This is a genomic window from Flavobacterium hiemivividum, assembly GCF_004349145.1.
Lineage (GTDB): Bacteria > Bacteroidota > Bacteroidia > Flavobacteriales > Flavobacteriaceae > Flavobacterium > Flavobacterium hiemivividum.
In genome coordinates, this window is the sequence record NZ_SMFO01000003.1 from 115,343 (window position 1) to 230,685 (window position 115,343).

General features: G+C 36.0%; 106 protein-coding genes and 1 tRNA gene (2 of these 107 running past the window's edge). 48 read left to right on the top strand and 59 right to left on the bottom strand.

Going from position 1 to position 115,343, the window contains the following annotated elements; genetic code table 11:
- Nucleotides 1-421: the 5' end (the start) of an IS110 family RNA-guided transposase gene (locus E0F98_RS06465; protein WP_132109800.1), read on the bottom strand. The gene continues 620 nt to the left of window position 1, outside the view; the window shows 421 of its 1,041 coding nt (coding positions 1-421); the start codon lies at nucleotides 419-421; the stop codon falls past the left edge of the window.
- Nucleotides 422-795: 374 nt separating this feature from the next.
- On the opposite strand from E0F98_RS06465, the gene E0F98_RS06470 reads away from it, so the two are divergent.
- The 8 genes from E0F98_RS06470 to chrA all read left to right on the top strand — a co-directional run bounded on the left by E0F98_RS06470 (nucleotide 796) and on the right by chrA (nucleotide 8,191).
- Nucleotides 796-1,263, top strand: coding sequence for a putative immunity protein (locus tag E0F98_RS06470; protein ID WP_132109801.1), 468 nt, complete (start codon nucleotides 796-798; stop codon nucleotides 1,261-1,263).
- 324 nt (nucleotides 1,264-1,587) lie between these two features.
- A complete protein-coding gene (locus E0F98_RS06475) occupies nucleotides 1,588-2,580 on the top strand; it encodes a hypothetical protein (RefSeq protein WP_132109802.1) in 993 nt (330 codons plus the stop codon).
- Nucleotides 2,581-2,684: 104 nt separating this feature from the next.
- Nucleotides 2,685-3,545 (top strand): helix-turn-helix domain-containing protein, encoded by an 861-nt coding sequence (locus tag E0F98_RS06480; protein ID WP_243699202.1) that lies wholly within the window; start codon nucleotides 2,685-2,687, stop codon nucleotides 3,543-3,545.
- A gap of 78 nt (nucleotides 3,546-3,623) precedes the next feature.
- Nucleotides 3,624-4,097, top strand: coding sequence for a hypothetical protein (locus E0F98_RS06485; protein ID WP_132109803.1), 474 nt, complete (start codon nucleotides 3,624-3,626; stop codon nucleotides 4,095-4,097).
- Nucleotides 4,097-4,696, top strand: a complete 600-nt coding sequence (locus E0F98_RS06490; RefSeq protein ID WP_132109804.1) for a phosphatase PAP2 family protein — start codon at nucleotides 4,097-4,099, stop codon at nucleotides 4,694-4,696. The genes E0F98_RS06485 and E0F98_RS06490 overlap by 1 nt, the downstream gene beginning before the upstream one ends.
- On the top strand, nucleotides 4,674-5,108 hold the full coding sequence (locus tag E0F98_RS06495; protein WP_243699203.1) for a DoxX family protein: 435 nt from the start codon (nucleotides 4,674-4,676) through the stop codon (nucleotides 5,106-5,108). The genes E0F98_RS06490 and E0F98_RS06495 overlap by 23 nt, the downstream gene beginning before the upstream one ends.
- A gap of 72 nt (nucleotides 5,109-5,180) precedes the next feature.
- Nucleotides 5,181-7,055, top strand: coding sequence for a metallophosphoesterase (locus tag E0F98_RS06500; RefSeq protein WP_132109805.1), 1,875 nt, complete (start codon nucleotides 5,181-5,183; stop codon nucleotides 7,053-7,055).
- A gap of 5 nt (nucleotides 7,056-7,060) precedes the next feature.
- The gene (chrA, locus tag E0F98_RS06505) at nucleotides 7,061-8,191 is read left to right on the top strand and encodes a chromate efflux transporter (RefSeq protein ID WP_132109806.1); all 1,131 of its coding nucleotides are present in this window, start codon (nucleotides 7,061-7,063) and stop codon (nucleotides 8,189-8,191) included.
- A 9-nt stretch (nucleotides 8,192-8,200) separates the two neighbouring features.
- Here chrA and E0F98_RS06510 read toward each other — a convergent pair whose 3' ends face one another.
- The 3 genes from E0F98_RS06510 to E0F98_RS06520 all read right to left on the bottom strand — a co-directional run bounded on the left by E0F98_RS06510 (nucleotide 8,201) and on the right by E0F98_RS06520 (nucleotide 9,544).
- The gene (locus E0F98_RS06510; protein WP_132109807.1) at nucleotides 8,201-8,674 is read right to left on the bottom strand and encodes a response regulator transcription factor; all 474 of its coding nucleotides are present in this window, start codon (nucleotides 8,672-8,674) and stop codon (nucleotides 8,201-8,203) included.
- A gap of 281 nt (nucleotides 8,675-8,955) precedes the next feature.
- Complete coding sequence (locus tag E0F98_RS06515; RefSeq protein ID WP_132109808.1) at nucleotides 8,956-9,252, bottom strand: helix-turn-helix domain-containing protein; 297 nt, start codon at nucleotides 9,250-9,252, stop codon at nucleotides 8,956-8,958.
- Nucleotides 9,236-9,544 carry a helix-turn-helix domain-containing protein gene (locus E0F98_RS06520; protein WP_132109809.1) on the bottom strand — a complete coding sequence of 103 codons (309 nt, stop codon included), beginning with the start codon at nucleotides 9,542-9,544 and terminating at the stop codon, nucleotides 9,236-9,238. Before E0F98_RS06520 ends, E0F98_RS06515 begins: the two co-directional genes overlap by 17 nt.
- A gap of 228 nt (nucleotides 9,545-9,772) precedes the next feature.
- Here E0F98_RS06520 and E0F98_RS06525 point away from each other — a divergent pair, with 228 nt between their 5' ends.
- Together E0F98_RS06525 and E0F98_RS06530 are read left to right on the top strand one after the other, a co-directional pair.
- Nucleotides 9,773-10,507 carry a helix-turn-helix transcriptional regulator gene (locus E0F98_RS06525; protein ID WP_132109810.1) on the top strand — a complete coding sequence of 245 codons (735 nt, stop codon included), beginning with the start codon at nucleotides 9,773-9,775 and terminating at the stop codon, nucleotides 10,505-10,507.
- Between the two features lie 72 nt (nucleotides 10,508-10,579).
- Nucleotides 10,580-11,119 (top strand): dihydrofolate reductase family protein, encoded by a 540-nt coding sequence (locus E0F98_RS06530; RefSeq protein ID WP_132109811.1) that lies wholly within the window; start codon nucleotides 10,580-10,582, stop codon nucleotides 11,117-11,119.
- Between the two features lie 76 nt (nucleotides 11,120-11,195).
- Here E0F98_RS06530 and E0F98_RS06535 read toward each other — a convergent pair whose 3' ends face one another.
- The 13 genes from E0F98_RS06535 to E0F98_RS06595 all read right to left on the bottom strand — a co-directional run bounded on the left by E0F98_RS06535 (nucleotide 11,196) and on the right by E0F98_RS06595 (nucleotide 21,079).
- Entirely contained in the window at nucleotides 11,196-11,483 is a 288-nt protein-coding gene (locus E0F98_RS06535) for a molybdenum ABC transporter permease (RefSeq protein ID WP_132109812.1), read from the bottom strand.
- A gap of 126 nt (nucleotides 11,484-11,609) precedes the next feature.
- Nucleotides 11,610-12,059 (bottom strand): DUF3872 domain-containing protein, encoded by a 450-nt coding sequence (locus tag E0F98_RS06540; RefSeq protein ID WP_132109813.1) that lies wholly within the window; start codon nucleotides 12,057-12,059, stop codon nucleotides 11,610-11,612.
- Between the two features lie 12 nt (nucleotides 12,060-12,071).
- Nucleotides 12,072-12,632 carry a conjugal transfer protein TraO gene (locus E0F98_RS06545; RefSeq protein WP_132109814.1) on the bottom strand — a complete coding sequence of 187 codons (561 nt, stop codon included), beginning with the start codon at nucleotides 12,630-12,632 and terminating at the stop codon, nucleotides 12,072-12,074.
- Nucleotides 12,633-12,652: 20 nt separating this feature from the next.
- Nucleotides 12,653-13,546, bottom strand: a complete 894-nt coding sequence (gene traN, locus E0F98_RS06550; RefSeq protein WP_132109815.1) for a conjugative transposon protein TraN — start codon at nucleotides 13,544-13,546, stop codon at nucleotides 12,653-12,655.
- A 24-nt stretch (nucleotides 13,547-13,570) separates the two neighbouring features.
- Nucleotides 13,571-14,887 carry a conjugative transposon protein TraM gene (traM, locus tag E0F98_RS06555; protein WP_132109816.1) on the bottom strand — a complete coding sequence of 439 codons (1,317 nt, stop codon included), beginning with the start codon at nucleotides 14,885-14,887 and terminating at the stop codon, nucleotides 13,571-13,573.
- Nucleotides 14,874-15,161 (bottom strand): nitrogen regulatory IIA protein, encoded by a 288-nt coding sequence (locus E0F98_RS06560; RefSeq protein ID WP_074590710.1) that lies wholly within the window; start codon nucleotides 15,159-15,161, stop codon nucleotides 14,874-14,876. The genes traM and E0F98_RS06560 overlap by 14 nt, the downstream gene beginning before the upstream one ends.
- Before the next feature lie 21 nt (nucleotides 15,162-15,182).
- Complete coding sequence (locus E0F98_RS06565; RefSeq protein WP_132109817.1) at nucleotides 15,183-15,614, bottom strand: hypothetical protein; 432 nt, start codon at nucleotides 15,612-15,614, stop codon at nucleotides 15,183-15,185.
- Nucleotides 15,615-15,625: 11 nt separating this feature from the next.
- The gene (gene traK / locus E0F98_RS06570) at nucleotides 15,626-16,249 is read right to left on the bottom strand and encodes a conjugative transposon protein TraK (RefSeq protein ID WP_074590706.1); all 624 of its coding nucleotides are present in this window, start codon (nucleotides 16,247-16,249) and stop codon (nucleotides 15,626-15,628) included.
- Nucleotides 16,250-16,270: 21 nt separating this feature from the next.
- Complete coding sequence (traJ, locus tag E0F98_RS06575) at nucleotides 16,271-17,266, bottom strand: conjugative transposon protein TraJ (protein ID WP_132109818.1); 996 nt, start codon at nucleotides 17,264-17,266, stop codon at nucleotides 16,271-16,273.
- A gap of 2 nt (nucleotides 17,267-17,268) precedes the next feature.
- Entirely contained in the window at nucleotides 17,269-17,901 is a 633-nt protein-coding gene (locus tag E0F98_RS06580) for a DUF4141 domain-containing protein (protein ID WP_132109819.1), read from the bottom strand.
- Nucleotides 17,902-17,928: 27 nt separating this feature from the next.
- The gene (locus E0F98_RS06585; protein ID WP_132109820.1) at nucleotides 17,929-20,433 is read right to left on the bottom strand and encodes a TraG family conjugative transposon ATPase; all 2,505 of its coding nucleotides are present in this window, start codon (nucleotides 20,431-20,433) and stop codon (nucleotides 17,929-17,931) included.
- Nucleotides 20,430-20,762 carry a DUF4133 domain-containing protein gene (locus E0F98_RS06590; RefSeq protein ID WP_132109821.1) on the bottom strand — a complete coding sequence of 111 codons (333 nt, stop codon included), beginning with the start codon at nucleotides 20,760-20,762 and terminating at the stop codon, nucleotides 20,430-20,432. Before E0F98_RS06590 ends, E0F98_RS06585 begins: the two co-directional genes overlap by 4 nt.
- 11 nt (nucleotides 20,763-20,773) lie before the next feature.
- Nucleotides 20,774-21,079, bottom strand: coding sequence for a DUF4134 domain-containing protein (locus tag E0F98_RS06595; RefSeq protein ID WP_074590696.1), 306 nt, complete (start codon nucleotides 21,077-21,079; stop codon nucleotides 20,774-20,776).
- Between the two features lie 210 nt (nucleotides 21,080-21,289).
- Between E0F98_RS06595 and E0F98_RS06600 the strand changes: the two genes are divergently transcribed.
- Nucleotides 21,290-22,090: a TIGR02391 family protein gene (locus E0F98_RS06600; protein ID WP_132109822.1), complete on the top strand. Its 801-nt coding sequence runs from the start codon at nucleotides 21,290-21,292 to the stop codon at nucleotides 22,088-22,090.
- Between the two features lie 14 nt (nucleotides 22,091-22,104).
- On the opposite strand, the gene E0F98_RS06605 is transcribed toward E0F98_RS06600, so the two are convergent.
- The 3 genes from E0F98_RS06605 to E0F98_RS06615 are packed head-to-tail and all read right to left on the bottom strand — an operon-like array spanning nucleotide 22,105 to nucleotide 23,956.
- Nucleotides 22,105-22,740 carry a conjugal transfer protein TraD gene (locus E0F98_RS06605; RefSeq protein WP_132109823.1) on the bottom strand — a complete coding sequence of 212 codons (636 nt, stop codon included), beginning with the start codon at nucleotides 22,738-22,740 and terminating at the stop codon, nucleotides 22,105-22,107.
- 3 nt (nucleotides 22,741-22,743) lie between these two features.
- Nucleotides 22,744-23,184 carry a DUF3408 domain-containing protein gene (locus tag E0F98_RS06610; protein WP_132109824.1) on the bottom strand — a complete coding sequence of 147 codons (441 nt, stop codon included), beginning with the start codon at nucleotides 23,182-23,184 and terminating at the stop codon, nucleotides 22,744-22,746.
- A gap of 4 nt (nucleotides 23,185-23,188) precedes the next feature.
- A complete protein-coding gene (locus E0F98_RS06615) occupies nucleotides 23,189-23,956 on the bottom strand; it encodes a ParA family protein (RefSeq protein ID WP_132109825.1) in 768 nt (255 codons plus the stop codon).
- 695 nt (nucleotides 23,957-24,651) lie between these two features.
- Between E0F98_RS06615 and mobA the strand changes: the two genes are divergently transcribed.
- From mobA to E0F98_RS06730, 22 genes are all read left to right on the top strand, one after another.
- Nucleotides 24,652-25,089, top strand: a complete 438-nt coding sequence (gene mobA, locus E0F98_RS06620; RefSeq protein WP_074590682.1) for a conjugal transfer protein MobA — start codon at nucleotides 24,652-24,654, stop codon at nucleotides 25,087-25,089.
- A gap of 2 nt (nucleotides 25,090-25,091) precedes the next feature.
- Nucleotides 25,092-26,378, top strand: a complete 1,287-nt coding sequence (gene mobB / locus E0F98_RS06625) for a conjugal transfer protein MobB (RefSeq protein WP_132109826.1) — start codon at nucleotides 25,092-25,094, stop codon at nucleotides 26,376-26,378.
- A gap of 115 nt (nucleotides 26,379-26,493) precedes the next feature.
- Complete coding sequence (locus tag E0F98_RS06630) at nucleotides 26,494-26,922, top strand: putative quinol monooxygenase (protein WP_165929290.1); 429 nt, start codon at nucleotides 26,494-26,496, stop codon at nucleotides 26,920-26,922.
- 178 nt (nucleotides 26,923-27,100) lie between these two features.
- Nucleotides 27,101-29,098: a conjugal transfer protein MobC gene (gene mobC / locus E0F98_RS06635; RefSeq protein WP_132109827.1), complete on the top strand. Its 1,998-nt coding sequence runs from the start codon at nucleotides 27,101-27,103 to the stop codon at nucleotides 29,096-29,098.
- A gap of 82 nt (nucleotides 29,099-29,180) precedes the next feature.
- Nucleotides 29,181-29,744, top strand: coding sequence for a helix-turn-helix domain-containing protein (locus tag E0F98_RS06640; protein ID WP_092908323.1), 564 nt, complete (start codon nucleotides 29,181-29,183; stop codon nucleotides 29,742-29,744).
- Between the two features lie 86 nt (nucleotides 29,745-29,830).
- The gene (locus tag E0F98_RS06645; protein ID WP_132109828.1) at nucleotides 29,831-32,371 is read left to right on the top strand and encodes a heavy metal translocating P-type ATPase; all 2,541 of its coding nucleotides are present in this window, start codon (nucleotides 29,831-29,833) and stop codon (nucleotides 32,369-32,371) included.
- A gap of 506 nt (nucleotides 32,372-32,877) precedes the next feature.
- Nucleotides 32,878-33,207 carry a hypothetical protein gene (locus E0F98_RS16115; protein ID WP_207917086.1) on the top strand — a complete coding sequence of 110 codons (330 nt, stop codon included), beginning with the start codon at nucleotides 32,878-32,880 and terminating at the stop codon, nucleotides 33,205-33,207.
- Between the two features lie 95 nt (nucleotides 33,208-33,302).
- Entirely contained in the window at nucleotides 33,303-34,181 is an 879-nt protein-coding gene (locus E0F98_RS06660) for a DUF3347 domain-containing protein (RefSeq protein WP_092908326.1), read from the top strand.
- A gap of 19 nt (nucleotides 34,182-34,200) precedes the next feature.
- Nucleotides 34,201-34,722, top strand: coding sequence for a DUF305 domain-containing protein (locus E0F98_RS06665; RefSeq protein WP_113667140.1), 522 nt, complete (start codon nucleotides 34,201-34,203; stop codon nucleotides 34,720-34,722).
- Nucleotides 34,723-34,761: 39 nt separating this feature from the next.
- On the top strand, nucleotides 34,762-35,421 hold the full coding sequence (locus E0F98_RS06670; RefSeq protein ID WP_132109830.1) for a DUF3347 domain-containing protein: 660 nt from the start codon (nucleotides 34,762-34,764) through the stop codon (nucleotides 35,419-35,421).
- A 1-nt stretch (nucleotide 35,422) separates the two neighbouring features.
- On the top strand, nucleotides 35,423-35,872 hold the full coding sequence (locus tag E0F98_RS06675; RefSeq protein ID WP_132109831.1) for a heme-binding domain-containing protein: 450 nt from the start codon (nucleotides 35,423-35,425) through the stop codon (nucleotides 35,870-35,872).
- Between the two features lie 23 nt (nucleotides 35,873-35,895).
- Nucleotides 35,896-38,166, top strand: a complete 2,271-nt coding sequence (locus E0F98_RS06680; protein ID WP_074590864.1) for a multicopper oxidase family protein — start codon at nucleotides 35,896-35,898, stop codon at nucleotides 38,164-38,166.
- A gap of 222 nt (nucleotides 38,167-38,388) precedes the next feature.
- Nucleotides 38,389-38,796 carry a Fur family transcriptional regulator gene (locus E0F98_RS06685; protein ID WP_132109832.1) on the top strand — a complete coding sequence of 136 codons (408 nt, stop codon included), beginning with the start codon at nucleotides 38,389-38,391 and terminating at the stop codon, nucleotides 38,794-38,796.
- A 59-nt stretch (nucleotides 38,797-38,855) separates the two neighbouring features.
- Nucleotides 38,856-39,182 carry a DUF6660 family protein gene (locus E0F98_RS06690; RefSeq protein WP_129752546.1) on the top strand — a complete coding sequence of 109 codons (327 nt, stop codon included), beginning with the start codon at nucleotides 38,856-38,858 and terminating at the stop codon, nucleotides 39,180-39,182.
- 234 nt (nucleotides 39,183-39,416) lie between these two features.
- Entirely contained in the window at nucleotides 39,417-43,784 is a 4,368-nt protein-coding gene (locus E0F98_RS06695; protein ID WP_113667144.1) for a CusA/CzcA family heavy metal efflux RND transporter, read from the top strand.
- Between the two features lie 6 nt (nucleotides 43,785-43,790).
- Nucleotides 43,791-45,074 carry an efflux RND transporter periplasmic adaptor subunit gene (locus E0F98_RS06700; protein ID WP_113667145.1) on the top strand — a complete coding sequence of 428 codons (1,284 nt, stop codon included), beginning with the start codon at nucleotides 43,791-43,793 and terminating at the stop codon, nucleotides 45,072-45,074.
- Between the two features lie 11 nt (nucleotides 45,075-45,085).
- On the top strand, nucleotides 45,086-45,685 hold the full coding sequence (locus E0F98_RS06705) for a methyltransferase family protein (RefSeq protein ID WP_113667146.1): 600 nt from the start codon (nucleotides 45,086-45,088) through the stop codon (nucleotides 45,683-45,685).
- Nucleotides 45,685-47,721: a heavy metal translocating P-type ATPase gene (locus E0F98_RS06710; protein ID WP_113667147.1), complete on the top strand. Its 2,037-nt coding sequence runs from the start codon at nucleotides 45,685-45,687 to the stop codon at nucleotides 47,719-47,721. Before E0F98_RS06705 ends, E0F98_RS06710 begins: the two co-directional genes overlap by 1 nt.
- 82 nt (nucleotides 47,722-47,803) lie before the next feature.
- The gene (locus E0F98_RS06715) at nucleotides 47,804-48,115 is read left to right on the top strand and encodes a hypothetical protein (protein WP_132109833.1); all 312 of its coding nucleotides are present in this window, start codon (nucleotides 47,804-47,806) and stop codon (nucleotides 48,113-48,115) included.
- An 87-nt stretch (nucleotides 48,116-48,202) separates the two neighbouring features.
- Complete coding sequence (locus E0F98_RS06720; protein ID WP_132109834.1) at nucleotides 48,203-50,374, top strand: TonB-dependent receptor; 2,172 nt, start codon at nucleotides 48,203-48,205, stop codon at nucleotides 50,372-50,374.
- A gap of 5 nt (nucleotides 50,375-50,379) precedes the next feature.
- The gene (locus tag E0F98_RS06725) at nucleotides 50,380-51,174 is read left to right on the top strand and encodes a cation transporter (RefSeq protein ID WP_132109835.1); all 795 of its coding nucleotides are present in this window, start codon (nucleotides 50,380-50,382) and stop codon (nucleotides 51,172-51,174) included.
- Nucleotides 51,175-51,416: 242 nt separating this feature from the next.
- A complete protein-coding gene (locus tag E0F98_RS06730; RefSeq protein WP_132109836.1) occupies nucleotides 51,417-52,241 on the top strand; it encodes an RteC domain-containing protein in 825 nt (274 codons plus the stop codon).
- A gap of 9 nt (nucleotides 52,242-52,250) precedes the next feature.
- On the opposite strand, the gene E0F98_RS06735 is transcribed toward E0F98_RS06730, so the two are convergent.
- From E0F98_RS06735 to E0F98_RS06790, 12 genes are all read right to left on the bottom strand, one after another.
- On the bottom strand, nucleotides 52,251-57,647 hold the full coding sequence (locus E0F98_RS06735) for an N-6 DNA methylase (RefSeq protein WP_132109837.1): 5,397 nt from the start codon (nucleotides 57,645-57,647) through the stop codon (nucleotides 52,251-52,253).
- Nucleotides 57,634-58,068: a DUF1896 domain-containing protein gene (locus tag E0F98_RS06740; RefSeq protein WP_132109838.1), complete on the bottom strand. Its 435-nt coding sequence runs from the start codon at nucleotides 58,066-58,068 to the stop codon at nucleotides 57,634-57,636. The genes E0F98_RS06735 and E0F98_RS06740 overlap by 14 nt, the downstream gene beginning before the upstream one ends.
- 146 nt (nucleotides 58,069-58,214) lie before the next feature.
- A complete protein-coding gene (locus E0F98_RS06745) occupies nucleotides 58,215-59,096 on the bottom strand; it encodes an ORF6N domain-containing protein (protein ID WP_132109839.1) in 882 nt (293 codons plus the stop codon).
- The gene (locus E0F98_RS06750; protein WP_132109840.1) at nucleotides 59,096-61,183 is read right to left on the bottom strand and encodes a type IA DNA topoisomerase; all 2,088 of its coding nucleotides are present in this window, start codon (nucleotides 61,181-61,183) and stop codon (nucleotides 59,096-59,098) included. The genes E0F98_RS06745 and E0F98_RS06750 overlap by 1 nt, the downstream gene beginning before the upstream one ends.
- Nucleotides 61,184-61,189: 6 nt before the next feature.
- On the bottom strand, nucleotides 61,190-62,647 hold the full coding sequence (locus E0F98_RS06755; protein WP_132109841.1) for a DUF3945 domain-containing protein: 1,458 nt from the start codon (nucleotides 62,645-62,647) through the stop codon (nucleotides 61,190-61,192).
- Nucleotides 62,648-62,747: 100 nt separating this feature from the next.
- A complete protein-coding gene (locus E0F98_RS06760; RefSeq protein WP_074590589.1) occupies nucleotides 62,748-63,041 on the bottom strand; it encodes a helix-turn-helix domain-containing protein in 294 nt (97 codons plus the stop codon).
- A 26-nt stretch (nucleotides 63,042-63,067) separates the two neighbouring features.
- Nucleotides 63,068-63,421: a helix-turn-helix domain-containing protein gene (locus E0F98_RS06765; protein ID WP_074590587.1), complete on the bottom strand. Its 354-nt coding sequence runs from the start codon at nucleotides 63,419-63,421 to the stop codon at nucleotides 63,068-63,070.
- Between the two features lie 245 nt (nucleotides 63,422-63,666).
- The gene (locus E0F98_RS06770) at nucleotides 63,667-64,512 is read right to left on the bottom strand and encodes an RteC domain-containing protein (RefSeq protein ID WP_077225372.1); all 846 of its coding nucleotides are present in this window, start codon (nucleotides 64,510-64,512) and stop codon (nucleotides 63,667-63,669) included.
- 344 nt (nucleotides 64,513-64,856) lie between these two features.
- Nucleotides 64,857-65,681: a hypothetical protein gene (locus tag E0F98_RS06775; protein ID WP_132109842.1), complete on the bottom strand. Its 825-nt coding sequence runs from the start codon at nucleotides 65,679-65,681 to the stop codon at nucleotides 64,857-64,859.
- 9 nt (nucleotides 65,682-65,690) lie between these two features.
- Nucleotides 65,691-66,233 carry a type II toxin-antitoxin system antitoxin SocA domain-containing protein gene (locus tag E0F98_RS06780; protein ID WP_132109843.1) on the bottom strand — a complete coding sequence of 181 codons (543 nt, stop codon included), beginning with the start codon at nucleotides 66,231-66,233 and terminating at the stop codon, nucleotides 65,691-65,693.
- Between the two features lie 233 nt (nucleotides 66,234-66,466).
- Nucleotides 66,467-67,489: a virulence RhuM family protein gene (locus E0F98_RS06785; RefSeq protein WP_243699204.1), complete on the bottom strand. Its 1,023-nt coding sequence runs from the start codon at nucleotides 67,487-67,489 to the stop codon at nucleotides 66,467-66,469.
- A gap of 191 nt (nucleotides 67,490-67,680) precedes the next feature.
- Nucleotides 67,681-68,679 (bottom strand): GntR family transcriptional regulator, encoded by a 999-nt coding sequence (locus E0F98_RS06790; RefSeq protein ID WP_132109844.1) that lies wholly within the window; start codon nucleotides 68,677-68,679, stop codon nucleotides 67,681-67,683.
- Nucleotides 68,680-68,806: 127 nt separating this feature from the next.
- Between E0F98_RS06790 and E0F98_RS06795 the strand changes: the two genes are divergently transcribed.
- From E0F98_RS06795 to E0F98_RS06810, 4 genes are all read left to right on the top strand, one after another.
- Nucleotides 68,807-69,832, top strand: a complete 1,026-nt coding sequence (locus E0F98_RS06795) for an aldose epimerase family protein (RefSeq protein WP_132109845.1) — start codon at nucleotides 68,807-68,809, stop codon at nucleotides 69,830-69,832.
- Between the two features lie 9 nt (nucleotides 69,833-69,841).
- Nucleotides 69,842-71,011, top strand: a complete 1,170-nt coding sequence (gene galK / locus E0F98_RS06800; protein ID WP_132109846.1) for a galactokinase — start codon at nucleotides 69,842-69,844, stop codon at nucleotides 71,009-71,011.
- Between the two features lies 1 nt (nucleotide 71,012).
- Nucleotides 71,013-72,065, top strand: coding sequence for a UDP-glucose--hexose-1-phosphate uridylyltransferase (locus E0F98_RS06805; RefSeq protein ID WP_132109847.1), 1,053 nt, complete (start codon nucleotides 71,013-71,015; stop codon nucleotides 72,063-72,065).
- Between the two features lie 112 nt (nucleotides 72,066-72,177).
- Nucleotides 72,178-73,842, top strand: a complete 1,665-nt coding sequence (locus E0F98_RS06810; RefSeq protein WP_132109848.1) for a sodium/sugar symporter — start codon at nucleotides 72,178-72,180, stop codon at nucleotides 73,840-73,842.
- 121 nt (nucleotides 73,843-73,963) lie between these two features.
- On the opposite strand, the gene E0F98_RS06815 is transcribed toward E0F98_RS06810, so the two are convergent.
- Both E0F98_RS06815 and E0F98_RS06820 read right to left on the bottom strand, forming a co-directional pair.
- Nucleotides 73,964-74,950 (bottom strand): Gfo/Idh/MocA family protein, encoded by a 987-nt coding sequence (locus E0F98_RS06815; RefSeq protein WP_132109849.1) that lies wholly within the window; start codon nucleotides 74,948-74,950, stop codon nucleotides 73,964-73,966.
- Nucleotides 74,951-74,963: 13 nt separating this feature from the next.
- Nucleotides 74,964-75,680: a DsbA family oxidoreductase gene (locus tag E0F98_RS06820; RefSeq protein ID WP_132109850.1), complete on the bottom strand. Its 717-nt coding sequence runs from the start codon at nucleotides 75,678-75,680 to the stop codon at nucleotides 74,964-74,966.
- Between the two features lie 490 nt (nucleotides 75,681-76,170).
- On the opposite strand from E0F98_RS06820, the gene E0F98_RS06825 reads away from it, so the two are divergent.
- A complete protein-coding gene (locus E0F98_RS06825; RefSeq protein ID WP_132109851.1) occupies nucleotides 76,171-76,794 on the top strand; it encodes a hypothetical protein in 624 nt (207 codons plus the stop codon).
- A gap of 191 nt (nucleotides 76,795-76,985) precedes the next feature.
- Here the strand turns inward: E0F98_RS06825 and E0F98_RS06830 are convergent, their stop codons facing one another.
- The 16 genes from E0F98_RS06830 to aspS form a co-directional block, all read right to left on the bottom strand.
- Nucleotides 76,986-78,356, bottom strand: coding sequence for an NADH-quinone oxidoreductase subunit N (locus E0F98_RS06830; protein ID WP_132109852.1), 1,371 nt, complete (start codon nucleotides 78,354-78,356; stop codon nucleotides 76,986-76,988).
- Nucleotides 78,357-78,369: 13 nt separating this feature from the next.
- The gene (locus tag E0F98_RS06835; protein ID WP_132109853.1) at nucleotides 78,370-79,812 is read right to left on the bottom strand and encodes a complex I subunit 4 family protein; all 1,443 of its coding nucleotides are present in this window, start codon (nucleotides 79,810-79,812) and stop codon (nucleotides 78,370-78,372) included.
- 9 nt (nucleotides 79,813-79,821) lie between these two features.
- On the bottom strand, nucleotides 79,822-81,705 hold the full coding sequence (gene nuoL, locus E0F98_RS06840) for an NADH-quinone oxidoreductase subunit L (RefSeq protein ID WP_132109854.1): 1,884 nt from the start codon (nucleotides 81,703-81,705) through the stop codon (nucleotides 79,822-79,824).
- A gap of 6 nt (nucleotides 81,706-81,711) precedes the next feature.
- Complete coding sequence (gene nuoK, locus E0F98_RS06845; RefSeq protein ID WP_074723985.1) at nucleotides 81,712-82,032, bottom strand: NADH-quinone oxidoreductase subunit NuoK; 321 nt, start codon at nucleotides 82,030-82,032, stop codon at nucleotides 81,712-81,714.
- Nucleotide 82,033: 1 nt separating this feature from the next.
- Complete coding sequence (locus E0F98_RS06850; protein ID WP_132109855.1) at nucleotides 82,034-82,546, bottom strand: NADH-quinone oxidoreductase subunit J family protein; 513 nt, start codon at nucleotides 82,544-82,546, stop codon at nucleotides 82,034-82,036.
- A complete protein-coding gene (locus E0F98_RS06855; RefSeq protein WP_132109856.1) occupies nucleotides 82,546-83,091 on the bottom strand; it encodes a NuoI/complex I 23 kDa subunit family protein in 546 nt (181 codons plus the stop codon). Before E0F98_RS06855 ends, E0F98_RS06850 begins: the two co-directional genes overlap by 1 nt.
- Before the next feature lie 115 nt (nucleotides 83,092-83,206).
- Nucleotides 83,207-84,259: an NADH-quinone oxidoreductase subunit NuoH gene (gene nuoH, locus E0F98_RS06860; protein ID WP_132109857.1), complete on the bottom strand. Its 1,053-nt coding sequence runs from the start codon at nucleotides 84,257-84,259 to the stop codon at nucleotides 83,207-83,209.
- A gap of 3 nt (nucleotides 84,260-84,262) precedes the next feature.
- Nucleotides 84,263-85,312, bottom strand: coding sequence for a 2Fe-2S iron-sulfur cluster-binding protein (locus E0F98_RS06865; RefSeq protein ID WP_132109858.1), 1,050 nt, complete (start codon nucleotides 85,310-85,312; stop codon nucleotides 84,263-84,265).
- A gap of 87 nt (nucleotides 85,313-85,399) precedes the next feature.
- Nucleotides 85,400-86,767: an NADH-quinone oxidoreductase subunit NuoF gene (nuoF, locus tag E0F98_RS06870; RefSeq protein ID WP_132109859.1), complete on the bottom strand. Its 1,368-nt coding sequence runs from the start codon at nucleotides 86,765-86,767 to the stop codon at nucleotides 85,400-85,402.
- Between the two features lies 1 nt (nucleotide 86,768).
- Nucleotides 86,769-87,299: an NADH-quinone oxidoreductase subunit NuoE family protein gene (locus E0F98_RS06875; protein ID WP_132109860.1), complete on the bottom strand. Its 531-nt coding sequence runs from the start codon at nucleotides 87,297-87,299 to the stop codon at nucleotides 86,769-86,771.
- A 150-nt stretch (nucleotides 87,300-87,449) separates the two neighbouring features.
- On the bottom strand, nucleotides 87,450-88,688 hold the full coding sequence (locus E0F98_RS06880) for an NADH-quinone oxidoreductase subunit D (protein ID WP_132109861.1): 1,239 nt from the start codon (nucleotides 88,686-88,688) through the stop codon (nucleotides 87,450-87,452).
- Between the two features lie 32 nt (nucleotides 88,689-88,720).
- The gene (locus tag E0F98_RS06885; protein WP_132109862.1) at nucleotides 88,721-89,242 is read right to left on the bottom strand and encodes an NADH-quinone oxidoreductase subunit C; all 522 of its coding nucleotides are present in this window, start codon (nucleotides 89,240-89,242) and stop codon (nucleotides 88,721-88,723) included.
- Nucleotides 89,243-89,246: 4 nt separating this feature from the next.
- Nucleotides 89,247-89,795: an NADH-quinone oxidoreductase subunit B gene (locus tag E0F98_RS06890; protein WP_132109863.1), complete on the bottom strand. Its 549-nt coding sequence runs from the start codon at nucleotides 89,793-89,795 to the stop codon at nucleotides 89,247-89,249.
- A gap of 79 nt (nucleotides 89,796-89,874) precedes the next feature.
- Entirely contained in the window at nucleotides 89,875-90,240 is a 366-nt protein-coding gene (locus tag E0F98_RS06895) for an NADH-quinone oxidoreductase subunit A (protein ID WP_132109864.1), read from the bottom strand.
- A gap of 240 nt (nucleotides 90,241-90,480) precedes the next feature.
- Nucleotides 90,481-90,675, bottom strand: coding sequence for a cold-shock protein (locus E0F98_RS06900; RefSeq protein WP_007137066.1), 195 nt, complete (start codon nucleotides 90,673-90,675; stop codon nucleotides 90,481-90,483).
- Nucleotides 90,676-90,804: 129 nt separating this feature from the next.
- Nucleotides 90,805-92,553 (bottom strand): aspartate--tRNA ligase, encoded by a 1,749-nt coding sequence (gene aspS, locus E0F98_RS06905; RefSeq protein ID WP_132109865.1) that lies wholly within the window; start codon nucleotides 92,551-92,553, stop codon nucleotides 90,805-90,807.
- A gap of 359 nt (nucleotides 92,554-92,912) precedes the next feature.
- On the opposite strand from aspS, the gene E0F98_RS06910 reads away from it, so the two are divergent.
- Nucleotides 92,913-93,227 (top strand): type ISP restriction/modification enzyme, encoded by a 315-nt coding sequence (locus E0F98_RS06910; protein WP_132109866.1) that lies wholly within the window; start codon nucleotides 92,913-92,915, stop codon nucleotides 93,225-93,227.
- 198 nt (nucleotides 93,228-93,425) lie between these two features.
- On the opposite strand, the gene E0F98_RS06915 is transcribed toward E0F98_RS06910, so the two are convergent.
- The 5 genes from E0F98_RS06915 to E0F98_RS06935 all read right to left on the bottom strand — a co-directional run bounded on the left by E0F98_RS06915 (nucleotide 93,426) and on the right by E0F98_RS06935 (nucleotide 100,402).
- Nucleotides 93,426-96,599 carry an efflux RND transporter permease subunit gene (locus E0F98_RS06915; protein ID WP_132109867.1) on the bottom strand — a complete coding sequence of 1,058 codons (3,174 nt, stop codon included), beginning with the start codon at nucleotides 96,597-96,599 and terminating at the stop codon, nucleotides 93,426-93,428.
- A 78-nt stretch (nucleotides 96,600-96,677) separates the two neighbouring features.
- Complete coding sequence (locus E0F98_RS06920) at nucleotides 96,678-97,739, bottom strand: efflux RND transporter periplasmic adaptor subunit (protein WP_132109868.1); 1,062 nt, start codon at nucleotides 97,737-97,739, stop codon at nucleotides 96,678-96,680.
- 5 nt (nucleotides 97,740-97,744) lie between these two features.
- Nucleotides 97,745-99,088 carry a TolC family protein gene (locus E0F98_RS06925; protein ID WP_132109869.1) on the bottom strand — a complete coding sequence of 448 codons (1,344 nt, stop codon included), beginning with the start codon at nucleotides 99,086-99,088 and terminating at the stop codon, nucleotides 97,745-97,747.
- A complete protein-coding gene (locus E0F98_RS06930; RefSeq protein ID WP_132109870.1) occupies nucleotides 99,088-99,684 on the bottom strand; it encodes a TetR/AcrR family transcriptional regulator in 597 nt (198 codons plus the stop codon). The genes E0F98_RS06925 and E0F98_RS06930 overlap by 1 nt, the downstream gene beginning before the upstream one ends.
- A 100-nt stretch (nucleotides 99,685-99,784) precedes the next feature.
- On the bottom strand, nucleotides 99,785-100,402 hold the full coding sequence (locus tag E0F98_RS06935; RefSeq protein WP_243699205.1) for a YceI family protein: 618 nt from the start codon (nucleotides 100,400-100,402) through the stop codon (nucleotides 99,785-99,787).
- A gap of 88 nt (nucleotides 100,403-100,490) precedes the next feature.
- Here E0F98_RS06935 and E0F98_RS06940 point away from each other — a divergent pair, with 88 nt between their 5' ends.
- The gene (locus E0F98_RS06940) at nucleotides 100,491-101,465 is read left to right on the top strand and encodes a polyprenyl synthetase family protein (RefSeq protein ID WP_132109871.1); all 975 of its coding nucleotides are present in this window, start codon (nucleotides 100,491-100,493) and stop codon (nucleotides 101,463-101,465) included.
- A gap of 240 nt (nucleotides 101,466-101,705) precedes the next feature.
- Nucleotides 101,706-102,059, top strand: a complete 354-nt coding sequence (locus tag E0F98_RS06945) for a hypothetical protein (RefSeq protein ID WP_132109872.1) — start codon at nucleotides 101,706-101,708, stop codon at nucleotides 102,057-102,059.
- Between the two features lie 67 nt (nucleotides 102,060-102,126).
- On the opposite strand, the gene E0F98_RS06950 is transcribed toward E0F98_RS06945, so the two are convergent.
- Nucleotides 102,127-102,669 carry a hypothetical protein gene (locus E0F98_RS06950; RefSeq protein WP_132109873.1) on the bottom strand — a complete coding sequence of 181 codons (543 nt, stop codon included), beginning with the start codon at nucleotides 102,667-102,669 and terminating at the stop codon, nucleotides 102,127-102,129.
- Nucleotides 102,670-102,775: 106 nt separating this feature from the next.
- On the opposite strand from E0F98_RS06950, the gene E0F98_RS06955 reads away from it, so the two are divergent.
- The 3 genes from E0F98_RS06955 (at nucleotide 102,776) to odhB (ending at nucleotide 107,455) form a co-directional block, all read left to right on the top strand.
- Nucleotides 102,776-105,553, top strand: coding sequence for a 2-oxoglutarate dehydrogenase E1 component (locus E0F98_RS06955; RefSeq protein WP_132109874.1), 2,778 nt, complete (start codon nucleotides 102,776-102,778; stop codon nucleotides 105,551-105,553).
- Nucleotides 105,554-105,566: 13 nt separating this feature from the next.
- Nucleotides 105,567-106,157, top strand: coding sequence for a hypothetical protein (locus E0F98_RS06960; protein WP_132109875.1), 591 nt, complete (start codon nucleotides 105,567-105,569; stop codon nucleotides 106,155-106,157).
- A gap of 74 nt (nucleotides 106,158-106,231) precedes the next feature.
- Complete coding sequence (odhB, locus tag E0F98_RS06965) at nucleotides 106,232-107,455, top strand: 2-oxoglutarate dehydrogenase complex dihydrolipoyllysine-residue succinyltransferase (RefSeq protein WP_132109877.1); 1,224 nt, start codon at nucleotides 106,232-106,234, stop codon at nucleotides 107,453-107,455.
- 71 nt (nucleotides 107,456-107,526) lie between these two features.
- On the opposite strand, the gene E0F98_RS06970 is transcribed toward odhB, so the two are convergent.
- Nucleotides 107,527-107,967 carry a retropepsin-like aspartic protease gene (locus E0F98_RS06970; RefSeq protein WP_132109879.1) on the bottom strand — a complete coding sequence of 147 codons (441 nt, stop codon included), beginning with the start codon at nucleotides 107,965-107,967 and terminating at the stop codon, nucleotides 107,527-107,529.
- An 89-nt stretch (nucleotides 107,968-108,056) separates the two neighbouring features.
- Here E0F98_RS06970 and E0F98_RS06975 point away from each other — a divergent pair, with 89 nt between their 5' ends.
- The 4 genes from E0F98_RS06975 to E0F98_RS06990 all read left to right on the top strand — a co-directional run bounded on the left by E0F98_RS06975 (nucleotide 108,057) and on the right by E0F98_RS06990 (nucleotide 111,186).
- On the top strand, nucleotides 108,057-108,824 hold the full coding sequence (locus E0F98_RS06975; protein WP_132109881.1) for a TatD family hydrolase: 768 nt from the start codon (nucleotides 108,057-108,059) through the stop codon (nucleotides 108,822-108,824).
- Nucleotides 108,825-108,884: 60 nt separating this feature from the next.
- Nucleotides 108,885-110,027 (top strand): 1-acyl-sn-glycerol-3-phosphate acyltransferase, encoded by a 1,143-nt coding sequence (locus E0F98_RS06980; RefSeq protein ID WP_132109883.1) that lies wholly within the window; start codon nucleotides 108,885-108,887, stop codon nucleotides 110,025-110,027.
- Complete coding sequence (locus E0F98_RS06985) at nucleotides 110,011-111,039, top strand: asparaginase (protein ID WP_132109885.1); 1,029 nt, start codon at nucleotides 110,011-110,013, stop codon at nucleotides 111,037-111,039. The genes E0F98_RS06980 and E0F98_RS06985 overlap by 17 nt, the downstream gene beginning before the upstream one ends.
- A gap of 60 nt (nucleotides 111,040-111,099) precedes the next feature.
- Nucleotides 111,100-111,186, top strand: a tRNA-Ser gene (locus E0F98_RS06990).
- 89 nt (nucleotides 111,187-111,275) lie between these two features.
- On the opposite strand, the gene E0F98_RS06995 is transcribed toward E0F98_RS06990, so the two are convergent.
- Nucleotides 111,276-114,227: an FAD-binding and (Fe-S)-binding domain-containing protein gene (locus E0F98_RS06995; RefSeq protein ID WP_132109887.1), complete on the bottom strand. Its 2,952-nt coding sequence runs from the start codon at nucleotides 114,225-114,227 to the stop codon at nucleotides 111,276-111,278.
- 52 nt (nucleotides 114,228-114,279) lie between these two features.
- Nucleotides 114,280-115,343, bottom strand: partial view of an aminotransferase class III-fold pyridoxal phosphate-dependent enzyme gene (locus E0F98_RS07000; RefSeq protein ID WP_132109889.1) — the 3' portion only. It continues 1,234 nt past the right edge of the window; 1,064 of the gene's 2,298 nt are visible here — the last part of the coding sequence; its start codon lies off the right edge, out of view; the stop codon is at nucleotides 114,280-114,282.

Here is a 115,343-nt window from a genome sequence, read left to right on the forward strand (position 1 = left end):
GTCTCAGATCATTAAATATTTTTAAAGGAGGTAGCCAAACTTCCAACTTCCTTTCCAAACCAAATCTCGCAATGGCTTGTGAAGCGCTCTTGTCAGTTATGGTTTTTATATCAAGTGTTCTCGCATAATTACTGATCTTGTTTGGTAAAACGATACTGACTTGTTTTTGAATACTGCATAAATAATAGGCCAAGGATTCATGGTAAACCCCTGTTGCTTCCATTACGTACCGTACCTCTGTTGTAGTTGATGTCTGCTTATTTACCCACGATACAAGACTTGAAAACCCTTTTTTAGTATTGGGAAATACTTTGTAGTCATAAACTTCTATGTTGATCTGCTCATCCATTTTACCAAGCGATACAACTAATTCATTTTGTGCAACATCAATTCCTACTGTCTGCTTTAATAATACCTTCATCTTATTTGGTTTAGGTAAGTGATAACCTTTCTTCATCTTTTCTCCTGACTGGATATACTGGCTATAAGACTCATTATAATGAGCAAATTCCTTACATTCTGTTCAGATTCTAAAAGGTTAAAGAAGAGGAGGCAGTCTCTTTTCTTGAATATACCGCAAGGCTATTTAAAGCAAAATCTGCTCTCACCCTTCTTCACTTAGATTATATTATACAAACATAGGAGAAGCAAAAGAACGTCGCTGGATTAGAATTTGTTTCAATGAATTTAATAAATTTGTGGTTAATTTATAATCATTTTGAAATAATACCCAAAATACGTTTTACGTCTATTATTGAATTATGTGCAAGCTGAAAGAACCGAACAAAATTGAATATGTCAACAAAAACAAAAATTAAAATAGAAGACGATTCGGAATTGCGGGCAGAAATTGACAGACTCTATGAAATAACGGAGCAAGTGGAATTAGCAAAATGGTCAATTAAGTGTGCGAAACATATATTGCCATTATCCAAAGTTGAAAATATTGATATGAGTGACATCGAAAGCGGAATTGGAGTCAATGAATTTTGGCAAGTTGGAAAAGCAAGCGTTAATCAAGTTAGAAAAGCGGGATTTAAAATACACGCAGTCGCAAGGAATTGTAAAACGGAAATAGGAAAAAATGCAATAAGAACTGTTGGACAAGCAGTCGGAGTTGGACATATGAAAGAACACGCAATGGTTTGTTCTGATTATGCAATAAAAACGGTTCAATTAGCTTTTCCAATGGATAAAGAAAAAATAACAGAGGAAAGACAATGGCAATTAAAAGCATTGGAAAACATAAAAGCCAGCACATAAAGGCTTGGCAAAAAAGCGGGTTCAGTAGTTAATTGAAGCTTGTGCCTCGTATCAAGTTTAGTGCTAGCAGACAGTTTAGTGCTTCGAAATCCGCTTCTTCGCCAAGCGCCAAACAGATTACGCTATTATTGAATGGGATATTCATTATCCCATTCAATAATAGCGGACTTCTTTTCTTTCCACATCAGCGACCAAAGAAAAAAAGCAAAAGAACGTCGCTTTTTTACGTCTGGTTTTTGACTTAGCGTTTTTTAAATGATATTTTTAATTCATTAAATTTGTTGCTATTTCGTCTTCAAAAAACCACCCTTAAAAAGCTCATTAATGATAGAAACGTCGATTGCTATATCTGTAAACCGAAAATCAGATATTGAAATAATACAACAAAAAATTATTGAAAAGAGCTTGCAGTTTCCTGTTTACATCTGTGAATATGAAAATAGCTATCAAATAAACTTTGCAAGTGATTATGAAGAATGGGAATTGGATACTGCGATACAAAATTGTTTCCCTGATTACGAATATACTACAGACCTTGAAAGAGGACGTAAAGAAATCAGAATTCAAATTTCAAGATACCAATCAGAATTTTGCATCGATGGTTGGGGAAGACCACTTGAAAATCCTTTAGATGAAACAAAATATCTTATTAAAAAATCCATCAATAAACCTGCAAATTTCAATCCTAAAATCAAAGTTTTATTTGAAGATAAAGAACAGTATTATTATGTAAATATTGTGGATGGTATAAACAGAGCAACCGATGAAAAAGGGTTTCTATTATTAGATAATTTCAAAAATAAAATAGAAGATAACACTGCTGAAATTTTAAATGACAAACTTTATAAATCTCCTTTGGAGGCTTTTCATTCAGGATATAATAAATTAGCTGGATTGGTAGATGATGATTTTAGATTATATCTGGAGGATAAAAAGAAAAAAAATAGAGAAATCGAAAAATTACCTCGAAAAATTATTAGAGATTTTATAAAAGCTTGTAATAGTTCGGATGAAATTAATATTCTAAAAAGCCTCGATGTGGATGTCATTTTTGAGAAACGTAAGAACTGGAAAACTATTTTTGAAGCAGAAGGAATTTTAAAGTTCAAAGAATATTTGAGTTTTCCCGACCAACAATTGTGTGGTAAGAATTTTAAAATCAGGTCATCCTGGAGCTTTAGTTTACCAAACGTAACCATTGGTGTAAAATATCTCCCTAGATCTACAGAGCAAGATAAACAGCCTACACAGAAATATGAACAATTTAAGTTCATCTTTAAGGATAACAAGATTATCGGTATTTTATATGAATGTTGAGTTCGTTTGCCGTTAGTATGACTTGTGTTAGGAATATCCTTTGTTAAAAAGCACATCATACTATCTGTGGAAGTGAGATTGATGCCTTTTATAAAAGGTTAAGTTTGTCGTTGAAGAATAATATTAATTATTTTTGCAGACAAACCTATGGAAGCCCAAACGAATTGAAAAAATCTATAATCATAAAAAGTAAAATCGAAGCGATGGAGCAATTAAAAGTTTCACCGTTCAGGAAAGAAATTCGGAAAACAGAGCCTCACAAGCATAACAGCTATTTTGAAATCATCTATTTGCAGGCAGGAAGCGGTACCCATACCATAGACCACACTGAATTTCCGATAGCTCTTCCAACCATATTTTTTGTCCGCAAAGAGCAAGTTCATCATTGGGATATTACTGACGTGCCGGAAGGCTATGTATTGCTCTTAAAGAAAGGGTTTATTGAAAAATCACTAGACAGCGAACTGAAAATTCTCTTATCCAAATTAAGCAGATTTAACTGTATTCATTTGAGGGAAACCAATAGCATTGATATATTATTCGGATTGCTTACCAGCGAAAAGGATTTTATCGTAACCGAAGGGATATTAAAAGCACTGCTGGCTAAAATATTGATTGTTGCAAAACCCTTGCCTATTGATAAAAACAAGACACATGATGTACTTACATCATTCAGGGAATTACTCAACCAGACCAGCGACTTATATAATAATGTGGCACATTATGCAGAAATGCTCCACACAACGCCTCAAAACTTAAATGCCATTTGTCGTAAAACACTCAACCAATCATCGGCAGAAGTAATTGCCGAGCATATCATCAACGAGGCCAAAAGACAATTGATTTATACAGAAAGTAGTGTTTCTGAAATTGCATATAGTTTAAATTTTAATGATACTTCCCACTTTGTAAAGTATTTTAAACGTAATACAGGCGTTACGCCCCAGATATTCCGCAATACCTAAATGCTGCCGGTATATTTTCAAATATACCGTAAATTAAGGTTGTTATTGTATGAAATTTGTATTGTAAAATGATACGGTATGAAATATTTTTCTTTTTTGATAATAACCCTCCTTCTTTCAGCTTGTAACCAAAAGCAGGAAACAGCACAAGGAAAATGGATAAAAGGAACCGACCAGGAAAAGGTTGAAATAATTGAAAACCAATTCCGGGGTTTTGATATGGCAATGGTGGAGACTGGTTATCGTTATCAGGAACTTTACTGGGCTGGACAAGATGAAAACTGGGAATATGCCGGTTATCAATTGGAGAAAATCCAAAAAACTGTTGAAAATGGTCTGGAAAGAAGACCTAAACGGGCACAATCCGCACAACATTTTTTAACCGTAATGCTTCCTCAAATGAAGAAGGCATTGGAAAAAAGAGATACGGTAATATTTAATGAAAATTTCCAGATGCTTACCAACAGTTGTGTTAGCTGCCATGCAATGGAAAAAGTTCCCTTCTTTACCGTAAAAACTCCAACAGAACGACAATCACCAAACAGGAAATAATGCTGGAATTCATCAAACAAATAGATATCCATATCCTGCTTTGGCTAAATGGAAGCCATAATGAATTTTGGGATGATATAATGTGGTTTGCAAGTGGTAAATACACTTGGCTGCCATTTTATGCTTTGTTGATACTTCTACTCGTTTTGAAGTTTAAAAGAGACGCTATTTTAATGATTTTACTGATTGCATTGCTTATTACAATAAGCGACCAACTGGCTTCAGGCATATTCAAACCCCTATTTGAAAGGCTGCGACCAAGCCATAATCCTGAATTAGAGGGCCAGTTGCATTTCGTAAACAATTATCGGGGTGGCAAATTTGGTTTTACCTCTTCCCATGCCGCTAATGTCTTTGCTTTGGCATTTTATTTAACCCTTTTAGTGGGAACCAAACTTAAATGGCTGCCTTTTGTCCTAATTCCCTGGGCAATTTTTGTCAGTGTAAGCCGGGTTTATTTAGGTGTTCATTATCTCTCTGATATTTTAGTTCCAGCTATTTTAAGTATCCCTATTGCCTGGATAGTGGCTCTTTTATACAATAGATACAATCCGAAATTAATAAAAAAATATACCTATGATGTTCCAAAAAATAATTAAGACAGACCTATCAAAAACTACGCTTCTTATCCGTCTAATGGTCGGTGCAGTTTTTTTATCGGAAGGCATTCAGAAATTTTTATTTGCAGATACATTAGGAGCTGGTCGCTTTGCTAAAATTGGTTTACCCAACCCAGAGTTTTTAGGAAACTTCGTAGGAAGCTTTGAAATCTTATGTGGAATTTTGATTTTAATAGGATTGCTAACCAGAGTGGCAAGCATTCCGCTGATCATCATCATGCTTGTAGCCATTGCCACCACCAAATCGGAAGTTTTAGCCGAAAAAGGTTTTTGGGAAATGATGCACGGAAGCAGGACAGATTGGGCAATGCTGTTGGGAAGTATCTTTCTATTGATGAAAGGCGGCGGTCGTTGGTCGATTGACAGATTATTATATAAATCTAAAAATTAGCACTCACTTAATTAAAATATATCCTTTTAATAATCAACCCCAAAAGTGAAATTTCAATTTTACATAAATCATATGAATAAGATAATAACTTCGGTCATTGCATTATTTTTTACTACTGCTGCAATAGCACAACAGCCCCACATTCCGGCTTCTTACAGCAACTTATCTTTTGATGCTAACGGAAAACTTTATTTTGAACAAAAAGGTGAAAAACACTTTGCGGAAAATCTTAAAAATCCACTAACAGTTGAGCAGCTTGTGGGAAAACCGGAAGCAACTGAAAATGGCGTACAGATGGACTTTGGTGCTTTAAAAGGTACCGTAACTTATGGCTTAATCCCATACGGAAAAGCGCCTCATCCGCTTCCTGTATACCGTAAGACCATTAAAATTAATAATGGTAAAATAGCGTTAAATCTAAAAGATGATTTTAAGTATCCGTTTGATTTTGTAGACTGGAAGGAAAACGGGTATCTGAACCTTGGCTACAGGGTTGCGGATGAGCAGGGCATGCTTCTATTTGATGGCATAGTTGCTTTAAAAGGTGAAGGTCCTTTTAAGGTCATACCAGCTATCTATGAAGGTCCTTTTGTGAATATGGTTACTGATAATTCCGCTGTCATTTGGTGCAGGACTACACATCCGGTAAAAGCCGAAATAGAAATTAATGGGAGGATATATAAAGATGGCCAAGAAACAACGCATCACCGCTGGAATATTGACGGGCTTATCCCAGGCACAAAGTACAACTATAAAGTAAGCTACGGGATACAATCTCAAACGTACCATTTAAAAACTACACCCCAAAAAGGCAGCAGGGAAGCCTTTGTATTTGGTTATGCAAGCGACAGTCGCCATGCTACCGGTGGCGGGGAACGGAAGATACTCGGTGCCAATGCGTACATAATGAAAAAAATGGCGGCTCTTGCTCATATGAAAGAGGCGGGTTTTATACAGTTCACCGGAGATATGATCAACGGCTACTTGGATAGCAAAGAACAGCAAAGGGTGGAATATTCGAACTGGAAAAAATCCATCGAACCCTTTTGGCACTACATGCCTTTTTATATTGGTATGGGAAACCATGAAGCATTAGGATACATCTTTAAAGATGAAAACGGAAAGCAGCAGGCATTTGTTGATGCTTTTCCTTATGAAACACAATCAGCTGAAGCACTCTTTGCGGAGGAATTTGTAAATCCTGAAAACGGACCGCAAAGTGAGGATAATAACAAATATGACCCAGACCCGAAAAACATAGATTTCCCCTCCTACAAAGAAAATGTATTTTATTACACTTACGGGAATGTGGCAATGATTGTACTCAACAGTAATTACTGGTATGCCCCTTCCATCGCTACTCAGACGGCTACCAGCGGAGGGCTTCACGGTTATATCATGGATAATCAACTTCAATGGCTTCGTGAAACACTGAAAAGGCTAGAAAAAGATAAAAACATTGACCATATTTTTGTTACCCAGCATACACCGGCATTTCCCAATGGAGGACACAGCAAAGATGATATGTGGTACAGCGGCAACAACGATAAAAGACCATATATCGCAGGCAAGCCTGTTGATAAGGGAATTATCGAACGTCGGGATGAATACTTGAATATTTTGATTAATGAAAGCAAGAAAGTGGTGGGCATGCTTACGGGAGACGAACATAATTACAACTGGCTCAAGCTTACTCAGGATATGCCTATCTACCCCGAAAATTATCCGCACAAAAAGCTTAATGTATCACGTTCTATCTATCAGATCAATAACGGAGCCGCAGGAGCTCCATACTACGGTCAGGAAATTTTGCCTTGGAGCAAGCATACCCAATCCTTTAGTGTGGAAAATGCTTTGTGCCTGTTTTATGTGGAAGGCAAAAAAATAACAATGAAGGTATTTAACCCTGACACTTTAAATCAAATAGATGAAGTTGAATTAAGATAATTTGAATGGAAGGAAAAGTAAATTTAAAAGAACTTGCTAAAGTCTTCGCAAAGTTGGGCATCATCGGTTTTGGAGGCCCCGCAGCCCACATTGCCATGATGCGTAATGAAGTGGTAGTAAAACGAAAATGGATGAGTGAGCAGCATTTTTTGGATTTGCTTGGAGCGACTAACCTCATTCCTGGCCCCAACAGCACCGAAATGGCTATCCATATCGGTTATGATAAAGGAGGCTGGAAAGGATTGCTAATAACCGGATTATGTTTCATCCTACCTGCGGTTTTTATTACCGGAATATTTGCATTGTTATATCGTCAGTATGGGCAGCTACCAGAGGTACAGCCATTTATCTACGGCATCAAACCTGCCATCATCGCTGTGATTATTGGTGCAATCTATCCATTGACAAGAAAGTCTGTCAAATCATTATTTTTAGGGACCATAGGGATTGTAGTTTTGTTAGCTGCTATATTTGGAGTAAATGAAATCTACTTGATGTTTGGAGCGGGTCTGCTTACCTTGGCTGTGTATTATTTTCAAAACAGAAAGGCAGATACGTTTCAAAGTATTGTGCCGTTTGCTTTCCTTCAATTCACACAGACAACTTTTTGGACGGCCACCAATGCACAATTATTTTGGACATTTCTTAAAATCGGTTCTATACTTTATGGGAGCGGATATGTATTGTTTGCCTTTTTAGATACGGAATTGGTAGCAACAGGTTTACTCACAAGGCAACAGTTGATGGACGCTATTGCGGTTGGGCAATTCACGCCCGGACCCGTGTTTTCATCCGTCACGTTTATAGGTTACCAAATAAACGGGCTTTCAGGTGCCATTATCTCAACTATTGCCATTTTCCTGCCCTCATTTGTGTTTGTGGCATTGCTAAATCCGTTAATGAAAAAATTACGCAATTCTAAAGGATTATCCGCCTTTTTGGATGCTGTAAATGTTGCCTCTGTTGCCATTATCGCAGCTGTATGTTTTGAAATGGGTAAAGAGACCATTACGGATTGGCGAACAATTTTAATTGCTGTTGTTAGTGGCATTATCGTTTTTAAATTCAAAAAAATCAATAGTGCCTTCATAGTTTTAGGAGGTTCTTTGCTTGGGTATCTATTGTTTCAATTTTAATAAATAAAATTAAGGAATGACAATCTTATGTTTCTGATTTTTGCCAAAATATTCTTTAGAAATTTCCGCTACTTCCATACTAAAATACCTTCCGCCATTGATAACAACTTTAATGACTTTTCTAAAATCATCAACATCACTACCAACAAATAAATAACTCGAAAAACCAATTACAAACAAATCTTTACCGACTTTCTGATCATCAATATCACTATGTGCAATAAGTTTTATGGAAGGATATTGTGTCTTAATTTCTATAAGTTGTTGGATGATTTCCTTACTGTAAAAATCAAGGTCAATCACGCAAACTTTGGGAAGTGTTTTCAATGCTGATAATTGAAATAATCCGTCTTTAATATGCTCTGACCGGAACAATATTTCTGTTCCTGAGGTAGCAAGACTTTTGCAAATCTCATCCAGCACCGAGCTTTTATCATTGATAAATGCTACGCTAATTTCTTTTTGGTGGGCATCTGTTTCCATAACATCGATTTTATTGTTAGTGGACATCTGCAAAAAAATAAGGCGCAGGCCACTACACTTACCGCACATTGAGGTACTGGTATACCCGACAACGAATAAGCGAGCACCTACGCCTATGGCATAGGTGTTCTTTCTTATTGTCCCGTTGTCTAAAAATTACCAGTTTTCAATGTGGGACTTAAAGTAAAAACACTTTAAGATTTTCTATATTTCGATACAAAGATACTAAACTGCTTTTGATACTCATCATACCTTTAAAGCCAATTGAGTCAAAAAATTGATTAGTTACTGGCTTTATTGGATACATAATTCTGCTCTAGTGCAGTGAGTATATCCGATTGTTTAAAAATGATTTTGCCCCCAATTTGGATAAAGGGAAGTATTTTATCGTCCCTGTATTGCTGTAGTGTGCGTTTGCTGATATGCAATATTTCACATATATCCTGACCAGACAGGTATATCTCACCGTTCATTACAGGACGGTAATATTTCAGTATTTTCTCAATACGGGTTTTCAATAAGAGTATCATTTCGTGATGGTCTATAATATCTTCTGCTTCATTAGTCATTAAATCCATCGGTGTCAGTATTAGACGGCTGTCCAGCTTCGAGCAAAGTCTTTACATCCGAAAGTTTATAATAATTTTTGCGGTTTAATCTGGAGTAAGACAATATGCCCTTATCCTTGTAAGTCTGTAAAGTCCGTTTGGTAATCTTCATCATCAAACATACTTCCTGGTTATCCAGCCACTTTTCTTTATTGAAAATAGAGGCATATTTTTCGGTAGCATCTTTGGTCATTTCCAAAAGATCCTTCAGCTCATTTTTCATTCCATCTAATGCGGATTTCTGTATTGCGATTACTTCCATTTCTGCTCAGTTTTTCTGTGGAAGTTGAATTTACAGAGGCTTTTAAAGGGATTGGGAAAGTTGGAATTGATTGGCATTGAAAGGTAGGATTTGTCGTTACAATATAAATTATGAAAGCGTTTATTTTGTAAATTTGGAAAATAATAAGTCCTTCTGAAGAATAAACAAACTGCAAATTTTATATTTATCAGTTGACAGTCAGCGTAGATAACTACATCACAGAAACCGATGAAGTACAAAATAATAAAACCTTGTAAAGAACTAAATTCCTTTATAGATTTCTATTGGGAACTGAAAGGAAATGAGCTAGAAAAACAGTGGGAACGGGTTTTTCCCGATGGCTGTGCTGGAGTAGTAATGAATTTGGGAAATACTTGTGTGACTGATAACGGATTGGTTTCTATGGACTTCGGCAAAACTTACGTAGTAGGTGCAATGAATTCTTTTAAAGACAGTTTTATTGACAGAGAAACACACCTATTAGGTGTATGTCTGAAACCTGCAACTTTTGCTAATTTCTACAACTATGCTTCACAAAATGAGTTGACTAATAATACAGTTGAATTTGAAAAATCCAATTCATTTAATGTTGATAAAATGATGGAGAATCCCTTTAAGCATTTTGACCATTTTTTTTTAGAAAGAATAAAAAGTAAAACCAATCAGCTACAATCAGTTATCAATGATATATATTTAACAAACGGACAAATTAGCATTTACGAACTATCAAAAAGAAATTTCACAACTGTAAGGCAACTGGAACGAAGTTTTAAAAAGTATATTGGATTATCACCAAAAGAATATTCAAATATCATCCGCTTTCAGAATGCTTTGAGTGTAATCAAAAATACAAATCACGACCGGAGTTTATTAGATATTGCATTTGAATGTGGCTACTATGACCATTCGCATCTTAGTAACGAAATCAAACGAATTACTGGACTTTCACCATCGCTATTATAATTTGTCGCATTTTTACAAAGTACATCTAATTGACAAAAAGTAATTTTGTCGAAACATTAAAATTTAAGACAAATGCGAAAAATATCACTTTTCATTGCAATGAGTTTAGACGGTTACATTGCAAAACCAAATGATGATCTAAGCTTTTTGAAACTTGTAGATAAAGAAGGAGAAGATTATGGTTATGCAGAATTTACGTCAAAAATAGACACTATAATTATTGGTAGAAGAACCTACGACTATGTAGTTAATGAAATCGGAGCATCTCATTACGATAACGGTAAGCGAGATGTTTATGTCATTACAAGAACTGAAAGACCAAAAGTAGGAAGAACCACTTTTTATACAGGAAACATAAACGAATTAGTCAAACAATTAAAGTCTGAAAAAGGCAAAAACATCTATTGTGATGGTGGCGCTGAAATAATAAATGAACTACTGAGACACGATTTAATAGATGAGTTTATAATTTCGGTTATTCCAATTTTATTAGGTAATGGAACAAGACTTTTTAAAGATGGAAGACCTGAACAAGTAATTGAGTTTATCGAAGTCAAAACATTTGAAACCGGTTTGGCGCAACTCCACTATAAGCGAAAAAGTAAACTGTAGTTTACTTTTATAATTAAGCAAAAATCGGATAATCCAAAAGGTTATCCGATTTTCCTAGAACTGTATTTTAAAATCATTATCTGCGTTGGTCGATTTGTTCAGTTTTTGTCTCCACTTTCTGTTTCTCCTTATCATTTTTTTCACGGGAATAAACCCATAATGACAATAGTCCGAAAATAATCAAGGCATAAGCTATCCACTTGGCAACACGCTCAATAAACTTAATGCCAACCGATTTTTCATAAGAGGAGAAGCTTTCTGCTCCTATAGGACTTCGCCTGTAAAACTTTCGGCGGTTAATCCAGTAGCGAAGCGCCAAGCCTAAAACCAAAAACAGAATTCCTATAACTAATGATGCAATCATAATAATAGTTATTACATTTCTACATATAAATTTACAAAATATATTTATTTCACTACATCACAAAAATATAAAATGTGAGGCGTGGTAGTATAAAAAAATCCTGCCTTGTGGACAGGATTTTATTTATTAATCACTACTATTGAACTGAAAATTCAGTTTTTTTTCATTTCCAAAACTATCAGAAATCCATACATCAAATGATTGCGACACAGTGGATGTAGAAGTATAATACAATCGAAACTGCTCTGTTGGTAAAGGATATAAATCGTTTGGTATATACGCAGGTTCATTATAATATCTTAAAGTTCCCTGTCCATCAAACTGAAAGTAACGGATAAAATATTGTGTATTACTGTAATTTCCGCTTCGCTTTATCGTCATCCTTATTTCTACGGTTTGCCCATTCGATACATCTTTTGGAACAGGCATAACCTGTACCTCAAAAGGAAAATCGTTCTGTATTTCGAGTTCATCATCTTTGCTACAAGATACCAAAGTAACCGAACCTGTGAGGATTGCCAATAATACATATAGTGGCAGTAATCCTATTTTGAATTGATTGAAAAATGCTGTCATTGTTATACGTTTTTAAAAGTTAAACCTTAATCCCACACCTGCGGACGGTCGGAATTGTTTCATATCTGTTCCCCATAAAACCTTGGTGCGCCCTTGCAGGACTAATACAAATCGGTCGTATAGATACGTTTCAAAAGTCAGTCGACCTCCAGCTCCGTAAATGAAATTGTCCTCATTCACTATTTTTGCTCCGTCATTCAACATTGCTTCGCCTCGGTTGATGGTTTCATAACCGATTAACCCAGTTATTCCGGCGTTTAGCGTTATGTTTTTTCGAGCATCGCCTAAAAGGAAAAAACTGTTACCGCCTTCGGCTGTATAAGTTTCCTGCGGAATGCGCAAGTCTTTATAAGAATGGTATTGGTGCGTATATTCCAACGACCAAAATTGGTAATTGCCGTTTTTGCCATTTATGGTCATTGCTAAATTGATGTAATAATCGTTTCCGATTTTACCATTAGACAATACACCAGCACTTACTTCCAAGCCTTTTTGCTTAGGCAACATTCTTTGTGCCTTTGTAACGGTAATGCCCATTAACACAAGTATTACTGTATAGACATACTTTTTCATATTGTTATTTTAAAGTGTTATTAAAATTTTAGGTGCATATCCTTAATCAAGGAAGCCTTAATTAAATCCGAATTTTCTACCTGAAGTGTTTGATGTCTGCCACCGTTTTTCTCAAAGATTTCAATCAGCAAAACCTTGTCATCGGCAATAGTAAACTGGTCTAAAAGGAATACGTTTTGTTCGATTGCTTTCCCGCCAATCTCATTCAATGGCTTATAAGTACGTAATGGTATCATTGGTCTTTCCTGCACTACGGTACGCTTGGCTACTTTTTTATCTACTACTTTGAAATTGATAAAATCAATTCCGAAAGGCACATTGGTACGGTTTCTCAATTCTGTATGGAAATAGTATTTGCCGTTGTGGATGTAAATTCCTTTCAGGATAAATTGAATACCGAAACTTTTAGCACCGATATGCTTTACTATTCGCTGGTCTTTTTTGTAAATCGTTTCTAAAAGCAAGCCCGCCAATGATGGCGAATTGTTACCCAATTTTTCAAAAAGCACATCGTTCCCATTTTCTTTATTCACTGCTTTTTGCATTGTCAGCAGATCGTAACTCAACGCTTCCGGATAGGTACTGTAATACACATTGAAGCTGTAAAAGCGACCGTCATTGGTAATTACCGAAAAATTGGTTTCAGGCACAAAATCTTTTACCGATGCTTTTACACGAAGTACATTTTCTGCGTCTTCTGCCTTTCCTGCAATCAGGTATTCACTTCCCAAATCGACATATCGTATAGCGGTTGGGAAAATCAAATGAGTAGTCTTGTCATAGGTTACTTGCATTTGATAGGGTTCTATCTTGCCCAAAGCAAGCGGTGCTTTTAGACTGTCTTGTGCAAAAGTGTTTACGGCAAAGCCGATGATAAGGGCAAAAGCCCAAAATGTTTTTATTTGATTTTTCATCTTTTTAATTATTTGAGTTAAATATTATTTTTTAGAAACAAGGAAAACCTGGTGTCCTGCTTTTAGCGTAACCTTTGGTGTTCTTATTTTTTTTGCGAAATAACCCGAAATACCTTGTACGGCACTTTTACTAAGGTCGGAACCAATCTGTTGACCTGTTGAGGAGTTCATACTGAAACTTGAACCTGTGGCATTTCCCATATTTGCAACAATGTCTGTTACCGCATTCCGTTCAGGCGAGTAGGGAACGTACAAACCTTGTTGTCCGTCAAGGTCGTAGATGGTTATATCTACTGGGATAATATTACCCTCCAATTCTATGGAAGTAACTTTTAGATGTAATCTGCCACCTTGAAATTTCCCGATTGCCGTTAAAATTGTTCCCTGAGGAATCGTACGGTTAGGCGTTTGAGCAGGTTCTAATAAACGTAGTCGTACACCGCTTTCGCCAATTATTGTCTGTGTTTCTTGTATGCTGGCTTTTACGCTATTTTTTGGTTGAGCCACTTGTTCTACAGATCCAGCAGTATAGAAACCTCGGTTCTTGTTTTCGCTCCAGTCTGCTAAAAAAGCACTATCGGTAGGTTCTCTGTACAAAGCCGATACAGCTTTCTTTCTTGTAGGTGTGAATGCTACAAAATATTCTTTCTGAGAATTTGAAGAAGAACCTCGGCTAGCACTGTCGGTGCTTACAGGTTTTTCGGTATTTCCTCCCGAAGGCAGATACTTTGAAGCCATCTGATACGATTTTTCCATCAACGTCAATTGGTCATTTACAGTTACACCGACAGGTATATCTTTTTCAGCCAATTTTTCTTTTAGTTCGTCCAATTGCCTGCGTAGTTCTTGTGTTTCGCTGTTATTATCCTGATAAAATGAACCTAATGTGCTTTGTGCATTTCGGTAACTGTTTAGTGTAGAAGTGCCCGATTTTCCAGTCATCATACCATTGTTTTGGTCTTCTTCGGGCAATTCTTCTTTAGTCTGCTGTGTGCTATCGTTATTCCAATAATCCGATAGCGTAGTTAGGGCATTTCGGCTTTCCTGGTCTTTCTGTTCCAGCATATCTTGCTCATAAGCTTTTTGTTTATCATCCTGCATTCCTGCTTCGGTAGCCTGTGGAAAAGCATCGTTTAGTCCGATGTTTTCCATTTCTTTTTTATCTGCCGAGGGTTTAAATATCAGGTATAAACAACCCATAAAAACAATCCCCATTAAACCAAAAATGAGTGGTTTTTTAAATCGTTCAATGGCACTCTTTTTATCCTCCGTAAGGTTGGATACTTTGTTTTGGTCGCCTTCCTCAACCAGAATGCTGACCCTTTTTTCATTTTCTTTCATAAAATTTATTTTTAAAAATTGTTGTCAATGTGTCCTTCAGCTTTTCAGGACTTTCTTTCTTTTTGAGAACAGGATTTTCGATATGCTCAATGACCAAATTGTTATCGGCTTTGCCTGCATCATACCATACTTTTAAAATAACTCCTGCGGTAAGCAGTAGATAGCCTATAAAAAAGTATAAGGTGTATTTATGCTGTTTTCCAACGGGTAATGCCCGCCATCGTTCGTCCAACTTGTTAAAATACCTATCCATATTTGCTCTTAATTTTTTCATGTCTTAAATTATTATTGGCTATCACATTTTAAACCCTCTTTTTTGGGAAGAAATGTGTTGTTTAGGATCTTCAGATACTTGGGCTACGGCTTCCTTTAATGTAGGAACCGAACCTGTTGAAAGATTTGTTAGTTCTGATTTCTTCAATAGTTGTCCGTAGCGGTCTGTCCTTTCAATGTCCATCTTTTGTACATCGAAAATGCCGTTTTTATGTCTTATCCACATATTACATTCAATCCTCGGCTTGTCATCTCCATTCCATTGGAGGTAAGTCGATAATAAAAAAAGTTCATGTCTATTCGGTTTTTTCGTACCGTTGTGAGAGGCTTCCAAGTATTCATTAATGCTTTCTTTTAACTTGCCCGGATAAGATGCTTCCGTTTGGAAGTAACCGTTGTATCCTTTATCTGTCAGTGTTTTCACGAATGTGTCTAAATCAAGTAACTGTTTCATAATCTTTGATTTTAACGTTGAATAACTTCAATGTCCTTATTCTCTACCACGGCAAATTTTTCAATATTGAAACCTTGCGGGTTATTGTCTGAACGGACAGAGTTTACAAGGAAACAGGACGTTACCAAGCTTCGCTTTGTCACATTGCTGGAACGGATGATGAATTGCTTAGCGTAAGTACGCACTGCATAAGGATGATTGTCGAAATTGCAGACCACACTATCCACCTCGATACGTTGCTGTACATTACCCGATATGATACGGTTGTAATAGCCTTTTTCGGAAAGATCTTTGTAATAATCAAAGGCACTTTTATCGGCAAGATTGAACGCCCGTTTCATATTGCTTTCAATGGCATTTTTGTCGGGTGCAAGTGTAAAAAAGAGTTCGTGAAAACGTCTTACGTGTTCCCTTGCCTCAACTGGACGGTTGATGGACGCATCTTGCGAAAGAGCCAACATCAATGATTTCCCATTGTCCAGTACATAAACTTTTTGGCGTTGTTCTGTTGCAAAGCTGTAGGACTGCCATACGGCATATCCTACAACGCTAATGCATAGAACGGCAAACACAATGGCGTACAGCCTTATCTGTCTAAAGCTGTTTTCGATATTTCTGAGTGTTTTAAATTCCATTTCTTAAGTGATTAATTTTATTTACTTATTAATTAGCCTGCCACCAATATTTCCTGCAACAGACCCAGCTCCAGCTCCGGCAAGATTTCCCGATTTCATTGCAGTTTGGTTAACATTACGGGTAAAGTTTCCGGCACCCCCTGCCTGAATAATCCAACCCGTTACCGTTGGAATTGTAAAATATCCTATAATACCGATAATCATAAAAATGATATACACGGTATTACTTGTATCGGGTATATAGGTTGGGTCGGCAAGCATTTCGATATCCCGTTCCAATATCAGCGATTGTATCCTTGCTAACATCGAACTGAACAAATCTGAAACTGGAAGCCAGAGGTAAACACTTATATACCTTGTAAACCATTGCGAGAGCGTGGATTGAAAACCGTCCCACACGGAAATAGCAAAGGCAATTGGTCCGAGTATGGACAACACTATCAGAAAAAATGTTCGTATGGTATCAATAACCAATGCAGCCGCCTGAAAAAGTATTTCCAGTAAATTGCGAAACCATTCCTTTATTGCTTTCTCAATCTTGTAGGCTTGCCTGTCCATATACATTCCTGCCATTGTTCCCACATCAGAAGGCGACCAGCCCAATTCCTCCAATTTCTTATCAAATTCCTCATCCGATGCCATATAAGCAGTTTCGGGATTTCTTACCATTGCTTCGTATTCCAATTGGTCTTTCTGCTGTTGCAATTTATTGAGGTCAAGTACCTGGTCTTCGAGAATGGAATGGGTTCCTGTTACTATCGGATTGAGAATTGCATTGATGGTTCCCAACACGATTGTTGGGAAAAACATAATGCAAAGTCCCAAAGCAAACGGACGTAACAATGGAAACATATCAATTGGTTCGGCTCGGCTTAAAGCCTGCCAAACCTTTAATGCCACATAGAACAAAGCGCCTAATCCGGCCACACCTTTAGCTACTCCTGCCATATCACCGGCAAGTGGCATCATATCATCGTACAGCGAACGCAGTACTTCGTGAAGATTATTCCATTCCATTTTTACCAGTATTTTTGGTTAGAAGTTCCATACAAGTCAAGCACTCGTTTGGCATCGTTTTTCTTTTTCGCTCTCAGGTAGCTTACAGATATGTTCTTGTTGGTGTAATAGCGAACAAGACTGTGATAATCCTTTACCTCTTTGTACACACGGTCGATAACATCCATACGCTCTTTGTCATTTAGCGAAAGGCTGGACGAGGTTATAATCTGCTTCAATTCCTTTAGCAGTTCCGTACTTTCATTTAGCAATGAAGAATAACCGTTGCCGATGGCTACCAATTCCTGTGGCGAAAAATTTGGATCGTTCATCATCTTGCCAAAATTCTGCACATACATTTCCGAAACATCACCTACCAACAAAGCAGTCTGTTGCACTTTACGAGCATCTTTTACAAGGTTGTTTATAGCCTGTAGTTTGTCGTAATACTCTTTGCCTTGCTTATACACTTTTTCCACTTCCTTAAAATTCTTAACCACATTGCTTACAGTGGAAGAAGTCTGTATAATTTCGTTCGCACTATTGAGGATGCCTGAAGCCAGATTTGCAGGATCTGTAACCACGAATTGTGCTTTTGCGGACGGTGCTACGGCAAGCGTTAATGCCATACACACCATAAAAATGATTTTTTTCATTTTCTTAAATTTTAAATTGTTAATGAATTATTGATTTGCACTATCACGCCGTTGCATAGCGATGTGCTTAATGGCGAGTTCTACATTGCCATCCAGTTCAGATGCGAGTTGCATCACTTCCAGTTTTTCGGTTTCTTCGGTGGTGTATGCGAGATATTCCTCCAAACTAACTTCTGTGGCATATACCGCAGAGTGTGTTCCACCCAAGCCAATCCATACTTCCTTGTAAAGTCGTGATGGGTCGTTGTTCATATTGATAGAAAGTACTTGCGCTTTTTCCTTATCTGTAAGTCCTAGCATTGCCTGTATATCATCGAACTTGTTCATATACTTTCGCTGGTCGAGCAGGATTTTACAATCGCTGTTGTTTATGATACTTTCCTTTACAATGGGCGATTGGATGATATCGTCCACTTCTTGTGTTACGACAATGGCTTCGCCAAAAAACTTCCTTACCGTTTTGAATAAATACTTGATGTATTCAGCCATTCCTTCTTTGGCGATGGCTTTCCAGGCTTCTTCAATCAGGATGAGTTTTCGGATACCTTTTAGCCTTCTCATTTTGTTGATGAAGACTTCCATAATGATGATGGTCACAATTGGAAAGAGGATTTTATGGTCTTTGATGGCATCAATCTCAAACACAATAAAGCGTTTGGAAAGCAGGTCTAATTGTTTATCAGAATTCAACAGATAATCATATTCGCCACCTTTGTAATAAGGTTCCAAAACATTGAGAAAATTGGCAATGTCAAAGTCTTTTTCCCTTACTTGTTTTTCTTCCAATACCTTACGATAATCGCCTTTCACATATTCATAGAAACCATTGAAGGATGGAAAAATATCATCTTGTTTAATGCGTTCGATGTAACCGCTTACGGCATTTGATAATGCAACTTCTTCCGAACGGGTCGGTGGTTCATCATCACGTTTCCAAAGGGTAAGTATTAAGGTTTTAACACTTTCTCTTTTTTCAATGTCAAACACACCATCATCGGTGTAGAAAGGATTAAAGGCAATAGGATTATCTTCGGTATAAGTAAAGTAAACGCCGTCTTCGCCTTTGGTTTTGCCTTTGATGAGTTCGCATAAACCCTGATAAGAATTGCCAGTATCAACCAACAAAACGTGAGCACCTTGCTCATAATATTGGCGAACCATATGGTTAGTGAAAAACGATTTTCCACTTCCCGAAGGACCCAGTATAAACTTGTTCCGGTTCGTGATGATACCCCGTTTCATCGGTAAATCCGATATATCCAAATGAATAGGCTTTCCGGTCAATCGGTCAGCCATCTTAATGCCAAATGGCGATGGCGAATTGTCGTAATTGGTTTCTTCTGTAAAAAAACACAAAGCAGGTTCAATGAACGTGTAAAAACTTTCCTCACTCGGAAAATCGCCTGCATTACCCGGCATTCCTGCCCAATATAGTGTTGCTACATCTGTAGTGTTGTGGCGAGGCTTACACTCCATTAATGCCAACGCACTACCGCAATCATTCTTTAGTTGCTTGAGTTCTGCTGGATCATCCGACCAAGCCATAATGTTGAAGTGTGCCCGAATAGAAGACAACCCGAAACTGTGTGCTTCATTCAGGTATTTTTCTATCCACTCTTTGTTGATTTGATTTGCCCGACTGTAGCGAGCCAACGAATGCATATTTCTTGCAGACTTTTCAAACTTTTGTAGGTTGGCTTCGCTGTTATCCAAAAACAAATACTGGTTGTAAATATGATTACAGCTTAACAGCAATCCCACAGGTGCAGCAAACGACAAACGGCAGTCGCTTCGGTCGGTAGATAGTTTTTCAAAACGGGTATCAGCAGATACTGTTCCGGGCAAATCGTCGGTATCGGATAAAGTGTGCAGACACAATCTTTTGTTACCAATACGAATTTCTTCGCCACCCAATGCAATGTCTTGCATCGGTGTTCCAACTTCTCTTGATAATGTTAGGTATTGCTCCAATAATCCCTGCTTTCCATCTGTACCGATGATTTCGTCTTCGGTCAACCGTTGCAGTTTGATAAACCCGCTATCGTTTACGATACGTTCAAATTGTGCTATGGCTTCCATAAAGCGATGTATCACTTCCTTATCCCTGATTTCCTTCGGTATCAGTGTTCCTCTGCAAAGCGAACTGAAATTACTCTGCATTCGCATACGCTCTTTGCTCGTTTTAGTTAGGAACAGATAACAATAATGGTTCAGAAAAGGACGTTCATTGAAATGGCGTTGGTAGGATTTTGCTAGAAAACTTTGGTCATCTTTTGCCAAATCGGGTGCATAATTTTCTTTGATGTACCAATCCTGTTTATGGACTATCGTGAAATCTGGCAAGGTTTTGATAGCCTTATGCCAAGCGGAATGGATAGCTTCATATTCAGCAGAAGCCACGGTAAACAGCTCCGGCAGATGTACTTCAAAGCAGGCAGTAATGTCCGCATCTTTTGACAGAATACAATTGTTCTCTACCGCCAATAATGGAAACTTGCTTTCCAGTGTTGTTGATTTTGCTGTATTTATCATCGTACATTAGGTTTAGTGGTAAATTTTAAATAACGATGTACAGGCTTGCGACAAATGATGTAGCGAGGATGCCGTTTATTAGCCGCTATTTTCATTAATCCGTGTTCGCCATATTTTCTGTTCAGTGAGAAGGTTTGCCACACAATCAGCGAAGCACCACCTGCTCCAAGAAAAAGACAGATATAAGAATTAACCCCGATCATATATAATATCATCACGAGGATTAGGGTGCCGAGCAATCCACCTGCGAAAATGAACAAGTATTGTGCTTTCAACCCTTTAAATTCCACCGTTCTTCCAATACCCTTATTGATGTTATAATTACTCATAAGGCAGGGGATTAAAGGAAGAATGAACGAAGGACGGTTGCCGCTACGATGAGGAAAATACACGCACCGAACCACGAAGCCGCCGTTTTGCTTGTATCAGGATCACCCGAACTGAACTTGTTGTACACTTTAACACCTCCGATGAGACCTACTACGGCACCAATGGCGTAGATGAGTTGTGTGGCAGGGTCGAAATAAGACGTTACCATTTGAGTTGCTTCGTTGATACCGGCTGTACCATTTCCTTGGGCGAAGGCACCAATTCCCGACAGCATAGCCACGGCTGCCAGCAAAGCTTTTTTTCTCTGTTTTTTCATAATTGAAATACATTAAATTGTTATTCTTTCCCACACCTTGCGGGCTTTCGTGACAAAGGTGTTATAGAAAAAGAGGCCTTATAATAATGTGGCAGTGAGTGGAATTACTTGGCGGTGAGTGGCGGTTGAAGGCTCAAAAAACAATATATTAGCGTATCTTGCTAATTCTATTTAGAAGTATTTAATAGCATTAATAAAGAAAAAATTAGAATGGCAAGTATTAAACATCCCGTGTTTGAAGCTCACATATTGGAAGGGTTATGCAGAACAATTGGTGATACGGCAGATGGCTTAACGGGTACAGAAATTGGACAAATTCTTTTAAATTCTAATATTCCAGATATAGACCCCCAAAACACAAAATGGAGAAGATTATATTCAGCATTTGCTGAGTGGCAAAATCAGCATCAATGTTCAAATCACATATTAAGATTTGTACAAGATGCTTTACAACCAGTACGTTATATTGGGAAAGAGGAAGTTTTTCATAACCGTAGATTGGAAGTAAATAAGCGGTTGTCGTTTATAGGTACTGAACTTACAGAGGAAGGAAAATTTAGATTAGTGGCAAAAGCAACTACAATAGCCGATGCTGAACAAAGAGCTAGTCGCTTGAAACATAAATTAGAAAATAGAAACGTTCATACGGCTGTTTTTGAATATTGTAAAGCTGAATTATTGTTTGAAAATTATTTTCATTCTGTTTTTGAAGCAACTAAAAGTGTTGCCGACCGTTTAAGAAAGTTGACTGGATTGTATGCTGACGGCAATGCTTTGGTAGAAACCGCATTTTCAACAACCAATCCTTTAATTAAAATCAATAATTTATTGACCGATACGGATAGAAGCGAACACATAGGATTATGTAATCTAATTAAGGGTGTTTTTGGCTTAATTAGAAATCCTACTGCACATCAACCTAAAATTAAATTTGAGATTACTGAAGAAGAGGCTCTTGACATTTTAAATACCATATCATATATCCATAAACGATTAGATAAAGCACTATAAAAACATTGGGAAGTCTATACAAACTCCCCAATATCAAAATCTCTCAAATCATTTTTCCGCAAAGTGGAAGAACCGGCTTCCGTTTCAGAAGAAAGGCTACTGTCCAATAGCTCTGCTATTTTACGAGAAGCGCCTTCCATAGAACTTTCCAAAAGGCTGAATAATTCGGTTCCCTCTATTTTCTGAACTATAGCTATCGCTGTTTCCTTTTGAGATTGCTCCAGTTTTTCTTTTTGAAGCAGTATCCCCACGGAGTTTAGTTCTTCAAAGGTAACCCCTTGGGCAAAACCGTTATCGCCATCGGATAATTCGTACCTGTTCCATTCTTCCTCCTCTTCGTCAAAATCAGGCATATTACTGAAAACTTCGTCCAGCTCTTCCTGCGGAATTTGAATGCCGACGTTTTCATTTTCGTCGTATTCTATGTCAAAATTATCAGGATTTATTTCCAGTTCTTCAACTTGGCTTTCGGTGGCATTGTTTGGCACCGAAAGGCTTTTCTTAGGTCTAGGTTGCCCCATAATATCGGGCAGTTTAGGGTTGCTTTTTTCCTGTATCGGTTTTCTTTCTGAACTTTTTTTGATTACAATCTTGTCCTGCACAAGCAGGGCAATCACAATCAGCAGGCATATCACAATTACTATTTCCATAACTTATAAAATGGGTTTGTATTTATCATTAAAACTCTTGGTAATCTGCTCGCCAAATTCCTGAAAATGGTAGTCCAGTAAATTGTCTAAATAACCGTAAATGGATATTTTGTCTTCACCTATTACTTGTACAATACGTGACAATTTTTCGTGAAAATCTGGTCGGATATATACCGTTTTTCCATCTCGGGCATTCGTGTCTGTTCTTTTGAAAAAGAGGCTTTCGTAATCTGTTCCGTTTGTTTTTTTAATTTTGGTCTTTTCCTTCACAGCAGGTTTCTCCAATGGTAATTTTTCGGGCTGAACATATTCCTTTTCGAGGGCTTCAACAGTTTGTTCTGTGGGTAACTGTAATCCCTCTTTTTTTACGCCATCTACCATTAGGCTCATCATCAGTTCCTCGTTAATATCGGGCGTGTTTTTTTTCTTATTTTCTTTTTCCATTAGACTATAATTGAATGATTTTTAAAAATTCATTTACAAATTGATCTAACTGGCAGGCTTTCATCAAGCGTTCATCAGGTGGCATTACCGTAGAGCGGAAAACTGCTTTGCTGTTTACTTCACTTTCTTTGCGAAAACGGGTGCTGTTTTTGATTTGGCTCTGCATCAGGCTTAATCCTAATTGGTCGATGAGTTGGTTATAAACCTCATATAAAGGTGTACTTTCCCTGCCATCAACCTGGTTCCAAAACAGGTTGATGGTTTCTATGGAAGTTTCGCCTTTTTTCATAATCACATCCTGCAAAAGTTGTGTAAAAATCAGTGTGCTTTCCATTACCACTCGGTCTGCCGTGATAGGTGTAAAAATGTGGTTCATTCCTGCCAGTGCATTCAAAATACCGGGCGTGTTAACCGTTCCGGGCAGGTCAAAAAAGACCACATCAATAGGTACTGAAGAACTACTTAAAAATTCGTGAGCGGTTTCCAACACGCTATCAGCTTTGGATTGCATAATCGGATAGGCTTTTTTGTTGATGGTGGTAAATTGTTTGTAAGCCAGCTTTTTTAAAACTTCGTTTTCCATTACCATCGCCAAATCACGAGCCTTCATTTTCATCAGGCTGTGCTGAGGAAAATCGGCATCAAATACGGCTACATTATAGCCCAACCGATAGTGCATCGTACTTGCAACCAATGTTGTAAATGTACTTTTTCCCACACCGCCTTTTTGAGATGAAAAGGCGATAAATACTGTTTTGTGTTTTGCATTCATATTTCAACTGTTTTTAAAATTTATATCCTCAATTACTTAGGTGCGCATATAGGTTTGTAGCTCTATACAGAATTATAGAAATAAGCAGGTAATTACGCACTAGGCTATTTATGTACTTGAATACATTTTTATGGCTGTAGGCAAATAGATTTGTACAACCATAATTAGTTATTTATGTACCTGCTTTTTTGCGTACACAATTGCATATTCAAGTATTTCAATAGGTGCTTTTTTACATCTGCACATTTGTATTTATTTACGTCGGTAATTAAGTACTTACGTTGTTACCTGCATAGCTAACTACGTCCCTATATGTGTTTGTAAGTACAAATAAATGCAGATAAATAGGTGTTTACATTATCGTGGTAGTGTTTGGCTTCCAAAGGCAGAGTTTGTCCTAGTTTCACATTGCAATACTCTTATCAACAGTTGGTTACTTTGTAAAATGAATTTTACTAACGGATTTATGCAAAGCATCTTGATAAAATGGACACGAAGCAGAACGGCATCGGACCGATTTTCCCTGCTACATTTAATCCGTCCCGCAGGGCGGATTTTTGTGTTCATCAGAACACGGCAAGTTGTGTTTTGAGCATCTCGAAACGATTTCGGATGCTCAAAACAACTTGCCCTGCCGGGGGCTAAAAAACACCTTCCGAAGTCAGGGTTTTGTGTAAATTATAAAAGGATTTGTGATGAACGAAAATAACAGAAAACAATTAAAAAAAACCGGACGCCGACCTAAAGAAGACCCGGCGAAGATTAGATATACAATTTCCTTTAATGAAGAAGAGCACAGCCGATTTCTTTCGCTCTTTGACCAGTCGGGAATGCTGGTAAAGGCACATTTTATAACGTCCTGCATCTTTGAAAAAACGATAAAGACCATTCAAATTGATAAAGGAACAGTTGATTTTTATATGCGATTGACTTCGTTTCACAGTCAATTTCGCTCGGTCGGTGTAAATTATAACCAAGTTGTAAAGCTATTGTACAAGAATTTTTCAGAGAAAAAAGGATCTGCCTACCTCTATAAATTGGAAAAACAGACGATTGAAATGGTATTGTTATGCCAAAAAATCATTCAGCTAATCGAAGAATTTGAAGCAAATCATCTAAAAAAACAGGTCTAAAAATGATAGCAAAAATTGGAAGGAGCAGTAACTTATATGGTGCTTTGGCATACAATAATCTTAAAGTGGAAAAGGAAAACGGACAAATTCTGTTTGCCAATAAGATAATTGAAACACCAAGCGGGCATTATACTGTAGCACAATTGAGCCAATCTTTTACGCCTTATCTTATTGCAAATCGAAATACCGAAAAACACACGTTGCATATTTCGCTCAATCCCGACCCGAAAGATAATGTTAGTGATGAAAAATTTAGGGAGTTGGCAGAGCAGTATATGCGTGAAATGGGTTATGGCGAACAGCCTTTTGTCGTGTTCAAGCATACTGATATCGACAGAACGCACATACATATTGTTACGGTTTGTGTGAATGAAGAAGGCAAAAAGATTTCAGATAAATTTGAGAAAATGCGGTCTATGAATGTGTGCCGAGAACTCGAAAGGCTACACGGATTGGTATCTCCAACAGATAAGGAACACAAGCAGAACGATAAGATTTTTAGCCCTGTGAATTACCAGAAAGGTGATGTAAAAAGTCATATAGCTTCGGTAGTCCGGCATTTACCGAACTATTACCAATACCAGACATTGGGCGAATACAACGCATTGCTTTCGTTATTCAATATTACTACTGAAAAAGTTGAAGGCAAATTAAATGGAAAAATAAAACAGGGTTTATTGTACATTCCATTAAATGAAAAAGGCGAAAGAGCTGGACATCCGTTCAAGGCTTCCTTATTCGGAAAGAACGCAGGGCTACCGGCTTTGGAATTGCATTTTGCAAAAAGCAAAGAGGCTTTAAAAGACCACCCAACTAAACAGACTTTAAAATCAGCCATTAATATCGCTTTAAAATCAGCTTCGGATGAATTGGGTTTTAAAAAACAGTTAGCAGAACAAGGAATTAATTTAGTGGTACGGAGAAATGATGCAGGGCGTATTTACGGAATAACGTTTATTGACCACAATTCTAAAACGGTTTGGAACGGTTCACGATTAGGAAAGGAACTTTCTGCAAATACCTTTAATGATTATTGGAACAATAATATCAAACCAGAGATTAACGAGCCTGCCGTACAACCACCAAAAATATCCACATCAAATGATGCGGATATTCCTGCGGAAGAACCACACCATTTGTTCGACTTCCTGAATACTAATGAAAAACACGAAGACGGTTTGATTGAAGCATTAGGCGGTTTATTGCCCGAAGCGCAGGGCGAAGATTATGAGGAACTGGATTTTGCTAATAAAATGAAGAAGAAAAGAAAACGCCAAAGAGGTCAGTAATAATTCCAGCGTAAAAAGAGCTTTTAATAAACTCTGAATGAGATTTAGGAAGTCCGTATTACAATTAGTTTGGCTTTTTATGTAAATTAGCCTCGAAGTATAAATAGGTTAGTAAATGGGAATTAAGAGAAGTGTATATCTAATTTTACTGATTAGTATGGTTTGTCTGTCGTGTGGGCAGAAACAACAAAATCAGAACAGCTTTACATCAGACAATATGATGATAAGGATTGCGGAAATAGAAATTGAACCAAATTATCTTGATGAATATATAGTGATACTTAAGGAAGAAGCAGAAGCTTCTGTGAGATTGGAGCCTGGAGTTATTTCAATTTATCCTATGTTTCATAAAGAAAATCCTAATCAAGTAAGAATATTGGAAATCTATGCTGACGAAGAAGCGTACAAAACACATTTGCAAACACCTCATTTCAAACATTACAAAACGGAAACCGCAAATATGGTTAAATCTTTGAAGTTGATTGATATGAGCGCTATAGATGGGCAGACGATGCCTCAAATATTTAAAAAATTAGATCAGTAGATTTAACGTTAAGTAAACCATTACAACAACAGTTTTTAGCCAATTAGCCAAGCAATTTGAGGTTGAACGGTTTTCTAATCCAGCCAAATACTGCCACGATCCGCCAAATACTGCCACATCGGTATAGCCACTATATAGAGCCTTTAAATTCACGCCCGAACATTAAAACTAAAAAATAATGCAGGGAGAAGACGATTTAAGAGGGCTTGCCAAGATTATGGCTTTTATGCGGGCAGTCAGTATTCTTTTGGTACTGATGCACCTTTATTGGTTTTGTTATGGTTTCTTTATGGAACGTGGCTGGACATTAGAAGTGATCAATAAAATATTAGGAAATTTCCAACGAACAGCAGGACTGTTTTCACATACCCTTTACACTAAAGTATTTGCCACAGTATTGCTGGCTTTAAGCTGTCTGGGTACGAAAGGCGTGAAGAATGAGAAGATAACCTTGTCGAAAATTTATGCGGCTTTAGGAGTTGGATTTGCACTGTTCTTCCTGAACACGCCACTGTTAAAGTTGTCGCCGATCATAGGCCCATTCTTTTATATACTGACTATCGGCTTAGGTTATATTGCCTTGATGATGGCTGGTGTTTGGATAAGTAGACTACTGAAAAACAATCTCATGGATGATGTTTTCAATATGGAGAATGAAAGCTTTATGCAGGAAACCAAATTGATGGAAAATGAATATTCGGTCAATCTTCCCACAAAATTTTATTACAAAAACAAATGGAATAACGGCTGGATAAACATCGTCAATCCTTTTCGGGCAACCATTGTTTTAGGAACGCCAGGTTCCGGAAAATCGTATGCTATCGTAAACAACTATATCAAGCAACAGATTGAGAAAGGGTTCTCAATGTACATCTACGATTTCAAGTTTGACGACCTTTCTACTATTGCTTATAACCATCTTTTGAAACACGGCGATAAGTACAAAGTTCAACCCAAATTTTACGTCATCAACTTTGACGACCCGAGAAAGAGCCACCGATGTAATCCACTCAATCCAGATTTTATGACGGACATCTCTGATGCTTACGAAGCAGCATATACCATAATGCTGAACCTCAACCGAAGCTGGATACAAAAGCAGGGCGATTTCTTTGTGGAAAGCCCAATTATTTTGTTAGCAGCAATTATCTGGTATCTCAAAATCTATGATAATGGGAAATACTGCACCTTTCCACACGCCATTGAATTACTGAACAAGAAGTATTCGGATGTATTCACTATCCTTACTTCATATCCTGATCTGGAAAATTATCTTTCGCCGTTTATGGATGCGTGGCAAAGTGGTGCACAAGACCAATTACAGGGGCAGATTGCATCAGCAAAAATTCCTTTATCAAGAATGATTTCGCCACAATTGTATTGGGTAATGACTGGCGATGATTTTTCACTGGACATCAACAATCCCAAAGAACCGAAAATCCTTTGTGTTGGAAACAATCCCGACCGTCAAAATATTTATTCGGCAGCTTTGGGATTGTATAATTCAAGGATTGTTAAACTCATTAATAAAAAAGGGCAATTAAAGAGTTCTGTTATTATTGATGAGTTGCCCACTATTTATTTTCGTGGATTAGATAATCTTATTGCAACTGCCCGAAGTAATAAGGTGGCAGTTTGTTTAGGCTTTCAGGATTTTTCGCAATTGATAAGGGATTATGGCGATAAAGAAGCAAAGGTTATCCAAAACACTGTGGGCAATATATTTTCGGGTCAGGTAGTTGGCGAAACTGCAAAGAGCCTTTCGGAAAGGTTCGGGAAAGTATTGCAAAAGCGTCAAAGTATATCAATCAACCGAAATGATACGTCAACTTCCATTTCCACACAATTAGATAGTCTTATTCCAGCTTCCAAAATTTCAACACTAACACAAGGTATGTTTGTGGGGGCTGTCTCCGATAACTTTGATGAACGTATCGAGCAAAAAATATTTCACGCTGAAATTGTTGTGGACAATGAAAAAGTTGCCGCAGAAACTAAAGTTTATCAGGAGATACCGCAAATCTTATCCTTTGTTGATGAACACGGCGATGATAAAATGAAGCAGGAAATAGAAACGAATTATAAACAGATCAAACAAGATATTGTTCAGGTTATTAAAAAGGAATTGGAGCGGATTAAGAATGATCCTGATTTACAGCATTTGGTGCAGGAATAAAAAACAATATTCAACATAATATTTATGCTTTAATTTAAATCGTAAATTTGGCTATTCTGCTTAATATGAATAGGTAATAAATATGACGACACTCTTTATTAAAAACATGGTTTGCAACCGCTGTATTATGGTAGTGCAAAATGAATTGGATAAATTAAGGTTGGATGTAAAAAACATCAAACTTGGAGAGGTAACATTGGACAAAGAATTGACGGATGAACAAAAGAAGAATTTTGACGCAGTACTTACCTCATTAGGGTTTGAACTAATTGACGATAAAAAAAGCCGCATCATTGAAAAGATAAAAAATATAATCATAGAGTTGGTTCATCATCAAGACAACGACACCAAAAACAACCTTTCAGATGTGCTAATCAGTAAACTGCACCACGATTATAATTACTTATCCAACCTGTTTTCGGAAATAGAAGGTACTACGATTGAAAAGTATTTTATTGCCCAAAAAATAGAGAAGGTGAAAGAACTATTGGTATATGATGAACTGTCTTTAAGTGAAATTGCTTTGCGTTTAAATTACTCAAGTGTAGCCTATTTAAGCAACCAATTCAAAAAGGTAACAGGACTTACCCCAAGTTATTTCAAGCAAATACGAGAGGATAAAAGAAAACCTTTGGATAAGGTCTAAATAAATCTTACAAATCATTCCCAAAATTCCACAAGGAAAAAATGGAAACAAAATGGAACTTTGTATCACAATAAAACTCAAACAAAATGGTACACAAATATCAAGTAACAGGTATGACCTGTGGAGGTTGCGAAGCAAAGGTGAAATTGGCTTTATTAAAGGTTGAAAATGTGACAAATGTTGAAGTTTCAAAAGATGAAAACTCAGCTACCCTGACAATGGATAAACACATTCCAACTACACAATTGCAAGAAGCATTAACCGCTGTTGGAAAATATACCATAGAAATGAGCAATAACAAAAGCCCACAACATACCACGACAAATGAACCAGTGGCAAAATCCTGCTGCTCCGCTCATTCTCACGATGATAAAAAAACAATCGAAGTGACTAGCAATATAAGAGGCAAATACTATTGCCCAATGCATTGTGAAGGCGATAAAACCTATGATAAAGCTGGCGATTGCCCTGTTTGTGGAATGCATTTGGTAAAAGAAGCAGAATTGGATGTAAAGAAAACGATGTACACCTGTCCAATGCATCCCGAAGTTATTCAAGATAGTCCGGGTTCATGTCCTATATGCGGAATGGATTTAGTACCCATGGAACCAAGCGATTCCGAAGAAAAAAAAACCTATCTGGATTTGCTTAAAAAAATGAAAATAGCAACTCTCTTTACGGTGCCAATTTTCATTATTGCCATGATGGAAATGGTGCATAACAATCCGTTATTTCAAATAATGGACAGTAACATGTGGAACTGGGTGCAATTTCTGTTTTCAATTCCTGTTATTTTCTATGCTGGTTGGATGTTTTTTGTACGAGCTTGGAAATCCATAATCACTTGGAATCTAAACATGTTTACCCTTATCGGAATAGGAACTGGAGTTGCATTTTTGTTTAGTATTGTAGGAATGCTGTTTCCGAATATTTTTCCCGAAGAATTTAAAACCGAACACGGAACCATTCATCTTTATTTTGAAGCGGCAACAGTAATCATTACACTGGTCTTGTTGGGACAATTGTTAGAAGCAAGAGCACATAGCCAAACCAGTGGAGCTATAAAAGCGTTATTACAATTAGCGCCAACCGAAGCTACTTTGATTGGTGAAGGGGGCGATAAAGTGATTTCCATTCATGATATTAAGAAAGGTGATTTATTACGCGTAAAACCAGGAGATAAAATTCCAGTTGACGGAAAAATAACCGATGGTGAAGGCAGTATTGATGAAGCAATGATTACAGGAGAGCCAATTCCCGTTGACAAAAAGAAAGACGATAATGTAATTTCGGGAACAATCAACGGGAACAAATCATTTGTAATGATGGCCGAAAAAGTAGGTTCTGAAACATTACTTTCTCAAATTGTACAAATGGTTAACGATGCTTCTCGTTCAAGAGCACCCATTCAAAAATTAGCCGATAGTATTTCTAAATATTTTGTACCCATTGTAGTAATCATTTCAGTAATTACTTTTTTTGTTTGGGCACTATTTGGTCCAGAACCAGCGAAGGTTTATGGATTTATAAATGCCATTGCAGTTTTAATCATAGCTTGTCCTTGTGCTTTAGGTTTAGCCACGCCGATGTCTGTGATGGTGGGTGTGGGCAAAGGAGCACAATCTGGTGTATTAATTAAAAATGCCGAAGCCTTAGAAAATATGAATAAGGTGGATGTTTTAATAACAGATAAAACAGGAACGCTAACAGAGGGAAAACCTTCGGTAGAAAAAATTTACGCATCAACTAATAACGAGGATGATTTATTGCAAAATATAGCTTCCTTAAACCAATACAGTGAACATCCATTGGCACAAGCAGTAGTCAATTATGCCAAAACAAAATCTATTTCATTAATTGGAGTCAAAGATTTTGAAAATGTTACAGGAAAAGGAGTTACAGGAACGGTTACCAATAGAAAAGTAGCATTAGGCAATAAAAAACTAATGGAACAGGTTAAGGCAACTATTTCTGACGATTTAGAAAACAAAATTATTGCAGAACAAAAACTTGGTAAAACGGTTTCTTACATTGCTGTTGATGGTGTTACAGTTGGTTTTGTTTCAATTACCGATGCGATAAAAACTTCGAGTGCAGCAGCGATAAAAGAACTAATGCTTCAAGGTGTAGAAGTAATTATGCTTACTGGTGACAATGTTAATACAGCCAAAGCAGTAGCGGATGAATTAGGTTTATCTTCCTATAAAGCAGGATGCTTACCCGAAGATAAACTCAACGAAATTAAACGTTTACAAGCAGAAGGGAAAATTGTAGCTATGGCTGGTGATGGTATAAATGATGCTCCGGCATTAGCACAAGCCAATATCGGAATAGCTATGGGAACTGGAACCGATGTAGCCATAGAAAGTGCCAAAATAACTTTAGTAAAAGGCGATTTATTAGGTATCGTTAAAGCAAAAAATTTGAGCCATGCTGTTATGAAAAACATCAAGCAAAATTTATTCTTTGCCTTTTTCTACAATGTGCTTGGTGTTCCAATTGCAGCAGGTATTTTATATCCGTTTTTTGGAATTTTATTATCTCCAATGATTGCAGCTTTAGCAATGTCTTTAAGTTCTGTATCGGTAATCGTAAATGCATTGCGATTACGCAGTTTTAAACTTTAAATGAATTATTCAATAAACAAAATGGAAAAGAATAATCAAGACTTACGATTCAAAACAAATATTAACTGTGGTGGATGTGTAGCATCTGTAAAACCTCATTTGGATAATGCCGATGGTATATGACATTGGGAAGTAGATACAACTAAAGACAAGGTGCTTACCGTAAAATCAGAAGGAATTACACAAGAACAGGAAATTGAAACTGTACAGAAAGCAGGTTTTAAAATAGAACCATTAAACAAAGATAATTTACTTATCCTAATACCTGTTTAGTTATTTAACTTATAACAAACACTTTAGGTAATTCACTGTATATTTATTTTAATAAGCATAAAAAGGACTATGCAGACTAGTGATTTAGACATTTTATCTATAATTCTGTGTTTGCAGTTCACGAAAGTGCAAAATATAGCAATTAAAAGAAATAATTTCATAATTTTGTAGTGTTGAAAAATTTGAGTAAACATATCAGCTTTGTCATCTTACTATGTTTGGGCTTTTTCCTAATGCCAAGCATAAGCTATGCTTGTGCAAAAAAAACAACTAAGACAGAGCAAAAGTCCTGCTCAAAAGATCAATCTGCAAAAGCAGAACATAAAAGCAGTTGCAAGGACAAGTCCTGTAAAAAATGTAAAGATGGTCACGACTGCGACGGCAATTGTAAGCACAGTTCTTGTGGATGCAGCACTTCTTCATCTTCTGTAAGCTTACCAATACCAGTAGATTTAAAAACAGCTGACCCTTTTGCTGAAATTAAAAAGCAAAAATTCGGTTTCAAAGAAGCCTACTATTCTTCAGGCTACTCTTCCATTTGGCAACCACCTAAAATAAGCTAAAACGATGGCTTGTTAGCCATACGTGTGCCTTGTCGAAAGCTGAATCCAGTTTTCGCAAACTCTTCGTATATCTTATTAAATAAAAAAAAATAAAAATGAAATCAATATCAAAAATATTGATGGTAATCACCGTATTACTATCAGCTGTAAACAGTTTTGCACAAATCAAAAATGCAAAAACAGAAACCGTAAAAATATATGGCAACTGCGAAATGTGTAAAACAACCATCGAAAAAGCAGGAAATTTAAAAAATGTAGCCACAGTAGAATGGAATAAAGACACCAAAATGGCTACACTTAAATACGATGATAAAAAAACAAATCAGGATGAAATACTGAAACGTATTGCTTTGGCAGGTTATGACAGCGAGAAATTTTTGGCTCCAGATGATGTATATGCAAAATTATCCGACTGTTGCCAGTATAAAAGGGAACTAAAACCAGTTGCAAAAACCAAAGATGCAGGTATGGATATGAAAAATGAACACGCCAACCATAACCAAAGCGATATGGCTCAAAAAAACACCACTGAAACGCAAAATGTACCGCAATTAAAAACCGTTTTCGAGAACTACTTTTCGGTTAAAGATGCGTTAGTAAAAACTGATGCAGGTATCTCATCTGCAAAAGCCGCTGAATTGGTAAAAGCCATTAAAGCGGTAGAAATGACAAAACTTTCTACCAAGGAACATAACGTTTGGATGGAAGTGATGAAGGATTTAACAGCAAATGCTGAAAAAATTGCTACAACCAAAGATGTGGCAAAACAAAGAGAAACTTTCGCTTTGCTTTCTAAGAATATGTATGAATTAACTAAGGTATCAAAACAAGAAGCACCTGTTTATTATCTGCATTGCCCTATGTACAATAATGGGAAAGGTGCAAACTGGTTAAGTAAGGAAGAAGTGGTTAAAAACCCATATTACGGTTCTAAAATGCTTACCTGCGGTAGTGTGCAGGAAACTATTAAATAACAAATAAAACGCTATTGTTATGGAAAGTATGAAAAACCAACACGGAATGCAACATACCCAAAAGAGTGAAGAAAATAACCCCAATCATTCTTTAGCAATGTACAAACGTTTTGCTGTAATGGCTGTTGCAATGTTTGTAGCTATGTATTTTATTATGTATGCTATGATTGACGGTTTGCAGAACCTTATCCCCAACATCAATAATTTATATATGACCCTACTAATGGTTTCGGCAATGTTGGTAATTGAATTATGGATAATGAAAGGAATGTATCAAAACAAAAAAATCAATTGGGCAATCATAACGGTTTCCTTTGCGATTGGCATCTTTTGTTGGTTTGGTATTCGGGAGCAATTATTTGTGGGCGATAAGGAGTTTGTAAAAGGTATGATACCACATCACGCAGCAGCAGTATTGATGTCTGAAAAGGCTAAGCTTACCGACCCCGAATTGATACAGTTACAAAAAAACATACTGGAAACACAGGCACAAGAAATCGAATTTATGAAGCATAAGCTAAATGAATTTGAAAACAAATAAATAAGATAAATTTCTTCAATAATATCAAAAATGAATAAAATGAAAAATATAATTTTCTCAATCATTACATTAGTAACAGTTGCAGCGGTAACAATTTCCTGCAATCAATCTTCAAATAAAAATAGCGACCAGCAAGCTAATGATAGCACAACAATTGCTGCAATTCCGGAGTTACAATCACCTACACACAATGATACGGTAGCAACTGTTACTTCAACGGATACGTCTTCTCAAGAGGCAGAAAAATCCGATGTGAAGCAAGCTCAAAAGTTTACTATCGCACCTATAATTAAGGATTATTTGACTTTAAAAAATGCACTTGTCTCAGATAACGACCAAGCAGCTGCTAATGCAGGGAAGCAATTATTTACAACTTTAAACAATGTAAATATGAAATCCATTCCTGCCAACAAACATAAAGAATATATGGAGATAGCTGAAAATGCTAAGGAAAATGCAGAACACATTGGTGATAATGCAGGCAAAATAGACCATCAAAGAGAACATTTAGCATCATTAAGCAAAGATGTTTCCGATCTTATAGTATTATTTGGAACTACACAAAAATTATATCAAGACCATTGTCCAATGTATAACGATGGTAAAGGTGCGGTTTGGATTAGCGAAGCTAAAGCTATCAAAAACCCTTACTATGGCGGTAAAATGCTTACCTGTGGCTCTGTAAAAAAAGAGTTCTAAAATGAAGAAAGTATTAAAGATAATATTGACAATAGTGCTGTTTATTTTTATTGGAATACAATTTTATCAGCCTGCCCTTAATGTAGATAAAGGGCAGGTTTACACAACCGATTTTACCCAAGCCTATAAAATGCCTGTTCAAGTAAAAGCGATGTTTCAAACCTCTTGCTACGATTGTCATAGTAACAATACTAATTATGTTTGGTATGACTATGTGCAACCTATGAGAGCATTAATTGAAAATCACATCAAAAACGCAAAAGAGGATTTGAATTTCAACGAATGGGGTACATATTCAAATAGGAAGCAGGAAAGATTATTAAACTCAATTAAAGAACAAATCGAGACTAAACAAATGCCCTTATCATCATATACAATAATGCATAAAAAGGCAAAACTGAATGATGAGCAAATCAAAGTATTAACCAATTGGTTAAAAAAGCAGGAATAAGTTTCATTAATAAAAATATTAAAATGAATATACCCAGAAATATTACTATCAGATTGCTACAGGCAGTTTTCATACTGTTGTGTTCGCAATCTCTTTTTGCACAAAAGGTAGTCCGTTATGACCTTTATGTAAAAGACACACTTGTAAACTATGCAGACAAAGAAAAAAGAGCCATTGCTGTAAATGGTCAAATACCAATGCCTACCCTAACATTTACGGAGGGAGATACTGCCGAAATTGTAGTACACAACCAATTAAAAGAAAGTACATCATTGCATTGGCACGGTGTGTTCTTGCCCAATAAGGAAGATGGAGTGCCCTGGCTTACACAAAAACCGATTGAGGCAGGTACAACATATACCTATCGTTTTCCTATTATCCAACACGGAACGCACTGGTATCACTCCCATTCTGGTTTGCAGGAGCAAATTGGGATGTATGGAAGTTTCGTAATGAAGAAAAAGGATGATGATAAATCTTTTAGAAAAGGAATTGATGATCTACCTACCATTCCTATTATTTTAAGTGAATGGACAAACCTTAATCCCGATAACATCAACCGTATGTTGCATAATGCCAATGATTGGGCAGCGATTAAAAAAAATGCGACACAATCTTATGCAGAAGCTATCAAAGAAGGTCATTTCAAAACAAAAATTAAGAACGAATGGAAGCGTATGTTGGCAATGGATGTAAGCGATGTTTATTATGACAAAATTTTAATCAACGGAAATCATTCTACTGATTTAAAAACGGTTGATGGCAAAACGTTAAAAGCAGGCGATAAAGTACGGTTACGAGTATCAAACGGTGGTGCTTCTTCTTATTTTTGGTTGAGGTATGCAGGCGGAAAAATCACCGTAGTAGCCAATGATGGTAATGATGTAGAGCCTGTAGAAGTTGATAGATTAATTATTGCAGTTTCTGAAACTTATGATGTGGTGGTAACCATTCCTGAAGATGGTGTTGCCTATGAATTTTTAGCAACTACCGAAGACAGAACACAGTCAGCAAGCTATTTTGTAGGTAATGGCATCAAACAGCTCATTTCACCACTTCCAAAATTGAAATATTTTGAAGGGATGAAAATGATGAATGATATGATGAAGATGAACGGCGATTTGGACGATATGGGAATGAAAATGAGCTTGAACCAAATGGATATGAATGTGGTAATGTATCCCGAAATCACAGGAGATAGTAAGCAGAAAGAAGACCACAGCCAACACAATATGAATATGGAAAATGATCCCAACCGTTACAATGCAAATGCTTTGGGAGAAATCAAAACGCTGAATTATGCAATGCTACAATCTCCTTCCAATACCTCACTTCCTAAAGATGCGCCAGTAAAAGAATTGAAATTTACTCTTACCGGAAATATGAACCGTTATGTGTGGAGTATGGATAATAAAATACTTTCAGAAGTTGATAAAATACCTGTAAAAAAAGGAGAAATTCTACGAATTACCATTCATAATAACTCAATGATGCGCCACCCAATGCATTTGCATGGTTTTGATTTCAGGGTAATCAACGGCAAAGGCGAAAAATCACCACTTAAAAATGTCTTAGATATAATGCCAATGGAAACGGATACCATTGAGTTTTTAGCAAACGAAGAAGGAGATTGGTTTTTCCACTGTCATATCTTATATCATATGATGTCGGGAATGAACAGGGTTTTTGCAGTAGATGATTATCAAAATCCGAATTTACCCAACAAAAAACAAGCCTATAACAAGTTGCAGAGAGAAAGCAATATGCCGCACTTTATGGCGCAGAATGATTTTGCAACTAATGGTAATGATGGTGATGCAATGCTCCAGAACTCAAGATGGTCTTTAGGTACAGAATGGCGTTTAGGCTATAATGATATGCATGGTTATGAAGTAGAAACTCATTTAGGAAGATACATTGGGAAAATGCAATGGTTTATGCCGTTTATTGGTTTTGATTGGCGATACCGAAAAATGGGAATGGATGAACACGAAACAAATTTATTCGGACAGAAAAACGAAAAAGATACCCGCAGAGCCTTTAGTTTAGGTTTTATGTATACTTTGCCAATGTTGGTAAACTTTCAGGCAGAAGTATATCATGATGGAATTGTTCGTTTGTCATTAATGCGGGAAGATATTCCAATTTCCAAAAGAATAAGAGCAGGATTTATGGTTAATACTGATATGGAATATATGGCAGACCTAAAGTACATCATCAACAAAAACATTGGCATCCGTACACATTACGATAGCGATATGGGTTTTGGAGTGGGGCTCGCACTGAATTATTAGTAAACAGTGTATATAATACGAATTAAGGGTTAAAACCATCAATTAATTTGCGGTTTATTACAAAAAATTAAATATTGCAAAACCATAACTATTAAGACCCAACCCTTAATTCGTATTAATAAGAAATTATATTGTAGATTAAATAGCAAAACCGTTAGTTTGAACACCCATTTTAACATAGCCTCTCGATTTTGGAGTAAATGGCAATAGAAATTGATCATTATGAAAAATGAAGAAAATATTTTACAACAAAGAAATATTAAACCCACAGCAATGCGTTTGTTGGTAATAGAAAAATTGTTGAAACTGCAATATGCCATCAGTCATAAGGAATTAGCAGAACAGTTTGAAAATGCAGATAATGTTACGCTATTTAGAACGCTGAAAACTTTTTTAGAGCACAAACTTATCCATACTATTGACGACGGAACAGGAGTTGTAAAATATGCACTTTGTCAATCGGGTTGCAATTGCAAACCTTCAGAACAGCATACGCATTTTCATTGCTCCCAGTGCCAGCGAACTTTTTGTCTTACCGATACCGAAATTCCAAACATCAATATTCCACTAAATTTTAAATTAGAAGGTGTCAATTTGGTACTTAAAGGACGGTGTGACAGATGCAACTAAAATACTATGAAACTTTGCAATCCGATTGCAAAGTTTATTTTTCTATATTTGCACTATAAATGAGATGGATAATCACAATATGGACTTTTTACCTGATGGTACTTTTTTCATTGCCTTGTAGCGATGGAAGCAATCAGTGTGAGGATACCATTCCTAAAATTGAAACCGTTCAATCTCACGACCACAACCAAGATAGCGATGACAATTGCAGTCCTTTTTGTTATTGCAATTGTTGTAGTATAAGTATTGCTACTTACCATTTCAAACCTTTTGAAATCAAGCAACCTAAACCCACTCTTGTTGTTAAAAAAATTACACTTCGTGATTTTACTTTAATTTCCTTCTACTCAGGAAGTATTTGGCATCCTCCTAAATTTACTGTTTAATTTTTTCAGATTTTCTTAATGCTATTGATGGTTTGTTGCAAGCCTCAGTAATTGTATGCCTTTTATTGGCTTTACGGTACTGCTAGCCTGTTCGTGTTATGTATTTTCTATGAATGTTTGTTTATAGAAATAATTACAGGCATAATCCACTTCATCCGATAGTTATTTGATTATCTGTTGGCTTCTTATGGCAAGAGGCAATAATTTATTTATCAAAAAATTAAACAGATACACGTGTTAGATAACATTATAAAATTTAGTATTCAGAACAAGCTCGTCATTGGGATAATGACCTTGTTACTCATCATTTGGGGAGTGTGGAGTGCCACAAAACTACCCATTGATGCCGTACCCGATATTACTAATAATCAGGTGCAAATAATTACGGTTTGCCCTACATTGGCAGGGCAAGAAGTAGAACAATTAGTAACCTTCCCTATTGAGCAAAGCATTGCCAATATTCCAGATATAGAAGAAACAAGGAGTATTTCAAGATTTGGCTTATCGGTAATTACAGTAGTATTTAAAGATAAAGTAGACATTTATTTTGCCCGTCAGCTTATCAATGAAAAACTAAAAGAAGCAGAGGAAAATATACCTAAAGGTATTGGCAAGCCAGAACTTGCACCAGTAAGTACCGGATTGGGAGAAGTCTATCAATACATCATCCATCCGAAAAAAGGCAGTGAAAAAAAATACAATGCAAAAGACCTACGCACAATGCAGGATTGGATTGTAGCAAGACAATTATATGGAACTCCCGGAATTGCCGAAGTAAATAGTTTTGGTGGCGAACTGAAACAATATGAAGTAGCAGTAAATCCCAATCGCTTAAAAGCTATGGGGGTAAGTGTTACCGACATTTTTACCGCATTAGAAAAAAACAATCAAAATACTGGTGGTGCATATATCGACAAAAAACCAAACGCTTATTTCATCCGAGGTATAGGTTTGGTAACTTCATTGGATGATGTAAAAAATATCAGTGTAAAAAATGATGGCGGCAGTATTCCTATTTTTATTAAAGATGTGGCAGATGTTCGTTTTGGAAGTGCTGTACGATACGGAGCAATGACCTACAACGGCGAAGTAGATGCAGTTGGCGGTGTGGTAATGATGTTGAAAGGCGAGAACAGCAATGAGGTTGTAAATCGCATCAAAGAAAAATTGCCTATTATTCAAAAATCCTTACCCGAAGATATAATTATTGAACCCTATTTAGACCGTACAGATTTGGTTGACAGAGCTATGAGTACCGTTGAAAAGAACCTGATAGAAGGCGCACTGATTGTCATTTTTGTATTGGTGCTTTTTTTAGGGAATTTTAGGGCAGGATTGATTGTAGCATCCGCTATTCCTTTGGCGATGTTGTTTGCATTGGCTTTAATGAATGTGTTTGGCGTAAGTGCCAATTTAATGAGTTTGGGAGCAATAGATTTTGGATTAATTGTAGATGGTGCGGTAATTATTGTAGAAGCCACATTGCATCATTTAGGTTTAAGGAAATCTACACAAAGGCTCACACAGCAAGAAATGGATAATGAAGTATTTACCTCAGCTTCCAAAATTCGTAATAGTGCAGCCTTTGGTGAAATCATTATCCTTATAGTTTACATTCCTATTCTTACATTGGTAGGTGTAGAAGGTAAAATGTTCCGTCCAATGGCACAAACAGTAGGTTTTGCAATATTCGGAGCATTGATATTATCTTTAACATATATCCCGATGATGTGCGCTTTGTTCTTATCTAAAAAGCCGATGCTCAAAGAAACCATTTCGGATAAAATGATGAATTGGTTGCAAAAAATGTATCAACCATTATTAGAAAAAGCCATCAAAATAAAATATTGGCTAGTAGGAATTACCGTTGGTATATTTGTTTTTAGTCTTTTCTTATTTAGCAGAATGGGTGGCGAATTTATACCACAATTACAGGAAGGAGATTTTGCCTTCCATTGTATTTTACCACAAGGCAGTTCATTGAGCCAGAGTATAGAAACCTCTATGCAAGCTTCAAGAATTATTAAAGAATTTGATGAAGTAAAAATGGTAGTAGGTAAAACTGGAGCGGCAGAAGTGCCAACGGATCCAATGCCACCCGAAGCTACTGATATGATGATATTGCTAAAGCCTCAAAGCGAATGGAAAAGTGGTAGAAATTATGATGAATTGGCGGATGCAATTAATGAAAAATTAGAGGCAATACCTGGTGTGTTCTTTGAAAAAAACCAGCCGATACAAATGCGTTTCAATGAATTAATGACAGGTATTAGGCAAGATGTAGCAGTAAAAATATTTGGAGAAAATTTAGATACGCTTGCCTTGAATGCTGATAAGGTTAGTAAGGTTATACAAACAGTAGAAGGTGCTACATCTCCACAAGTAGAACGTGTGAGTGGTTTACCGCAAATAAATATAGAATACGACCGTACACGTTTAGCCAATTATGGGATAACGGTAGAAGATGTAAACAATGTAGTAAGCACTGCATTTGCAGGAAAAAGTGCTGGTGTAGTATATGAAAACGAAAGAAGATTTGAACTGGTAGTTCGGTTGGATAGTGTTTACCGTAACAGTATCGAAGATGTAAACAATTTGATGATACCAACTTCAACTGGTAATCAAATTCCGCTTTCGCAAGTAGCAACTATTGATTACAAATTAGGACCGGCACAGATAAGCCGTGAAGCAGGAAAACGTAGAATTGTAATCGGGTTCAACGTTGCAGACAGGGATGTACAAAGTGTGGTAGAAGAAATTCAGCAAAAATTAAATACACAGGTAAAATTACCACCGGGCTACTATTTCACGTATGGCGGTCAATTTGAAAACTTGCAGGAAGCCAGTAACCGATTAATGATAGCCGTTCCGGTTTCTTTGTTATTGATTTTTGTATTGCTCTATTTCACGTTCCGTTCCTTTAAACAGGCAGGCTTAATATTTACAGCTATCCCAATGAGTGCGATCGGTGGTATATTGGCTTTATTACTTCGTGGTATGCCGTTCAGCATCAGTGCAGGAATTGGATTTATTGCTTTGTTTGGTGTGGCAGTTCTCAACGGAATTGTATTGATAGGCACTTTCAACCAATTAGAAAAAGAAGGTGTAAAAGATGTTTTCAAACGAGTAATAGAAGGAACTAAAATCCGACTGCGACCAGTATTGATGACAGCAACTGTAGCCAGTTTAGGTTTTTTACCAATGGCATTAAGCAGTAGTGCTGGTGCAGAAGTACAAAAGCCTTTAGCCACGGTAGTAATTGGCGGATTAGTTACAGCAACATTCCTTACCCTATTTGTACTGCCATTACTCTATATCATTTTCAATTCAAAAATTAAATTAAAAAGAAAGCCACAAGTGAAACCCATTGTAACCATAATTGTATTGCTTTTATCAATGGTAGGCTTTACAGCAAATGCACAGACAAAAAGTTTAACTAACGTTGACGATGCGATAAATATTGCACTTCAAAATAATCAAACCTTAAAAGCTTCAGATTTAGAAATTGATGCCAGCAAAGCTTTGAAAAAAACTGCCGGAGAATTACCAAAACTTGATTTTAATGCACAGTTGGGACAGTACAACAGTACCAAATTCGACCAGTCTTTTCAGGTGTCACAAACCATTCCGTTTCCATCATTATTCGGAGCTAAAAAGCAACTGATTAATGCCGAAATAAAAGGTAAAGAATTGCAAAAAAACCTTACTGTATTGGAGTTAAAAAATCAAGTACGTACTTATTATTATCAAATTTTGTACTTGCAACACAATGAAAAACAGTTACAGCAATTGGATAGTTTGTACAACGATTTTATTAAAATAGCCCAGCTTCGTTATAAAACTGGCGACACCAAAAAAGTGGACATCAGCACAGCGGAAGCTAAGAAAGGCGAAATCAATTTATTGCTAAAACAAAATGGAGTGTTCTTATCCAATGCTGTTGCCAATCTGAAAACATTGATGAACACAAAAGACGATTTTACCATTGCAGAAAACGGAATATTTCAGCCTCTACAAATCAGTAATTTGTTGGATAATGAAGTCGTAGAAAATCATCCTGCCATTCAATCTTTGTATCAGGATGCCATTATTGCCGAGCAAACCAAAAAGGTAGAACGTTCGCAAGGTTTGCCCGATTTCACCATTGGTTACGTCAATCAGTCTTTAATTGGTTTTCAAAATGTAAACGGAGACGAACAATTTTTCAATGGCGGAAACCGATTTAGTTCTGTAAACATTGGTATTGCTATTCCCATCACTTATGGTGCTACCAAAGCCAGAATAAAATCTTTAGATTACAGAAAACAAGCAGCCGAAGCCAATGCACAGCAACAGCAAAAAACATTGGCTACGCAAATGCAAAATGCCTTGCAACAATACCAGCAAGACCTACAGCAGTTCAATTATTTTGAGAAAGAAGCATTGCCAAATGCCAAGGAAATTGTATCAGCAGCACAATTGGGTTACAGAACAGGCGAAATCAGTTATGTAGAATATCTTTTTGCGCTGCAAACTGCCACCGATATTCAGCTGAATTACCTCAAAAGTATTCAGCAGGTAAACCAATCTGTAATCACTATTTATTCATTCATCAATCAATAAGAAAAAATGAAATTCAATATAAATAAAATCACGTTTATAGCAACGATAGTTGTTTTAATATTTAGCTTTTCGGCTTGTAAAAACGATAAGCAAAACGAAGGTCAATCTACAGAAGCAGCAGCAACCGAAAAAGCTGAAGCTCCTCACGAGGAAGAAGCACCAACCATTGCCACACTAACTGAAGAACAAATAAAAACGGTAGGCATACAATTAGGCGTAATAGAGCAAAAAGAATTAACGGCAACCATCCGAGCAAATGGTTTGCTGAAAGTTCCCAATAACAACAAAGCCAACGCAACTTCTTTGTATGGTGGTGTAATAAAAACACTGAACGTACAAATTGGAGATTATGTAAAAAAAGGACAAGTAATAGCCACTATTGCCAATCCGCAGTTTATACAATTGCAGGAAGAATATTTGAGTACTGCCAGCAGAATTACTTTTGCAGAACAAGAATTATCAAGGCAAAAAGAACTTTTCGAAGGCAATGCAGGAGCGAAAAAAAATCTACAAAGTGCCACAGCCGAACTCAATAGTTTACGTACCAGAAGAGCATCTTTGCAACAACAGATACAATTAATGGGCATCAATCCAGGCTCTGTTTCAAATGGTAATCTAAAATCAGCATTGGTTGTAATCAGTCCTTTGAATGGTACGGTTAGTAAGGTTTCCGCTAAAATAGGAAGCTATGTAGATGTATCTTCTCCTGTTATTGAAATTGTAGATAACAGTTCCTTGCATTTGGATTTGAATGTTTTTGAAAAAGATATGCCGATGCTCAAAGTAGGGCAAACTATTCATTTTAGAATAACCAACAATGCAGTAGAAGACTATAATGCTAAAATATTTGCAATAGGCTCATCTTTTGAAAACGAAAGCAAAACAATTGCCACTCACGCCGTGGTACAAGGCAATAAAACAGGACTTATAGACGGAATGAATGTTACTGCCATTGTAAGCCTTAACAACGTAACTACTCCTGCTGTACCCAATGATGCTATTGTAAATGCTGATGGCAAATACTATGTTTTTGTGCAAACCGATAAAAAAGCAGAAGAGCATCACGAAGAAGGCGAAAAAGAAGGAAGCCATAAAGAGAGTGAAGAAGAACATAAGGAAGATAAGTCCAGTAAGAATTTTGAAAAAGTAGAAGTGCTGAAAGGTGTATCTGATATGGGTTATACCGCTGTAACCTTTGTAAACGAAATTCCTGCAAATGCAAAAATTGTGGTAAAAGGAGCCTTTTTTGTAAACGCAAAATTGAGCAATACTGGTGGTCACGAACACTAAAAAAAGAAACTATGATTTGGCTAAATTTTTATTTGCCTTTGTATTTGGTGTTGTATATGATGGTAGCTTTTGTGCTACCGTCATACCGCACCTATAAGCAAACAGGCATCAATCCGATAACATTTGGCAAAACGGATAACGCACACGATTACATCGGTTTTGTAATGAAAGTATTGATAGCCTTGCTTTTTATAGCGGTATTCATTTATTCATTCAGCGATAAAGCATATCAGTATCTAGTACCCATTTCTTATTTAATGAAAGAAGTGTTTATGACAGTTGGATTAATCTTGATACATCTTTCACTACTCTGGATTTCGGTAGCTCAATATCAAATGAGCAACAGTTGGCGTATTGGTATAGATGAAAACAATAAAACCGAATTAATAACAAAAGGCTTATATTCTTATAGCCGAAACCCGATATTCTTAGGAATGATAGTCAGCGTTACCGGAATATTTTTCATACTGCCCAATGCAATTACATTTTTCCTGATGCTATCCACTTACATCGTTATCCAAATTCAGATAAGATTGGAAGAAAAATTTTTAGAAAAACAACACGGACAAGAATATTTATCCTATAAACAAACTACTAAAAGATTACTATAATGGAACACAAACATAAATATGATGCACAAGGCAAACAGCTTTGTTGCACACCTCAAGAAGAAAAAATATATACCGATGCCGATGCTAAAATGCTATTAGAAAAACATCACGACGATGATGGACACAACCACGAACACACCGATGATGACGGTCATAACCACGGAAGCACCGATAAATCTACCTTTCAAATGTTTTTACCTGCTATCATCAGTTTTGTGTTATTGATGATAGCCATAACTTTCGATAATTGGCTTCCTCAATCTTGGTTTACAGGTTGGGTAAGAATTGTGTGGTATGTGGTAGCGTATGCACCTGTTGGATTACCCGTCATTAAAGAAGCATCTGAAAGCATCAGAAAAGGCGATGTGTTTTCAGAATTTTTATTGATGAGTATTGCCACCATCGGAGCTTTTGCCATTGGCGAATATCCGGAAGGTGTTGCTGTAATGTTGTTTTATGCCGTTGGCGAAGTATTCCAAACCTTAGCTGTAACAAGAGCGAAAGCTAACATTAAAACGTTGCTCGATCAAAGACCAGATGAAGTAACTATTTTAGAAAATAATCAAGCTAAAACCATAAAAGCAGAAACCGCAAGTATTGGCAATATAATTCAATTAAAACCCGGAGAAAAATTAGGACTAGATGGAGAATTATTATCCGAAACCGCTTCATTCAATACAGCAGCACTAACAGGAGAAAGTAAGCCCGACACCAAAACCAAAGGTGAAACCGTATTGGCGGGAATGATAAATTTAACGACCGTTGCACAGGTAAAAGTAACGACTGCTTATACTGATAGCAAACTTTCTAAAATTTTGGAATTGGTACAAAATGCCACTGCACAAAAAGCACCAACAGAATTATTCATTCGAAAATTCGCAAAAATATACACACCGATTGTTGTATTGTTGGCAGTGCTAATTACCATAATTCCTTATTTTTTTGTGAGCGATTATGTATTTAGTCAGTGGTTGTACAGAGCATTGGTATTTTTGGTTATTTCTTGTCCTTGTGCTTTGGTTATCAGTATTCCTTTGGGTTATTTTGGTGGAATTGGAGCAGCTTCCAAAAATGGAATTTTGTTTAAAGGAAGCAACTTTTTAGATGCCATTGCCGATATTAAAAACGTAGTGATGGACAAAACGGGTACAATGACCGAGGGCGTTTTCAAGGTACAAGAAGTGGTATTAAAACCGGAATTTAATAAAGAGGAAATCCTGAAAATGGTAAATGCTTTAGAAAGTCAAAGTACACATCCGGTTGCTACCGCTATCCATAAATATGTAGGTGAAATTGATAGCTCGATAAAGTTAGAAAATACAGAAGAAATTGCAGGCCACGGTTTGAAAGCCAATGTAAATGGAAAAGAATTATTGGTAGGAAATTTTAAATTGATGGATAAATTCAACATCAATTATGATTTAGACCCAACCACAATTGTTTATACCTTAATTGCCATTGCTTACGATGGAAAATTTGCAGGTTACATTACCATTGCCGACAGTATAAAGGAAGATGCACAGCTAACTATTGACAAGTTAAAAGCATTAGGAGTAAAAACCACAATGTTGAGCGGAGATAAAAGCACCGTAGTAAAATTTGTTGCAGATAAATTAGGAATTTATAATGCCTTTGGCGATTTACTACCTGAAGATAAAGTAAATAAAGTAAAAGAAATCAAATCCAAAAACGAAACCGTAGCATTTGTAGGCGATGGTGTGAACGATGCTCCTGTGGTAGCATTGAGCGATGTAGGTATTGCAATGGGGGGTTTAGGTAGTGATGCTACTATTGAAACCGCAGATGTAGTAATACAGGACGACAAACCGAGCAAAATACCGATGGCAATCAATATCGGTAAGCAAACCAAAAAAATCGTTTGGCAAAATATTACGTTGGCATTTGTGGTCAAAGGCATTGTATTAATATTGGGTGCCGGAGGTTTGGCTACGATGTGGGAAGCAGTCTTTGCCGATGTAGGCGTTGCGTTATTGGCTATCCTGAATGCGGTACGAATACAACGAATGAAATTTTAAAGAATAGTTGGTTTTATACAAAATGGGTAGTAATGATAACAGGGGTAGTAGTTTGTAACGTAGTTTTCAATATCTTTGGGAAATGAAACATTTATCATCCATATTGGCATTAATGGTCTTGGTCTTATCGACCTTGCCAGGCTTTATGGAAGATAAATGTTTTGACCTCGTACATCAAACAACAAATAGTCAGGAAGAAGATAGCGACGGTTGCGGTATGGAATGTTGCTCGCCTTTTTCTAAATGCAATACCTGTACCGGATTTGTAATTACCTCTTTTTATGCTTTAACAACAAATTCTGCCCAACAACCTGAAAATAAATTAAGTGTAATAACTGCCTCAGCTGTTTCAGACTTCCTCTCTTCCATTTGGCAACCGCCTAAGATTAATTAATGTTTTTAGTGTCTTCGGCACAATAACAAATTGCGGTGCTACAAACCGTCAATTCTTATTTTTTAAACATTAATAATTTTTCATATAATGAAAAAAATACTCTTTATGTCATTTTTTATGACACTAAATCTCTGTGTCTTTGCACAAAACACATTTAATGCTGTTGTTAGAAACAGTGAAAACAAAAATCCTTTGATTGGTGTGACAGCATCTATAAAAGGGACCTCGCTTGCTGCTACATCAAACGAAAACGGTCAAATCATAATAGTAAATGTTCCTGACGGTGTACAGGAAATACATTTTAGTTACGTAGGCTTTTATGAACGTATTGATACACTGGGATTTCCATTAAAGGACACCAGCGTTATTGAAATCTTACTCAAAGAAAGTTCAGAGGAGTTGGATGAAGTGGTTATATCTTCTACAAGAAGTACAAGGAGCATACAAAATATTCCTACTCGTATTGAATTTATCGGAAGTGAAGAATTGGGCGAAAAAGGTAATATGAAACCAGGAGATATTCGTATGCTTTTGGCGGAAAGTACAGGTATTCACGTACAAACCACTTCGCCTACCAGTGCCAATGCAAGTATCCGTATTCAAGGACTTGACGGAAGATATACGCAAATCTTGAAAGACGGCTTCCCTATTTTTTCGGGTGCTTCAAGCGGATTAGGTTTGTTGCAAATTCCACCGCTTGACTTAAAGCAGGTTGAAGTTATCAAAGGTTCTACATCTACGCTGTATGGTGGTGGAGCAATAGCAGGTTTGGTAAACCTGATTTCCAAGACACCAACGGAAGAAAGGGATTTGCGTTTTCATTTAAACGGAACATCAGGCGGAGGTTTAGACATCAACGGTTTTTACGGACAAAAGTTTAAGAAAATCGGAACAACTATATTTGCTTCGCATAATAGAAACGGAGCTTACGACCCTGCAAAAATTGGTTTTTCTGCCATTCCAAAATTTGAACGTTTTGTACTGAACCCTAAATTGTTTGTTTATTTCAATGATAAAACAAAAATGAATTTCGGTGTCAATACAACTATCGAAAACCGTTTGGGAGGTGATATGCTTTACATCAAAGGAAACGGAGATAATACAAACCAATATTTTGAGGAAAATAAAACACAACGCTATTCCACTCAATTTGTTTTCGACCACTTAATTAATGAAAAAAGTTCTTTTCAAATTAAAAATAGCGTGAGTTATTTTAATCGAAATACAACCATTCCAAGCTATCAGTTTGAGGGAACACAAACCGCAAGTTTTACCGAAGCCAACTACACCAACAGTACAGAAAAATCGGAATGGGTAGCAGGGGTCAATATTTGGACGGACAATTTTAAAGAAAAGCAGATTACTGCATTTCCGTTGAGGGATTACAGCCAAAACACATTCGGAGCTTTCGTTCAAAATTCTTTTAAGGCTACTGATTGGCTTCAATTAGAAGCAGGTTTAAGAACGGATTACGTGATAGATTACGGAGCTGTATTTTTACCAAGAGTATCGGCATTGTTTAAGATTGCAAACGGATTGACTTCACGTATTGGAGGTGGATTTGGCTATAAAACACCTACCATTTTTACGGAAGAAAGTGAACGCATACAATATCAAAATGTAATGCCTATTGACGACAAGACCAATAAATTGGAAAAAAGTTATGGAGCAAATGCAGACATCAATTACCGCACCTATATTGGAGAAGATTGGTCATTTAGCATAAACCAATTATTCTTTTACACCTATTTGGATAATCCCTTGTTACTTGAAAATCCTTCGGCAAATCTGTATCAGTTCGTTAATTCTCCGGGCTACATCCATACCAAAGGAACAGAAACCAATATTAAAATTGGTTACGATGATTTGAAATTATTTTTGGGATACACTTATACAGATGCTCGATTAAACCAAAATGGAACGACTGTAGAAAGTCCTTTAACGCCAAAACACCGCATTAATTCCATCCTGATGTATGAAATAGAAGACAAATGGAAAGTTGGTCTGGAAGCCTATTACTTCAGTCCTCAAAAACTGAATAATGGAACTACGGGCGAAGGTTACTTTATTACCGGATTTATGGCTGAAAAGATTTGGGAAAGATTTTCTCTGTACATCAACTTTGAAAACTTCCTTGACACCCGACAAACACGCTTTGGTAGCATTTATACAGGAACAATAACCAATCCGGTTTTTAAAGACATTTATGCACCTTTGGACGGATTTGTGATTAACGGAGGAATAAAATTCAAGCTTTAAAACAAATGGAAAAAACCATATTCAATATAACTAAAATGGATTGCCCAAGCGAGGAGCAATTAATCCGTATGAAACTGCAAGACTTTGATACGGTAAAAGGATTGGAATTTGATATAGCCAATAGAAAATTGGACGTTTATCACAATGGAAACCCAGAGCCGATTTTTTTGGCTTTGGGAACACTGAACCTAAATACGACATTGGTTTCAACTGAAAAAAGCAATTTTGTTGTTGAAACAGATACAAGCAACAAGCAACGGAAATTACTTTGGATCGTGTTGATTATCAACTTCCTGTTTTTTGGACTGGAAATGTTGTTCGGTATTTTTTCAGGCTCAATGGGATTGATAGCCGATAGCTTGGATATGCTTGCGGACAGTGCCGTTTACGCATTGGCTTTAATAGCTGTGGGGGGAACAATCACCCTAAAAAATAACATCGCCAGATTTGCAGGATACTTCCAAGTCTTACTGGCTATTATAGGTTTCGTTGAAGTGATCAGGCGTTTTATGGGAATTGAAGCTATGCCCGATTTCAAGACAATGATTGTCGTTTCTGTTTTAGCATTGATTGCAAACGTATTTTGCCTTTATCTTTTACAAAAGAACAAAAGTAAAGAAGCGCATATGCAGGCTTCGATGATATTCACATCAAATGATGTCATTATCAATTCGGGAGTTATTGTTGCTGGTCTTTTAGTTAATTGGCTCAATTCAAGTTATCCAGATTTGATTATTGGGGCTATTGTATTTGTAATTGTAGCAAGGGGAGCTTACAGAATATTGAAGTTAGCGAAGTAAATCCCTATATCTATAGTTGCCTTTATCTTAGAAGAATAGGAGATAATAGAAATAAAAAAAGAGTGTTCAGGAATTGTTCTAATAAACATTCCTGAAATCTTTTAACCGATTATGGAAGAAGCTAAGCTATTGCAAATAGGCTCTATAATAATTTCAAAAAAAATCATTAGATGTGATATAGCCTACAAATTACACAGTTTATTTTTTTTCACTAACTCAAATATAGACTTCAAAATAGCCAGATGAACAAATTTTATACAGAAACACTACACAAGCTGGAAACAGAAATCAACGATTTGGAGATTGAAACCGATCACTCTATACAACGGATAGAAGCCGTTATAGGTATCATTCTAAAATGTTTGTCGGAAGTAAAGAAATATGTTCTAAACAGAGGATTTAAGAATATTGGGGAAGAAATCCACTTTTTCAAACATCAGAAGCCTATTATTGTTTCAAAACTTATTTACTACAATGCCATATATAAAATTGAGGCGAAAAAGCCTTATGGAGCAAAACCAGTCAGAAAATATCTTAACAAAGAACTAAAAAAACTCAAAGGGTTCTTTGACAATAACATTGATTTTTATAAATATTACCGCAGTAATAACTCCTTTCTTGACGAAAGATTTTTTGTTCGTGGCAAACACGATATAAAACTATGGTTGGACACAATTTATTTTGAAACTGACCAAAGCTTCTCTACATCCCACGATTATAAAGTAGCTAAAATCGTAGCTAATGATTTGATACAAGTTTACATTGAAAACCAATTGAATACTAAAAACTATAATAAGATTTCTCATGAATCTCCTTTAAACTGGACTGGTAACAAAACAGCATTAACCGAATTGATTTACGCATTATATTCACTAGGCGTATTTGAAAACGGAAATGTTGACATAAAGCTTATCTCCAAAACTTTTGAAAGAACCTTTAATATTGACTTAGGTGATTTCTATCATACGTTCATGGAACTTAAATCCCGGAAGATAAACCGAACAAAATTCCTTGACAGCCTCCGAGATGCATTGATTAAGAAAATGGACGAACAGGATGAAATGTAGCTGACACTATTATAATACACCTCTTGGTAAATGAATACCTTTCGTGTGTACTCTATTTTCTGAAACCGATGCAACTTCTTTCTGTTTTTCGGTTTGTTCCGCAGGTTCTTCTTTGGGTTCTGTTGTAATGGACAACTGTATTTTTCTATCGATAGAAGCCAATTCTGTTTTCAATTCGCTTAACCTATTTTCCTTTGTCCACGTACCTTTAACTATTTCCTGAAGTATCGGTAAATCTTTTTTCAGTTCCGTAATTTTCTTTTGTTCCTGCTCAATATAGCCAGGGAGTTTTTCCAATGCATTGAGAAAGTTCATAGATGCCAATTTTGCATCGTTGGCAATGATACCATTATTATAAGTGTATTTGATATTGCCTTCGCCCTGCACCAAAAAACGATTTACTCTTATATCCACGCCCTCTTTTTCGGATATTTCGGTTTTAACCAACAACGTAAATCCATATAAAGTACCTATTTCTTCATACTGACCTCCTGTACGGGATTTGTCTGCAATCTGGTTGAGTTTTACACCAATTTGTTTCATATCCGCATAGGGCGATAAACCATCTAATAAAATAGGGTTTGCAATAGTATTGTCCGAATTTTTCTGTATGCGTTGTTGCAGATTATTCCAGTCGAGGCTCATCCGTTCCAATCGTGATTGAGCGCTTTCCAACATAGAAGTAACATCCTCCAATTTGTATTTAGAACTGACTTTAGAGCGGTTGAAAGCCTGTTTTTCGCTTTCCAGTCCTGCAACTTGTTTTTCAATTTTCGCTTTATCCAAAAGGTCGGTATTACCCGAAAGAATAGCCACATATTCCGAAAAATTCATTCCCGATTTTTCGTCCATACTTCCTTCATCAATGGTACGTTTGCCGAGGTTATTAGTTTTAAGCTGGTCTATAAAAAGTTGCTTGTTGTACAAGAGATTGAACTTATAGCTATCCAACGATTTTTCTGTTGCATAAATAATTACATCCACTTTATTGTTTGCGAAATGCTTGGCAATTTCATTACCCTTTCGTATTGCTCTTCCATCCCTTTGGGTAAGGTCGCTTGGTCGCCAAGGCGTATCTAAATGATGAACTGCAACGGCTTTTTTCTGTGCATTCACGCCAGTTCCAAGCATACTTGTAGAACCGAAAATCACACGAATTTTACCCTCGTTCATATCCTTGATAAGTCCTTTACGCTGGTTATCGTTTTTGGCTTCCTGTATAAAACGGACTTCGTGTGCCGGAATACCGTGATTTTCCACAAGTTTGCGTTTTATTTCAGAATATACATTCCATTCGCCAGGCTTGTAGGTGCCGAGATCGGAAAAGATAAACTGTGTACCTTTTTGTGCATTGAATTTGTTGTAATATTTCGCAATGTTTGTCGCACAATGGGATGCTTTATTGTCGGGATGGTCATCATATCTACCGCCAACCATTCGCATATCTAAAGACATTTTTCGGGCATAGTCGGTAGCGATAAGCATTTTTGCTTTTTCTTCTCGTTGCGATAAAGGAGCTCTTCCCAGCAAAGTCGCATTACCCGATTTTGCAAAATCCATCAGATTTTGGATAAATGCTGTCTGGTCGGGCGTTGGTGGAATGTTATACAGTATTTCGTTCTTTTCAGGGCGGTCAATGCCAATATCTTTTGCCGTTCTATAATCTGTAATTTCAGAGTAGAATTGTGCCAATTCTGGCACTTTAATAAAGTATCGGAAACGTTCTTTTGCTACAATATTGTTGGCAACCGAGAATTCATAATCCGTAGTTTTTCTTGCATAAATAGCAGACCACGCATCGAAACAGTTAATTCCTTGCTTTTCCAACGCTCTTGGTCTCAGGTATTTGAACAAAAGGTACAATTCCGTAAGTGAATTACTGATTGTTGTTCCGGAAAGGAAAGTCACACCCATATCCGCTTGTATTTTGTCTTGAATGGTTCGAATTGCAAAAAGCAGGTTCATTGCTTTTTGGCTTCCATCTACATTTCCCAATCCTGCAACCCTTGTGTGGCGTGTGTTGAACATCAAATTTTTGAATTGATGGCTTTCGTCCACAAACAAATGGTCGATGCCCATCATTTTGAAGTCCACTACATCATCCTTTCTGTTATCAATATCGTGTTGCAGGGTTTTCAGTTTTACCTCAAGGTTTTCTTTACGTTTGATGGCACCAGCAAGCATCCCTCTGGTAACTTCACTGCCTTCTGATTTTAGAGCATCGAGATTTCGCTCTACACTGTCTAATTCAATTTCGAGAATTTCCTTTTGCATTTCGGGCGATTGCGGTATCATACCGAACTGGTCGTGGGTTAATATCACACAATCCCAATCGTTGTTTTTAATATCCCCGAAAATCCGCAAGCGTTTTTTGGGCGTAAAATCTTCTTTGCCAGGATAGAGAATTTTTGCGTGTGGATAGGCGGTTCTGTAAGCTTCTGCAATTTCGTGAACGTTACTTTTTAGCCCGATAATCATCGGTTTGTGTGCAAAACCTAAACGCTTCATTTCTTGTGAAGCTGTACACATTACCAATGTTTTTCCAGCACCAACTTCGTGGTCGCAAATAGCACCGTTGTTCAGCTTTATCATCCAAACAGTATCTTTCTGGCTCGAATACAAGTCTTCAATACCTAATGATTTTCTATCCAAACCCGGAAATTCCTGATGGCTTCCATCATAATTCGGTCGTACAAAACAGTTGAAAGTGTTGTTATATTGGTCGGTCAACCTGTTTTTAAATTCATCGTTTTGAGCGTGAAGCCAATCGGTAAAAGCAGTACGAATTTCGTCAATCTTGGTATTCGCCACCTGTACGGCTTCCATATCCCTGACCTTGACTTCTTGGTCACCAACCTTGATTTTTTTGGTAATGTCTGGTGTGGTATTTACGAGTGCGTGTTTCAGCAAAGCAATCCCATCAAAGGTTCTACTCTCTGATTTTACGGCATATTTATCCCATATATGCACATTCTTTTGGTTGCACTTTACCGAAAAATCATCCGAACTTTCGGAATAATGGATATTGACTTCCGTATCAAACAAGTGCGAAGCAAAACGGGCATAAATCCCTGTGGGTATCCAGCGTTCGCCGAGATTGAAATCCAGTTCTTCAAACTCAATGCGTCTTGGTTTGGCTTCTTCCAAAACCGTAAGACTTACTTTGGCTTCTGCATCATCGGGACTACTTTCAAGATAGGCTTTGACCTCTTCAGATTTCTCTACTATATTTCCAGCAATCCATCGTTCGGCTATATCATATTCCTTTTGTAAAGGATTATAGAAAATACGACCGTGTAGGGCTTCTTTCAAATCATCGGCAGGCATACTGCTGATTTCGGACATATAATCCAAATCCACCTTGCCGTATTTGTTCAGTGATGATGCTAAAGCCTCATCGGGATTGGAAATTGCTAAAAGGGTAGTAGAGAAAGTAACGGGACGACTGAATATATCCGCCTTATGCACCACACCACCAACTACACGTTCCAGATAAGGAATTTCTTTCCCTGCACTGTCTGTTTTAATCAATTTGATATTTTCGGCACTGTTCAGGTTGCCATATCTTTTTACAAAAACATCATACAAATTATTCAGCGTTTTCCTTTCTACTGTATGTTCGTTTTGCTTTTCGGCTTCCTTTAGATACAAATCGAGATAGCTATCTCTTACTGAAATGTAGGCTTCGGCTCTTCCTTTCTGCAATGATGGTAATTGCAAGGGATGGAACATTGCCGTTGCTCCATTTTTATCAACATCATGCAAATGACCAACCCAACCATTATCTACAACAAGACAATCACTTCGATGAAATGATTGTAATCCTTTGCTGTATAAAGCAGGTTCGGGAATGGTACTGACAACGGTTTGCTTTTGAGCCTGACCATTTCCGTTTAAGCCCGAAAACAGGTCGCCGATAACTTCCTCTTTTTTGCTGACAGTTGAAGTATTTCCATTGGTATTTCCATTTGAAATTGGAGGGATATAAGGTGGCTGTATCGCCGAACTAAACAAGTCTGCTTGGCGAACAATATTGGCTCTTCGCTTCGTGGAAGTTTGCCTTTGAGTTTGAGTACCTTTTTTTGGTGGAGCAATAACCGCTACTGGTTCGTTTACATTTTCAAACAAGTCGAAAATGCTTAATTGTTTTAATTCCTTTGGATTTTCCTGAATTGTTACAGGTATTGGTTTAATCGTTATAGGCTCTAAAATGGGAGCTGTAATAATTGTTGTAATTGGAATTTGTATGTTCGGCTCACCTTTGTATAAACTCAAATTCAGATGATTTTCAAAATCTTCTGAAAGCATTTTTTTAAGGTCTTTGGTAATTCCGGTAACGCCATCTTTATGCGTATAAATTAAGGCTGGTTTACCATAAGGGTCGGTGTCTAATTTTCTATCTGTATGAACAATTCTTGTGCTATCCTGAAAAAAAGCATTGTTTGGTGTATTATATTCTGTTGTATTACTTTGGCAAAACAGTTCTTCCACTTCGGTCAGACTTTGTTTTGCCGTATTTTTTTGCAGGATAATCAGGTCGCTTCCAACTTCTGTACCTGCATATTCAGTAAACAGATTATTTGGCAATCTAACAACCGAAACCAGACTACTATTCTGCATCAACGCCCTGCGTATCGGTTCGTTTTTTGGGCTATTTAGAATACCCTGCGAGGTAACAAATGCCAACAAGCCTCCGTCACGTAACATATCCGTTCCTTTTAAAAAAAAATAATTGTGGATGCTTCGGGATGCCTGTATTTTTGCTTCGTCCTTACTTCGGGAATACGAAAGATCAAATATGGAAGTATCGCCAAAAGGGATATTACTTGCAATTACATCATAAGTATTTTGTTCCTTTTCGGGTATTTCCTCAAAACCACTTACACGGATATTGCTTTGTGGATAAAGCTGTTTTAAAATCTTTCCTGTAAGCAAATCCTTTTCATAAGCAGTTACATTGGGTTGCTGGTTTTCGGAAAAGGATTGTATGAAAGAGCCGATACCTGCGGAAGGTTCAAGGAATTTTTGAATGTTCAAACCGCTATCACTTAATGTTGAAGAAATTGCATCTATAACCTGTGGCGGTGTATAAAAAGCCGTCAACACCGAGCTTTTCATACTGTCCACATACCTGCGGTATTGCTTTTCGTCTTCGGAATTTTCTTTTAATAGTTGGTGGAGCTCCTGTGTAAGTGGAAATAAATCGTGTTCATTTTTTCGCCAATTATTGATGTCTATTTCATTTTCTATAGGGTTCAAAACGAATTTAAGACCGCCAAATCCGCTGTATCGCATCATTAGCAGTCTTTCGCCTACGGTTGCTTGTTGTTTCTCCTTTTCCAGTTTAAAAGCAATTCGCAGGGCATCAATGTTTTGTTGGAGATGTTGCTTTTTACTGAAGCCCATTTTCGACTATCCATATTGCGACGGTTCCGGTTATTTCGGTGTAGAGCTGGTCGTACTCATAACCATAAGCGAAGTCATCAGTTAGTTCATAGTTGGAGAAAATAGGTTCACAAACACGGAACATTTTTAAAGCAAATGGTCGCAATTCTTCATCTGCCATTAGGGTGTCGAACTCATTACAAACCACCTGAAATACGGTATCGGACTTGGAAAAATGTAAACCGCCGAAAAGGATATAATTAGCTATTTCGTTACATTTTTCAATATCATTTCCCGATTGAAAAGCACCTTCATAGGCATTGGTAGCCCAAGATGAACGCTGGTTTATGAATTTTTGGTCGTTTGCTTTTTCGGGGAAGCTGGTGTTTAATAATTCTTGTAATCGTAATCTGAAATACGAAAGGTCTTTTTGTGTATCCATACTTTAATTTTGTTTAGAATTTCGCTTGATGTCTAAAATTAAAGAAGGAAGTAAAAGCCATTAAAGAAGTGGTAGGGTTTGGCTTTAGAAGGTAGGATTTGTCGTAATGGACAATAAAAAAACCTCTGAATATTCAGAGGTTCGTTCTATGGTTTTTTTAAGATTTGAAGCATCCTGCCGACCTCAATATCCATTCTCGAAAAGGCAAACCATTTTTTGCCTAGGTCTTTAAGTGATGCTCCGATATGATAAAGCTCCGTATTGTCAATAATAAAAAAACGGTCGTGAGCATCAGAAAAAATTTCGATTTCAATCGGAGGATATTGGCTGTTATATCTTTGCAAATCCAGTCTTAGCTGATTGCTTATGTTTTTGGTATAAATAGTGGTAGTTACATTATCACTGCGTTTTCCAAGTAAGGTCAGTACGGTATCATCCACATAATTATCAAGCAGGATAATGGAGGTCTTAGCATTTCGGATAATATCGGAAACAAAAGTGTAGGCATCAAAAACCTGCCCGTTGTAAAAGATGCCTTTTTCGCTGTGGAGCTTGTGACTTTCCAAAGCCTTAAAAATCTCTTCAAATTTTTGGTCGGATTGTAATTGTTTGAGTTCAATCTTATCCAAACGATGAAAAAGCGAAGCATTGCTGATGAGCATCCTACGCATTTCTACAAAAGCGTTCATAATTTCAATACTGACTTTTATGGCAATTTCTGAACGAAGTACAGCAGAAAGCATTGCAATGCCTTGCTCGGTAAAAACATAGGGCAAATAACGTCTTCCACCATAATTTAAACTTGAGGTTCCAAACTGGAACCTCAAGTTTTCAACTTCCTCTTCGGTCAGTTGAAAACAAAAAGAAGCAGGAAATCTTTCAGTATTTCTTTTTACGGCTTTGTTGAGGTTCTTTGTTTCCACCTGATAAATCCTTGCCAAGTCACTATCCAGCATAACCTGTTGACTTCTTATGGTATAAATCTGATTTTCAATTTCCTGCCGAGTAACTAGGGCTTTATTTTCCATTACTTTTTATAGTTTTTGCTTTTCTCAAACTCAAAGGAACTTTCGGCGCTATCATTCAACACGATGTAGGCATCGAATTTTTTTCCAGCTTTGCTTTTCATCCCTTTAAGCAGAGAAGTTTTGCCTTTATTGACGAGGCTTTCAATATCAGCAATGCTGATTTGTAGGCCACAAACATTGCGGAACTGTACCCAATTACAAACTTCATCAGGGCATTTAACAATCTTATCTCTAATAATCAGTTGCTGGGTTTTACATTTTGGGCAAATAAGTTGAGGCAGGTTTTCGTGGGCAATGGTAGTTTGCAACAATTCATTCGTAATAGATTTTGCATACGTTTCCATTTCCTTTTGAAATGCTTCGGCATCAGCTTCGTTATTTTCAATTTTCTGCAAAGCAAGTTCCCATTCGGCAGTCATAGCCACATCCGCAATTTTTTGGTCTTTGACTAACTCATAAACCTGCAATCCTTTTTCAGTCGGGATTAAAGATTTATTTTCTCTTTGGATATAATTTCGGGTAAACAATGTTTCAATTATTGATGCCCGTGTAGCAGGTGTGCCAATACCAATATTTTGCAAAGCTTTGCGTTCTTCTTCATTTTCTATCCCCTTTCCGGCAGTTTCCATAGCTGATAAAAGCCCAGCTTCAGTATATAATGCAGGTGGCTTGGTTTGTTTTTCCAAAACGGAGGCTTCTTTTATTTTAAGTTCATCGCCCTTTTTCAATTCGGGTAAATCCTGCAAAGGTTCGGCTTCATCATCTGCGAAACTTCCTCTTATCGAGCGCCAACCTGGTTCGGTTATCTTACAACCTTTTGCAGTAAAATCATAATGTATGGCTTGTAAAGCAATGTCGGTAATCTCTTTCGTACAAGCTTGAGAAATCGCTTCCAGCAGTCGAAAAGCAATCATATCGTAAACTGCATTTTCTTTTGCATTTAATGCCGATGGAATTTTTTCGGTAATCAATAATGCGTGATGGTCGGTTACACGCAAATCATTCACGATGCGTTTATTGAAACGTCCCCATTTTATTTTAGACAAGGCTTGTTTGCAATTTTCCCTGTCTTGTAACGCTCTTACAAGATTGGGGATTTCAGCCCACATATCTTCGGGAATATATTTGCTTCCGCTACGAGGATAAGTGATGAATTTCTTTTCGTAAAGGCTTTGGGCAATGTTCAGCGTTTCTTCGGCAGAAAGGTTTAGCTTTTTATTGGCTTCTTTTTGTAAACCTGTCAAGTCAAAAAGCAAAGGTGGTTGTTCCGTGACGTTTTTGATTTCTACGGATGTAACCGTTGCAGTATTTCCGTTTCTTTCGATAGTTCGCAATGTATCGTCTGCCAGCTTTTTATCGTCCCATTTGGTTGTGGAAAGGCTTTTAAAACCAATCATTTCTTTGTGATGCAACAATTGTATCTGATAATATTTCTTTATTGAGAATTTTTTGTTGTCGAGATAACGTTTGCAAATCAAGGAAAGCGTTGGTGTTTGCACTCTTCCGAGCGAATAAATCCCATTTCCTGCAACAATGCTCAATGCCTGCGTAGCATTAATTCCTACAAGCCAATCGGCACGGCTTCTGCCTTGTGCAGATTGGTACAATCCGTCAAATTCCTTTCCGTTTTTCAGGTTATCAAAGCCTTGTTTAATCGCCTTTTCAGTAAGTGAACTTATCCATAATCTTTGAAAAGGTTTGTTGCATTTGAGGTATTCATAAGTGTACCGAAAGATGAGTTCGCCTTCACGACCTGCATCAGTAGCTACAATTATGGTATCACATTGATTAAATACTTGCTCAATTATTTTCAATTGCTTTAATGCACCTGTATCAGCTACATAATTTTTGTCCTTTTTTACTTTACGAACGGTTAATAAAAATGGGTTGGGAAGTATCGGAAGCGAGGCTTTCTGAAAACCTGATATTCCGTAATCTTCGGGCATTCCTAATCCAATTAGGTGTCCAAATGCCCACGTAACACAATAGCCGTTGCCTGTCAGGTATCCATCCTTTTTTTTGGAAGCACCCAACAAGCTGGCTATTTCTCTTGCTACGCTTGGTTTTTCTGCAATTATTGCTTTCATAATTTACTACATTTTTCTGCCTTTAGATTTAGCTGGTGCTTGAGGTTTTTCCTGTTGCTCTTGCTGTTTTTTATCTTTTGGCGTTTGCTGTTTCGGTTGTAAAGGCTCTTTGATATTCTTTGTTGCTTCATTGGTTTTACCATCCGAATTAACCGCAGTTTGCGTTTTATGAGCTTCAGTAGGTTTCGCTTGTTCTTTGAGTTTATCGGGATTTTGAAAAGAAAAATTGGTTTTGTTGGTTTCCTTATTCAGCGTGATATAACCTTGATACGGCTTACCTTGCTTATCTGTCAAGCCACTGATGTAAACATTCTGACCATCTTTGAACTTATCATATTGCTCATTATCCAATTCCTTACCTCTAAAAATTCTCGGAACTTCCTGCGAATTATTTTGCTGGTTGTTTTGTCCGTTGCTTTGCGTTTGCTGATTGGTATTGCCTCTATCGAACAGAAATTCAACATAGCGTTTATCTGCATTGAATTGAACCGTAGCTTCAAACTCAGTTCCCTTTTTAGAAATCATTCCCTCTAAATGAAGTGGTTTGCCGTCCATTAAAGTTTGTTTTTGCTCATCATTCAGTTTTATGCCTTTTATTTCATCGGGTATTTTTATGTATTCTATTTTCAGTGCAATCAATTCATTGGTTAACCTATCCACACTAATAATTGACGGAATGGTTTCACCTGTTTTGGGATTTTTCAAATCAACCACACGTCCCATATTTCCTGCATCGAGTAAGTTTTTCTTGTCTTCATCAGTAAACTTGTGTCCAAAAAACTCAAAGTTTAAGTTCGGTTCTTTACGGATACCGTGAATGGCGACCACTACCTTACCGTCATCATTATGTTGCAAGGAAAGACGGGCATCCATTCGGGTAACGGCAGTACCGAGATTAAGGCTTACAGGTACAAGTTCATTGGTTTTAAAACCTTTCAATAAAGGTTCAAGTAGGTTCATTTTTTCAAGGCGTTCTTTGCCTAATCCAAGATTGTTCATTGTTTCCCAATCAATTTGTTCCGGCTTGTAACGGTATTCGTTATTTTCCGGTGCTTTTTGTGTTGTTTCCATATTATTTTGATTTTCTTGTTTATGTTCAGGCTCAACTTTTACTTCGTCTTTTTTCATTTGTTTTTCGCCTTTTGGAGTAGGATGATCTACCTGCTTCTGAAATTCTTTTGCTTTCTCTAAAGCTTTATCGGCAGGTACTTTGAAGAATGTAAATTTGGTAGGATCTTTCAGTTGTCTGTAAAAATTGGAAAAGAAATTAGAAATCAAATCACCCTGTTTGTCCACCCGCATAAATTCGCTTTGGTTCTTTTTTGTGGGATCAACGGTTTCCATTTTTCCGTTTTTGTCGATGCTTTTTACAGCTTGGATTTTCATTTTTTCCTTATCCAGCACCAACAAAATGTCCGATAGTTGTTCGGGTTCTTCTTGCTTATTTGTAGTTTCTTCGCTCATAATCTGAATATTTTAAGATTTCAATTCCGAAAATAAAAGAAGCATTTACTGCATTGCACTAAGTGGCATTCAAAGGCGGTATTTGTCATTCAAAGGCATTTTATTTAGGTGTCGGAGGATTAAAACTTTCTCTTATAAATTGATGAACATCCGACAATTTGTAATACAATTTTCCGCTTATGGTATAATAAGGCAGTTTCCCGTTAGAGCGGTAACGTTGCAATGAACGATTGCTGATTTTAAGCATTTGAAGCAAATCCTGATTGTCGAGCAATTCCTCGCCATCAATACTATTTCGTTTCTTTTGAAAGTCTTCGATATGATCGCCAAGCATATCAAGCCTGTCCATTAGGCGTTCCATCCACGCCAAAAATTCCATTCTGTCAATATTCATAGGATTATACTTTTAAGGGTTCGTACCTATTTTTTATCTGTCTTTAGTTTCCTGCCTTTTTCGATATAGCTTTTGCCTGTTGCTATAAGTTCCTTTACATACTCATCACTGCTTTGAACAGCATTGGCATTGAGCATATCTTTGATAGCACCAATCGTGTAGAAGTATTGTCCATAGATTTTTGAATAAGCAATCTCACCTTTGGTACGCATACGCCAAAGCGTTTTTTCGCTAATGTGCAGGTATTGACATACCTCGTGATTGTTGAGCCACAGGTCATCATAATTGGTCACTTCCAATCTTTTCAGATAATCAGCGATAGCAGTGATACGATTGTTTAGCTGATCCCACGCTTCTTCTTCAATGGTTATTATTTTCATTGCATAACTTTTAAAGTTTACTATGCAAAGTTGAAAAGAGTGGCAGAGTTTGTCTGCCAAGCCTTGCCAATTGGTTTGGCGGTTTTTTGAAAATTTTTACAATTAGGGAAAGCCTTATCAGTAAAGGATTTTAGGGGATTTTGATTGTTTAACAATAGTATTTTCCAAACTTTACCAATTGGCTGATATGGGCAAAAAAAAAGCAGTACGATGATGTACTGCTTTGAAATGATAGCTCAATTAAACTAAAGGTCTTTATCCATATATTCTTCAAGAGAAAACTTAAGCTGGTCTAAAAATGAAGTTCTGGAACCACTTCGGGTTTTCATTCTATGGAAAGCGTGATGTAGGTCGCCGAGAGGAATACGGAAAAGTATTTGAAACATCAGACTAATTTTTCGGATACCGATTTTTCCGTGAGAAATTACACCCGAAGCATAAAGGGCATATATCAATTCGATTATAGCATTTTTGCTGTCGGTCCAAAATATATCTTTGGAACTTTCCGGCTTTTGCAATATCACATCGGGATTTTCATCGGGATTAATTTTTGTTAGCAGATAGGTGTAGAGCAATTCATTGGAGATAATCCTTGCAGTTTTATAATCGAAGAAAGTCGAGAATTCCGGATCTATTTCAAATACGATGCTGTTAAGCCCATCGTGGTAGTTAATGTTTCCACGTTTGAAGTAAGTATCATCACGGTCTGTCCGTCCTGAGCGGTAATATCTGTAAAAATCCGAATTGCAGAGGTGTTCAGTGTATTCCCGTTTAAGATTTGCCAACTGTCCAGAAAAATAATTATAATACATTTTACCGTTACTAACAGGGCAAGTGGTTTCAATGCGATATATCTTATTGTAATAAATCAGCTTACCAAGTATTTGGGGTTTAATAGAACGAAAAAAACGGATTTCTTCCTCATCGTTTTTAAACCCTTCCTCAATAAGGTATTTCTTAACTGAACCTAAAAGATCCTGAAGATACAGGGTCATTTCGTAAGCCTCATCAATCAATCTTTTGCTTTGTGATAAAATCTTATCCTCCTTATTGTGAATTTCTAAAAGGATTTTGTCTAAAGAATATTTCATAGCTAATAAATTTTGTGATGCTTGCCAAATTTGAGATTTGGTTTACGTCTAATTAATTCACAAAATTTCAAACATTTAATGATAATAATTCCACAGTTTCACCCCACTGGGGAGAAATTTTTTCTACCGATGAAGGCAAAAAAACATCAAAATTTCTAAAAACTATAATAGTTAGGTCATGAAAAGGAGTTTTAAATCACATAGATTTATTATATTTGCTACTGATTTACAAAGAAATTGAGTAAAAATGAATGCAATGAGCACCATTACTAAATCGTTACCGACAACGATTTCCAACAGTGTAAACCCCTCTATTTAAGCTCCTTTTTGCTACATTAATTTTTTTAAAGAAAAAAATCAGACAAGTTATTAGAGTCATAATGGTGTTCTAAATAAATTTTCCAATCATTTAGTTTGGGAGACGAAGAATTCAAAACAGGAACATCGTGTACTGAAATTAATTTATTATCAATTAGAAAGCACTTAAGTGAAGTTCCCTGCTTTATTATTTGTGCGGTTGTATTCTGTCTAATTACCCATTTATGTTTTAAAAAGGAGATTTTTATATTTAGAGCGCTTACGTGTTTAAAAGGAAATCTAGTTGAATTAATTGATTCCTCTAATTCTAATAAATCTTTATAGTATTCAATTCTTTCATCAAAGAAGTGATCATGCCTAAATAGTTCTAATGTTTTGAAAAAATTAAAAATCTCACCTATAATTTTATCTTCAAAGTTAAGATCGTCAATTAAAGCAGTAGTATTTGGAGAAGAAGAGAATAATAAATCGTAATTTGGATAAGTCTTATGGATTGAAATTAATTTGCAAAAATTAGTATAAGTTGATATGACAAGATTTAATGCATCTATGAACTTCTGTACAGATTGAAACAAAATTGCATTTTCAATGTATTGTTCTGTAAGATTATCATATATTGAGGATGTTTTTTTTTCAATATCAATCAATATATCCTCAATGTCAGCTTTTAATTCATACTCTCCTATGAGAATTGACTCGGAAAAATAATTTATTAAATCGACTAAAGTTTCATTTATAAATAAATTTAGGTGAGTTTCGTTTATGCTGCTATCTTGATTAAAGAATTTTGTATGCCAATCAATCTCATCTATAAACCTTACTTGTACTAATTTTAAAATTTTATCAACCATTTATAAAAATTATATTTGATAAAATTTGTCTTCACTTTTTATTTCGGAGATGTCAATTTCATGACTAAAATCACCTCTTTGAAGGGCTTTTTGGTAATTTATTTTCCAAGAAAACCACTTATGACTAAGTTCAACAAGTTTAAATGCAGATAATTCAATCAATTTATTATTAATTGACTTTAAGCTTTTTATCGATTTATCAATTTTTACTATTGTTGAAGGATTTAATTTATTAATAAAATCTATGTTTTCTACAATAGTTGAATTGTTTCTTATGACAACATTTTGAAATTTACTGGATTTAATATCTTTATAAACATCACTCTCAACGTGGCCGTAAGGCATTGCTACAAAATTATTAAAAGGGCTATCTAGTAAAGTGTCAGAAGATTCTTTTACAGTATCTACAGAGGATACAAAAAAAAGTAATTTAAGGGCTTTGAGTGTGCTAATGTCATTCGTTTCAGTATTATTACATTCTTCATTATACCATTCTACAAGTTTAAATAACACGTACTCAAAGGCTTCTGTTTTTGAATCTTGTATTGCCATTTGTTTTTATTTAGGGGTGCAAAAGTATGAAATATATAGTAAATATACTTTTTATTTAATCAAAAATACAATAATTGTTTACTATTCCATGTATTAGTATGTTTAATTTTTTTTTATCAATTTTGAAGATAAAGTTTAAATTTATAATTTCTGCAGAACTATTTAGAGAGTGAGACAATAAACATGCAATTATAAAAATAAATTTTATTTAGACTAATGTATAAAAGCTTGTTCTATTTTTTTAATGATTTTTGCTCCAAACCTTTAATCTGCTTATCAAAATCAGAATTTATTTTTTGTGTTTTATTAAAACTATCATATTCAATAGAAGCTTTGTCAACGGCTTGTTGATGCGAAATTGTTCCTAAACCTTCTAAGACTTTATACTCATTAAAATTTAGAAACTTGTTTACGCTTTCTGCCAAAGCTTCCATTGTAAAGGTATTTTGGCGTTCAATAAGATTTTCGATATAATCAAAATAAGCAGATACGGTGCGTTCCAGTTGTTTGATTTCTTTTTCTTCGAGATAGTTTTTGGCTATTCCTGTGTCTAATTTTAAAATTCTTCCATCTGGTGCATTTTTGAAAGTGGTCAATCCCATTTGTGGTTTTGAACTATCGGCTTTCAAATAAATAATTTCGGCTGCTGTTTTGCCTGTAATAGCAAAATGGAATTTGTTTTGAACGGTAGCATAAAAATTTTTGGTTACGTCGGCTTGTGGGTTGTAATCAATACTGCATTCTGCAAATATATCTGTGATTTGTTGGTATATTCTACGCTCACTTGCACGGATGGAACGAACTCTATCTAATAACTCTCTGAAATAATCTTTACCAAATATGGTTGTGCCTTGTTTTAAACGCTCATCATCCATAGCAAAACCTTTGATGATGTATTCTTTAAGGGTGGTGGTTGCCCAAATACGGAACTGTGTTGCTTTGTTAGAGTTTACACGGTAGCCAACAGAAATAATTGCATCTAAATTGTAGTATTCTAAATTTCGGGTTACTTCTCTTTCGCCTTCTTTTTGAACTGTTCGGAATTTCCGAACAGTTGCTTCTTTTTCCAATTCGCCACTTTCGAAAATATTGGTAAGATGCTCACTAATAGTTGATTTGGTTACTCCAAAAACATCTGCTATTTTTTGCTGAGTAAGCCAAATAGTTTCATCTTGAATGTAAGCTTCTACTTTAATAGAGCCGTTAGGGGCAGTATATAAAATAAAATCATTGCTATTTGGTATTAATTCACTCACGATAGTATATTTTAGACATTCTTGTTTTAAGCTATTATTAAAAGTTGAAATGCTGAAGTTTTTTTAAAGTAGAGTAAAAATAGAATATTATTGTTAAATGGGAACTATAACAATTACTTTACAATGAGAAAATATGATTGAAATATTGTGAGCAGTGATTACTTATCTTAATCTTTTTTTTTAGTTCTATACTACAATGAATTACGCAATATTAGTGCGCATTTGTTTTCTATCTGCTCTTCTTTGTTTTTTAGAATCATTTGGGCTAAAATTTTTCCCATGGCATCAAAGTTTGTCGAAATAGTGGTGATCCCATTTCCAACGATTTTTTTAAGTGGAGTGTCATTGTAAGATATGATCCCGTAATCAGTACCTAATTCAAGATTTTGAAGTCTTGAAGCCTCGATTACACGCACTAGATCCCGGTCGTCTGGTATGATATAAACCTCGCCTAAGGAGATGCTTCTGTTTGTAAATTTTGTTATTACCTCATGGTCAATTGAAAATTCTTCACAATATTTTTCAAAGCCTTCTTTCATACCTACTGGCTCTCTAAAACCAGGGAAAATCATTATTAATTTCTTGTATTTGTTCAACTTAGACTTTCCTTTAACTAGAGCGTCGTAGATATCTTTGCGGTGATTTTGATACACTGCGGGATATGATTTTAGTTCTTCATTTGTTTGATCTAAAATGTAAACGTCTTCAACTGGTAGGGTTTTTATAATGGAAGCTGCCTCCGTAAGGTAGGTTGGCATTATTATGTATTTCGTGTAGTTGCCATTGTTATCGGTTATTAATTTTTTAAAAACCTTTACATTAAAATGATGGAAGAAGATATCCACCTGAACGTTGTCGCCAATATTTTCTAGAAACGAACTGTAAAGATCTTCCTTGAAACTGTTCAGTTCGTCAAAAAGTAAAAAGATTCTTTGCTTAATACTTACTTGAGTGCTTTTTATGTAATAGCCTTTTCCAAGAATGGCATAAATAATCCCTCTCTTTTTTAATTCATCATAAGCCTGTAAAACCGTATCTCGTGATAAACCAAACTCCAGACATACTTTATTGATCGAAGGTAATTTTTCGTCTTTCTTTAGATGACCATCTTTAATTGTTTTTTCAATAGAAGAGATGATCTGCTTGTATTTTGGGATTCCAACGTTATTTTTAATTAAGATAGGTTTCATATGCTTAAATTTTGCGCAATATACAAAAAACCGGTAGGTACAGGTATGTAAAAGGCAACAATTATTTTACTTTTGAACATTACTATTCAATAAGTAAAGTTCAAAAACAAAACATATATCGCATTTTATGTCTAATTCTATAATAAAATTGTTTGGTTTATTGCCTAACGAAGATGTTGTTCATTCTTGTGAATTAACGAATAAAAAGGGAATGTGTTTGTCGATAATAAACTACGGCGCTACAGTTTCCTCATTAAAAATTCCTTTAGAGAATGGTCAAATTGCAGATGTGGTTTTGGGTTTTGATACCTTAAAAGACTATGTAGGATCATTTAGCCTGCCCGGTGCACCTTATTATGGATCAACTGTAGGAAGGTTTGCTGGAAGGATTAATAAAGGTAAATTTGCATTAAACGGTAAAGAAATTCAGTTAAATATAAATAATGAGCAAAACACGCTTCATGGCGGAATCCATAATTTTAGTCAAAAAGTTTGGGAAATCGAAGAAGTAAACGAAGCTAATAATCCGTTTATAAAGCTAAAATTGTTTAGCCCAGACAATGAGGAGCATTTTCCAGGAGATTTATCAGTGGAGTTAAAATATACGTTGTCTGAAGAAAATGAGGTAATTATCGAATACAAAGCAACTGCTACTGAAGATACAATCATTAATTTAACGCATCATGGTTATTTTAATCTTGATGGTCATCAACATGCTGTATCTGAACAGGAGTTAACGGTAAATTCTCAAAAAATAGTAGAGCTCAAAGCAGATAATATCCCTACAGGAACTATCTTAGATGTGTCAAATGGCTCTTTTGATTTTAGTAGACCCAAAAAATGTCCTGTAAAAATTGATAATACTTTTGTTTTAGAATCAAAAGAAGAATTTGCAGCGACGCTTTACAGTAAAAAAAATCATTTAAAAATGTCCGTGTTTACAGATCAGCCGGGGGTTCATATTTATGTTGGTGGAGATTGTGGAAATGTTCTCAAAGGAAAAGAAAATACAAATTATCATGCGCTAAGTGGTATTTGTTTCGAAACTCAAAATTTCCCTGACGCTCCCAATCATAAGAATTTCCCAACTGCATTATTAAAAAAAGGGGAGGTTTACCAACAGAAAACGATCTACAAATTTGAAACTTTTTAAGTCTACGTAATGAATGACATTTTAATACAAAATACCACAAAATATTTTCAAGAAACCTTTGGTTCACAGCCAAGTCAAGTGGTTCTTTCTCCGGGTAGAATAAATATTATTGGAGAGCATATCGACTACAACGACGGTTTTGTGTTGCCAGCGGCAATCGATAAGATTATATGTTTTGCTTTCGAAAAAAATAATTCAAATACCTCAAAAATAGTTGCAATAGATCTTAATGATACTTTTGAAATCGATCTTTCCGCTGAAGTTCAACACGACGAAAAGGTTTGGACAAATTATATAAGAGGAGTTATTCAGCAATTAAAAAACAACGGCTTTCAGTTTGAAGGCGTGAACTGTGTTTTTAGTAGTTCCATTCCAGTAGGTTCTGGTCTGTCTTCGTCGGCAGCATTAGAGTGCGGGTTTTTATTTGGAATGAACGAACTTTTTAACTTAAATATCAAACCGGTTGATATCGCTTTAATGGGTCAAAAAGCCGAACATTGGGTAGGAATTAACTGCGGAATCATGGATCAGTTTTCGAGCGTGATGGGTTTAGAAAATAAAGTCATAAAAATTGATTGTAGAACATTAGAATACACCTATCACGACGCTAATTTTAGTGATTATTCCTTGATTTTATTTGATTCGAATGTGAAGCACTCCTTGATGACATCAGCTTATAACGAAAGACGTCAACAATGTGAGGAAGGAATTGCTATTGTGAAAAGTAATTTTCCAGCCATAAGCAGTTTTAGAGATTGTACGCCACAAAACATCTTAGACTTAAAAGACAAAATGAGTGCTGATGTCTTTAAACGTTCCCTTTATGTAGTGAAGGAAATCAATCGAGTAATTCTGGCTTGTGAGGCTTTAGATAAAGGAAATATTGAATTATTAGGTCAATTAATGTTTGAAACGCATGACGGATTATCTAAAGATTATGAAGTGAGCTGCGATGAATTAGACTTATTAGTCGATTTAGCTAAGAAAGAAGAAGCGGTTATTGGCGCTAGATTAATGGGCGGTGGTTTTGGCGGTTGCACCATAAACTTAGTAAAAAAAGGAAATGAAGAGGCAATCAAAGCAGAATTTACAAAACATTACTTTGATGCTTTTGGGATTGAATTAAAAATATATGATGTCAAAATAGGAAACGGAACATCAAATTATAAGCACAATTAAAATGAAAAATTTCGATATTAATGAAGATCCGCACAGACGCTATAATCCGTTGATCAACGAATGGGTTTTGGTTTCGCCACATCGTGCTAAAAGACCTTGGCAAGGTCAAAACGAAACGGTTTCATCAAATACATTGCCTGAATATGATACAACTTGTTATTTGTGTCCGGGGAATGTTCGCGCTAACGGAATGGAAAATCCAGCGTATGAAAACAGTTTTGTATTCGAAAATGATTTTGCTGCTTTAAAACAAGAAGAAATTGCTTTCGAAGAAAATAAAGAGGAAAGTTTTTTTAAAGCGCAACCCGAAAGAGGAATTTCTAGAGTAGTTTGCTTTTCGCCAAAGCATAACTTGACATTACCTGAAATGAGCTTGAATGCTATTGAAGATATCATAAGCACTTGGCAAAAAGAATATACTGATTTAGGTGGTGTAGATTATATTAAGCACGTTCAAATTTTCGAAAATAAAGGAAGTGTGATGGGTTGTAGTAATCCGCATCCTCACGGGCAAATATGGGCTCAATCTTCTTTACCTACAGAAGTGGAAAAGACTCAAAATAATTTGAAAACTTATTTTGACAAACACGGAAGTAATCTTTTACTAGATTATTTGCAGGAAGAGTTAAAACTGAAAGAGCGTATTGTTGTAGAAAATGATCATTTTGTGGCTTTAGTACCTTTTTGGGCAATTTGGCCATTCGAAACTATGATTATTGGAAAACGCCACCTCACTAAAATAACTGATTTTACTCCAGCGGAGAGCACTGCTTTTGCTACTATTTTGAAACAACTGACCATAAAATATGATAATCTTTTTGAGACTTCGTTTCCTTATTCGTCAGGAATCCATCAAGCACCTACTGATGGAGAAGCGCATCCAGAATGGCAGTTTCACATGCATTTTTACCCACCATTGTTGCGTTCAGCTACCGTGAAAAAATTTATGGTAGGTTATGAAATGATGGGAGAATCGCAAAGAGATATTACTCCTGAGAAAAGTGCAGAGATGTTGAGAAATTTATCGGATGTCCATTACAAACAAAAGGCTTAAGCTGGAAGGGTAGTAAGGGCGATTGGTTTTTATTAGTTAGCGAATGTCGAAAATAAGTATATTAGAGCCTTAAAATTAAAATAGAATTTTATAATTAGAAACAGTAAATAGTATGGCAACAGAATTTGGGTTTATTGATTACTTGGTTTTCAGTGCTTATGCAGTGTTAATCTTAGGAGTTGGATTATGGGTGTCTCGTGAAAAAGACGGACAGCAGAAGAATGCAGAGGATTATTTCCTTGCCAGTAAATCATTACCATGGTGGGCAATTGGTTCTTCATTAATTGCTGCTAATATTTCGGCTGAGCAATTCATCGGAATGTCTGGTTCTGGTTTTGCTTTGGGTTTAGCGATTGCCTCTTATGAATGGATGGCTGCTTTTACTCTTATAATAGTAGGAAAATACTTTTTACCTATTTTTATCGAAAAAGGGATTTATACGATTCCTGAATTTGTTGAAAAGCGATTTTCAACTAACCTAAAAACAATTTTAGCCGTTTTCTGGATTGCATTATATGTTTTTGTTAATCTTACTACGGTTTTATATCTAGGAGGTTTAGCAATTGAAACAATTTTAGGAGTGGACATGATGTATGCCATTATAGGATTGGCGCTTTTTTCGGCTGCCTATTCTTTGTACGGCGGACTTTCGGCTGTGGCTTGGACAGACGTAATACAAGTTGTTTTTCTTGTTCTTGGTGGACTGGTAACAACCTATTTAGCTTTGAATACTGTTTCTAACGGAGCGGGAATGTGGCAAGGTTTAACGACAATTTACGAGGCTGCTCCAGATCGTTTTGTAATGATCTTAGATGAAGCAAATCCAGAATACATGAATCTTCCTGGAATTGGGGTGTTAGTAGGTGGGCTTTGGATAGCAAATATCTATTATTGGGGTTTCAACCAATATATCATTCAAAGAACTTTGGCTGCAAAATCATTGCGTGAAGCTCAAAAAGGAATTTTATTGGCTGGATTTTTAAAATTAATTATTCCATTTATTGTTGTGGTTCCTGGAATTGCAGCCTATGTAATTGTAAATGATCCAGTAATTATGGCTCGATTAGGAGCTTCTGCAATGGAGAACTTACCTGGTGTAGGTACTGCAGATAGAGCATATCCTTGGTTGTTACATTTCTTACCAGCGGGTCTTAAAGGTTTAGCCTTTGCTGCTTTGGCCGCCGCAATTGTATCCTCGTTGGCTTCAATGTTGAACTCGACATCTACTATTTTCACGATGGATATTTACAAGCAATATATTAACAAAGAGGCTAACGATAGAACAACCGTTAATGTAGGTCGTCTTTCTGCAGGTGTTGCATTAGTGATTGCCGTGATAATGGCGCCGCTTTTGGGAGGGATTGATCAAGCATTCCAATTTATACAAGAATATACTGGGATCGTGAGTCCAGGTATTTTGGCTGTTTTTATCCTAGGATTGTTCTGGAAGAAAACAACAAACAAAGCAGCAATATGGGGAGCTTTGCTTTCTATTCCTATTGCAATGTTCTTTAAAGTGGGACCAAAATCTTGGGCAGAAGGAAGCGGAATGGAATCATTCTTTCCAACGTTACCTTGGATGGACCAAATGGGTTATACAGCGGTTATAACGATGATTTTAATTGTGATAATCAGTTTAACTCAGAATAAAGGAAATGATGATGCTAAAGGAATTCCATTAACTAAAGAATTATTTAAAACGAGTCCGCTATTTAATGTGGGAGCCTTTGCAATTATGATTATTTTAGTGGTGTTGTACGCAATCTTCTGGAAATAAAAAGAAGTTAATGTTGTGTTGATTCGAAAGATTTATTTCGAATAAAAGAGCATTAGAAATATCGGTTTTAGTAAAAAAAAAGAACAGCTCAATTATTTTGAGCTGTTCTTTTTTTTGCTAGTTATTTGGTAATTCTATCCATTATCCAGCTGGTGTGAGTAGCTGATTTTCCGGTGGAAGGATGCGTGCTATTACCTAATAAATGTTCTCGAATTGCTTGCGCATGATAGTACTGAATGTTTTCTGGATGTTCAATAAAGAGTTGGGTATCTCCTTCTTCATTTGAAAGGATTATTGGCTCCTCGCCAAAAACTGAAAACTCGATTTTTCCTTTACTTCCGTAAATGGTTACCTTGTCTTCTCGTGCTTGGCACCCAAAGTTCCAAGTTCCGGTTCCCGTAACTCCTGATTCGTGAAACCATGAAGCAGCCGTAGCGTCATTTGAAGTATATAAACCCTGCTGGTTAAGGCTTATTCCAGTAGCGTCTTTAATATCCCCTAAAAGATGACTGAATAAATCTAATCCATGACTCGCTAAATCATCAAAGTAACCCGCAGCTGCAATTTTAGTGTCTGTTCGCCAGTTGTATTCCCCTAATAAATCCTGTTCAGAAGTAGGTTTGCTAAGATGCCAATTGATATGTCTTAGTTCACCGATGCTAGCTGTTTCAAGCCAAGTTTTAATTTGGTTAAAACGGGGCAATGAACGACGGTAATAAGCGACAAAGAGCGGGATGCTCTTTTTGTTAAAAGCTTCGTATATAGCAAGACATTCCTCATGGCTTGGAGCCAATGGTTTTTCGATACAGCATATTTTTCCTGCTTCGGCTACTTTTAATCCGTATAATTTATGAGTATCTGGAGGCGTAGCAATATATATTGCATCAATTTCTGGGTCGTTGATTAGTTCATCAGCATCAGTATAATATTTTTTTATTCCGTGTCTTTGAGCGTAGTCGGCTGCTTTATCACCATCTCTTCTCATGACCGCTACTACTTCAAATCCATCTGTTTTTTGGTAGGCAGGACCGCTTTTTTTCTCGGTGACCGCACCGCAACCTAAAATTCCCCAGCGAACAGTAGCTATTCCTTTATTTACATTAGACATTGTATTTCTTTTTTTAGTCGCAACCGTCTATACCACAGCTGCCTTCAGTTGAAGAATTCAAGATAGTAATTTTTGAATCGAAATCGCCTTCTTCCCAAACTTTTTCTAAAGTCTTTACAAATGTTTCCTGATGTTGTGCGCCAGAAACCGCATATTTATTGTCGAAAACGAAAAAAGGTACTCCTTGAACTCCAATGTTTCGTGCCATTTCAATGTCTTGTTTTACATCATTTGCGTAGGCATCAGAATTTAAGACATTGTCAATTTCTTTCGAATCAAGTCCTACTTGGATTCCTAATTCGTTTAAAGTGGTGAGATCGTTAATGTTCTTACCGTCTGTCAAATACGCTTTGAATAGTAATTCTTCTAATTCATTTGCCTTATGGTATTTTTTGGCTAAATGTAATAATCGGTGAGCGTTGAAAGAATTCGCCATTACGGCTTTTTCAAAATGAAAGTCCAATCCTGAATTTTTAGCATTTTGAGTCATGCTGTCCATCATTTCTTGAGCCCATTCTTTGTCTTTTTGGTATTTTTCGGCTAGATGTTCGGCCATATTATCGTCTTCTGATGCCACAAAACTGGCATCTAACTGGAAGCTTTTCCATTCGATTTCTACACTCGCTCCATTTGGAAATTCAGCTAATGCACCTTCAATTCTTCTTTTTCCTATATAGCAGTAAGGACACATAATGTCCGACCAGATTTGTATTTTAAGTTTATTTTCCATTTCGAAATTGTTTTCTAATTCATTGTTTGTATATACAAATTTAGTAAAATGCTTTTGTAATATTGATTCCTTTAGGGATTTATTGGGAAATCGATAGGGTGTCGTTTACCTAAAAGCTGGAACAGTCCTTGGCGATTTAGCGTTCTGAAAAGAAATTTAACGTTTTGTTTTGTGATATAATTAGTTTTTGTATTGACGATAATAAGCAGTCTTTTTATTAAGAAATTCGAAAAATAGTTAGTTTATAACAGTGCTATGTGCTCAAAATAAAGTTAAGTTTCGTTTATAAATAAATTTTATTTTCGATTTATTGCTTTTGTTAGCGTGTTGTAAATGAGTGTAGTAATGGTAAAATGCTTACTTTACTTGTAAAGAGCCAACTTCGTGATTCAAGTTTTTGGCACGCTACTTGAATATGCCATTTCAAATAACAATGAAATAGCGGAAGCCGAAAAGCTCATGAGTAGGCAAAATACAAAATATAAATACCATGAAAAAAATTACCCTTTTAGTAGCTAGTATCCTCTTAATGGGAGGTGGTGTAGCCAATGCAGCAGAGAACAGCAAATTCCCTCAGGAGAGGAGAGTAGCTGTTGATTTTAGACATGCCGATCCGATTGTTTTTACGGAGGGCGGAATTGAGTTCTACATTTTTGCCGATGGACAATTTGATTTTAATGCGCGTACTTATGGTCGTGATAAAGCTTATAAGGCAAATAAAAGAGGGAACGGTCATAGAAATTATGGTGCAGCTTCTACTTATCGAGAAAATGGGCACGGCTTAAAAGTGCAGTACGATAGAAGAGGGAATGTAACTCGTGTTGGAAATGTTTCGGTTTACTTCGATTCTAACGATAGAGTTAGACGAGTAGGTGCTGTACAAATGACATACAATCGTTTTGCTTTAGAACGCGTAGGTGGTTTAGAGATTATTTATAACCGTCGTGGTCAGATTGTGGATATGGTTGGTAGAGTTAATGATCGTAGAGGTTATGTGTACAACCAACAGAATGATTATGATGACCGTGACTATAGAGCGTATGACTCAAGAGTTGTAAAGCAAGATAATAGAGTAGCGGCGTCTGTCGATGTAAGAATTGTTAAGAGGAATTAGTTTGTTATAAGTTGATAGGTGAAAGATCCCGCTGGTATTCGTATCGGCGGGATTTTTATTTGCTATTGTTATAGTTTTCTTTGTAAGTTTAGTTTGTGACAAAAGATTTAGCAGCTTATACTTTGATATATTTTAAACAAAAAAACCATTCGTGGTGACGAATGGTTTTCTAGAAAGTTTAAATAGAAATTTTATGCTAGTAAATCCAATACAAATGATGGGAATAAACCTAGTGCAATATTCAATACAATTGCGATTACGGCAACAGCATAAATAGTTACAGGAGTTCCTGTTCTTTCTTCATTAGGCTCCTTAGTGTACATCGCCAGGATGATTTTAAAGTAGTATCCAACGCTTATAATCGAATTGATAACTGCTACTATTACTAAAGCAACAAAGCCCGCTTGTAGCATGTTGTTGAATAAAAATAATTTGGCAAAGAAACCTGCGAAAATTGGAATACCCGCCATAGACAGTAAAGAGGCTGTTAAAATAGCGGCTAATAATGGATTAGTTTTTCCTAATCCGTGGAAATTAACCATATCCTCATTTTCGTTGTTTTTACAAACATAGATAATTACACTAAAAGCTGCGATACCTGCTAATGCATAAGCTGAAGTATAATATAATAATGTTCCCGCTGTATTTGCTGTACTTAGTAAAGTCATTATCATAAAACCGGCATGAGATATCCCTGAATATGCCAAAATTCGTTTTACATTTACTTGACGCAATGCCATTATATTTCCTACAGTCATCGAAGCCATAGAAATGATTACGAGTACAATTTGGAATGAAGGCGAAATATCTGCATTCATGATGGTAAGTAATTTAAATAAGGTAGCGATTGCAACTACTTTGGCCAATGTGCTCATTAAAGCAGTAGTTAAAGTAGGTGATCCTTCATAAACGTCAGGAGCCCAGAAATGGAATGGAACTGCAGCTATCTTGAAAAACATTCCAATTGTTACTAATACAATCCCAATTGGAAACCAAACTGGTAATTCAGCTGATTGTGATAATTCGCTGATTTCGATAACATCAAAACTTCCCATAGCTCCGTAGATCAAACAGATTCCGAATAGAATGATTCCTGAAGCAAAAGATCCCATTAAGAAATACTTTAAACCCGCTTCGTTACTTTTTGTACTCAATCTATTGCTTGCCGCCAAGACGTAAAGAGCAATAGACAATACTTCGATTCCTAAAAAGAACATTGCTAAGTTTCCAAAAGAAACCATGGCAACAGTTCCCGCCAGTAAAAATATTTTTATGGCAATAAAATCGGAGATTTTGCTTTGTTGATGCTCATAGAATTTATGGCTTAATGCCACTAAGAATATGGTTAAGATTATAAATAACCCACTAAATGCAGTAGAAAATTTACTCACAATAATCATATTGTTGTAGTAGGCAGCAGGTGAATTGAATTCAGAGATGTTAAGACCTAGTACGGCCAGTAACCCAATAATTGTTATTGGAATGATGGCTTTTCTTAATTCGAAAATTTCAAATAAAAGGCATAAAACACCTAATCCTATTATAGCTATTAATGTATTCATTTTTTTTATTTGACTAGTTAATTCTATTAATATGAGTTAAAATATTTTCCAAACTTGGCGTTATTAAGTCTGTGATTGGTTTTGGATACATTCCAAAAAAGAATAAAACCGCTAGGATAATTACTAACGCTAATCCTTCTTGAAAAGTAACATCTACAAATGCTTTTGTATTCGTTTCTCCAAGCATAACTTGCTGGTACATTTTCAACATGTAGTAAGCTCCTAATATGATCGTTGTTCCTCCTAATAAGGCAAACCAGATATTAATTTGCGAAAGACCGTACAATACTGTGAACTCTCCAACGAAGTTGAAGGTAGTAGGTAAGGAAACAGATGCTAATACTAAAAGCAAGAACATCGAAGCGAATTTTGGTGATTGAGAACGAATTCCGCCCATGTCAGCAATAGTTCTGGTTTCGTATCTTCTAAAAATAATTTCAGAGATGAAGAATAATCCAACTACCACAAAACCGTGAGCGATCATTTGTAATACTGCACCACGTAATCCGTCAATTGTAAGTGAATAAGTTCCAGCTGCAATTAATCCAACGTGGGCTAATGATGAGTAAGCTAGTAATTTTTTTAAGTCTTTTTGGCGTAAAGCCACAATCGAACCGTAGATTACTCCGGCAATTCCTAAGCTGATGAAGATGTATTTGTATTCTTCAGCGGCAAGTGGAGCAAGAGGAAGTTGCCAGCGTATAATGCTGTATAATCCCATTTTTAGCATAATTCCTGATAGCAACATCGTTCCTACTGTAGGTGCTTTTTGGTAAACATTTGCTTGCCAAGTGTGGAATGGGATTAAAGGAATTTTAATAGCGTAGGCTAAGAAAAACGCTAAGAATATCCATAACTGTTCAGTTACTGATAAATTTAAGTTGTATAAATCTTCTAATAAAAAGCTTCCGGCTTGCTGATATAAATAAACAAAACCAACTAGCATAAATAAAGATCCAGCTAAAGTATAAATGAAGAATTTTACCATTGCTTTTTTACGTTCTTCAGCATCACCATTACCCCAAATTAAAGCAATGAAGTAAATAGGGATTAATGCTAATTCCCAGAAGATATAGTATAAAAGACCATCTGAAGCTAAGAATGTTCCTGCCATAGCAAAAACCATAAAAAGAATCAGCGAGTAAAAGGCTTTTGCATTCTTATATACATTTCCAAAAGAAGAAAATATAATGATTGGTGCTAATGCCAGTGTCAATAGAATCATTGCAATTGATAATCCATCTGCTTGTAGAGCAAATGAAATATTCGGTTGGTTGATCCATTGGCTGATAAAACTAATGTTTTCTCCAGCGTTGAAATTATTTAACAATACGATTGCACATCCTAAAGACGAAAGGCTAAAGAACAGTGCTACTTTTGAAGCCAGTTTGTCACCAGCCAGGTACGTTGCAAAGGCTCCAACAAAAAGTATAATTAACAGTATAGATACATTCATAGTATAAAATTATTGAACTAAAAATAAATAGGTTACAATGGCGCACATGCCGATAACAAAAGCAAAAAGGTAAAAACCGATACTTCCGCTTTGTAATTTTTTTCCTTGAAATCCTATTTCGTTGGTTACTTTCGCTAATCCAAAAACCATCGAAGTTAAAGTAGTCTCCACGTAGTCTCTAAAGAATCTTGATAAGCCATTGATTGATTTCACGAATAAAAAGTCATAGATTTCATCTACATAATATTTATCGTATAACACTTTTGTAAAACCTGTAATCTCTGCATCTTCTGCAGGAACTTGACTTTGCTTGATGTATTTTGCATAAGCAATACCTATTCCAACTAATCCACCGATAACGGCAATAAACATCAGTGCATATTCAGTTGTTCCAAAATGGTGTTGCTCTGTCGCTACTTTTGTAAATAATGGTGACAGATAATTGTTCAACCAGCTATTCGTTGGTAAACTAATCAATCCACCTAAGGTTGCTAAAATTGCTAAAACAATTAAAGGAAACGTGATTAAAGTAGGGCTTTCATGTAAGTGGCTTTTTTGTTCTGCAGTACCTCTAAATTCTTTGAAGAAAGTAAGGTATAACAATCTAAACATATAGAAAGCCGTCATTAACGATGCTAAGGAAGCAATGAACCAAAGTATTTTGTTGTGCTCAAAAGCTACTAATAGAATTTCATCTTTCGAGAAAAATCCTGAAAAAGGAGGGATTCCTGAAATAGCTAATGAAGAGATTAAGAAAGTAACAAATGTGATTGTCATTACTTTTTTCAATCCACCCATTTTGCGCATGTCTTGTTCTCCATGTAAAGCATGAATAACAGATCCAGATCCTAAGAACAAACAAGCCTTAAAGAAAGCGTGTGTTATTACGTGGAAAACGGCTACTTCATAAGCACCAAGACCTAAAGCCAAGAACATCAATCCTAATTGAGAAACGGTAGAGTAGGCCAGTACTTTTTTAATATCTGTTTGAACTAAAGCAATTGTCGCTGCTACAAGAGCTGTAACGGCTCCTACAATAGCAATTATGTTTTGGACATCTGGAGCTAAATCAAACACGTAGTTCAATCTAGTAATCATAAAGATACCTGCAGTTACCATTGTTGCAGCATGTATTAATGCTGAAACTGGTGTTGGTCCTGCCATCGCATCTGGCAACCAAGTGTACAATGGAATTTGTGCTGATTTTCCACAAGCTCCAATGAAGAGAGCAAAAGCGGCAACAGAAATCCAATACATGTTTAAATCGCTTGCGCCAGTAATAGCTGTTTTTAAAGTGGCATAATCTAAAGTTGAGAATAATGAACCGATGATGAAGATTCCAATTAATAAACCTAAATCTCCAATTCTGTTCATGATGAATGCTTTCTTAGCTGCATCATTGAATTCTTGGTTTTTATGCCAAAATCCGATAAGAAGATAAGAACAAAGACCTACACCTTCCCAACCAATGAACAACACTAATAAGTTACTTCCTATTACAAGAGTAATCATGAAGAAGATAAATAGATTCAAATAAGCAAAGTACTTGTGCATGTTCTCGTCATCATGCATGTAGCTGATAGAGTACATGTGAATAAGTGCACCAATTCCAGTCACAAAAAGCAACCAAAGAACGGATAGTTGGTCTAAAAGAAAACCAAAATCTACTTTGAAGTTACTAATTTGGATCCAATCAAACAATTGAATTTGGATGGCTTGTTGCGTTTGATTTATTTCGAGAAAAAAGTAAACAGATACTGCAAATGAAAGCGCAACTGCTCGCGTTCCAATTGTTCCAGAAGCTGTTTTGCCAACACTTTTTCCGAAGAAAACATTAAATAAAAACCCTAAAAAAGGAGCTAATAATAAGAGTAAAGCTAAATTCGTATTCATTATAATTTATCCTTTTAAGTTTTTTAAATTATTGATGTCAATTGAGCCTAAATTTCTAAATATGGAAACTAGAATTGCTAAACCTACAGCAACTTCGGCAGCAGCTACAGCCATAGAGAAAAAGACAAAAATTTGTCCTTGTGCATCTTGGTGATAAGTAGAAAATGCAACAAACAAAAGATTGACTGCATTCAGCATAATTTCGATAGACATAAATACGATAATTGCATTTCGTCTGTATAAAACTCCAAAAACCCCAATACAAAAAAGTATCGTAGAAAGGAAAATGTAGTTTTCGATGCCTATTTCATTTAAAATATTGTTCATGTTATTTCTCTGTTTTTTCTTTTTTAGACAATAAAACCGATCCAATCATTGCTACTAAAAGTAAGATAGAGGCAAATTCAAACGGCACCATATATTCATTCAATAGAACTAGACCTAACACCTTTATAGATTGATAATCTGCTCCAGTACTAATGTATTCACCAACGATAGGTTTTGAATTTATAAAAATGGCAATTAAAACCAAACTTATTAAACAAAAAGAAACAATAGCACCTAGTCTAGTAATTCTAGGTTTGTGAACTTCATTTTCTTTATTTAAATTCATCAACATGATGGTGAATAAAAATAAAATCATAATCGCACCTGAGTACACAATGATGTGCATAATGGCCAGAAATTGAGAGTTCAACAATAAATAATGTCCTGCAATTGAGAAAAAAGAAATTACAAGATATAAAGCACTGTGAATTGGGTTTCTGCTATAGATGGTTAAGAAGGCCGTAGCTATAGTTACAGCTGACAAAACGCAAAATATAATAAGGATAGTCGACATTAGTTAGCGTTTTTAAGTTGTGTATTTTTCATTGCAATATCTAAAGGCATAACTAATCTATCTTTGCCATAAATAAAATCTTCTCTGTCATAGCTTGATTCAACTAGTGTTTTAGAAGTAGTCAAATAGATAGCGTCTTTTGGACAAGCTTCTTCACACAAACCACAAAAGATACAACGCAACATATTGATTTCATAAATCGAAGCGTATTTCTCTTCTCTGTATAAATGTTTTTCGTCAGCTTTGCGTTCCTCGGCTTTCATTGTTATCGCTTCTGCAGGACATGATAAAGCACATAATCCACAAGCAGTACAGTTTTCACGTCCTTGCTCATCACGTTTCAATTGGTGTTGACCACGGTAAACGGGACTCATTTCACGTACCTGTTCAGGATATTTAATGGTAACTTTTCTTGTAAACAAATGCTTAATCGTGATTATCATTCCTTTGATAATCGCAAGTAGATACATTTTTTCCAAAAAAGTCATCTCTTTGTTAGAGACTACTTTTTTTCTTCCAGATAAGGATATGGTTTCTATTGACATTTTTTTGTTTTATTAGTAGCTTATTCCTGCTATTCTCTTCAATCTTTCAACCTGAACAAAGTTCAGGATGAAAGGATTTTCGTTTCTATCAGGGCTAGGCCTTTTTTACTCCTATTTAAAATCCTAAATAAATTGCTATTTCTGCTCTCAACATTACAATTCCTGTAATGATAATATTAAGGATTGATAATGGTATTAATATTCTCCATCCAAGGTGCATCAATTGATCGTATCTAAATCTTGGGATAGTCCATCTTACCCACATGTAAAGGAAAATGAAACCACAAATTTTGATAAATAATGCTATAATTCCAATTACGTTAGCCAAGTTTACACCCCAGTTTTCTACTGCCCAGCTCATTCCTGGATAATTATATCCGCCAAAGAATAAAACAGCAAGAATTGTAGAGGAGATAAACATATTTGCATATTCAGCAAATAAGTAGAATCCCATTTTCATAGAAGAATATTCTGTGTGGTATCCACCAACTAATTCCGTTTCACATTCCGCTAAATCAAATGGCGTTCTATTCGTTTCGGCAAAAGCACAAATTAAGAAAATGAAGAAGGACAATGGTTGGTAAAAAACATTCCAGTTCATACCAGCTTGCTGCATTGAGATTTCTCTCAAGCTCAAAGTTCCAGTCATCATCAATAATGCGATTAAGGAAAGTCCCATTGCAACCTCATAAGAGATCATTTGAGAAGCCGCACGAACCGCTCCAATCAATGAGAATTTATTATTAGAAGCCCATCCACCTATCATGATTCCGTAAACACCAATAGACATTACACCTATAAGATATAACAAAGCCACATCAATGTCAGTTGCCTGTAAGATAATATCTCTCCCAAAAAGGTGGAATTTATCACCCCAAGGGATAACGGCACTAGTCATTAAGGCTGTTGTCATAGCAAGAGCAGGTCCTGCAAAAAACAAAAAGCGGTTTGGCGTATCAGGCTCAAATTCTTCTTTCGAAAATAATTTTAATCCATCAGCAAGTGGTTGTAATATACCACCTTTTCCAGCTCTGTTTGGACCAATACGATCTTGAAGCCAAGCGGCTACTTTTCTTTCAGCTAACGTGGAATACATCGCCATAAGCATGGTGATTGCAAACACAACTAAAATAATAACGCTTTTTTCTATTATTATACTACTATCCATTTTCTAAATGTTACCATGTTTAAAATCTTCCTCTTCTTCTTTATCCAAAGGGATAGCAGGCATGCTTATTTTCTTACGGTCTTGCTCTCTACCTTTAAGAATTCCTTCTTCGGTTTCGATTACAACTGTTTCCAGTTCTTGAGTGTAATTATTTTGATTGATAACAGAATCTTTGTCAAATGCTCTTGGACCTTCAATAATCCAATGAGAAGGGTCTTTATGGTCAAAACGACATTCGTTACAAATGAATTCTTCTACTTCATGATAGACATCTTTACGACCCGTAACTCTTTGTATTTCGTCACCAAACATCCAAAGGGTTGTTTTACCACAACATCCTGGAGTCGTGCACTCTCTATGTGCATTGTACGGTTTGTTGAACCAAACTCTAGATTTAAATCTAAATGTTTTATCAGTTAACGCACCTACAGGACATACATCAATCATATTTCCTGAAAACTCATTGTCGATAGCTTTAGAGATACAAGTCGAAATGTTCGAATGATCTCCTCTGTCCATCACACCATGTACACGATTGTCTGTCAATTGATCAGCAACCATTACACAGCGGTAGCAAAGAATACAACGATTCATATGCAATTGAATATTTGGGCCTATATCTTCAGGCTCAAATGTCCTTTTTTCTTCTATAAATCTACTTTTAGCTTTTCCGTGCTCAAAACTTAAATCTTGTAAATCACATTCTCCCGCTTGGTCACAAACTGGACAGTCGAGTGGGTGATTGATCAATAAAAATTCAGTTACTGATTCTCTAGCTTCTTTAACTCTAGCAGAAGATTTGCTGTTTATCTCCATACCGTCCATGCATCCTGTTACACAAGAAGCCATTAATTTTGGCATTGGTCTTGGATCTGCATCACTACCTTTTGCAACTTCTACTAGACAACAACGACATTTACCGCCGCTACCTTCTAATTTAGAATAATAGCACATCGCTGGTGGCACAGATTCTCCACCTATCTTACGTGCTGCTTGTAGAATGGTTGTTCCTGGTTCTACTTCAATTGCTTGACCGTCTATTGTTACTTTCATTTCTTACTTTTGTTTTTTTAGTTTAAAGTTTGAAGTTTCAGGTTGCTACAATTGAAACTAAAAAAAAACTTGAAACTTGAAACTATTTTAAACTGTTTGTTTTGTTACTAAGTGCTTTACTTGAGCAAATGGTTCTTCAACAAAATGGTTTCTATTTTTTATTTTTTCTGGGAAACGAACGTGATATTCAAATTCATCTCTAAAGTGACGAATAGCTGCTGCTACTGGCCACGAAGCTGCGTCACCTAATGGACAAATTGTGTTTCCTTCAATTTTACTTTGAATACTCCATAGCAAATCAATGTCTTCTTCACGTCCTTGACCGTTTTCAATACGCCATAAAACTTTCTCTAGCCAGCCTGTACCTTCGCGACATGGTGAACATTGTCCACAGCTTTCATGATGATAAAAACGAGCAAAATTCCAAGTGTTACGCACGATGCAAGAAGTGTCATTATAAACAATGAATCCTCCTGAACCTAACATTGATCCGGTTGCAAAGCCACCATCACTTAAAGATTCGTATGACATCAAACGATCTTCACCGTTAGCTGTTTTGTATATTAAATCGGCTGGCAAAATTGGCACTGATGAACCTCCGGGCACTAATGCTTTCAAAGGTCGGTCAGAACTCATTCCGCCTAAATATTCATCTGAATTCATGAATTCGTAAACGCTAAGTCCTAATTCAATTTCATAAACACCAGGATTTTTCACATGCCCTGAAGCCGAAATTAATTTAGTTCCAGTACTTCTCCCGATTCCGATTTTTGCATATTCATCACCAGAATTGTTTACAATCCATGGCACTGATGCGATAGTTTCCACGTTATTAACTACGGTAGGATTTGCCCATAAACCTGAAACTGCAGGGAATGGCGGCTTGATACGAGGATTACCTCTTTTTCCTTCCAATGATTCAATCAGAGCAGTTTCTTCACCACAAATGTAGGCACCAGCACCACAGTGAACATAAAGTTCTAAGTCGTATCCTGTTCCTAATATGTTTTTACCTAACCAACCGGCGGCTTTCGCTTCGGCAATAGCTCTTTCTAGGATTTTGTAAACCCACATGTATTCTCCACGAATGTAGATATACGATAGGTTGGCACCCAAAGCAAAACTAGAAGTAATCATTCCTTCGATCAATAAATGAGGAATAAATTCCATCAAGTAACGATCTTTGAAAGTTCCGGGTTCAGACTCATCTGCATTACAAACTAAATGCCTTGGTTTTCCTGATTTTTTATCAATAAAACTCCATTTTAATCCAGCAGGAAATCCAGCACCACCACGACCACGAAGCCCTGATGTTTTTACTTGCTCAACAACTTCGTCTGGAGTCATTGATTTCATTGCTTTTTCTACAGACGCATAACCGCCATTCTGGCGATATACTTCGTAGGTTTTTATTCCTGGAATGTTAATCTTGTCTAATAATATTTTTTTTGACATCTTATTTATCGTGTAATATTATTTTATCATCTCTACAATCAGTTATTAACTGATCGATTTTTTCTTTGGTAAGATGCTCTTTGTAAAAATCGCCAAGCTGCATCATCGGAGCATATCCACAGGCACCTAAACACTCTACGCCTTTTACTTCAAAAAGTCCATCTGCAGTAGTTTCACCAATTTTCACACCTAGTTTTTCACAGGTGTAGTCCATTAGATCTTCCGTTCCGTTAAGGCAACATGGTGATGTTTGACAAAACTCAAACATGTATTTTCCAATAGGTTTTTGATTGTACATTGAGTAAAAAGAAACAACCTCATACACCTCAATTGGTAATATTTGGATGATCTCAGCTACCTTATCCATTAATTCGATACTCAACCAATTCTCGTGAGCATCTTGAACTTCGTGTAAAACAGGTAATAAAGCTGATTTTCTTTTATCTTCTGGGTAATGACTAATGAGTTCATTGATGCGATTCATCAATGTTTCGGTCATATTTATTTCTTGCTTGTAATGTGTTCTTTCCATTCTCTGTTTTAGATTTTAGATTTAGGATTTAGGATTTAAAAGAGGTTACCGAGATAATTCTTCTTTCCTAAATTGACCAAAACCTATATTCTTTTTTTAACTGATATTGTTTTCTAAAATCCTAAATCGTAATTCTCCAATCCTCAATTTTTATGCGTCTAATTCTCCTGCAATTACATTTAAACTTGATAGAATTACAATCGCATCAGAAAGTAATGCTCCTTTTATCATGTCTGGATAGGCCTGGTAGTATATAAAACAAGGTCTTCTAAAATGCAGTCTGTAAGGAGTACGACTTCCGTCAGTTACCAAATAAAAACCTAATTCTCCGTTTCCACCTTCAACAGGATGGTATATTTCTGCAACTGGAACGGGAACTTCACCCATTACAATCTTAAAGTGATATATCAAAGACTCCATGCTCGTATAAACATCCTCTTTTGGAGGCAGGTAATAGTCTGGAACTTCAGCATGATATTCATTTCCTGCTGGCATTTTTGCCAAAGCTTGACGAATAATACTTAAGCTTTCCCAAACTTCTGCGTTTCGAACGCAAAAACGATCGTAAGTATCTCCAGATTTTCCAACGGGAACTATAAAATCAAAATCTTCGTATGAGCTATAAGGTTGAGCTACACGTACATCATAATCAACACCTGCTGCACGTAAGTTTGGACCTGTAAATCCGTATGAAATAGCTTCTTCAGCAGTTATTGCTCCTACGTTTATGGTTCTGTCCATGAAAATTCTATTTCTTACGAATAGATTTTCAAATTCTTTCCAAGCAACTGGAAATTCTTCTAAAAATAAATCTAATTTTCTAAAAGCTTCAGGAGACCAGTCTCTTTCGAAACCACCAATTCTTCCCATGTTAGTCGTCAATCGAGCGCCACAAATTTCTTCGTAGATCTCATATACTTTCTCTCTAAATTGGAAAACGTAAAGAAACCCTGTAAAGGCTCCAGTGTCAACTCCTAAAATAGAGTTACAGATAAGGTGATCAGAAATTCGTGCCAATTCCATTACAATAACCCTTAAATACTGAGCGCGTTTTGGCACTTCAATATCAAGTAATTTTTCTAAAGTCATCCACCATCCCATATTGTTAATAGGAGAGGAGCAATAGTTCATTCGGTCTGTAAGTGGAGTAATTTGGTAAAAAGGACGATTTTCTGCGATTTTTTCGAAAGCACGGTGTATGTAACCAATAGTTGGCTCGGCCTCTAAAATTCGCTCCCCATCCATCAACAGAATGTTTTGAAAAATTCCGTGCGTAGCGGGGTGAGTAGGACCTAAATTAAGAATAGAAAGCTCGCTTCCATCGTCATTTAGCTTCTCTTTCATGATTTTAGCATATCGATGCTCTGGTGGTAATAATAGTTCTGACATTTATAGAATGTGAAAAATTATATATTGTGTTTTTAGCAATTGTCTATTGTTCTTCCGAAGAAACGGTCGTCTTTATCTGTACGTCCACCGTCTTCTAATGGAAACTCTTTGCGCATAGGAAATGAAACCATTTCATCCATGTTCAAGATACGTTTCAATTGTGGGTGACCAATAAAGTCTACGCCGTAAAAATCATAAGTTTCTCTTTCCATCCAGTTTGCACTTTTGAAAATGTTACAAATTGTTTTTATTTCCGGTTTGTCGCCGTTTATAAAAGCTTTGATTTTCACACGTTTGTTATCATACCAATTGTGCATGTGATACACCATTGTAATTTGTCTGTCTACTTCATTATCTGGATAATGTATCGCACATAAATCAGTTAAAAAATTGAAACGCAATATAGGATCGTTTTTCAAAAAAAGAATGACCGCTGTGATTTTGTCAGCAGTAATTTCAAATGAAAAGATATCTTTTTCTTGATTAAAGTGAAAAACATTCTCGCCAAACGTTTCCGTTAATTTATCTTGAATAACAGTATTTTCTAATGCCATGTCGTTATTTGATGTTATAAGAGGCCATTAATGCTTCGTACTCTGGCGAACTTCTTCTTCTTACAGATTCAGATTTAACTAGTTCTTGTAATTTCATTACGCCATCTAAAATTTGCTCTGGCCTTGGAGGACAACCCGGTACATAAACGTCAACAGGAATTACTTTGTCAATTCCTTGTAATACTGAATAAGTATCGAAAATACCACCTGAAGATGCACAAGCACCAACAGCAATCACCCATCTAGGTTCAGACATTTGTTCGTAAACTTGACGTAAAACAGGAGCCATTTTTTTCGAAATAGTTCCCATTACTAATAACATATCTGATTGACGAGGAGAAAAACTTAAACGCTCAGAACCAAATCGAGCGATATCATAATGTGCTCCCATGGTTGCCATGAACTCAATACCACAACAAGAAGTTGCAAAGGGTAAAGGCCAAAGGGAATTGGCACGAGCCAAACCTACAACATCATTTAGTTTTGTGGCGAAGAAACCTTCTCCAACATAACCTTCTGGTGCCTCAACTATTTTTATATTTGAATTACTCATCTTAAATTATAGATTACAGGATTTACGATTTAGGATTTTTCCTAAATGAAATCTTTTATTATAAATCGCATTCTTAGTTTTATTCCCACTCTAAAGCTTTCTTTTTGATGATGTAGAAAAACCCCACCAAAAGTAAAAGCATAAATATCACCATCTTAACCATTCCTTCCATTCCTAGCTCCTTGAAATTGATTGCCCAAGGGTATAGAAAGATAACTTCAATGTCAAAAAGAACAAACAATATCGCAACAAGAAAGTATTTTACTGAGAACGGAATACGTGCATTTCCTATACCTTCAATACCACATTCAAAGTTTTTACCTTTTACTGCTGATTTTCTTTTAGGTCCTAATTTTCCAGAAACGAAAATAGTTCCTACTACAAACCCGGCAGCCAATAAAAACTGTAACAAAATCGGAATATAACTTAACTGATCAGATTGCATAATTAATGATTTAAATGTGCTAAAATTAGCGACAAAGATAGGTTTCAAGGAATTAAAACACAAGTGTAATACGGAATTTAGTTGTGTTGAAAATCCAATTGCTTCCTAATTTTTAATGATTATAAATAATAAACTCAAATCTTATTTTTTGAAAGGAATTTTTAGAGTTGAAACCAAAAAAAAACGTTTCGAAGTAAATCGAAACGTTTTAAACATTCGTAGCAAAAAATATTTTTTTGCTTAGATAACTGCTACTTTCGCAGCAACTTTTCCTTTTCTTCCTTCTTCTTCTTCATAGCTAACTCTGTCACCTTCGCGTAATTCTTCCGCGTTGATTCCTGAAGCGTGAACAAAAATGTCTTTTCCTGTTTCTTCGTCTGTAATGAATCCGTAACCTTTTGACTCATTGAAAAATTTAACTGTACCTGTACGCATTGTAATTGTAATAATAATTTATAATGAAGCAAATGTAATATTTATTATCATATGTTTGTTAATAAATATTCTTTTTTTTTGAAAATATTTGATTTTCAGCGTTTTCCACCATTAGTTACTGATAAAGTACTACAGATTCAATTTTATGTGAAGCTCTTTTAATTGTGTGTTATCAATAGCTGATGGAGCGTCAATCATGACATCTCTTCCAGAATTGTTTTTTGGAAAAGCGATAAAATCACGAATGGTTTCCTGTCCGCCTAGAATAGCCACTAATCGGTCCAATCCAAAGGCTAATCCTCCGTGTGGTGGCGCTCCAAATTGAAATGCGTCCATTAAGAATCCAAACTGTTCTTTTGCTTGCTCTTCTGTGAAGCCCAGGTATTTAAACATAAGTTGTTGTGTCGCTTTGTCGTGAATACGAATAGAACCACCTCCAATTTCATTCCCGTTCAATACCATATCATAAGCATTGGCGCGAACTTTTCCTGGATCTGTTTCTAATAAATGCATGTCTTCCGGTTTAGGGGAAGTAAACGGATGATGCATGGCGTGGTAACGGGCAGTTTCCTCGTCAAATTCTAATAATGGGAAATCAACTACCCAAAGTGGTGCGAATTCGGCTGGGTTTCTTAATCCTAAACGTGTCGCTAATTCCATACGTAAAGCAGAAAGTTGCGCTCTAGTTTTATCAGCAGGGCCAGAAAGTACAAAAATCATGTCGCCAGCTTTTGCTCCGGTTGTCTTTGCCCAATTGCTTAAATCGTCTTGCGCATAGAATTTATCTACAGATGATTTATAGGTTCCGTCCTCGTTGCATTTTACATAAACCATTCCTGATGCTCCTACTTGTGGACGTTTCACCCATTCGATTAAAGCATCGATCTCTTTTCTAGTATAACTTCCTGCGCCTGGAACTGCAATTCCCACCACTAATTCGGCAGTATTAAAAACTGGGAATTCTTTGTGTTGCGCTAATTGGTTTAGTTCCCCAAATTCCATTCCGAAACGAATGTCCGGTTTGTCATTTCCATAGGTTTTCATCGCATGCTCGTATGTCATACGCGGAAACTTATCTACTTCGATACCTTTTATCTCTTTCAGTAAATGTCTTGTTAAACCTTCAAAAACATTCAGAATATCTTCTTGTTCCACAAATGCCATTTCGCAATCAATTTGTGTAAACTCTGGTTGTCTGTCTGCACGTAAATCTTCGTCACGGAAACATTTTACGATTTGGAAGTATTTGTCCATTCCACCTACCATCAATAATTGTTTGAAGGTTTGTGGTGATTGTGGTAAAGCGTAAAATTGTCCTTCATTCATTCGAGAAGGAACAACAAAGTCACGAGCTCCCTCAGGAGTTGATTTTATTAAATAAGGTGTCTCTACTTCGCAGAAATCCAAATCAGAAAGGTACTTGCGCACTTCCATCGCTACTTTGTGACGAAAAAGCAAGCTGTTTTTTACAGGATTTCTTCTAATGTCTAAATAACGGTATTTCATTCGAATGTCTTCACCACCATCAGTTTCATCTTCGATAGTAAAAGGCGGCGTTAATGCAGCATTCAGTATAGTTAGTTCTGTAACTAATATCTCGATTTCTCCTGTTGCGATGTTTTTGTTCTTCGCTTCACGCTCGATAACGGTTCCTTTAACCTGAATTACGAATTCGCGACCCAATGTTTTAGCCAATTCAAAAACTGATTTTTCAGTACGTCCTTCGTCAAAAATTAATTGTGTAATTCCATAACGGTCACGTAAATCAATCCAATTCATGAATCCTTTATCTCTAGATTTTTGAACCCAACCAGCAAGTGTAACTTCAGTATTTATGTGTGAGGCGTTTAATTCGCCACAATTATGACTTCTATACATAATCAAATTTTTATGGTAATATCTTTAAATTAAGATGTTTAATTCTTGTGTAGTGTGAAGAAGTATCTAAAATAGTAGATATTTTCTGTGGCAAAGATAGAAAAAAGGACTCTTATTTTAGTCCTTATTGTTCGAATTTCGAGTAGATGTTTGAGCAGTTGTTGTTTCTTCGTTTTTAAAAATTTTAATCTTGTTTTTCTTAGCTTTCTCTAACTGAAAACGTGACTTTTTTATAATCCTACTTTTTTGTGACTTGTGATAAATTATCGAGTCGCAGCTTTAAGTTTTGGAGTAAATTATTTTTTATAAATTGGAGGTAAATTACTGATTCGTTCGAAAACCTATTATACAATTGTCTAATGATTAAAAAGAAGTATTTATCCGCTGAAATTATCAAACAATTTGCTGATCGCTTAGGATTAGCGTTTGTCGACGAAAATGAACCCCAAGGGAATGTTTGTTTTGCTAATAATGAAGAGGTGCGAGCGGAGTTTAAAACTGCTTTTACGGCGATGAATTTATTGGATTATTTCTATGCAGTTTCACATTCAACTAACGATCGAGATGATCAAGAAGAGATTTTAGAAATGGATTTTGCTGTTATCCCACTTCCGACGGATTCCAAGGAATTTTGGGAATTGGTTAAACTTGGCGGTTCATTAAGAATCAAGTAATAGCCTAATAGTCCTAAAAAGGTAAAATAGAACTTTCGTTTTTTATAAAGAAGTATGAGTTGAAGTTACTGCGAATTCGATCACGTGCAAGAAAATATTACGATTACAATTTCTAATATAAAATCGCTTTGGCGAAAGCAAAAAAAATTCCTGTTCATTAAATTGAACAGGAATTTCTATATATAAAAGAGCTATTTGTTACTCTTTATTTTCATCGTTAAATTTATCCTCACTTAATTCTTGTGGCACATAGTCCGCAACTATTAAAGCTTCAAAATCTGTTTTCTTACCTTTTGTAAACTTGTAGATTAATTTTTCCATGATTTCATAAATTACCGGAACGATAATTAACGTCAGGAATAAAGAACTGATCAATCCTCCAATGATTACCCATGCTAAACCATTTTTCCATTCGGCACCAGCACCAGATGCTAATGCGATTGGGAACATACCAAAGGCCATTGCGATTGTCGTCATTAAAATTGGACGCAAACGTGCATGATTGGCTTGGATCAAAGCCGTTCTGATTGATTCGCCGGCAGCTCTTCGCTGGTTCGTGTAATCCACTAGCATAATCGCGTTTTTACAAACCAGACCAATAAGCATAATAACTCCAAGAATGGTAAATATATTTAAGGTGTTGTTTGTTAAAGCCAAGGCTAATAGCGCGCCAATAAACGAAAGCGGTATGGCAAACAATACTACAAACGGATGCACAAAACTATCGTACAATCCAACCATCACAAGGTAAACCAAGATAATTGCTGCAAGTAAAGCAAAACCTAAGGTTCCGAAACCTTCACTTTGGTTTTCTTGATCTCCACCCCAAATGTAGTTAACGCCAACTGGTTTTTTCATTGTCGCTAGTTTTGATTCAAGTTGCGCAACCACATTTCCTACTGGTACACCAACAGTTTGTCCTTTTAAAGTAACTGATGCAGTTTTATCTCTACGCTCTAATTGACTTGGTCCAGAACCTTCTTTTACAGTTGCAAATTGAGACAATTTTATTTGTTCTCCTTTATCGTTTATAAAAATAAGATTACTTACATCATTGATGCTTTTACGGTCAAAACTGCTGTACTTGATGTTGATGTCATACTCGTATTCACCAGCTCTAAATTTTCCGTCCGTATTTCCGCTATAAGCAGTTTGCATGGTCATACCAACAGTTTGTAGAGTCAAACCAAGTGCTGACATTTTATCTCTATCTACCTGAACATTAATTTCTGGATTTCCAGTTTCTACAGATAGTTTTACTCCTGTTGATCCAGGGATTTTGATTAATTCAGCTTCGGCTTCTTTGGCAAAAACCATCGCGCTTTCTAGACTTGTACCGGTAACAATTAAAGCAATTGGCGCATCTTCAGCTGTTCCTAAAATACCTACTGGTACTGTTTTTACTTTGGCACCAACCAATATTTTTTCTAATTGCAGTTTCATTCTGGCAGCATAAACATAGGAATCGTCTGTTCTGTCTTTTTGATCAATCATTTTCACGTTAATCTCTGACTTGTATGCGGTAGATTGTGAAGCTCCCATTCCTTCGCTGGTTTCACCAACTTTAGTAATTAAACTTTTCACATATTCTTGTGAGTTCAAGAAAGCTTCAGCTTTTTGAGCCATGAAATTACTTTGCTCTAATGAAGCATCTTTTGGCAATTCTATTTGAACCAAAAATTCTCCACTGTCTGATTTGGCAAAAAATTCTCCACCAATAAATCCAAATGGAACCAAGGCTACTGAACTAAAGAATAGTACAAGGACAACGGCTAAAGTTGTTTTGTAATGATCCAAACACCATTTCAATAAATTAGTAACCCAATTCGTAAAACGAGTTAATAATTTTTCGAATCCAAGAATAACTCTACCAAAAGCATTTTTACCTTCAATATGTTCTAGTTTTCCAAAACGGGAAGACAACCATGGAATAATTGTAAAGGATGCTAAAAGTGAGAATAATGTCGAAATAATTACAGTAACGCAAAACTGTGTAATAATATTCGAAACTAATCCTGTACTCATTGCAATAGGTAAGAATACAACAACAATTACTAAGGTGATCGAAGTTACGGTTGCGCCTATCTCGGCAGTACCATCATAAGCTGCACGAACCTTATTTTTACCCATTTCCATGTGCCTGTAAATATTTTCTAATACTACAATGGCATCATCCACAAGAATACCTACAACTAGCGATAGACCTAGTAAACTCATTAAGTTTAAAGTATATCCCAAATAGTAAAATCCGATAAAGGTCGAAATCAAGGAAGCAGGAATAGCAACCATTACGATCAAGGAGTTTCTTACACTGTGCAAGAAAAATAACATTACAAACGCTACTAAAAATACGGCAATCAGTAAATCGTGGATTACAGAATCAGCAGCTTCTAATGTAAATACGGAACTGTCGTTAGCGACATTCAATTTTACATCATCTTTTTTATAGTCGTTTTCTAATTTAGTGATGGTTTTATGAACTTCTTCACTAACCGCAACTGCATTTGCATCTGATTGTTTTACGATTTGTAAAATAATAGCGCTTTTTTGGTCAACGCGAGCAATTTTTTCAGCAGTTTTTTGTCCATCTTGCACATCGGCGATATCGCGCAAACGCACTTGAATTCCGTTGTTAGAGGAAACGACTAAATTTCTTAATTCTTCTACATTTTTATATTTACCAGCTAAACGAATCAGAATTTTTTGATCACGAGTTTGTATGTTTCCTGTTGGGAAATCTAAATTAGAAGATAGAATAATCTGCTGTACTTGTGGAATCGAGAGTCCGTAACCTTGCATTTTTATTGCATCAAGGCTTACTTGTATTTCACGTTCTTGTCCACCAATAATATTTACCTGAGCTACTCCATTTACACGAGATAAAACGGGTGCTATTTTTTTATCAATTAAGTCATAAAAAGCGACTTCATCCATGTTACTATTGGAACCAATAGTCATAATTGGTAAATCACTCAATGAGAATTTACTTAAAGAGGGTGTTTTTGCATCGTCTGGTAAATCACTTATGATGGCGTTTATTTTACGTTGGGCATCGTTGAGGGAAAGGTCAACTTTTGCTTTTGTGTTCAATGTAATGGAAACCGTAGATAAACTTTCGTAAGAACGAGAGTCGATTTTTTTAATGTTTTCCAATGAAGCAACAGCGTCTTCAATTTTCTTCGTAACTGTGTTTTCTACCTCAGAAGGGGAAGCACCAGGATAAATGGTCGCAACCGTAATTACATTTTGTTCAAATTTCGGTATTAATTCATAGCCCAATTGACTGTAGCTAAAGAGACCGCCAAGAATCAAAATTGTAAAGAGCACAATTACTAACGACGGACGTTTTATGGATATTTCTGCTAATTTCATATTTAATATAATTTCAGGTTTCAGGAAAAAAATCTAGTTTAAAAACTCGAAATTTTACATCTGGAACAAATTTTTGATTTATTTGATAAAGTCCACTTTTGTTCCGTCAGTCAAGTTAATTTGACCCGTTACAATTACAATTTCATTATCAGAAAGTCCGTCTATGATTTCTACTTTGTCACCAAGAATTCTTCCTGCGGTTACTGTTTTTAATTTAGCAACACCATTTTCTGCAACAAAAACCTGATTGCTGCTCACACTTCCTATAAATGCATTTCTAGAAACGATCATCATCGATTGCTTTTGTTGTTTGGAAGCAAACACTGCAGTTCCATACATTCCGGCTTTTAGGTCATTGGTAGAATTGTTTGCAATTTCGATTTCTACAGGGAAGTTCAAGCTTGCATCTGCCTTTGGAGCGATGAAGGTGATTTTTCCAGCAAAAGTAGCATCAGGATAAACGCTGGCAGTTACATTTACTGCGTTTCCTATTTTTAAACCAGTAACCTGAGTTTCGTTGATGGCTACTTTTAGTTTTAATTTCGAAACATTTACAATTTCGAACATTTGCGTAGCAGCTCCTAAAACAGAACCGGGCTCGATATATTTTTTATTTACAATACCGTTTATAGTTGACTTGATATTAGTGTCACCTACATTTATTTTTGCTTGTTGCAATCTCGATTTTGAAGTAACCAAGTTTAATTTAGCCTGATCTACTTGTTGTTTTGTTACACCGCCAGTTTTGTATGCGTTTTCAAATCGGTTAAAATCAGTCAACGCATTTTGATAAGCAGCTTGTGCTGTAGTTAAGTCAGAAGTAATTTGTTCACTTCTTACTATTGCTAATGTTTGTCCTATTCTTACTGAAGATCCTTCCTCTACTAATACTCGTACAACTCTTCCTGGTTTCTCAGCAGAAAAGTTTAACTCTTGCAATGGTTGAAAAACACCGTTTACTGAAAAGTCTAAAGAAACTTCTTCCGTTGTAACGGATTCTGTTTTTACAGATACACTTGCGTTCTTTTGAGCTACAATAGCCGTTTTTGCTTCATTTTCTTTTTTGTTATTCATCAAAGTAAATGCAATAAGACCTAAGGCTGCAAGTATTACAATTGTAATTATTATATTCTTTTTCATTTTGATTAGTTATTTAGTAGTGATTTTAGTTCTCCTTTTGATTTTATTAATTGAATTTCTGCTAGTTTGTAGTCTAAAACTGCAGCGGTATAGTTGTTTTGTGCTTCGGTAAATGCATTTTCAGCATCTAATAAATCAGTTAAGGTAGCTAAACCTTGGATGTAGTTATTATTGGTGTTTTTTAGTACATCTTGCGCTAACTGTGCATTTCCTTTTTGATTTTCGATCGTGATGATGCTATTGTCAATTTGAGTTTTTGCATTGGCGTAAGCTAAATCTAGAGATAGTTTTGTGTCTATTAAATCTTCCTTTACTGATTTTAATTCAATATCTGCTTTTCTAACTTTAGATCTAGTTTCAAAACCAGAAAAAATGGGAACTCTTAAATTCAATCCTACTGATGAGAAATCAGTCCAGTAAACACCATCAGACGGTTTTGCTCCCCAAGGCATTTTTGGACCTTGACCTATATAGTTGTACCCTGCCGAAAGTGATAATGTAGGGTAGTAGCCTGCTATTATTGACTTTTTTTGGAATTCTAGTAATTGTTCCTGTTTTTTCATCAATAAAAACTCTGTTCGTGTTTCAGTATTTGGAGCTTCTGTAAACGAGTGAGGTGTTACTTCAAAAGCAGTTTGTGGAATTTCAATTTGTGATTCAATAGGCATTCCCATATAAAATTTCAATGCGTTTTCCTGAATTAAAACCGCATTCAATACTTGTTGACGTTGTGTTTTTATATTCGAAAGTTTAACTACAATTCGATCCAGATCAATTTTCTTAGACAATCCATTGTCATAAAGTCCTTTGATAATGTTTCTAACCTTGGTCGTGTTAGCATAAGTGCTGTCTAGAACGTTCAAATTTTGTCTTCGTACATAAACCTGATAGTAGTTGTTAGCCACTCTTTCTATTACTTGCTCTTCAGTCAATTGCTCATTAATTTGGTAAAACTCTCTTGTAGTTTTGGCCGCTTTTAAACCAGTAAAAACAGATTGATCAAATAAATTTTGAGTTAAAGAAACTCCGGCAACAGAAGTCCATTTTTGACCAAAATTTGCCTGGATCGTCGTTCCTGGATCTCCACCAAAGGATGCTGCGTCAATAAAAGTAGTTTGCAAAATAGGGTTGTAAGTTAGTCCTCCGTTAGCAGTAATTTGCGGTAAGGCTCTAGAGCGAACTTCCTGGATTTGGTACTCGCTATTCTCTACTTTTAGTTTTGCTTTTTTAGCATCAGATTTGTTTTCTAAAGCATAAGCAATAGCGTCCTTTAAAGTAAGTGTCTTTACTTCTTGCGCATTTGCTACGTATGCAAATGTTAGGAATGTTAGTAAAATTAATCTTTTCATTAGATGGTCGGGTTTAGTAAATGTTTTTCTAGTTCAATAATTCCAGCAGCTGTTGCCATGGCTCTGGTGTGGTATTCTAATATTTCAAGTTCTAAGAGTTGGCCTTCTTTTTCAGAACTGGTACTTCCTTTAATGCTAAAAATAAGGTTGTAGTAAAGTTTTGTGTAATTGTCAATATTAATATTTTCTCGATACAATCCTTGACTTATTCCTTTTGCTATATTATTTTTAAATACCGAATTGAATTCAGTGGTTTCTCTTTGCATTACCTTTTCATAAATTTCAGGATAATGTTTTTTTAATTGAAAGCTTGGAGAATCATCTGAGGATTGAAACATTTCTTTGAACATTTTTTTGATCTCAAAATTTTCTTGAATTGCGTTGTAACCTTTGCTTACAATATTGTCAATTATTGCGTGTATTTCAGTATGTATTGCTACAGTGCTTTCCTCAATTAGAATTTCTTTGTTGCAGAAATATTTGTAAATCGTTTTTTTAGAAATACACATTTCACCGGCAATATCATCCATTGTAATGCTCTTAAAACCTAGTTTTAAAAACATCTCGCTTGCTTTGTTAATTATTTTCTCTTTCATTATCTATTTCGAAATTATTTCAGTTCTATTTTTTTATCCAATAAGTGCTAGATCGTATAACTAAAGCTTCAGGAAATCCAGTAGTTTTTCCATAATTAATTTATATGGTAAATTCTAAGTTGGCAATTAGTTTTATATCTTGACCTAAAGCAATTCCAGCATTTTGAGCGTAGGAGTTTGTTCTAAGGTTAAAATCGCTACGGCTTATTTGTCCTGTAACTTCAAACAATGCTTTTTTTCTTCCTTCATAAGTGGTGATTCCTATTAACTCAGCATCAAGTTCAACTACTTTCGTGATGTTTTTAATGGTTAAGTTTCCTTTCAAGAAATTGATGTTCTTACTTATTTTTTGAAATGATGTTGATTTGAAATTGATTATTGGAAACGTTTTAATGTCTAAATAATCATTTAGTATTAAATTCGTGTCGATGCGGTCGATACTCATGTCTTTATTATTAACATCTAATTGAAATTCAACAGAAGCATCTTCTAGCTCATCTTCATGAATATCTAAATGGCCATTAAACTTATTGCGAGAACCCGCTATATATGCGATAATGGAGTGTCTCGCTTTAATTAAAACATCAGATTGACTCGAGTCAATAGTCCATTTTGTGGCTGTAAGTGGTAAGGTTGCATTCATGACAATAAAGTACAATAAGTTAATTTTCGGATGCAAAGATACGATGGAAACTTTGAAAACGTTTAAAGTTTCCATGTTTTTTTTAATTTATTTTACATTTCATTGAAATACAGAGTTTGTAATCAAGGCTGAATGCTGTAATTTAGCCCCAAAAATTAGTTTTATGCACTCCATCGACCAGTTCCGAGATTTTTTCATCACTTATTTAGAAAAGCAGACTATTACTAAAGAGCCTGAAAACTTATATGAGCCTATTGCCTATATTTTAGGGTTAGGAGGAAAGCGAATTCGTCCTCTTTTAACCTTAATGGCTACCGAGGTTTTTAATGGAGATTACAAAAAAGCACTTCCTGCGGCAATGGCAGTGGAGGTTTTTCATAATTTTTCTTTAGTTCATGATGACATTATGGATGCTGCACCTTTGCGAAGAGGAAATGTAACAGTTCATGAAAAATGGGGAGTTAATACCGGAATCTTATCGGGTGATGCAATGCTTATTTTAGCCTATCAATATTTCGAACAATATGAGCCTGCAATTTTTATGCAATTGGCAAAATTATTTAGTAAAACTGCGCTTGAAGTTTGTGAAGGACAGCAATGGGATGTTGATTATGAAACCCGAGATGATGTTACTATTCCAGAATATCTCAAAATGATCGAATACAAAACCGCAGTTCTTGTTGCTGCAGCCATGAAAATGGGAGCGATAGTAGCCGAAACCTCCGTGGAAAATGCGGACTTGATTTATGAGTTTGGGTTGAATTTAGGTTTGGCTTTTCAACTTCAGGATGACTATCTAGATGCTTTTGGAGATCCAGAAACTTTTGGAAAGCAAGTAGGTGGGGATATTATCGAGAATAAAAAAACATATTTATATTTAAAAGCGTTGGCATTTTCTTCTAATGAAGAAGCGTCTCAGTTGCAAGACTTATTCTCCTTACATCTAGAGGATAGTTCAGCTAAAATTGAGGCTGTCAAAGAAATTTTCAATACTTCAGGATCATCAAAAGCGACTCAGGAAGCAATCCATGACTATACTTTTAAGGCTTTTGAAACCTTAGAAAAAATGAATATAGAATGCGATAAAAAGGATTTGTTGCGTGCTTTTGGTGAAAACTTAATGGGAAGAAAAGTTTAAACAAAAATCAATATCAATAGCAATGTCAATAGCAATAAAAAAACAACACTAAATAATACTGTTTCTCATTGATACTGACTTTTTAAAATTGATATTGCCATTGATTTTTGTCATTGCCATTGAAACTCATTGATTTTTGCCATTGAAATTGATATTGCTATTGACTTTTTGCCATTGCCATTGAAATTGATTTTTGAAATTGATTTTTGAATTCGAAATTACTACAGAAATTTACAAACTATGTTTATAGCTCCAAAAAATGCTGATTTACTACTTTCTGAAGCAGAAAACGAATCCTTATACCTTAAATTAATTGAACAAATTAATAAGGATTTTAATCTAGCAAATGAAGGGATCGATTTTCCTATGAGTGTTTCTCCTAATGAATTGAAAATTCAATTGCATGAAAAAATCTATCGATTGATTCAGCATAAATTTGCTGAATATCTCAACCTACTTTATATCATCGATGTTTCTGAAGATGAAGTCAAAAAAATGGACGGCTCAGATGTGGTTGTACTGGCAGAGCAAGTCTCTTTTTTAATTCTAAAAAGAGAGTGGCAAAAGGTTTGGTTTAAAAACAAGTACCGGTAAAATGGAGAAGTTAAGGACTTGATGTTTTTGAAGAAGCGCTACAATCAGCTCAAATCTTTTTTCTCTCTCAAAAATACACTCTGACAAAAGGCATGAAAGCGCTGCCGTAGATGTTATTCTTATCGCTTAATACGTTATATCGTGCTCCTATTGTGGCATATCCGCTGCGGTATCCTGCTCCTAAAAACAAACCCGTATTCCAAAAGTCTTGAGAATTACTGTTGGCGTCATCAAAATTAACATTTACACGCAATTGCTCTAATTCGGCTGAAAGTTGAATTTGCGGAAAGGGATTTAATAACCCAATAACACTACCTCCATATAGGTTGGCATTGTAAAAGTTTTTTTGTTTAATGTAAGTGTATTGAGCGCCAAGACCCAAGGCAGCGTATTCGTTAAAGTTATAAATGGCGCTTGGCGATGAAGAGATATTGGTATATCCAGTGCTAAAGCCTAGGCCAATTCCTCCTCCAAATTGTACGTTTTTCCAGAAATCACTGCTGGAATTTGTTGTAATTGTTTGCTGCTGTGCATGCAAAGTATTAGTAATTAATGCGATTATGGTAATGAAAACGGACTTTGAAATGGTGTAAGAGTTGTTTTTTCTCATAACTATCTATTTTTTTAACATATTAATATATAAAATTAAATATAAATTTACGGGATTATTGTACTTTTGCGAAACTATTTTAACAAAAAGTATATTCACTAATATTATGGATAGGTTTTCATTTCTAAACGCAGCACATACAGAGTTTTTCGCACAATTATACGATCAGTACCTTGACAATCCAGATAGCGTAGAGCCAAGTTGGAGAAGTTTCTTTCAAGGTTTTGATTTTGGGATGGAAACGTACAACGGGGAACAGCCCGTACAAAGCAATGCCAGTTTTACTGCTGGAAATGTGGACTACGATCAAATGTCAGAAAAAATTCATAAAGAATTTAAAGTATTAAATCTGATTGAAGGCTACCGTTCCCGTGGACATTTGTTCACTAAAACGAATCCGGTTAGAGATAGAAGGATTTTTGAGCCTTCACTTGATATCGCTAATTTTGGACTTTCAGCAGCAGATTTAAATACTGTTTTTGACGCTGGGAAAGTAGTTGGTAAAGTACCTTCGACACTTACAGAGATCATAAAACATTTGGATACAATCTATTGCCAGCACATTGGTGTGGAGTATATGTATATCAGGAAGCCAGAGATCGTTCAATGGATACAAGAGAAAATAGGACTTAACGATAACTTGCCTAACTTTTCAAGTGAGGAAAAGAAATCAATTCTATATAAATTAAATGAAGCAGTTTCTTTCGAAAACTTCTTACATACTAAATATGTTGGTCAAAAACGTTTTTCACTGGAAGGTGGAGAATCAATAATACCAGCCCTTGATACATTAATTGAGAAAGCTGCCGACATGGGAGTGGAGCAATTTGTAATGGGAATGGCACATCGTGGTCGTTTGAATATATTGGCAAACATATTCGGGAAATCTACTCAAGATATTTTCGGAGAATTTGACGGTAAAGATTACGATCAAGAATATTTTGACGGTGACGTGAAGTACCACTTAGGACTTACTGCCGACAAAATAACAAGAACAGGAAAGAAAATTAATATCAATTTGGCTCCAAATCCTTCACACCTTGAAACAGTAGGTGCTGTAATCGAAGGAATTACAAGAGCAAAACAAGATAAGTATTTTCCAGATGACTTTTCAAAAGTATTGCCTATCGCCGTTCACGGTGATGCTGCAATTGCAGGACAAGGAATACTGTATGAGATTATCCAAATGGCTCGTCTTGATGGATATAAAACGGGTGGTACAATTCATATTGTAATCAACAACCAAGTTGGTTTTACAACAAACTACCTAGACGCTAGATCTTCTACTTATTGTACAGATGTTGCTAAAGTTACTTTATCTCCAGTATTACACGTGAATGCAGATAATGCTGAAGCAGTAGTTCATGCGATGATTTTTGCATTAGAATTCAGAATGCAATTTGGACGTGACGTTTTTATTGACTTATTAGGGTATAGAAAATACGGTCACAACGAAGGAGATGAGCCTCGTTTTACACAGCCAGTATTGTATAAAATTATTGCAAAACATCAGAATCCTAGAGATATTTATGCTGCAAAATTAATAGCTGACGGAGTTATTGACGCTAATTATGTGAAAGGACTTGAGAAGGAGTACAAATCTAATTTAGAAATGAATTTAGAAGCTTCTCGTAAAAAAGACTTGACTATCATTACGCCATTTATGAAAAATGAGTGGTTGGGCTTTGAGCAGGTTACTGACGTGCAAATGCTTCAAAATGTTGATACTTCTTACTCAAGAGAGGGATTGACTCAGGTTGCAAACGCAGTTTCTAACTTACCTACAGATAAAAAGTTTATCAATAAAATCCAAAAGCTAATCAACGACAGAAAAACAATGTTTTTCGAAACAAACAAGTTGGATTGGGGAATGGCTGAGCATTTAGCTTACGGCTCATTGCTACAAGAAGGCTTTGATGTTCGTATTTCTGGACAAGATGTAGAGCGTGGAACTTTCTCTCACCGTCATGCGGTAGTAAAAGTAGAAGACTCAGAAGAAGAAGTAACATTAATCAATAGCTTAGAAGGTAAAAAAGGGAATTTCAATATTTTTAACTCGCTATTGTCTGAGTACGGAGTATTAGGATTTGATTATGGATATGCACTAGCAAACCCCAATACTTTAACAATATGGGAAGCGCAATTTGGAGATTTCAGTAATGGAGCCCAAATTATGATTGACCAATATATTTCTTGTGGAGAGGATAAATGGAACAACCAAAACGGAATTGTTTTGTTATTACCACATGGATATGAAGGACAAGGAGCAGAGCACTCTTCAGGAAGAATGGAGCGTTATTTACAACTTTGTGCAAGACAAAACATGTTTGTTGCCGATTGTACAACGCCAGCGAACTACTTTCACTTGTTGAGAAGACAAATGAAGACAAAATTCCGTAAGCCACTTATTGTGTTTACACCGAAGAGTTTGTTGCGTGATCCTAGATGTATATCTACCATCGAAGACTTAGAAAACGGAAGTTTCCAAGAAACAATCGATGACGATGCAGTAAATAAAGCTGAGGTGAAAACTTTAGTTTTCTGTACTGGTAAATTCTACTATGACATTACTGCCGAAAGAGAGAAAAACGGACGTAACGATGTAGCAGTTGTGAGAATAGAACAACTATTTCCATTACCAGTAGAGCAATTAAAAGCTATCATCGCCAAATATCCAAATGTTGATGATTACGTTTGGGCACAAGAAGAACCTAAAAACATGGGAGCTTATAGCTTTATGTTGATGAACTTCAACTTAGTGAAATGGAGATTAGCTTCATTAAAAGCGTATTCAGCATCAGCATCAGGAAGTTCGACAAGAGCAAAACGACGTCATGCAGATGCAATACAAATGGTTTTTGACAAAGATTTATTTAGAAATTAATTTGTTCTTAGAGATGAAAAAAATCGTTTTATTAATTGTTATTCTGTTTTCGACAGTAAGTTATTCCCAAGAATTAAGAAAGCCTAGCGAAGGAAAAGCGCTAGTTTATTTTACAAGAGTATCTTCGGTGGGATTTCTAATTAACTTTAAGTATTTTGACAATGACAAATACTTAGGAAAATTTAACCATGGGAAGTACTTAGCTTATGAATGTGAGCCAGGGAAACACTTGTTTTGGTCAAAATCTGAAAATGTAGATTTTTTAGAAGCAGAATTAGAAGCTGGTAAAGTTTATATAATTGATTCAGAGCCTCAAATGGGAGCGATCAAAGCGGGCGTTAAACTAGTGGCTTTTGATAATAATCAGGACAATTATAACAACATTAAAAAGTTCGAAAGAAAAAAAGCTGATATACTAGATGCTATTGTGAAAGCAAAAGAATTTAAAATTAGTGATGAAGATTTAGCCGAAGCGGAAAGCGATCAAGAGAGTTTAGTAAAACGCTCGATTGAGAAGTATGAAAAAAGAAAAGCTAAAGGAGACGCATATCCTACATTGACTGCTGATAATAATTATATTTCGAATACAGTAGAAATAAAATAAATAGGTTATTTATCCTTTACAGGAATTAAATAATCAAAAGAAAATTAAAATTCATAATTTAAAAATTATACAAGATGATTTTAGAAATGAAAGTCCCATCACCAGGGGAATCTATTAAGGAAGTTGAAATTGCAACTTGGTTGGTAAAAGACGGAGACTATGTAGAGAAAGATCAAGCAATCGCTGAGGTTGACTCAGATAAAGCAACTCTAGAACTACCTGCAGAGGCTAGTGGGATTATCACATTAAAAGCGGAGGAAGGCGACGCAGTTGCAGTAGGTGCCGTAGTTTGTTTAATTGACACGGCTGCAGCTAAGCCAACAGGTTCTGCAGCAGAAGCGGCTCCAGCAGCTCCGGTTGCCGAAGCGCCAAAAGCAGCGGCTCCAGCTCCAGTAGCGGCAGCTCCAGCAGCAACTTATGCTTCAGGAACTCCTTCTCCAGCAGCAAGAAAAATATTAGATGAAAAAAATATAGATTCTAGTTCAGTTTCAGGAACTGGAAAAGATGGAAGAATCACTAAAGACGATGCTGTAAACGCTACGCCATCTATGGGAACTCCTACAGGAGGAAGCCGTGGATCTGAGCGCACAAAATTGTCAATGTTGCGTCGTAAAGTAGCAGAACGTTTAGTAGCTGCCAAAAACGAAACAGCGATGTTAACTACTTTCAACGAAGTAAACATGACGCCTATCAACTTGATCCGTAATCAATATAAAGATGAGTTCAAAGCGAAGCATGGTGGTGTTGGTTTAGGGTATATGTCTTTCTTTACAAAAGCGGTTACAAGAGCATTAAAATTATATCCAGATGTTAACTCTATGATGGATGGTGATTATAAAATTGCTTACGATTTCTGTGATATTTCAATTGCAGTATCAGGACCAAAAGGATTAATGGTTCCTGTTGTTCGCAACGCAGAGAATTTAACTTTCCGTGGTGTTGAAGCAGATATTAAGAGATTAGCTATTAGAGCTCGTGATGGTCAAATCACTGTTGATGATATGACAGGAGGAACTTTTACAATTACTAACGGTGGTGTTTTTGGAAGTATGTTAAGTACGCCAATTATCAATCCTCCACAGTCTGGAATTCTTGGAATGCACAACATTATCGAGCGCCCAATTGCTGTAAACGGTAAAGTGGAAATTCACCCAATGATGTACGTTGCACTTTCTTATGACCACAGAATTATCGATGGTCGTGAGTCTGTAGGTTTTTTAGTAGCAGTAAAAGAGGCTTTAGAAAACCCAATGGAACTTTTATTGGATAACAATCCTAAGAGAGCATTTGAATTGTAATATTCATTTCTAATTATAAAAAATTCCCATTTGACAGTAGATGTTAAATGGGAATTTTCTTTTTCGAAAAATTACTTTAATAAATACAAATAGTGATTGTAATAATCTACAATTGCTTTTCCTTTCAGTAGCACATCAGCGCCAATGATTCCGTGGACTGGTTTAACTTTATACTGGGTTAATGCTTCATTGACATGGGATAAATCAAAAATAATGAGATCAAAGTCACGGTTTTTCCAATTGCCTAATTGCAAGTGATTTTTGGTAGCTATTTGTGTAAGCATTCCGGTTGCTCCCGCTCCAGAAGCTTTTGTTTTTGATGTTTTGGCTTCCAATAAAAATAAATCAACGCTTTCAAAGCCGATGCAACTGCTGGAAGCGCCAGTGTCTAAAATAAAATTTCCTGAGACACCATTTATTTTTGCCTTAATCAGCAGATGTTGCGTTTTGGTAATTTTAAATTTTATTTTTTTATAGTTTTCCTTTTTAAGGATGTCGTGTAGGTTTTTCATAAATCCAAAAAATGAAATCCAAATGTAATCTAAAAATCTAAAGATTGACCAATCAAAATGCTAACTTTGTCCCTTTCAAATTAAAATAAATGACAATTACTGATACGCATACCCATCTTTATAGCTCAGAATTTGACCAAGACAGAGACGAAATGATTCAACGTGCCTTGGATGCCGGTGTTTCTCGATTCTTTATCCCAGCGATTGATTCTAGCTACACTAGAGCGATGTACGAATTAGAAAAAAACTATCCTGATAATGTCTTTTTAATGATGGGTTTACACCCAACATATGTAAAGGAGAATTATCTTGAAGAATTAATGCACGTGGAAAACGAATTGGCGAAAAGAGAGTTTTACGCCATCGGGGAAATAGGGATTGATTTGTTTTGGGATAAAACCACTTTAGAAGAACAAAAAAATGCTTTCAGGAAGCAAATTCAATTGGCAAAGAAATATAAATTACCCATTGTAATCCACTGTAGAGATGCCTTTGATGAAGTATATGAAGTTTTAGAAGAGGAGAAATCGGCTGATTTATTTGGTATATTTCACTGTTTCACTGGAACATACGAGCAATCTTTACAAGCGATTTCATATAATATGAAATTGGGAATTGGCGGCGTAGTTACCTTCAAAAATGGAAAAATTGACCAGTTTTTGAACCAAATTGATTTGAGCCATATTGTATTAGAAACTGACTCTCCGTATCTTGCTCCGATTCCTTATAGAGGGAAAAGAAATGAAAGTAGTTATTTGTTAAATATAATTGATAAATTGGCTGCTATTTATAATCTTCCGGCAAAAGATATTGCAACGATTACAACCGAAAACTCTAAAAGGATTTTCGGAATTTAAAACAGAATTAATTTAAAATTTAATATTTTTTTTGTTCATTTGCCACTTAAAATAACCAAAATGCAAAAATTTGACGCTATTCGGCCATTTTATGACTCCGAAATAAACGAGGCTATACTAAATGTGGTTCACCATCCGATGATGAAGGCATTGATGAACTTTACATTTCCAGAAATGCCCGATGAAGAATGGAAGGAGCAACTTAGTAAAACGCATTCTATTCGTGATTTTCAATGTAAATTTATCTATCATTCGCTACTTAAAGTGCTTGAAAAAAGTTCTGACGGTTTGACTACCTCAGGTTTTGAAAAGTTAGAGAAAGGAGAATCCTATTTATTTATATCAAACCATAGAGATATATTGCTAGACACAACATTGCTAAACGTGGCTTTGTTTGAAAATGATTTAGTAATGACAGCCTCAGCGATAGGGGATAACTTAGTACAAAAAGATTTTCTAAATATCTTGGCTAAGTTGAACCGTAATTTCTTAGTAAAAAGAGGTTTGACCCCTCGTGAGATGTTAGAAAGTTCGAAAACATTGTCTGAATATATTGGTCATCTATTAATTCATGAAAGTCGCTCTGTATGGATTGCACAACGTGAAGGTAGGACTAAAGACGGTTTAGACGCTACGAATCCAGGCGTGTTAAAAATGGTTGGAATGGGAAGCGATGAAGCTAACCTAATGGATTATTTCAAAAAAATAAAAGTTGTTCCGGTATCCATTTCTTATGAATATGATCCTACAGATGTTTTAAAAATTCCGCAGTTGTTGGCTGAGGCCAATAATGAAGTGTATATCAAGGAAAAGAACGAAGATTTCATGACGCTTTTAAGCGGTGTTATGGGTCAGAAGAAAGGTATTCACATTCATATTGGTGATGTTCTTGATACTAAAATTGATGCTATAAAAGAAGAGTTCACTAACTCAAACAAGCAAATTCAAGCACTTGCTCAAGTAATTGATGATTCTATAATAGGGAATTATAAATTGTGGTCTACTAATTATATCGCTTTTGATATCTTAAATAAAACCGACACCTATTCTCAGTTTTATACTGCAGATGAAAAATCGTTGTTTGAACGACGATTAGAGATGCGAATTGATGCTGATAATCCTGTTGCATTGCAAGGATTACTAGACATGTATGCAAATCCGGTGGTTAATAAACTAAAATATACGGATGCACTCAAAAGCTAAAATTCTTTTAATTTATACTGGGGGAACTATCGGGATGCGAAAGGATTTTGATACTGGAGCACTGAAAGCATTTAATTTCAGTAAGCTGTTGCAAAAAATTCCCGAGCTGAAACAATTGGACTGTGAAATCGAAACGATTTCATTTGAAGAGCCAATTGATTCGTCCAATATGAATCCGAAAGAATGGGCTAGAATAGCAACGATTATAGAATCAAATTATTTAGAATTTGATGGATTTGTGATTCTTCACGGATCAGATACAATGTCCTATTCTGCTTCGGCATTGAGTTTCATGCTTGAAAATCTTGCGAAACCAGTCATTTTTACCGGTTCTCAGCTGCCAATTGGTGATTTGCGTACTGATGCTAAAGAAAATTTAATTACCGCTATTCAAATCGCTTCATTGCGAGAAAATGGATTGCCAGTTATTGCTGAAGTTTGTCTTTATTTCGAATATAAATTATACAGAGGAAATAGAACAACTAAGATAAATGCAGAGCATTTTAAAGCATTTACATCGCCTAATTACCCTGATTTAGTAGAGTCGGGCGTGCATCTAAATTTAAGTTCGAAATTGTTTTTACAGCCAAAAAGTGATAATAAGCTCCAGGTGCACACTAATTTAGATACTAACGTAGCTATTATCAAAATGTTTCCTGGAATAAGTGAAGCGGTTTTGTCAGCTATCTTTGATATTTCCAGTCTTAAGGGAATAGTTTTAGAAACTTACGGAGCAGGAAACGCCCCTACGGAAGAGTGGTTTTTAAATTTACTGAAGAAAGCGATTGGTAAGGGTTTATATATTGTTAATGTGACCCAGTGCTCTGGCGGAAGCGTCAATATGGGACAATATGAAACCAGTACAGGAATGAAAGAAATAGGCGTAATTTCTGGAAAAGACATCACTACCGAAGCGGCGATAACAAAATTAATGTATTTATTGAGTCAAAATATTCATCCAGAAGACTTCAAGTCGGTTTTTGAAACTTCTTTGCGAGGCGAAATGATATAATAGTTAGATTTTATTTTTCTAACTCATTTTTTTTCATGTTCTTTGCAGCCCTAATGAAATAGAGAGGTGTCCGAGTGGTTGAAGGAGCTAGCCTGGAAAGCTAGTATGTGGGTAACTGCATCGTGGGTTCGAATCCCATCCTCTCTGCAAAATAAAAATGCTTCCTAAAAAGGAAGCATTTTTTGTTTTAGAATATGACAAGTTTTTTTGTTTGGTAACGCATTAAAACAGCTGTACTACTTTAATGCATTATACAATATACTTACAGGATGCTCTGCTTTTCGATTGGTACCATCCGCTATTTGATGTCTGCAACTGGTTCCTGATGCGGAGATTAATGTTGCTTCTTTTTCTGAACGAATAGATGGAAATAATACAAGTTCGCCAATTTTCATCGAAATATCATAATGCTCTTTTTCATAACCAAAAGAACCGGCCATACCACAACAGCCACTAGGAATGTTGAGTACCGTATAGTTTTTTGGTAGCATAAGGATTTTCTTCAATGGCACTAAAGATGATAATGCTTTTTGAAAACAATGTCCATGCATGCGAACACGTTCTTCTTTATCAGTAAAACTGCTAGACGATATGCGTCCTTCCTCTAATTCTTTGGCAATAAATTCTTCGATAAGAAAGGTTCTCTTTGCAATTCCCTTTGCTTTTTCTCTTAAATTTCCTCGACATAAATCGGGATATTCATCTCTGAATGATAAAATAGCAGAAGGTTCTATTCCAATTAAAACTTTATCATGAGGTATTGTTTTATCAAAATCGGTGATGTTTTTCTCAGCAATTTCTCGTGCTTTAATCAACATTCCTTTCGATAAATAAGTTCGCCCACTGATACCAATTTCTGGTACGATTACCTGATATCCTAAACGGTTTAACAATTTTACTGCGGTTTGACCTATTTCTACATCATAAAAATTCAGAAACTCATCATTGTACAAATAAATAGATCCGTGTATAAAATTTCCTTGCTGATTGTATTTTTTTATCCATTTTGCAAAAGTGATTTTGGACATGGAAGGTAACTGTCTTTGTGTTGTAAAACCAGTAGCTGACTGGATGATCTTTCCTAAAAAACCTTTGGTAGATAAATTATATAACCACGGCATTGATGCAAAAAGTTCGTTTATTTTCGGGGTATTCCCAATCAGTAGCGAGCGGAATTTAACACCGTTTTTGTTATAATAATGCTGAAATGTTTCTGCTTTAAGCTTTGCCATATCTACATTTGAAGGACATTCCGATTTACATCCTTTACAACTCAAACATAAATCTAAGACATCTAGCAATCCTTCATCATCAAATTTATTTTCTTGAGTTGAGTTGGTAATTGTTTCTCTTAAAATGTTTGCTCGCGCTCGTGTGGTATGTTTTTCATTGCGCGTTGCCATATAACTTGGACACATAGTGCCACCGCTTTTTTCGGTTTTTCTACAATCACCAGAGCCATTACACATTTCGGCAGCACGAAGAATACCGTCTTGTTCTGAGAAGTCAAAATAAGTTTCGATTTCGGCTGTAATTTGTCCTGCGGAATACCTTAAACTAGTATCCATTGGTGGCGTGTTCACAATTTTCCCAGGATTAAAAACATTCCAAGGGTCCCAAGTATGTTTTATTTGTGAAAATAACTGATAGATTTCGTCACCTAACATCAGTGGAATAAATTCTCCACGAAGTCTTCCATCACCATGTTCACCGCTCAAAGAGCCTTTGTATTTTTTTACTAAATGGGCAATATCAGTTGCGATAGTTCTAAATAAAGCTGTGCCTTCTACTGTTTTTAAATTAATGATAGGGCGCAGGTGTAACTCTCCAGTTGCGGCATGCGCATAATGCACGCAGTTTAAATTTCGCTCTTTTAATATAGCGTTAAATTCTTCTATAAAATCGGGTAAATCATTAACATCTACAGCGGTATCTTCGATCACGGCAACCGCCTTTGCATCACCAGGAATATTCGATAATAATCCAAGTCCCGCTTTTCTCAAGTTCCATACTTTATTTGTCTCCTCACCATAAACGATAGGGAAATGGTAACCGAGGTTTTTAGATCGCATTAAAGTTTCCATTTCTTTGGCAAGAGTATCAATTTCATCCTGCGTATCTCTAAGAAATTCTATAGCTAGAATCGCTTTTGGATCACCTTTTACAAAGAAGCGGTTTTTGCTTTGCTCGATGTTTTCTTTGGTACATTCAAGAATATAATGGTCTATCAATTCGACGCTGTTTGGACTGAATTTAAGCGCTTCTAAATTAGCTTTCAACGCTTCGTTAATACTGTCAAAATGTACACAAACCAATGCTGATAATGGTTTTAAAGCATCAACTAGATTTAATTTTATAGCTGTCGAAAAGAATAAGGTTCCTTCTGATCCAGCGATTAATTTACAAAAATTGAACTTTTCTTCGGTATTACTAAAAGGTTTACTGTCAATCAATAAGTCTAAAGCGTAGCCTGTATTTCGTCTTGCAATAGATTTTTTTGGAAAATTATCATCGAATAATATTCTGTTTTCGTTTGAAGATAATATTTCTTTTATCTGGACATATATCGCTTGTTCTAATGAGCTTACTACGTTAATTCCGCTGCATTTTTCTTCAAATTCAGCGTTTGATAAAGCACCAAAAGTCACTTCGTTACCATCAGCCAAGAATCCTGTTATTTCTAGTAAATGTTCGCGTGTGGAACCATAAACCACTGATCTAGCACCACAAGCATTATTTCCTACCATTCCTCCAATCATGCAACGATTGCTAGTGGAAGTTTCTGGTCCAAAAAATAGCTGGAGCGGTTTTAAATGAAGATTTAGTTCATCACGGATAACTCCTGGTTCAACCCAAGCTGTTTTGTTTATTGGATCTACGGAAAGTATTTTAGTAAATTCCTGCGAAATATCAACGATTATGCCGTTTCCTACAACTTGACCTGCCAGAGAAGTTCCCGCTGCTCTCGGAATCACACTGCTTTTGTTATCTCTAGCAAAAGCAATGATTTTCTGAATATCCTTTTTTGTTTTTGGAATCGCTACAGCCAAAGGCATTTCCTTATAGGCACTCGCATCTGTAGCGTATAACAAGCGCATCGTATGATCGTAAAATAATTTACCCTCTAATTGATTTTCTAAACTTTTAAGATTGATAGTACTCTGTGAAAGAGAATTTTTATGTTTCATTTAGAATAAAATTATTGCTTAATCTAGTATTTTATAAGTGGAGGATTGATTGTTACAGCTCGCTTAAAGCAATATCTAATAACTCTATCATCTCATCTGCATTTTGTTTATTGAAAGGCATTGGTGGCTTTATTTTTAATACATTATGCAAAGGGCCATCCGTACTTAGTAAAAAACCTTTTTCTTTCATTTTTTCGACAACTATATCAATTTCAGCGACAGCTGGTTCCATTGTAACTCGGTCTCTAACCATTTCGGCACCTATGAATAAACCGTGTCCACGAACATCGCTGATGATAGGATATTTCGCCATTAGTTTTCTAAGGCCGTCCATCAGGTGGTTTCCAACTTCTAGTGCATGTTGTTGCATTTCTTCGTCTTGAAGAACATCTAATACAGCTAATCCTGCCGTCATAGATACGGGATTACCTCCAAAAGTGTTGAAGTATTCCATGCCGTTATTAAAAGCATTTGCAATTTCATTAGTAACAATTACTGCAGCCAGTGGATGGCCGTTACCAATAGGTTTTCCTAAAACAACAATATCGGGTACGACGTCTTGTAATTCGAAGCCCCAAAAATGGTCTCCAATTCTTCCAAAACCAACCTGAACTTCATCGGCAATACAGATTCCTCCAGCAGCTCTAACGTGTGCATAAGCCGTTTTTAAATAATCTTTAGGAAGCGGAATTTGACCTCCAACACCTAACAACGTTTCGCAAATGAATACCGCAGGCGCTTTATCTTCTTTTTTTAGATCTTCGATAATTCGTTGTACATCGGCGGCATATTTTTCGCCAGCTTCTTCGTCTCCATATTTGTATGTACCTCGATATAAGTCGGGGTTAATAGCCTTATGAATCCAAGGCATTTTTCCAAAACCGCCTTTTCCATCAAATTTATACGGACTCATTTCCATAGCCACTGTAGAAGTACCATGATACGCATGATCAAGTACAATAATGTCTTTTTGTTTGGTGAAATGGCGACTCATTCGAATGGCCAAATCATTAGCTTCACTACCGGAATTGACAAAATAGCAAACACTTAAGGCAGCTGGTAAAGTAGCGGTAAGTTTTTCGGCATATTCGATAATGGTGTCATTAAGGTAACGCG

Bases quoted from the DNA above. Each gene is read 5' to 3' on its own strand.
- E0F98_RS06610 (WP_132109824.1), bottom strand. From the start codon at position 23,184: ATGGAAAAAGAAAATAAGAAAAAAAACACGCCCGATATTAACGAGGAA.
- E0F98_RS06880 (WP_132109861.1), bottom strand. From the start codon at position 88,688: ATGTCAGAACTATTATTACCACCAGAGCATCGATATGCTAAAATCATG.
- E0F98_RS06745 (WP_132109839.1), bottom strand. From the start codon at position 59,096: ATGGAAAATAAAGCCCTAGTTACTCGGCAGGAAATTGAAAATCAGATT.
- E0F98_RS06910 (WP_132109866.1), top strand. From the start codon at position 92,913: ATGATTAAAAAGAAGTATTTATCCGCTGAAATTATCAAACAATTTGCT.
- E0F98_RS06995 (WP_132109887.1), bottom strand. From the start codon at position 114,227: ATGAAACATAAAAATTCTCTTTCACAGAGTACTATCAATCTTAAAAGT.
- E0F98_RS06895 (WP_132109864.1), bottom strand. From the start codon at position 90,240: ATGCAATCTGATCAGTTAAGTTATATTCCGATTTTGTTACAGTTTTTA.
- E0F98_RS06665 (WP_113667140.1), top strand. From the start codon at position 34,201: ATGGAAAGTATGAAAAACCAACACGGAATGCAACATACCCAAAAGAGT.
- E0F98_RS06955 (WP_132109874.1), top strand. From the start codon at position 102,776: ATGGATAGGTTTTCATTTCTAAACGCAGCACATACAGAGTTTTTCGCA.
- mobC (WP_132109827.1), top strand. From the start codon at position 27,101: ATGCAGGGAGAAGACGATTTAAGAGGGCTTGCCAAGATTATGGCTTTT.
- aspS (WP_132109865.1), bottom strand. From the start codon at position 92,553: ATGTATAGAAGTCATAATTGTGGCGAATTAAACGCCTCACACATAAAT.
- E0F98_RS06560 (WP_074590710.1), bottom strand. From the start codon at position 15,161: ATGAAAAAATTAAGAGCAAATATGGATAGGTATTTTAACAAGTTGGAC.
- E0F98_RS06805 (WP_132109847.1), top strand. From the start codon at position 71,013: ATGAAAAATTTCGATATTAATGAAGATCCGCACAGACGCTATAATCCG.
- E0F98_RS06810 (WP_132109848.1), top strand. From the start codon at position 72,178: ATGGCAACAGAATTTGGGTTTATTGATTACTTGGTTTTCAGTGCTTAT.
- E0F98_RS06515 (WP_132109808.1), bottom strand. From the start codon at position 9,252: ATGGATTTAATGACTAATGAAGCAGAAGATATTATAGACCATCACGAA.
- E0F98_RS06885 (WP_132109862.1), bottom strand. From the start codon at position 89,242: ATGGCATTAGAAAATACTGTTATTCAAGATAAATTAACGGAAACGTTT.
- odhB (WP_132109877.1), top strand. From the start codon at position 106,232: ATGATTTTAGAAATGAAAGTCCCATCACCAGGGGAATCTATTAAGGAA.
- E0F98_RS06600 (WP_132109822.1), top strand. From the start codon at position 21,290: ATGGCAAGTATTAAACATCCCGTGTTTGAAGCTCACATATTGGAAGGG.
- E0F98_RS06795 (WP_132109845.1), top strand. From the start codon at position 68,807: ATGTCTAATTCTATAATAAAATTGTTTGGTTTATTGCCTAACGAAGAT.
- E0F98_RS06485 (WP_132109803.1), top strand. From the start codon at position 3,624: ATGAAATATTTTTCTTTTTTGATAATAACCCTCCTTCTTTCAGCTTGT.
- E0F98_RS06780 (WP_132109843.1), bottom strand. From the start codon at position 66,233: ATGGCAATACAAGATTCAAAAACAGAAGCCTTTGAGTACGTGTTATTT.
- E0F98_RS06685 (WP_132109832.1), top strand. From the start codon at position 38,389: ATGAAAAATGAAGAAAATATTTTACAACAAAGAAATATTAAACCCACA.
- E0F98_RS06700 (WP_113667145.1), top strand. From the start codon at position 43,791: ATGAAATTCAATATAAATAAAATCACGTTTATAGCAACGATAGTTGTT.
- E0F98_RS06775 (WP_132109842.1), bottom strand. From the start codon at position 65,681: ATGGTTGATAAAATTTTAAAATTAGTACAAGTAAGGTTTATAGATGAG.
- E0F98_RS06535 (WP_132109812.1), bottom strand. From the start codon at position 11,483: ATGATTGCATCATTAGTTATAGGAATTCTGTTTTTGGTTTTAGGCTTG.
- traK (WP_074590706.1), bottom strand. From the start codon at position 16,249: ATGGAATTTAAAACACTCAGAAATATCGAAAACAGCTTTAGACAGATA.
- E0F98_RS06865 (WP_132109858.1), bottom strand. From the start codon at position 85,312: ATGAAAGTAACAATAGACGGTCAAGCAATTGAAGTAGAACCAGGAACA.
- E0F98_RS06595 (WP_074590696.1), bottom strand. From the start codon at position 21,079: ATGAAAAAACAGAGAAAAAAAGCTTTGCTGGCAGCCGTGGCTATGCTG.
- E0F98_RS06565 (WP_132109817.1), bottom strand. From the start codon at position 15,614: ATGAAACAGTTACTTGATTTAGACACATTCGTGAAAACACTGACAGAT.
- traM (WP_132109816.1), bottom strand. From the start codon at position 14,887: ATGAAAGAAAATGAAAAAAGGGTCAGCATTCTGGTTGAGGAAGGCGAC.
- E0F98_RS06770 (WP_077225372.1), bottom strand. From the start codon at position 64,512: ATGAAATATTCTTTAGACAAAATCCTTTTAGAAATTCACAATAAGGAG.
- E0F98_RS06615 (WP_132109825.1), bottom strand. From the start codon at position 23,956: ATGAATGCAAAACACAAAACAGTATTTATCGCCTTTTCATCTCAAAAA.
- E0F98_RS06765 (WP_074590587.1), bottom strand. From the start codon at position 63,421: ATGAAAATAATAACCATTGAAGAAGAAGCGTGGGATCAGCTAAACAAT.
- E0F98_RS06680 (WP_074590864.1), top strand. From the start codon at position 35,896: ATGAATATACCCAGAAATATTACTATCAGATTGCTACAGGCAGTTTTC.
- E0F98_RS06725 (WP_132109835.1), top strand. From the start codon at position 50,380: ATGGAAAAAACCATATTCAATATAACTAAAATGGATTGCCCAAGCGAG.
- E0F98_RS06790 (WP_132109844.1), bottom strand. From the start codon at position 68,679: ATGAAACCTATCTTAATTAAAAATAACGTTGGAATCCCAAAATACAAG.
- E0F98_RS06530 (WP_132109811.1), top strand. From the start codon at position 10,580: ATGCGAAAAATATCACTTTTCATTGCAATGAGTTTAGACGGTTACATT.
- E0F98_RS06470 (WP_132109801.1), top strand. From the start codon at position 796: ATGTCAACAAAAACAAAAATTAAAATAGAAGACGATTCGGAATTGCGG.
- E0F98_RS06705 (WP_113667146.1), top strand. From the start codon at position 45,086: ATGATTTGGCTAAATTTTTATTTGCCTTTGTATTTGGTGTTGTATATG.
- traN (WP_132109815.1), bottom strand. From the start codon at position 13,546: ATGAAAAATCAAATAAAAACATTTTGGGCTTTTGCCCTTATCATCGGC.
- E0F98_RS06730 (WP_132109836.1), top strand. From the start codon at position 51,417: ATGAACAAATTTTATACAGAAACACTACACAAGCTGGAAACAGAAATC.
- E0F98_RS06475 (WP_132109802.1), top strand. From the start codon at position 1,588: ATGATAGAAACGTCGATTGCTATATCTGTAAACCGAAAATCAGATATT.
- E0F98_RS06985 (WP_132109885.1), top strand. From the start codon at position 110,011: ATGCACTCAAAAGCTAAAATTCTTTTAATTTATACTGGGGGAACTATC.
- E0F98_RS06970 (WP_132109879.1), bottom strand. From the start codon at position 107,967: ATGAAAAACCTACACGACATCCTTAAAAAGGAAAACTATAAAAAAATA.
- E0F98_RS06940 (WP_132109871.1), top strand. From the start codon at position 100,491: ATGCACTCCATCGACCAGTTCCGAGATTTTTTCATCACTTATTTAGAA.
- E0F98_RS06690 (WP_129752546.1), top strand. From the start codon at position 38,856: ATGAGATGGATAATCACAATATGGACTTTTTACCTGATGGTACTTTTT.
- mobA (WP_074590682.1), top strand. From the start codon at position 24,652: ATGAACGAAAATAACAGAAAACAATTAAAAAAAACCGGACGCCGACCT.
- E0F98_RS06740 (WP_132109838.1), bottom strand. From the start codon at position 58,068: ATGGATACACAAAAAGACCTTTCGTATTTCAGATTACGATTACAAGAA.
- E0F98_RS06490 (WP_132109804.1), top strand. From the start codon at position 4,097: ATGCTGGAATTCATCAAACAAATAGATATCCATATCCTGCTTTGGCTA.
- E0F98_RS06975 (WP_132109881.1), top strand. From the start codon at position 108,057: ATGACAATTACTGATACGCATACCCATCTTTATAGCTCAGAATTTGAC.
- E0F98_RS06820 (WP_132109850.1), bottom strand. From the start codon at position 75,680: ATGGAAAATAAACTTAAAATACAAATCTGGTCGGACATTATGTGTCCT.
- E0F98_RS06645 (WP_132109828.1), top strand. From the start codon at position 29,831: ATGGTACACAAATATCAAGTAACAGGTATGACCTGTGGAGGTTGCGAA.
- traJ (WP_132109818.1), bottom strand. From the start codon at position 17,266: ATGGAATGGAATAATCTTCACGAAGTACTGCGTTCGCTGTACGATGAT.
- E0F98_RS06760 (WP_074590589.1), bottom strand. From the start codon at position 63,041: ATGAATATTGACAGAATGGAATTTTTGGCGTGGATGGAACGCCTAATG.
- E0F98_RS06710 (WP_113667147.1), top strand. From the start codon at position 45,685: ATGGAACACAAACATAAATATGATGCACAAGGCAAACAGCTTTGTTGC.
- E0F98_RS06670 (WP_132109830.1), top strand. From the start codon at position 34,762: ATGAAAAATATAATTTTCTCAATCATTACATTAGTAACAGTTGCAGCG.
- E0F98_RS06720 (WP_132109834.1), top strand. From the start codon at position 48,203: ATGAAAAAAATACTCTTTATGTCATTTTTTATGACACTAAATCTCTGT.
- E0F98_RS06915 (WP_132109867.1), bottom strand. From the start codon at position 96,599: ATGAAATTAGCAGAAATATCCATAAAACGTCCGTCGTTAGTAATTGTG.
- galK (WP_132109846.1), top strand. From the start codon at position 69,842: ATGAATGACATTTTAATACAAAATACCACAAAATATTTTCAAGAAACC.
- E0F98_RS06755 (WP_132109841.1), bottom strand. From the start codon at position 62,647: ATGAGCGAAGAAACTACAAATAAGCAAGAAGAACCCGAACAACTATCG.
- nuoL (WP_132109854.1), bottom strand. From the start codon at position 81,705: ATGAATACGAATTTAGCTTTACTCTTATTATTAGCTCCTTTTTTAGGG.
- E0F98_RS06835 (WP_132109853.1), bottom strand. From the start codon at position 79,812: ATGAATGTATCTATACTGTTAATTATACTTTTTGTTGGAGCCTTTGCA.
- E0F98_RS06545 (WP_132109814.1), bottom strand. From the start codon at position 12,632: ATGAAAAAGTATGTCTATACAGTAATACTTGTGTTAATGGGCATTACC.
- E0F98_RS06605 (WP_132109823.1), bottom strand. From the start codon at position 22,740: ATGGAAATAGTAATTGTGATATGCCTGCTGATTGTGATTGCCCTGCTT.
- E0F98_RS06855 (WP_132109856.1), bottom strand. From the start codon at position 83,091: ATGTCAATAGAAACCATATCCTTATCTGGAAGAAAAAAAGTAGTCTCT.
- E0F98_RS06540 (WP_132109813.1), bottom strand. From the start codon at position 12,059: ATGACAGCATTTTTCAATCAATTCAAAATAGGATTACTGCCACTATAT.
- nuoH (WP_132109857.1), bottom strand. From the start codon at position 84,259: ATGGATAGTAGTATAATAATAGAAAAAAGCGTTATTATTTTAGTTGTG.
- E0F98_RS06850 (WP_132109855.1), bottom strand. From the start codon at position 82,546: ATGTCGACTATCCTTATTATATTTTGCGTTTTGTCAGCTGTAACTATA.
- nuoK (WP_074723985.1), bottom strand. From the start codon at position 82,032: ATGAACAATATTTTAAATGAAATAGGCATCGAAAACTACATTTTCCTT.
- E0F98_RS06930 (WP_132109870.1), bottom strand. From the start codon at position 99,684: ATGAAAGAGAAAATAATTAACAAAGCAAGCGAGATGTTTTTAAAACTA.
- chrA (WP_132109806.1), top strand. From the start codon at position 7,061: ATGGAAGGAAAAGTAAATTTAAAAGAACTTGCTAAAGTCTTCGCAAAG.
- E0F98_RS06945 (WP_132109872.1), top strand. From the start codon at position 101,706: ATGTTTATAGCTCCAAAAAATGCTGATTTACTACTTTCTGAAGCAGAA.
- E0F98_RS06675 (WP_132109831.1), top strand. From the start codon at position 35,423: ATGAAGAAAGTATTAAAGATAATATTGACAATAGTGCTGTTTATTTTT.
- E0F98_RS06510 (WP_132109807.1), bottom strand. From the start codon at position 8,674: ATGGAAACAGATGCCCACCAAAAAGAAATTAGCGTAGCATTTATCAAT.
- E0F98_RS06935 (WP_243699205.1), bottom strand. From the start codon at position 100,402: ATGGAAACTTTAAACGTTTTCAAAGTTTCCATCGTATCTTTGCATCCG.
- E0F98_RS06660 (WP_092908326.1), top strand. From the start codon at position 33,303: ATGAAATCAATATCAAAAATATTGATGGTAATCACCGTATTACTATCA.
- E0F98_RS06830 (WP_132109852.1), bottom strand. From the start codon at position 78,356: ATGAATACATTAATAGCTATAATAGGATTAGGTGTTTTATGCCTTTTA.
- mobB (WP_132109826.1), top strand. From the start codon at position 25,092: ATGATAGCAAAAATTGGAAGGAGCAGTAACTTATATGGTGCTTTGGCA.
- E0F98_RS06950 (WP_132109873.1), bottom strand. From the start codon at position 102,669: ATGAGAAAAAACAACTCTTACACCATTTCAAAGTCCGTTTTCATTACC.
- E0F98_RS06815 (WP_132109849.1), bottom strand. From the start codon at position 74,950: ATGTCTAATGTAAATAAAGGAATAGCTACTGTTCGCTGGGGAATTTTA.
- E0F98_RS06640 (WP_092908323.1), top strand. From the start codon at position 29,181: ATGACGACACTCTTTATTAAAAACATGGTTTGCAACCGCTGTATTATG.
- E0F98_RS06585 (WP_132109820.1), bottom strand. From the start codon at position 20,433: ATGATAAATACAGCAAAATCAACAACACTGGAAAGCAAGTTTCCATTA.
- E0F98_RS06825 (WP_132109851.1), top strand. From the start codon at position 76,171: ATGAAAAAAATTACCCTTTTAGTAGCTAGTATCCTCTTAATGGGAGGT.
- E0F98_RS06900 (WP_007137066.1), bottom strand. From the start codon at position 90,675: ATGCGTACAGGTACAGTTAAATTTTTCAATGAGTCAAAAGGTTACGGA.
- E0F98_RS06525 (WP_132109810.1), top strand. From the start codon at position 9,773: ATGAAGTACAAAATAATAAAACCTTGTAAAGAACTAAATTCCTTTATA.
- E0F98_RS06920 (WP_132109868.1), bottom strand. From the start codon at position 97,739: ATGAAAAAGAATATAATAATTACAATTGTAATACTTGCAGCCTTAGGT.
- E0F98_RS06750 (WP_132109840.1), bottom strand. From the start codon at position 61,183: ATGAAAGCAATAATTGCAGAAAAACCAAGCGTAGCAAGAGAAATAGCC.
- E0F98_RS06960 (WP_132109875.1), top strand. From the start codon at position 105,567: ATGAAAAAAATCGTTTTATTAATTGTTATTCTGTTTTCGACAGTAAGT.
- E0F98_RS06925 (WP_132109869.1), bottom strand. From the start codon at position 99,088: ATGAAAAGATTAATTTTACTAACATTCCTAACATTTGCATACGTAGCA.
- E0F98_RS06500 (WP_132109805.1), top strand. From the start codon at position 5,181: ATGAATAAGATAATAACTTCGGTCATTGCATTATTTTTTACTACTGCT.
- E0F98_RS06890 (WP_132109863.1), bottom strand. From the start codon at position 89,795: ATGAGTAATTCAAATATAAAAATAGTTGAGGCACCAGAAGGTTATGTT.
- E0F98_RS06520 (WP_132109809.1), bottom strand. From the start codon at position 9,544: ATGGAAGTAATCGCAATACAGAAATCCGCATTAGATGGAATGAAAAAT.
- E0F98_RS06735 (WP_132109837.1), bottom strand. From the start codon at position 57,647: ATGGGCTTCAGTAAAAAGCAACATCTCCAACAAAACATTGATGCCCTG.
- E0F98_RS06715 (WP_132109833.1), top strand. From the start codon at position 47,804: ATGAAACATTTATCATCCATATTGGCATTAATGGTCTTGGTCTTATCG.
- E0F98_RS06590 (WP_132109821.1), bottom strand. From the start codon at position 20,762: ATGAGTAATTATAACATCAATAAGGGTATTGGAAGAACGGTGGAATTT.
- nuoF (WP_132109859.1), bottom strand. From the start codon at position 86,767: ATGTCAAAAAAAATATTATTAGACAAGATTAACATTCCAGGAATAAAA.
- E0F98_RS06980 (WP_132109883.1), top strand. From the start codon at position 108,885: ATGCAAAAATTTGACGCTATTCGGCCATTTTATGACTCCGAAATAAAC.
- E0F98_RS06580 (WP_132109819.1), bottom strand. From the start codon at position 17,901: ATGAAAAAAATCATTTTTATGGTGTGTATGGCATTAACGCTTGCCGTA.
- E0F98_RS06630 (WP_165929290.1), top strand. From the start codon at position 26,494: ATGGGAATTAAGAGAAGTGTATATCTAATTTTACTGATTAGTATGGTT.
- E0F98_RS06495 (WP_243699203.1), top strand. From the start codon at position 4,674: ATGATGTTCCAAAAAATAATTAAGACAGACCTATCAAAAACTACGCTT.
- E0F98_RS06875 (WP_132109860.1), bottom strand. From the start codon at position 87,299: ATGGAAAGAACACATTACAAGCAAGAAATAAATATGACCGAAACATTG.
- E0F98_RS16115 (WP_207917086.1), top strand. From the start codon at position 32,878: ATGCCAAGCATAAGCTATGCTTGTGCAAAAAAAACAACTAAGACAGAG.